Annotated in this window: 94 protein-coding genes and 1 riboswitch (2 of these 95 cut by a window edge); of the genes, 56 read left to right on the top strand and 38 right to left on the bottom strand. The window is 67.0% G+C overall.

Annotated elements, in window-relative coordinates:
* From AC3A56_RS08495 to btuB, 4 genes are all read right to left on the bottom strand, one after another.
* Positions 1-247, bottom strand: the 5' end (the start) of a protein-coding gene (locus AC3A56_RS08495; RefSeq protein ID WP_487770024.1) for an RHS repeat domain-containing protein. Its footprint begins 4562 nt before the window's first position; 247 of the gene's 4809 nt are visible here — the first part of the coding sequence; it begins with the start codon at positions 245-247; the stop codon falls past the left edge of the window.
* 182 nt (positions 248-429) lie between these two features.
* Positions 430-3597, bottom strand: a complete 3168-nt coding sequence (locus AC3A56_RS08490; protein WP_487770023.1) for an efflux RND transporter permease subunit — start codon at positions 3595-3597, stop codon at positions 430-432.
* A gap of 144 nt (positions 3598-3741) precedes the next feature.
* Positions 3742-6912 carry an efflux RND transporter permease subunit gene (locus tag AC3A56_RS08485; RefSeq protein WP_487770022.1) on the bottom strand — a complete coding sequence of 1057 codons (3171 nt, stop codon included), beginning with the start codon at positions 6910-6912 and terminating at the stop codon, positions 3742-3744.
* A 221-nt stretch (positions 6913-7133) separates the two neighbouring features.
* A complete protein-coding gene (gene btuB, locus AC3A56_RS08480; protein WP_487770021.1) occupies positions 7134-8984 on the bottom strand; it encodes a TonB-dependent vitamin B12 receptor in 1851 nt (616 codons plus the stop codon).
* A 133-nt stretch (positions 8985-9117) separates the two neighbouring features.
* Positions 9118-9349: riboswitch (cobalamin riboswitch) on the bottom strand.
* 437 nt (positions 9350-9786) lie between these two features.
* Here btuB and AC3A56_RS08475 point away from each other — a divergent pair.
* From AC3A56_RS08475 to AC3A56_RS08460, 4 genes are all read left to right on the top strand, one after another.
* Positions 9787-12774, top strand: a complete 2988-nt coding sequence (locus AC3A56_RS08475; protein ID WP_487770020.1) for a TonB-dependent receptor — start codon at positions 9787-9789, stop codon at positions 12772-12774.
* 433 nt (positions 12775-13207) lie between these two features.
* Positions 13208-13687, top strand: coding sequence for a helix-turn-helix domain-containing protein (locus AC3A56_RS08470; protein ID WP_487770019.1), 480 nt, complete (start codon positions 13208-13210; stop codon positions 13685-13687).
* Positions 13684-14109 carry a VOC family protein gene (locus tag AC3A56_RS08465; RefSeq protein ID WP_056763103.1) on the top strand — a complete coding sequence of 142 codons (426 nt, stop codon included), beginning with the start codon at positions 13684-13686 and terminating at the stop codon, positions 14107-14109. Before AC3A56_RS08470 ends, AC3A56_RS08465 begins: the two co-directional genes overlap by 4 nt.
* Positions 14106-14321 (top strand): hypothetical protein, encoded by a 216-nt coding sequence (locus AC3A56_RS08460; RefSeq protein ID WP_487770018.1) that lies wholly within the window; start codon positions 14106-14108, stop codon positions 14319-14321. Before AC3A56_RS08465 ends, AC3A56_RS08460 begins: the two co-directional genes overlap by 4 nt.
* A gap of 20 nt (positions 14322-14341) precedes the next feature.
* Here the strand turns inward: AC3A56_RS08460 and AC3A56_RS08455 are convergent, their stop codons facing one another.
* Positions 14342-15634 carry an MFS transporter gene (locus AC3A56_RS08455; protein WP_487770017.1) on the bottom strand — a complete coding sequence of 431 codons (1293 nt, stop codon included), beginning with the start codon at positions 15632-15634 and terminating at the stop codon, positions 14342-14344.
* A 60-nt stretch (positions 15635-15694) separates the two neighbouring features.
* A complete protein-coding gene (locus AC3A56_RS08450) occupies positions 15695-16282 on the bottom strand; it encodes a DUF2239 family protein (RefSeq protein WP_056717676.1) in 588 nt (195 codons plus the stop codon).
* Positions 16283-16431: 149 nt separating this feature from the next.
* Between AC3A56_RS08450 and AC3A56_RS08445 the strand changes: the two genes are divergently transcribed.
* From AC3A56_RS08445 to AC3A56_RS08435, 3 genes are all read left to right on the top strand, one after another.
* Positions 16432-17826 (top strand): M16 family metallopeptidase, encoded by a 1395-nt coding sequence (locus tag AC3A56_RS08445; protein ID WP_487770016.1) that lies wholly within the window; start codon positions 16432-16434, stop codon positions 17824-17826.
* A gap of 8 nt (positions 17827-17834) precedes the next feature.
* Positions 17835-19298, top strand: coding sequence for a M16 family metallopeptidase (locus AC3A56_RS08440; RefSeq protein WP_487770015.1), 1464 nt, complete (start codon positions 17835-17837; stop codon positions 19296-19298).
* A 177-nt stretch (positions 19299-19475) separates the two neighbouring features.
* Positions 19476-20003, top strand: a complete 528-nt coding sequence (locus AC3A56_RS08435; protein WP_487770014.1) for an acyloxyacyl hydrolase — start codon at positions 19476-19478, stop codon at positions 20001-20003.
* A gap of 66 nt (positions 20004-20069) precedes the next feature.
* Here AC3A56_RS08435 and AC3A56_RS08430 read toward each other — a convergent pair whose 3' ends face one another.
* From AC3A56_RS08430 to AC3A56_RS08410, 5 genes are all read right to left on the bottom strand, one after another.
* Entirely contained in the window at positions 20070-21596 is a 1527-nt protein-coding gene (locus AC3A56_RS08430; RefSeq protein ID WP_056717672.1) for a DHA2 family efflux MFS transporter permease subunit, read from the bottom strand.
* Positions 21597-21739: 143 nt separating this feature from the next.
* Positions 21740-22939: an EmrA/EmrK family multidrug efflux transporter periplasmic adaptor subunit gene (locus tag AC3A56_RS08425; RefSeq protein WP_487770013.1), complete on the bottom strand. Its 1200-nt coding sequence runs from the start codon at positions 22937-22939 to the stop codon at positions 21740-21742.
* A 9-nt stretch (positions 22940-22948) separates the two neighbouring features.
* Positions 22949-24415 (bottom strand): efflux transporter outer membrane subunit, encoded by a 1467-nt coding sequence (locus AC3A56_RS08420; RefSeq protein ID WP_056763115.1) that lies wholly within the window; start codon positions 24413-24415, stop codon positions 22949-22951.
* Between the two features lie 40 nt (positions 24416-24455).
* Complete coding sequence (locus AC3A56_RS08415; protein ID WP_235577688.1) at positions 24456-24869, bottom strand: MarR family transcriptional regulator; 414 nt, start codon at positions 24867-24869, stop codon at positions 24456-24458.
* A 137-nt stretch (positions 24870-25006) separates the two neighbouring features.
* The gene (locus AC3A56_RS08410) at positions 25007-25276 is read right to left on the bottom strand and encodes a hypothetical protein (RefSeq protein WP_487770012.1); all 270 of its coding nucleotides are present in this window, start codon (positions 25274-25276) and stop codon (positions 25007-25009) included.
* Between the two features lie 151 nt (positions 25277-25427).
* Here AC3A56_RS08410 and AC3A56_RS08405 point away from each other — a divergent pair, with 151 nt between their 5' ends.
* The 7 genes from AC3A56_RS08405 to AC3A56_RS08375 all read left to right on the top strand — a co-directional run bounded on the left by AC3A56_RS08405 (position 25428) and on the right by AC3A56_RS08375 (position 32520).
* Positions 25428-26225 carry an AraC family transcriptional regulator gene (locus tag AC3A56_RS08405; protein ID WP_487770036.1) on the top strand — a complete coding sequence of 266 codons (798 nt, stop codon included), beginning with the start codon at positions 25428-25430 and terminating at the stop codon, positions 26223-26225.
* A 142-nt stretch (positions 26226-26367) separates the two neighbouring features.
* Positions 26368-26913, top strand: coding sequence for a DsrE family protein (locus AC3A56_RS08400; protein WP_487770011.1), 546 nt, complete (start codon positions 26368-26370; stop codon positions 26911-26913).
* Positions 26914-26937: 24 nt separating this feature from the next.
* Positions 26938-27873 carry a substrate-binding domain-containing protein gene (locus tag AC3A56_RS08395; RefSeq protein ID WP_487770010.1) on the top strand — a complete coding sequence of 312 codons (936 nt, stop codon included), beginning with the start codon at positions 26938-26940 and terminating at the stop codon, positions 27871-27873.
* Between the two features lie 10 nt (positions 27874-27883).
* Positions 27884-28546 (top strand): c-type cytochrome, encoded by a 663-nt coding sequence (locus AC3A56_RS08390; protein WP_487770009.1) that lies wholly within the window; start codon positions 27884-27886, stop codon positions 28544-28546.
* A complete protein-coding gene (locus AC3A56_RS08385; protein ID WP_487770008.1) occupies positions 28543-29475 on the top strand; it encodes a c-type cytochrome in 933 nt (310 codons plus the stop codon). The genes AC3A56_RS08390 and AC3A56_RS08385 overlap by 4 nt, the downstream gene beginning before the upstream one ends.
* A 118-nt stretch (positions 29476-29593) precedes the next feature.
* Positions 29594-31603 carry a M3 family metallopeptidase gene (locus tag AC3A56_RS08380; protein WP_487770007.1) on the top strand — a complete coding sequence of 670 codons (2010 nt, stop codon included), beginning with the start codon at positions 29594-29596 and terminating at the stop codon, positions 31601-31603.
* Positions 31604-31692: 89 nt separating this feature from the next.
* Positions 31693-32520, top strand: coding sequence for a hypothetical protein (locus AC3A56_RS08375; RefSeq protein WP_487770006.1), 828 nt, complete (start codon positions 31693-31695; stop codon positions 32518-32520).
* A 197-nt stretch (positions 32521-32717) separates the two neighbouring features.
* On the opposite strand, the gene AC3A56_RS08370 is transcribed toward AC3A56_RS08375, so the two are convergent.
* Positions 32718-33248: a hypothetical protein gene (locus AC3A56_RS08370; protein ID WP_487770005.1), complete on the bottom strand. Its 531-nt coding sequence runs from the start codon at positions 33246-33248 to the stop codon at positions 32718-32720.
* A 222-nt stretch (positions 33249-33470) separates the two neighbouring features.
* On the opposite strand from AC3A56_RS08370, the gene AC3A56_RS08365 reads away from it, so the two are divergent.
* From AC3A56_RS08365 to AC3A56_RS08325, 9 genes are all read left to right on the top strand, one after another.
* The gene (locus AC3A56_RS08365; RefSeq protein WP_487770004.1) at positions 33471-35384 is read left to right on the top strand and encodes a winged helix-turn-helix domain-containing protein; all 1914 of its coding nucleotides are present in this window, start codon (positions 33471-33473) and stop codon (positions 35382-35384) included.
* Between the two features lie 127 nt (positions 35385-35511).
* Positions 35512-35934, top strand: coding sequence for a YeeE/YedE family protein (locus AC3A56_RS08360; protein WP_056763134.1), 423 nt, complete (start codon positions 35512-35514; stop codon positions 35932-35934).
* 1 nt (position 35935) lies between these two features.
* Positions 35936-36352 carry a DUF6691 family protein gene (locus AC3A56_RS08355; protein ID WP_487770003.1) on the top strand — a complete coding sequence of 139 codons (417 nt, stop codon included), beginning with the start codon at positions 35936-35938 and terminating at the stop codon, positions 36350-36352.
* A gap of 11 nt (positions 36353-36363) precedes the next feature.
* Entirely contained in the window at positions 36364-37230 is an 867-nt protein-coding gene (locus AC3A56_RS08350) for an MBL fold metallo-hydrolase (protein ID WP_487770002.1), read from the top strand.
* 33 nt (positions 37231-37263) lie between these two features.
* On the top strand, positions 37264-37680 hold the full coding sequence (locus AC3A56_RS08345; RefSeq protein ID WP_056717660.1) for a protein tyrosine phosphatase family protein: 417 nt from the start codon (positions 37264-37266) through the stop codon (positions 37678-37680).
* Positions 37680-38030, top strand: coding sequence for an ArsR/SmtB family transcription factor (locus AC3A56_RS08340; protein ID WP_487770001.1), 351 nt, complete (start codon positions 37680-37682; stop codon positions 38028-38030). The genes AC3A56_RS08345 and AC3A56_RS08340 overlap by 1 nt, the downstream gene beginning before the upstream one ends.
* 36 nt (positions 38031-38066) lie before the next feature.
* Positions 38067-38831, top strand: a complete 765-nt coding sequence (locus AC3A56_RS08335; RefSeq protein ID WP_056717691.1) for a sulfite exporter TauE/SafE family protein — start codon at positions 38067-38069, stop codon at positions 38829-38831.
* Between the two features lie 70 nt (positions 38832-38901).
* Positions 38902-39759 carry an EamA family transporter gene (locus AC3A56_RS08330; RefSeq protein WP_487770000.1) on the top strand — a complete coding sequence of 286 codons (858 nt, stop codon included), beginning with the start codon at positions 38902-38904 and terminating at the stop codon, positions 39757-39759.
* A gap of 246 nt (positions 39760-40005) precedes the next feature.
* Positions 40006-40911 (top strand): hypothetical protein, encoded by a 906-nt coding sequence (locus AC3A56_RS08325; RefSeq protein WP_487769999.1) that lies wholly within the window; start codon positions 40006-40008, stop codon positions 40909-40911.
* 31 nt (positions 40912-40942) lie between these two features.
* Here AC3A56_RS08325 and AC3A56_RS08320 read toward each other — a convergent pair whose 3' ends face one another.
* Positions 40943-41845, bottom strand: a complete 903-nt coding sequence (locus tag AC3A56_RS08320; protein WP_487769998.1) for a LysR family transcriptional regulator — start codon at positions 41843-41845, stop codon at positions 40943-40945.
* A 101-nt stretch (positions 41846-41946) separates the two neighbouring features.
* On the opposite strand from AC3A56_RS08320, the gene AC3A56_RS08315 reads away from it, so the two are divergent.
* Positions 41947-42822, top strand: coding sequence for an NmrA family NAD(P)-binding protein (locus tag AC3A56_RS08315; protein ID WP_487769997.1), 876 nt, complete (start codon positions 41947-41949; stop codon positions 42820-42822).
* Positions 42823-42900: 78 nt separating this feature from the next.
* Here AC3A56_RS08315 and AC3A56_RS08310 read toward each other — a convergent pair whose 3' ends face one another.
* Both AC3A56_RS08310 and AC3A56_RS08305 read right to left on the bottom strand, forming a co-directional pair.
* Positions 42901-43980 (bottom strand): LacI family DNA-binding transcriptional regulator, encoded by a 1080-nt coding sequence (locus AC3A56_RS08310; RefSeq protein WP_487769996.1) that lies wholly within the window; start codon positions 43978-43980, stop codon positions 42901-42903.
* A 92-nt stretch (positions 43981-44072) separates the two neighbouring features.
* The gene (locus AC3A56_RS08305) at positions 44073-45377 is read right to left on the bottom strand and encodes a sugar MFS transporter (RefSeq protein WP_487769995.1); all 1305 of its coding nucleotides are present in this window, start codon (positions 45375-45377) and stop codon (positions 44073-44075) included.
* A gap of 420 nt (positions 45378-45797) precedes the next feature.
* Here AC3A56_RS08305 and AC3A56_RS08300 point away from each other — a divergent pair, with 420 nt between their 5' ends.
* The 4 genes from AC3A56_RS08300 (at position 45798) to AC3A56_RS08285 (ending at position 53476) form a co-directional block, all read left to right on the top strand.
* The gene (locus AC3A56_RS08300) at positions 45798-46895 is read left to right on the top strand and encodes a glucokinase (RefSeq protein ID WP_487769994.1); all 1098 of its coding nucleotides are present in this window, start codon (positions 45798-45800) and stop codon (positions 46893-46895) included.
* A gap of 111 nt (positions 46896-47006) precedes the next feature.
* On the top strand, positions 47007-49760 hold the full coding sequence (locus tag AC3A56_RS08295; protein ID WP_487769993.1) for a TonB-dependent receptor: 2754 nt from the start codon (positions 47007-47009) through the stop codon (positions 49758-49760).
* A 172-nt stretch (positions 49761-49932) separates the two neighbouring features.
* Entirely contained in the window at positions 49933-52251 is a 2319-nt protein-coding gene (locus AC3A56_RS08290; protein WP_487769992.1) for a beta-N-acetylhexosaminidase, read from the top strand.
* A gap of 166 nt (positions 52252-52417) precedes the next feature.
* A complete protein-coding gene (locus tag AC3A56_RS08285; protein ID WP_487769991.1) occupies positions 52418-53476 on the top strand; it encodes an acyltransferase family protein in 1059 nt (352 codons plus the stop codon).
* Here AC3A56_RS08285 and AC3A56_RS08280 read toward each other — a convergent pair.
* Entirely contained in the window at positions 53473-53631 is a 159-nt protein-coding gene (locus AC3A56_RS08280) for a hypothetical protein (protein ID WP_487769990.1), read from the bottom strand. The two genes, AC3A56_RS08285 and AC3A56_RS08280, sit on opposite strands and share 4 nt — an antisense overlap.
* 4 nt (positions 53632-53635) lie before the next feature.
* Positions 53636-58129 carry a DEAD/DEAH box helicase gene (locus AC3A56_RS08275; RefSeq protein WP_487769989.1) on the bottom strand — a complete coding sequence of 1498 codons (4494 nt, stop codon included), beginning with the start codon at positions 58127-58129 and terminating at the stop codon, positions 53636-53638.
* Positions 58130-58407: 278 nt separating this feature from the next.
* On the opposite strand from AC3A56_RS08275, the gene AC3A56_RS08270 reads away from it, so the two are divergent.
* From AC3A56_RS08270 to pbpC, 4 genes are all read left to right on the top strand, one after another.
* Entirely contained in the window at positions 58408-60384 is a 1977-nt protein-coding gene (locus AC3A56_RS08270; protein ID WP_487769988.1) for a S1 family peptidase, read from the top strand.
* A gap of 81 nt (positions 60385-60465) precedes the next feature.
* Positions 60466-61356: a lysophospholipase gene (locus tag AC3A56_RS08265; protein ID WP_487769987.1), complete on the top strand. Its 891-nt coding sequence runs from the start codon at positions 60466-60468 to the stop codon at positions 61354-61356.
* Between the two features lie 156 nt (positions 61357-61512).
* Positions 61513-66519 carry an alpha-2-macroglobulin family protein gene (locus tag AC3A56_RS08260; protein ID WP_487769986.1) on the top strand — a complete coding sequence of 1669 codons (5007 nt, stop codon included), beginning with the start codon at positions 61513-61515 and terminating at the stop codon, positions 66517-66519.
* Positions 66520-66697: 178 nt separating this feature from the next.
* Positions 66698-69097: a penicillin-binding protein 1C gene (gene pbpC / locus AC3A56_RS08255; protein ID WP_487769985.1), complete on the top strand. Its 2400-nt coding sequence runs from the start codon at positions 66698-66700 to the stop codon at positions 69095-69097.
* Positions 69098-69126: 29 nt separating this feature from the next.
* On the opposite strand, the gene AC3A56_RS08250 is transcribed toward pbpC, so the two are convergent.
* The 3 genes from AC3A56_RS08250 to AC3A56_RS08240 form a co-directional block, all read right to left on the bottom strand.
* Entirely contained in the window at positions 69127-69993 is an 867-nt protein-coding gene (locus AC3A56_RS08250; protein ID WP_487769984.1) for a hypothetical protein, read from the bottom strand.
* A gap of 96 nt (positions 69994-70089) precedes the next feature.
* A complete protein-coding gene (locus tag AC3A56_RS08245) occupies positions 70090-70959 on the bottom strand; it encodes a hypothetical protein (RefSeq protein WP_487769983.1) in 870 nt (289 codons plus the stop codon).
* A gap of 3 nt (positions 70960-70962) precedes the next feature.
* Entirely contained in the window at positions 70963-72201 is a 1239-nt protein-coding gene (locus tag AC3A56_RS08240) for a hypothetical protein (protein ID WP_204110207.1), read from the bottom strand.
* Positions 72202-72812: 611 nt separating this feature from the next.
* Here AC3A56_RS08240 and AC3A56_RS08235 point away from each other — a divergent pair.
* Both AC3A56_RS08235 and AC3A56_RS08230 read left to right on the top strand, forming a co-directional pair.
* Positions 72813-77249 (top strand): YadA-like family protein, encoded by a 4437-nt coding sequence (locus AC3A56_RS08235; protein ID WP_487769982.1) that lies wholly within the window; start codon positions 72813-72815, stop codon positions 77247-77249.
* Between the two features lie 44 nt (positions 77250-77293).
* A complete protein-coding gene (locus AC3A56_RS08230) occupies positions 77294-78100 on the top strand; it encodes an OmpA family protein (RefSeq protein ID WP_487769981.1) in 807 nt (268 codons plus the stop codon).
* A gap of 151 nt (positions 78101-78251) precedes the next feature.
* Here AC3A56_RS08230 and AC3A56_RS08225 read toward each other — a convergent pair whose 3' ends face one another.
* The 3 genes from AC3A56_RS08225 to AC3A56_RS08215 form a co-directional block, all read right to left on the bottom strand.
* The gene (locus AC3A56_RS08225) at positions 78252-79172 is read right to left on the bottom strand and encodes a helix-turn-helix domain-containing protein (RefSeq protein WP_235577693.1); all 921 of its coding nucleotides are present in this window, start codon (positions 79170-79172) and stop codon (positions 78252-78254) included.
* Positions 79173-79381: 209 nt separating this feature from the next.
* Positions 79382-79993, bottom strand: a complete 612-nt coding sequence (locus AC3A56_RS08220) for an acyl-homoserine-lactone synthase (protein WP_056717645.1) — start codon at positions 79991-79993, stop codon at positions 79382-79384.
* A 236-nt stretch (positions 79994-80229) separates the two neighbouring features.
* A complete protein-coding gene (locus AC3A56_RS08215; RefSeq protein ID WP_487769980.1) occupies positions 80230-80655 on the bottom strand; it encodes a DUF4902 domain-containing protein in 426 nt (141 codons plus the stop codon).
* Between the two features lie 98 nt (positions 80656-80753).
* Between AC3A56_RS08215 and AC3A56_RS08210 the strand changes: the two genes are divergently transcribed.
* From AC3A56_RS08210 to AC3A56_RS08145, 14 genes are all read left to right on the top strand, one after another.
* The gene (locus AC3A56_RS08210; RefSeq protein WP_487769979.1) at positions 80754-81464 is read left to right on the top strand and encodes an autoinducer binding domain-containing protein; all 711 of its coding nucleotides are present in this window, start codon (positions 80754-80756) and stop codon (positions 81462-81464) included.
* A gap of 567 nt (positions 81465-82031) precedes the next feature.
* Positions 82032-82211 (top strand): Flp family type IVb pilin, encoded by a 180-nt coding sequence (locus AC3A56_RS08205; RefSeq protein WP_487769978.1) that lies wholly within the window; start codon positions 82032-82034, stop codon positions 82209-82211.
* A 124-nt stretch (positions 82212-82335) separates the two neighbouring features.
* Positions 82336-82869 (top strand): A24 family peptidase, encoded by a 534-nt coding sequence (locus AC3A56_RS08200; RefSeq protein ID WP_487769977.1) that lies wholly within the window; start codon positions 82336-82338, stop codon positions 82867-82869.
* 95 nt (positions 82870-82964) lie between these two features.
* A complete protein-coding gene (locus AC3A56_RS08195; protein WP_487769976.1) occupies positions 82965-83408 on the top strand; it encodes a TadE/TadG family type IV pilus assembly protein in 444 nt (147 codons plus the stop codon).
* 30 nt (positions 83409-83438) lie between these two features.
* Positions 83439-84479: a Flp pilus assembly protein CpaB gene (gene cpaB, locus AC3A56_RS08190; RefSeq protein WP_487769975.1), complete on the top strand. Its 1041-nt coding sequence runs from the start codon at positions 83439-83441 to the stop codon at positions 84477-84479.
* A gap of 17 nt (positions 84480-84496) precedes the next feature.
* Complete coding sequence (locus tag AC3A56_RS08185; protein ID WP_487769974.1) at positions 84497-85822, top strand: type II and III secretion system protein family protein; 1326 nt, start codon at positions 84497-84499, stop codon at positions 85820-85822.
* A gap of 63 nt (positions 85823-85885) precedes the next feature.
* On the top strand, positions 85886-87136 hold the full coding sequence (locus AC3A56_RS08180) for a CpaE/TadZ family protein (protein ID WP_487769973.1): 1251 nt from the start codon (positions 85886-85888) through the stop codon (positions 87134-87136).
* Positions 87121-88434 carry a TadA family conjugal transfer-associated ATPase gene (locus AC3A56_RS08175; protein WP_056717638.1) on the top strand — a complete coding sequence of 438 codons (1314 nt, stop codon included), beginning with the start codon at positions 87121-87123 and terminating at the stop codon, positions 88432-88434. The genes AC3A56_RS08180 and AC3A56_RS08175 overlap by 16 nt, the downstream gene beginning before the upstream one ends.
* Entirely contained in the window at positions 88431-89357 is a 927-nt protein-coding gene (locus tag AC3A56_RS08170) for a type II secretion system F family protein (RefSeq protein ID WP_056764405.1), read from the top strand. The genes AC3A56_RS08175 and AC3A56_RS08170 overlap by 4 nt, the downstream gene beginning before the upstream one ends.
* A gap of 19 nt (positions 89358-89376) precedes the next feature.
* On the top strand, positions 89377-90333 hold the full coding sequence (locus AC3A56_RS08165) for a type II secretion system F family protein (RefSeq protein ID WP_487769972.1): 957 nt from the start codon (positions 89377-89379) through the stop codon (positions 90331-90333).
* A gap of 5 nt (positions 90334-90338) precedes the next feature.
* On the top strand, positions 90339-91217 hold the full coding sequence (locus AC3A56_RS08160) for a tetratricopeptide repeat protein (protein WP_487769971.1): 879 nt from the start codon (positions 90339-90341) through the stop codon (positions 91215-91217).
* A gap of 8 nt (positions 91218-91225) precedes the next feature.
* Positions 91226-91675, top strand: a complete 450-nt coding sequence (locus AC3A56_RS08155) for a DUF3613 domain-containing protein (RefSeq protein ID WP_056763168.1) — start codon at positions 91226-91228, stop codon at positions 91673-91675.
* Positions 91676-91726: 51 nt separating this feature from the next.
* Complete coding sequence (locus AC3A56_RS08150) at positions 91727-93472, top strand: pilus assembly protein TadG-related protein (protein WP_487769970.1); 1746 nt, start codon at positions 91727-91729, stop codon at positions 93470-93472.
* A 131-nt stretch (positions 93473-93603) separates the two neighbouring features.
* The gene (locus tag AC3A56_RS08145) at positions 93604-94350 is read left to right on the top strand and encodes a DUF2968 domain-containing protein (RefSeq protein ID WP_487769969.1); all 747 of its coding nucleotides are present in this window, start codon (positions 93604-93606) and stop codon (positions 94348-94350) included.
* Positions 94351-94445: 95 nt separating this feature from the next.
* Here AC3A56_RS08145 and AC3A56_RS08140 read toward each other — a convergent pair whose 3' ends face one another.
* Both AC3A56_RS08140 and AC3A56_RS08135 read right to left on the bottom strand, forming a co-directional pair.
* Positions 94446-95288, bottom strand: a complete 843-nt coding sequence (locus AC3A56_RS08140) for an autotransporter outer membrane beta-barrel domain-containing protein (RefSeq protein WP_056717633.1) — start codon at positions 95286-95288, stop codon at positions 94446-94448.
* 136 nt (positions 95289-95424) lie between these two features.
* Positions 95425-96315 (bottom strand): universal stress protein, encoded by an 891-nt coding sequence (locus tag AC3A56_RS08135; protein ID WP_487769968.1) that lies wholly within the window; start codon positions 96313-96315, stop codon positions 95425-95427.
* A gap of 348 nt (positions 96316-96663) precedes the next feature.
* Here AC3A56_RS08135 and AC3A56_RS08130 point away from each other — a divergent pair, with 348 nt between their 5' ends.
* From AC3A56_RS08130 to mnhG, 6 genes are read left to right on the top strand one after another with little or no spacing between them, the layout of a single operon-like run.
* Complete coding sequence (locus AC3A56_RS08130; protein ID WP_487769967.1) at positions 96664-99561, top strand: monovalent cation/H+ antiporter subunit A; 2898 nt, start codon at positions 96664-96666, stop codon at positions 99559-99561.
* Positions 99561-99902, top strand: coding sequence for a Na+/H+ antiporter subunit C (locus tag AC3A56_RS08125; protein WP_487769966.1), 342 nt, complete (start codon positions 99561-99563; stop codon positions 99900-99902). The genes AC3A56_RS08130 and AC3A56_RS08125 overlap by 1 nt, the downstream gene beginning before the upstream one ends.
* On the top strand, positions 99899-101497 hold the full coding sequence (locus tag AC3A56_RS08120; protein WP_487769965.1) for a monovalent cation/H+ antiporter subunit D: 1599 nt from the start codon (positions 99899-99901) through the stop codon (positions 101495-101497). The genes AC3A56_RS08125 and AC3A56_RS08120 overlap by 4 nt, the downstream gene beginning before the upstream one ends.
* A complete protein-coding gene (locus AC3A56_RS08115; RefSeq protein ID WP_487769964.1) occupies positions 101494-101982 on the top strand; it encodes a Na+/H+ antiporter subunit E in 489 nt (162 codons plus the stop codon). The genes AC3A56_RS08120 and AC3A56_RS08115 overlap by 4 nt, the downstream gene beginning before the upstream one ends.
* A complete protein-coding gene (locus AC3A56_RS08110) occupies positions 101979-102260 on the top strand; it encodes a K+/H+ antiporter subunit F (RefSeq protein WP_487769963.1) in 282 nt (93 codons plus the stop codon). The genes AC3A56_RS08115 and AC3A56_RS08110 overlap by 4 nt, the downstream gene beginning before the upstream one ends.
* Entirely contained in the window at positions 102257-102610 is a 354-nt protein-coding gene (mnhG, locus tag AC3A56_RS08105) for a monovalent cation/H(+) antiporter subunit G (protein ID WP_487769962.1), read from the top strand. Before AC3A56_RS08110 ends, mnhG begins: the two co-directional genes overlap by 4 nt.
* A gap of 31 nt (positions 102611-102641) precedes the next feature.
* Here mnhG and AC3A56_RS08100 read toward each other — a convergent pair whose 3' ends face one another.
* From AC3A56_RS08100 to AC3A56_RS08090, 3 genes are all read right to left on the bottom strand, one after another.
* Positions 102642-102839: a CsbD family protein gene (locus tag AC3A56_RS08100; RefSeq protein WP_056763182.1), complete on the bottom strand. Its 198-nt coding sequence runs from the start codon at positions 102837-102839 to the stop codon at positions 102642-102644.
* A gap of 265 nt (positions 102840-103104) precedes the next feature.
* The gene (locus AC3A56_RS08095; RefSeq protein ID WP_487769961.1) at positions 103105-103902 is read right to left on the bottom strand and encodes a DUF2182 domain-containing protein; all 798 of its coding nucleotides are present in this window, start codon (positions 103900-103902) and stop codon (positions 103105-103107) included.
* Between the two features lie 24 nt (positions 103903-103926).
* The gene (locus AC3A56_RS08090; RefSeq protein WP_487769960.1) at positions 103927-104691 is read right to left on the bottom strand and encodes a DUF899 domain-containing protein; all 765 of its coding nucleotides are present in this window, start codon (positions 104689-104691) and stop codon (positions 103927-103929) included.
* Positions 104692-104820: 129 nt separating this feature from the next.
* On the opposite strand from AC3A56_RS08090, the gene AC3A56_RS08085 reads away from it, so the two are divergent.
* Together AC3A56_RS08085 and AC3A56_RS08080 are read left to right on the top strand one after the other, a co-directional pair.
* Positions 104821-106041, top strand: a complete 1221-nt coding sequence (locus AC3A56_RS08085) for a helix-turn-helix domain-containing protein (protein WP_487769959.1) — start codon at positions 104821-104823, stop codon at positions 106039-106041.
* Between the two features lie 211 nt (positions 106042-106252).
* A complete protein-coding gene (locus AC3A56_RS08080) occupies positions 106253-106885 on the top strand; it encodes a Vgb family protein (protein ID WP_056717623.1) in 633 nt (210 codons plus the stop codon).
* Between the two features lie 10 nt (positions 106886-106895).
* On the opposite strand, the gene AC3A56_RS08075 is transcribed toward AC3A56_RS08080, so the two are convergent.
* The 10 genes from AC3A56_RS08075 to AC3A56_RS08030 all read right to left on the bottom strand — a co-directional run.
* On the bottom strand, positions 106896-107525 hold the full coding sequence (locus AC3A56_RS08075) for a cytochrome b (RefSeq protein WP_487769958.1): 630 nt from the start codon (positions 107523-107525) through the stop codon (positions 106896-106898).
* Entirely contained in the window at positions 107522-108631 is a 1110-nt protein-coding gene (locus AC3A56_RS08070) for a catalase family peroxidase (RefSeq protein ID WP_487769957.1), read from the bottom strand. The genes AC3A56_RS08075 and AC3A56_RS08070 overlap by 4 nt, the downstream gene beginning before the upstream one ends.
* 149 nt (positions 108632-108780) lie before the next feature.
* Positions 108781-109332, bottom strand: a complete 552-nt coding sequence (locus tag AC3A56_RS08065) for a lipocalin family protein (RefSeq protein WP_487769956.1) — start codon at positions 109330-109332, stop codon at positions 108781-108783.
* Positions 109329-110444: an SAM-dependent methyltransferase gene (locus AC3A56_RS08060; RefSeq protein WP_487769955.1), complete on the bottom strand. Its 1116-nt coding sequence runs from the start codon at positions 110442-110444 to the stop codon at positions 109329-109331. Before AC3A56_RS08060 ends, AC3A56_RS08065 begins: the two co-directional genes overlap by 4 nt.
* Complete coding sequence (locus tag AC3A56_RS08055) at positions 110441-111223, bottom strand: DUF1295 domain-containing protein (RefSeq protein WP_487769954.1); 783 nt, start codon at positions 111221-111223, stop codon at positions 110441-110443. Before AC3A56_RS08055 ends, AC3A56_RS08060 begins: the two co-directional genes overlap by 4 nt.
* Complete coding sequence (locus AC3A56_RS08050) at positions 111220-111771, bottom strand: DUF2878 domain-containing protein (RefSeq protein ID WP_487769953.1); 552 nt, start codon at positions 111769-111771, stop codon at positions 111220-111222. The genes AC3A56_RS08055 and AC3A56_RS08050 overlap by 4 nt, the downstream gene beginning before the upstream one ends.
* Entirely contained in the window at positions 111768-113045 is a 1278-nt protein-coding gene (locus tag AC3A56_RS08045) for a class I SAM-dependent methyltransferase (protein ID WP_487769952.1), read from the bottom strand. Before AC3A56_RS08045 ends, AC3A56_RS08050 begins: the two co-directional genes overlap by 4 nt.
* A 22-nt stretch (positions 113046-113067) precedes the next feature.
* Positions 113068-113868 carry a DUF1365 domain-containing protein gene (locus AC3A56_RS08040; protein WP_157598736.1) on the bottom strand — a complete coding sequence of 267 codons (801 nt, stop codon included), beginning with the start codon at positions 113866-113868 and terminating at the stop codon, positions 113068-113070.
* Entirely contained in the window at positions 113865-115163 is a 1299-nt protein-coding gene (locus AC3A56_RS08035; RefSeq protein ID WP_056763202.1) for an NAD(P)/FAD-dependent oxidoreductase, read from the bottom strand. The genes AC3A56_RS08040 and AC3A56_RS08035 overlap by 4 nt, the downstream gene beginning before the upstream one ends.
* A gap of 3 nt (positions 115164-115166) precedes the next feature.
* A protein-coding gene (locus AC3A56_RS08030; protein WP_487769951.1) for an acyl-CoA desaturase crosses the window boundary here: on the bottom strand, positions 115167-115343 show its 3' portion. It continues 810 nt past the right edge of the window; only the last 177 of its 987 coding nucleotides appear in the window; its start codon lies beyond the right edge, outside the window — the gene reads right to left on this strand; the stop codon is at positions 115167-115169.

Raw genomic sequence — 115343 nt, 5'->3', positions numbered from 1 at the left:
GCGTCAGCAGCAAGTCAGGCCCATTGCCCGGTGCATCGACATCGGTTTGCGTGAACGACACGCTGCCGTTGTAGAGGTTGATGTTCTCGCCGAACGGCTTGTCGCCCAGCGGCTGGATGTCCTGCGACACCCGGATCTTCTGCTTGAACTCGTCCTCCGGCGTCACTGCCGTTTGGGCGTGGGCCACGCTGGCCAACAAAAGCAGCACGACTGCCCACAGGCAGATCCCTTGCCGGAAGATACGCATCGAGTTTTCCCCTGTGCCCGGCTTGATGCTCGGGCTCGTGGAAAGACTCCGCCTCGTCGCGGCGCCGTGTCAACGAGCAAGTTCTTGCGACAAGCGCAGTTCAGTCCGCAGCATGCGGCATGCTTCAGAGCCGGAATGCACGCAGGGACTCGGCCTTCCGAGTGGTCAAGACATGCGCGGTCTCAGCCTGCAACCTGCACCTTGCCCAGCGCCTTCAACCGCTTCTTCTCCGCCCGGCGCGCCTTGCGCGCTGCCTTGCGGATCTTGCGGTCGTGGTTCCACAGGTAGATCGCCGGGGTGCTCAGCAAGGTCAGCAGCTGTGACACCAGCAGGCCGCCGACGATGGCGATGCCCAGTGGCTGGCGCATTTCCGAGCCGATGCCGAAGCCGATCGCCAGCGGCAGCGCGGCGCCCATCGCGACCAGGGTGGTCATGGTGATCGGGCGGAAGCGCACCAGTGCCGCTTCGCGGATCGCCTCGGGCGCGGACAGGCCGCGTTCGCGTTCGGCGACGAGGGCGAAGTCGACCATCAGGATCGCGTTTTTCTTGACGATGCCTATGAGCATCAGGATCGCGATGATCGCCATCATCGAGATCTGCGTCTGGGTCACCAGCATCGCGAGGAACGCACCGGCGCCCGCGGCGGGCAAGGTGGACAGGATGGTCAGCGGGTGGCCGAGGCTTTCGTAGAGAATGCCCAGCACGATGTACATCGCTAGGATCGAGCCGAACAGCAGCACCATGCCGTTGGATTGGAACTTCTGCAGGCGCTCGTTGGCGCCGGTGTACTCGACCTTCATGCCGTTCGGCAGGCCCACCGCGAAGGCGGCCTGCTCGACCAGTTTCACGCCGCGGTCCTGCGGCACGTCCTTGGCCAGGTTGTAGGTGATGGTGGACGCTTCCAGCTGGTTGTGATGGCGCACCCGCAGCGGGGCGATGTTCGGCGCGATGGTGGCCAGCGCGGACAGCGGGATCATCAGGCCCTGCTCGTTGCGCACGCGGATGTTCAGCAGCGACTCCGGGCTCACCGTCTGCGCCGCGGCGGCGCTGAGCACCACCGCGTACTGGTTGATGTCGGAATAGATCTGCGAGACCTGGCGCTGGCCGAACGAGTTGTACAGCGCCGAGTCGATCGTGCCCACGCCCACGTGCAGGCGCGCCGCCGCCTCGCGGTCGATCTTCAGCAGCTGCTGCTTGCCGACCTGGTCGAAGTTGCTGCCGACGTCGCGGAATTCCTTGATGGTGCGCATCTGCCGCACCATCTTCAGCACCCATGGCTGCAGGTCTTCGCCGTTGTTGCTGACCAGCTGGAATTCGTACTGGCCGCCGCCGTCGCCGCTGCCACCGCCGCCCAGGAACTGCGCCGCGCTGACCGAGACTTTCACGCCGGCCAGCTGGTCGTACTGCTTCGACAGCCGCTCGACCACCTGCTTGATGCCTTCCTCGCGCTGGCCGGGGCCGTGGCCGCGGGGCTTCAGGTCGACGAACATCTGCGCGCTGTTGCCCACCGCGCCGCCGGCGTTGTTGCCGCCCAGCATGGTCAGCTGGTCGAGCACGGCCGGGTCGGCCTGCATGATCTTCGCCACCGCCAGCGTGCGCTCGGTCATCTGCGCCGGCGAGATGTTGGCATCGGCGTTGACGTCGACCTGCAGCTGGCCGGTGTCCTCGTCGGGCATGAAGGTGCCGCCGGCGGTCTTGGCCACCGCGAAACCCAGCGCGAAGGTGAGGAACAGCAGCAGCAGCGGCTGCCAGCGCATGATGCGGCGATGGTGCATCGCCCAGTCCAGCGCGCTTTCATAGGCCCGCGACAAGCGGCGATCGAAGCTCTCCACCGCCCGTTCGATCCGGCCCGGCAGCTTGCGGGTCGCCGGTTCGTGTTCCAGCATCCACGCGCACAGGGCCGGCGTCAGGGTCAGCGAGACCAGCGCCGAGATCACCACCGCCGCGGTCAGCGTCACCGAGAACTCGCGCAGCAGCATCACCAGCATGTTGTTGCCGAACAGCAGCGGCGCGAACACCGCCACCAGCGACAGGGTGATCGAGATCACCGTGAAGCCGATCTCGCGCACGCCGGTCAGCGCCGCCGCCATCGGCGGCTCGCCCCGTTCCATGTGGCGCACGATGTTCTCGATCACCACGATCGCGTCGTCCACCACGAAGCCGATGCACAGCACCAGCGCCACCAGCGACAAGGTGTTCAGCGTGTAGCCCAGCGTCCACATCACCACGAAGGCGCCGGCCAGCGACAGCGGCACGCTGAGCGTAGCGATCAGGGTCGGCCGCAGCCGGCGCAGGAACAGCAGCATCACCAGCACCACCATCACGATCGAGATCAGCAGCGCCACCTGCACCTCGTGCAGCGCCGACTTGGTGGTCTGGGTGAGGTCGAACACCGGCGACATCTCGATGTTCGAGGGCAGCGACGCGCGCAGCTGCGGCAGGCGGGCGCGGATCGCCTCCACCGTGGCCACCGCGTTCGCTTCCGGCCGCTTGCTGATCTGCAGGCCCACGGTGTGCCGGTCGTTGAACCAGGCGGCCTGGTATTCGTCCTGCTGGCCGCTGTACACCTTCGCCACGTCGGACAGCCGCACCGGCGTGCCGTTCTTCACCGAGATCAGCAGGTGGGCGAACTCGGCCGGAGACTGCAGGCCGTCGGTGGCGCTGACCGTCATCCGGGTGCGGCCGTCGCTGAGCATGCCCTGCGGCGAGGTGACGTTGGCTGCGCGCAGCGCGTTGGCCACGTCGTTGGCGGTGAGGTTCTTGGCCGCCAGCGCGGCGGTGTCCAGCTCGATCCGCACCGCATGCGGGGTGCCGCCGAACACCTGCACCTGGGCCACGCCATCGATCTGCGCCACCGCGGGTTTCAGCAAGGTGTCGGCCAGGTCGAACAGCTGGTCCTGCGGCATCCCGCTGGAGGTCAGCGTGATGAACAGAATCGGGATCTGCGAGGTGTCGAACTTGAAATACTGCGGCGGCGAAGGCATCCCGCTGGGCAGGTCGACCGAGGCGGCGTTGATCGCCGCCTGCACGTCGCGGGCGGCGCTGTCGGCGGTGCGGTCCATGGTGAAGCGCACCATCACCGAGGCCGAGCCCTCACTGGCGTTGCCGTACATCTCGTCGATGCCGGGAATCCGCCCCAGGTGCCGCTCCAGCGGCGCCAGCACGGTGTTGGCCATGGTCTGGGCGCTGGCGCCGGGCTGGTTGGCCACCACGTAGACGCCGGGGAAGTCCAGCGACGGCAGCGCGGCCACGCCGAGCAGCAGGTAGGCCCACAGGCCGGCCAGCATCAGGCCGATGGCCAGCAGCGAGGTGCCGACCGGGCGGCGGATCAGTGGCGCAAAGACATTCATCGCGCCGGCATCCGCAGGCGGCGACGACACAAGGTGGACAGGTGCAAGGGGAGAGTTCCGTTCATGCGGGCTTTATGCCCGCCCGGGGGGCGCGGCGAATGTGCCTGAAGTCCACACCCTGCCGGAAGGCAGGGGTAGCGGGGATCATCGTGGCAGGGCCGGCATCTGCTGCTGCAGCGCCCGCTGGCGCCGGATTTCGGCGCGCAGCTTCTGCCGCGCCGCCTTGCGCTCGCGCCGGTCGTGCTGCCACAGGTAGATTGCCGGCGTGCTCAGCAGGGTCAGCAGCTGCGACACCAGCAGGCCGCCGAGGATGGCGATGCCCAGCGGCTGGCGCAGCTCCGAGCCGTAGCCGAAGCCGATCGCCAGCGGCAGCGCCGCGCCCATCGCCACCAGGGTGGTCATGGTGATCGGGCGGAAGCGCACCAGCGCCGCCTCGCGGATCGCCGCAGGCGGCGACAGCCCGCGCTCGCGTTCGGCGACCAGGGCGAAATCGACCATCAGGATCGCGTTCTTCTTGACGATGCCGATCAGCATCAGCACCGCGATGATCGACATCAGGGTCAGCTGGGTGTGGGTGACCAGCATGGCCAGGAAGGCGCCCATGCCCGCCGCCGGCAGGGTGGACAGGATGGTCAGCGGATGGATCAGGCTTTCATACAGCACACCCAGCACCACGTACATCACCAGGATCACCGCCAGCAGCATCAGCAGCGCGTTGTTCAGGGCGTCCAGCAGGTTCTGGTTGTCGCCGGTGTACTTCTTCTGCACGCCGGGCGGCAGCTGGGCGGCGAAGATCGCCTGGTCGACCAGTTTCAGGCCGTCGGCCTGGCTGATGCCCTTGCCCAGGTTGTAGCTGATCGAGGCGGACTCCAGCTGGTCGAAGTGGCTGACCGTGACCGGCGCCAGGTGCGGCTCGATCTTCGCCAGCGCGGACAGCGGAATCATTTTTCCCTGGCTGTTGCGCACGTAGACGCCCAGCAGGGCCTGCGGGCTCAGCTCGCCGGCCTGGTCGGCGGTGAGCACGACCCGGTACTGGTTGATGTCCGAATAGATGATGGACACCTGGTTCTGGCCGAACGCGTTGTACAGCGCCGAGTCGATCTGGCCCATGCCCACCTGCAGCCGCGCGGCGGCATCGCGGTCGACCTGCACCATCTGCTGCTTGCCGATGCCATCGAAGCTGCTGCTGACATCCTTGAACTGCGTCATCCCGCGCATCACCCGCGCCAGTCGCAGGGTGGGCTCCTGCAGCGGCGTGCCGTCGGTGCTGTTGAGCTGGAACGAATACTGACCGACGCCGCCATCCCCACCGCCGCCGCCACCGCCGCCGAAGAACTGCACGGCGGACAGCGACACGTCGAGGTCGCTGACGTTCTTGAAGTGGACGGCCAGACGGTCGACCACCTGCTGCCCGCTGACGTTGCGCTCGCCCACCGGCTTGAGGTCGACGAACAGGACCGAGTGGTTGCCGACCGCGCCGCCGCTGTTGCCGCCGCCCAGGATGGTCGAGACGTCCAGCACGGCCGGATCGGCCTGGATGATCGCCGCCATCGCCCGCGTGCGGCTGGCCAGCTCGGCGGGCGAGATGTTCGCCGCCGCGCTGATCCGCGCCCGCAACAGGCCGGTGTCTTCCTTCGGCATCAGCCCGCCGCCGGCGGTGATGCCGACGGCGATCGCCAGCACCACGGTCAGCACCAGCAGGATCGGCGGCTGCCAGCGCATCACCCGGCGGTGGTGCATGGCCCAGTCCAGCGCGCGCTCGTAGACGCCGAGCATCCAGCGGTCGAAACGTTCGGCCCATCGTTCCAGCCGGCCCGGCGCGTGCTCTTCGGGCCGCTCCTGCAGCAGGCTGCGGCCGCACAGCGCCGGGGTCAGCGTCAGCGAGACCACCGCGGAGATCACGATGGTCGCCACCAGGGTCACCGCGAATTCGCGCATCAGCACGGTGAAGATGTTGTTGCCGAACACCATCGGTCCGAACACCGCCACCAGCGACAGGGTGATCGAAATGACGGTGAAGCCGATCTCGCGCACGCCGGTCAGCGCCGCCTGCAGCGGCGCCATGCCGCGCTCGATGTGGCGCACGATGTTCTCGATCACCACGATCGCGTCGTCGACCACGAAGCCGACGCACAGCACCAGCGCCACCAGCGAGAAGATGTTCAGGGTGAAGCCCATCATCCACATCACCACCAGCGCGCCGGCCAGCGACAGCGGCACGCTGAGCATCGCGATCAGGGTGGGCCGCAGCCGGCGCAGGAACACCAGCATCACCAGCGCCACCATCACGATGCTCATCAGCAGGGCCACCTCGACCTCGTGCAGCGCCGATTCGGTGGTCGGGGTGAGGTCGAAGATCGGGGTGATCGTCACGTCGGCCGGCAGCAGGTTGCGCAGCACGGGCAACTGCGCGCGGATCGCGGTGACGGTGGCCACCGCGTTCGCTTCCGGCCGCTTGCTGATCTGCATGGTCACCGCGCGGGTGCCGTTGAACCACGCCGCGGTGTACTGGTCCTGCTGGCCGCTGCTGATCGTGGCCACGTCGGACAGCCGCACCGGCACGCCGTTGCGGCTGGAGATGATCAGCGAGGCAAAGTCCTGCGGGGTGTGCAGCGCGTCGTTGGCGGTCACCGTCATGCGGGTGACGCCATTGCTCAGCATGCCCTGGGGCGAGGTGACGTTGGCCGCGCGCAAGGCGTTGGCGACGTCGTTGGTGGTCAGCCCCTTGACCGCCAGCGACGAGGCGTTCAGCGCGATGCGCACGGCATGGGGCGTTCCGCCGCTGACCTGCACCTGGGCCACGCCCGGTATCTGCGCCACCGCCGGCTTCAGCAAGGTGTCGGTGAGGTCGAACAGGCGGTCGGGCGGCAGGCTGGTCGAGGTCAGCGAGACCAGCAGCACCGGCACCTGGGAAGTGTCGAACTTGAAGAAGCCCGGCGGACTGGGCAAGCCGGGCGGCAGGTCGGCGGCCGCGGCGTTGATCGCCGCCTGCACGTCGCGCGCCGCGGCATCGGTGGTGCGGCCGAAGTCGAACAGCACCTGGATCTGGGCGCCGCCTTCGCTGGCGCTGGAGAACATCTGCTTGACCCCGGGGATGCGGCCCAGGTGACGCTCCAGCGGCGCCACCACGGTCGACGCCATGGTCTGCGCGCTGGCGCCGGGCATCTGGGCGAAGACCGCCACGCCGGGAAACTCGATCGACGGAAACGCGGCCACGCCCAGCAACAGGTACGCCCACAAGCCGGCCAGCATCAACCCGATGGCGAGCAACGAGGTGCCGACGGGGCGGCGGATCAACGGTGCGAAAATATTCAAATGGCCCTCCCTGATGCGCAAGCATAACGGGAGCGCGCTGCCGATCGACAACCGCGGTGGCCCAGGCGGAGCAAGGCGGTCGGCGAGAACCGATTGCTATGGCGTACCGGCGCCGGCAATGCACACCGCAAAGACGCGAACATCCTCGTTCGTTCCGCCTCCGTTCCGTCGATGGCGCCGAAGCGCCGGCTTCCCTGCCGGCTCGAACTTCGCCGGCCGACTCAGCGTGTCGCGGGGCTGTAGCGCAGGGTCAGGAAGCCGCTGCGCCCGGGCTGGTTGTAGTACCAGACCGTTTCGTACTGGCGGTCGAACACGTTGGCGATGCGCGCCTCCAGCTGCCAGCCCGGCGCGAAGTGCCAGCTCGCGCGCAGGTCGGTGGTGGAGTAGCCGCCAAGCGCATGACGGTTGGCCGCATCGTCGAAGGCGCGCCCGGCGCCGTTGACGGTGGCGCCGATGCCCCACTCGCCGATGCGGCGATCCAGATCGATCCGCGCCGTGTGTTCCGGACGCCGCTGCAGCACCCTGCCGTCGTTCACGCCGCCGTCGTCGTTGCGCGGCTGCAGCCAGCTGGCATAACCCTGCAGTTGCCAGCCACCGAGGTTCACGCCCAGCTGGCCTTCGACACCGCGGATGCGCGCCTTGCTGACGTTCATCGGGAAGTAGTTGCTGTCCAGCGCGATCAACTGGTCGATGCGGGTCTGATACGCGTTCACCGCCCAGTTCCACGAGCCCAGCTGCCGGCTCAGGCCCAGCTCGGCGCTGCGCGACTTCTCCGGCTTCAGGTCCGGGTTGCCGCTACCATAGGGGTAATACAGGTCGTTGAAGGTCGGCGCGTGGAACGCGCTGCCATAGCTGGCCGACAGCTTCAGCCCGCCATCGAAGCGATAGCCCCAGGCCGCCGCGCCGGTGTCGTGGTCGCCGTACTGGCTGTTGTGGTCGCGCCGCGCGGACAGCTGCACTTCGTTGCGGCCGAACGTGCCCTGGTACTGCACAAAACTGCCGGTGTCGTGACGGCGGGTGGCCAGGAAGCCGGTGTCGCTCTCGATCTTCTCGCCCTGCCAGTCCACGCCCAGCGTCAGCAGCTGGTTGTCGGCGAGGCTGACGTCGTTCTGCCACGAGGCCTGGTTGCGCTTCGACCAGATGTAGCCGACGAAGCTCTCGTTCTCGTAGTTGTCGTAGCGGTCGATGTTCTGGCCCGCGCTCAAGGTGGTCTTCCACGCCTGCAGCGGATTGAAACTGAAGGCGGCACCGGCGGTCTGCTGCACGGTGCGGCTGCGGTTCTGGTAGCTGCCGTCGAAGTGGATCTCGCCCAGGCTGCGCAGCCAGCTGCCGTGCAGTTCGGCGCCGTTGTCCCAGCGGTAGCCGCCATTGGCCACCAGGTTTTCGTTGCGATAGGGATCGTTGTCGGGCTCGTCGGTGTAGCAGCCGGCGAACACGGTGCCGGCGCCGACCCGGCAGGAGTTGATGCCGCGGGTGTGCTGCGCGCCCACCGCGAGGTTGTACCAGGCATGCTCGCTGCCGCCGGACAGGCCGAACTGGCCACGCAGCAGGTTCTGGCTGCCGGTGGTCACGCTGAACGAGGGCCGCAGGGCACCGTCCTGCGAGCCGCGCCGGGTGAAGATCTGGATCACGCCGCCGATCGCGTCGGCGCCGTACAGGCTGGAACGTGGGCCACGCACCAGTTCGATCCGCTCGATCTGTTCCACCGGAATCTGCTCGAACGCGGCCAGGCCGCTGCCGATGCCGCCGATCCGCACGCCGTCGACCAGCACCAGGCTGTGCGCCGAATTGGTGCCGCGCAGGAACAGCGAGGTCTGCTGGCCATAGCCGCCGGCGTTGGCGAAGCTCACCCCGGGCAGGCCGGTCAACAGGTCCGCCAGCGACAGCGGCTGCAGCCGTTCGATGTCGGCGCGGGTGATCACGCTGACCGAAGACAGCGCGTCGTCCACGGTGATCGCGGTGCGCGTGGCGGTGACCACCACAGCGCCCGGATGGGCCGCTTCGCTCTGGTCGGCGGCGTGCGCCGCCAGGGTGCAGCCAAGCAGCGCCGCTGCCAGCAAGGTCTTCTTCATGTCGGTTCGTTTCCTCAAGGCGACGCACCCGCGCGCCGCCATCAATGTCATGGGCCGGAAGCGCGCAGGAGCAAGACGGAACGACGGGCAGGCAGGAACGACCGACACGTGGTTCGGCCTCGCCCACCGCGAGCCACCAGGAATCGTTCGGGCCGGTCTCCGGGCTGGCGAGCGGCATGCCGTGATGCGCATGCCCCGAACGACGCCTTCCCGTGCCTTGCACAGTGGCATTCGCCGCTCGTGGATCTCGCTTACCGTTGCGGGGGCAGCGCCGGCCTTGCAGTGTGATCGCACACCACGCACCGGCTTCCCGTTTCACCCTTGGGGCACAAAGCCTGCAGGGCACCCTAACGGAGCGCACTTTAGCGGCAAGGGTCCCCCGAGGCAACGCAAACACTGTCACTTAACAATAGAGCGAAGAACGGGGTTTGATTGTTCCCCAGGACGGGACAATGTGCGTACTATTGCCCCATTGACGCAGAAAGGTGCGGAACTGGAAGTAGAATCTTGCTACTACCGGCCAGTTCATAAAAATTTTGTTGACGCGGGTGTTTCTGCCGATTTATGTTCGGGAAGCAAGTTGTTACAGGTCATGGAGACAAGGCGACGGCATGGACATGCCTGCCTGACGATAAATAAATCGGCGGCCGACCATGCATCCGACTTGCTGTTCGACGGGCGTATGGAATGTACGTCACTCGGCCTTTTGGCCTTAATCTGGGGAGTATTCTTCAAAATGAGTAATCACAACCAAGTTCGTTCGCTTCGCTGGCGCCACACCGCGTTGGCGGTTGCCCTGAGCATGAGCCTTGGCGGCGTCGCCATGGCGCAGTCCAACGCCACCGGCACGATCTTCGGTAGTGCCGGCACGCCCGGCTCCACCGTGCACGTCCAGAACACCGACACCGGTTTCAGCCGCGACATCGCGGTCGACCAGGCCGGCCGTTACCGCGCCTCGTCGTTGCCGATCGGCAACTACAAGGTCACCCTGATGCAGGATGGCCACGAAGTTTCGTCGCGCAACGTGACCCTGCAGGTTGGTGGTGGCGTGGACGCTTCCTTTGCCGCCGCCGCCCAGGCCCAGACGCTCGAAGGCGTGTCCGTTGTCGCCTCCGCACTGCCGGCGATCGACGTGTCCCAGGTTGACGCGCGTACGGTGCTGACCTCCGAGATGCTCTCGAAGATCCCGGTCGCCCGCAGCGTGACCGCCGCGGCCCTGCTTGCGCCGGGCACCGTCGCTTCCGACTCCCGTTACGGCAACGTGGCCTCGTTCGGCGGCGCTTCCGCGGCCGAGAACCAGTATTACGTCAACGGCTTCCCGGTGACCAACTCCCTGACCGGCCTCGGCTTCGCCGAACTGCCGTTCGACGCGATCGACCAGCAGCAGGTCATCACCGGCGGCTACGGTGCCGAGTACGGCCGTTCCACCGGCGGCGTCGTGAACCTGGTCACCAAGAGCGGCACGAACGAATGGAAGTTCGGCGCCCAGGCGGTCTGGTCGCCGCGCGCTCTGAAGGATTCCCCGCGCGATATCTACTATCCGAACAACCCGTCGACCAAGGCGAACTCGCTCTATCAGGATCGTAGCGACAACATCACCAACCAGACCACGTATGGCGCCTACATCAGCGGTCCGCTGATCAAGGACAAGCTGTTCATGTACGTGACGGGCGAGACCAACAAGGCTGATGGTTCCAAGGGTCTGGGCTCGAACGCCGGTGCGGGCAGCACCCGTACCATCCAGACCAGCAAGTCGACCCGCTGGTTGGCCAAGATCAACTGGAACATCAACGACAGCAACACCCTCGAAGCCACCGCGATGGGTGACAGCAACACCACCGACGCGACCTTCTACAAGTACGATTACGACACCGGTGTAACCGGCGCGGCCACGGGCACCGAGACCACGAAGAACCTCGGCACTGCCGGCTCGACCCCTGGTGGCAACCTGTACATCGGCAAGTACACCGGCTACCTGACCGACAACCTCACCGTGACGGCCCTGTACGGCAAGACCCACAGCGAACATGCGGATACCTCGCTGGGTGTTTCCGGTGCGGCCTGCCCGCTGGTCGTCGACGCCCGTGACGTGCCGTCCTCGCAGCTGTACAACAGCTGCTGGGGCGCTTCCCAGGTGCTCGCACCGGGCGCCAAGGACGACACCAAGGGCTGGCGTCTGGACGTCGAGTACCATCTCGGCGACCACAACCTGCGCGCCGGTGTCGATAACCAGGACATGTCCTCGTTCAGCGGTACCACCTACAGCGGCGGCATCTACCACCGCTACCTGGACTGGGATGCGGCCGTTGCCGGCGGCATGGACACCTTCCCGGGCTACAACCCGCCCGCTACCCCGCCGGCCTACGTGACGCGTGACCGTATCATCGGTTTCGTCGCCAACGTCAGCGTGAAGCAGCAGGCGCAGTACATCGAAGATCACTGGCAGGTCAACGACCGCTGGATGGCCTACCTGGGTCTGCGTAACGAACAGTTCAGCAACTACAACGGTTCGGGCCAGGTCTACGTCAGCCAGCGCCACCAGCTGGCCCCGCGTCTTGGCGTCACTTGGGACGTGTTCGGCGACTCCAGCTTCAAGGTCTACGCCAATGCCGGTCGTTACCACCTGGCGATCCCTGCCAACGTGGCGATCCGCGGTGCTTCCGCGTCGCTGTTCTCGACCCAGTACTTCACCTACACCGGCGTTGATCCCGTCACCGGCGCGCCCACCGGCGAAACCCCGGTCACCGGCGTGTACTACAACAATGGTGCGGACGGCGTGACCGCTCCGGATCCGCGTACCGTTGCTGCGAAGGGCCTGAAAGCCTATTACCAGGACGAGTACATCCTGGGCTTCGACAAGACGCTGGGTTCCGACTGGACCTTCGGTGCCAAGGCGACCTACCGCAACCTGAAGAGCATCATCGATGACATGTGCGACAGCGCTCCGTTCGAGAGCTATGCCGCGCGTAACAACATCGACATCTCGAATGCGCTGATCTCGGGTTGCTACCTGTTCAATCCGGGTGGCAGCAACACCTTCGCGGTGGACATGGGTGATGGCACGTTCCAGGACTTCAAGCTGACCGAGGCTGACTTTGCCGGTAACAGCAATGGCGTCGGCTATCCGAAGCTGGAGCGCAAGTACCTGTCGTTGAACCTGTACCTGACCCATCAGTTCAGCGACAACTGGTACGGCAAGCTGGACTACGTCTGGTCGAAGAACTACGGCGATTCCGAAGGCATGCTGAAGTCCGATATCGGCCAGACCGACCCGTCGGTCACGCAGGACTGGGACTTCCCGGAGCTGATGATCGGTTCGCGCGGCTACCTGCCCAACGATCGTCGTCACCAGATCAAGGCCTATGGCTTCTGGCAGATGAACCCCGACTGGCTGTTTGGTGCGAGCCTGCAGGTGGCTTCCGGTCGTCCGAAGAACTGCCTCGGCAATGCCCCGGGTAACCTGGATCGCCAGCAGTACGGCGCGTCGTTCTTCTACTGCGACTTCAACGTGAACGGCAACGACGCCGATTCCGTGCTGGGTTCGCGCGGCTCGAAGGGCCGTCTGCCCTGGACGTACCAGCTGAACCTGAGCGCGCAGTACACCCCGGCATGGGCTGACCACAAGCTGGCCTTCACCGCCGACGTGTTCAACGTGTTCACCCAGCAGCGTTCGGTGTCCATCGTGGAAACGCAGTCCAACGGCGAAACCGACCCGTCCTACGGTCGTACGCTGTCGTACCAGACCCCGCGCACTGTTCGCCTGGGCGTCCGTTACGACTTCTCGCTGTAATCAACAATGCCGGGGGGCAACCCCCGGCAACACTGCCCAGAGTTGAGCCGCCGGTAACCCCGGCGGCTTTTTTTTGGATCAAGGAAACCCTGGAACAAAAGGTAACGATGGCGTCGACGGGATATTTCCGTTGAGGACGGCCATCTTCATCGCTCGACCACGCCGTTTTTTTTTCGCGGAAGGACTCGCGGTTCGACTGGTGAAGATCGACACATCATCGTGAGTACCCTTCCGCCATGCGGCGGAGCGCGGCAACGGCATTGCGCCTGATCTGCTGGCCCATCTCGCAGTCGGCCGCCATGTCTGCCGGCCGACGGAACTGGCATGGCGCGACATGAGGACTTGCGCAATTCGTGCCCAGGGTCTGGTCCCGCCACCTTGCCAGACCTGGTCCGCGTTGTAGGCTCTGCGTTCACGAGATTGGCGAGGGCACATGGGCCAGAGTCCCGAACTGTTGCGGCGCTTGCTGCGGGCGAAGGACCGGATGGACGGGGCGCCCCACGAGGAGTGGCCGGTGCGCCGGCTGGCGGAGGTGAGCGCGGTGTCGGCGGCGCATTTTGCGCGCTCGTTCCGGGATGCGTTCGGCATGCCGCCGCATCGTTATCTGCTCACGCGCCGGATCGAGCGCGCCACGGCGCTGCTGCGTGATACCGACCTGCCGGTCACCGAGGTCGCGCTGCAGACCGGCTGGAACAGCATTGGCACCTTCGGGCGGATTTTCCGCGACATCACCGGCGAGAGCCCGGGGGAGTTCCGCGCGCGCCAGCGGGCGATGCCGCATGGGCGCGGGCGCGTCCCGGAGTGCATCGTGCGCGCCGCGCATCGGCCCGATCTCAAGAGCGCAGTTTCGGAGAAGCGGCGCAGTGCGGTGACCGGTAAAAAGGCACTCCAATCCACGGAGGTTCCACCATGACCCAAGGTGTCGATGTAGCTGGACTGTATGTCCGCGATCAGGATGAAGCGCTCGCGTTCTATGTCGGGAAGCTGGGCTTTGTCGTCCATGCCGATGCGCGCAACGGCGACTATCGCTGGTTGACCGTGCGGCATCCGGAGCAGCCCTCGTTCCAGCTCGGCCTGTTCCGGCCGGGGCCGCCGATCCACGACGCGGCGACCGCGCAGACGCTCTGCGAAATGGTGGCCAAGGGCGCGATGCCGCCGCTGGTGCTGGTGGTGGACGATTGCCGGGCAGCCTGCGAACGGCTGCAGGCGCTCGGCGTGGAATTCACCCAGGAGCCGATCAGCCGCTATGGCACCGTCGACGCGGGCTTTCGCGACCCCTCGGGCAATGGCTGGAAGATGATCGAGGCGAAGGCGTCTGCGCAGGGGGCGTCGTGAGCGCGAGCCAGTGGATCCGGCAGAGCCACCGCTGGCTGTCGATCGTGTTCACGCTGACCGTGATCGCGAACTTCGCATGGCGCTGGACGAGCCCGCACGAACCGCCGGCGTGGCTGACCTACTCGCCGCTGCCACCGCTGTTCCTGCAGTTGTTCAGCGGTCTGTACCTGTTCGCGCTGCCGTATGTCGCGGGACGGCGTATCAAGGCGTGAGGCCGTAGCACGCCGCCGCTTCAGCCGGCCGCCACCGGCGCGGGTCGCTCCGTCCCGATGCTGCGCAGCGCCGGGCTGCGCATGCAGGTCAGGGCGATCGCGGTGAGCAGCAGGCCGGTGCCGGCGAACAGGTCGGTGAGCGAGATCAGCTGGAGCAGGCTGCCGGCGATCGCGGCCGAGATCGGGCCCAGGCCGAGGAAGGTGAACATCAGCACGCTCATGGCGCGGCCCATCATTTCCGGCGCCACCCGGCGCTGGATCCAGCTGACGATGGCAATCTGCGCGATGCCGGCGAGCACGCCGGTGGCGGCCAGCAGCACCGCGCCGGTGACCGTCGCATGCACCAGCGCCAACGTGGCCAGGGCCAGGCCGGCGAGGCTGTCGATGGTCAGCACCATCAGGCCGAGGCGGCCGCGCACGATGCGGCTGGCCGGGCCGGACAGGAAACTGCCTAGCAGCATGCCGCCGCCGTTGGCGGTCATCAGGATGCCCAGCGAGGCGGCGCCCAGATCCATCCGCGTATCGGCCAGCACCGGCAAGCCCACCTGCAGCGGGCCGCCGACGAACACCGAGACCACCGCCGCGTAGAGCATGAACGCGCGCAGCGGCAGGTCGGCCCAGATCATCCGCACGCCGCTGGCCACGTTGGCCAGCACGCCGCCCGCGGCGGGTTTCGGATCGAAGTCGCTGTGCACGCGGATCAACAGCAGCGATGCCAGCGAAAAGGCGAAGCTGACCGCGTCGACGGCGAACGCCAGGCCCAGCCCTTCGGCATCCTGCATTGCCTGCGGCTGTGCGCCGTGCGTGCCTACGCTGATCACCACGCCGGCCAGCGCCGGGCCGACGAACATGCTGAGCTGGCGCATGCCCATCACCAGCGCGTTGGCCGGTTGCAGCTGATCCTTGCGCACCAGTTGCGGCAGGATTGCCGAGCCGGCCGGGTAGGCGAACGCGGTGGACAGGCCGATGCCCAGCGCGATCAGGTACACCAGCCACATGCGGATGTCGCCCAGCAGCACCAGCGTGGCCAGCAGCGCCACCAGCAGCGCATTCACCCCGCGCGCGGCCAGCAGCACGCGGCGCGGCGACAGCCGGTCCACCACCGCGCCGCCGATCAGCATGAACAGCGCGCGCGGCAGCGCCATCGCCGCCAGTACCAGGCCCAGCGCGGCGGGGTTGCCGGTGAGTTTCAGCACCAGCCATGGCAACGCCACGAGGGTGAACTGGTCGCCCAGCATCGAGATCGTGCTGCCGCCGAACAGCAGGCGGAAGTTGTGGTTGGCGAAAACGGAGTCGCGGTGGGCGGTGGCCATCAGTGGGTTCGCAGATCGGGTGGCTGAGCGGGATGAAAATGCCATGGGCTGCCGCCCGGCTCAGCCGGCGTCTTCGCGCTCGTCCCAGGCGATCGCAGCCAGCTGTCGCAGGTGTGCGCTCACGTCCGCCGGCCACGCGGCGATCAGCGCGCCGAAGCGCTCGCGGTCGCCGCGGTAGAAGGCGCGCGAGGCTTCCTCGTAACCCGGTTCGTCGCCGGCCATCACGCGCATGAAGCGGTCGACCGATTCGATCGCCTGGCGTGCGCGTTCCTTCGCGCCACCCTGGCGGATGGAATGCTCGACCAGTCGCCGCAGCACCGCCGAGGCGCCGCCGGGTTGCTGGCCCAGCCAGTCCCAGTGCCGCGGCAGCAGGGTGACTTCGCGCGGCACCACGCCCAGCTTCGGGCGACCCGGGCCGCGGCTGGCCGGTTCGGCGGGCGTGGCGGACGGCAGGCGGGCCAGCACGTCGTCGACGCTGCCGCGCAAGTCGATCTCGATCGGCCGGCTGTCGCGCTCGTCGAACACCAGCAGCGGCCCGGTGGCACCCGCGTCCAGGCGCTGTTTCGCGGCGCGGGCGACATCGGCCAGCGCGCCCTGGGCGATCCGTTGCGGGCCGTCGAAGGCGATGCATGAGGTGGTCGGCGACATGTTTTGTCCGGGTAAATTCGTCCGGCGGATTCTATACGGGTCAAATCCATTGTCAATACTGCCCGGGTAAAAATGTGGGGTGTGGCCAGGCATTCCCGCCCCCGCGTGCGCCTTGTATGGTTGGGGCTTTCCACCCGAAAGGACTACGGATGACCAAGCGTCTGCGCAGGGCCAGCTTGCTGGTTTCACTCGGTGTACTTGCCGCCACCGCGATTCCCCTGCCGGCAGCGGCCGCGGAACTCGCCGTGCCGCCGATCGCCTACCACCAGCGCACCTTGCCGAACGGCTTGCAGGTGCTCAGCGTGGAGGATCACGCCAGCCCCAACGTGGCGGTGCAGATGTGGTACCACGTCGGCTCGAAGGACGACCCGCAGGGGCGCTCCGGTTTCGCGCACCTGTTCGAGCACCTGATGTTCAAGAGCACGAAGCACATGCACGCCGAGCAGTTCGACCGGCTGACCGAGGACGTGGGCGGCGCCAACAACGCCTCCACCGGTGACGACGTCACCAACTATTTCGAGATCGTGCCCAGCAACCACCTGCAGACCCTGCTGTGGGCCGAGGCGGAACGGCTGTCCAACCTCAACGTGGACGAGAAGAACTTCAAGTCCGAGCGTGCCGTGGTGGAAGAGGAATACCGCCAGAGCGTGCTGGCCAATCCCTACGGCAAGCTGTTCAACGCGATCGATCCGAAGTCGTACACGGTGCACCCGTACCAGCGCCCGACCATCGGCAGCATCGAGGACCTGGAAGCGGCCTCGCTGCAGAACGTGATCGACTTCCACGGCACCTTCTATCGCCCCGACAACGCCACCCTGATCGTCGCCGGCGACTTCGACCCGAAGCAGCTCGATGCCTGGGTCGACCAGTATTTCGACGGGATCGCGAAACCGGCCACGCCGATTCCGCAGGTCACCGCGAAGGAACCCGCGCGCAAGAAGGACCAGCACTACACCATCACCAGCGAGACCGCGCCGCTGCCCGGCGTGGCGATCACCTGGCTGATTCCGCCGGCGTCCGACAGCGCCGACAGCACGGCCCTGAAGGTGGCCGCGGCGCTGCTGTCGCAGGGCGAATCCTCGCGCCTGTACCAGTCGCTGGTGTATCGCCACCAGGTTGCCCAGGAAGCGGGCGCCGATGCCGACAGCCGCGTCGGCCCGGGCCTGTTCACCGCCTACGCGATCCTCGCCAGCGGTCATCAGCCGGCCGAGGCGGCCAAGCTGCTGCATGAAGAGATCATCTGGCTGGCGACCCAGCCGATTCCCGGCGCCGAGCTGGACAAGGTGAAGACCCAGTTGCTCACGTCCGCGCTGAAACAGCGCCAGACCGCCCAGGGCCTGGCCTTCGCCCTGGGCCAGGCCAGCCTGATCGACGGCAACGTGGAGCGCGTCAACACCGACCTGGATGCCTTGCAGAAGGTCAGCGAGAAAGACGTGCACCGGGTGCTGCAGAAATACGTCACCGGCGCGCACAGCGTCACCATCGACTACCTGCCGCAGGCTGCCGCAGCCAAGCCGGCCGCCGCACAGGGAGCAGTGAAATGAGCCGTCCGATGAAGCCTCTCCGCCTGACCGTGCTGGCCGCTGCGCTGATTGCTAGCGGCAACCTGCTCGCTGCCGACTTCCCGGCCACGCCGCCGGCACCGGGTCCGGCACCCACGCTGAGCGTGCCCACGCCGTCGTCGCAGACGCTGGCCAACGGCCTGCAGGTGATCAGCGTGCGCCGCGCCGGCCTGCCGCTGGTCACCGCGCAACTGGTGGTGCGCAACGGCGGCGAGATGGACCCGCCGACCCTGGCCGGGCTGGCCGACCTCACCGCCAACCTGCTGACCAAGGGCGCCGCGGGCAAGACCGCACCGCAGATTGCCGCGGCGGCGGAGGCGCTGGGCGGCTCGCTCGGCGCCAGCGCCGGCTGGGACGAAAGCGCGGTGGGCATCACCGTGACCACGCCGAAAGTGCCGCAGGCGCTGCAGCTGCTTTCCGAGGTGGTGCGCCAGCCAGACTTCAGCGAGGCCGAGCTGAAGCGCTCTAAGACACAGGCGCTGGATGACCTGCACCTGATGCTGAGCCAGCCCACCACGCTGGCCTCGTTCGCGGCCAGCCGCGGCGTGTTCGGCGATGGCGCCTACGGGCATTCGCGCAGCGGCACGCCCAGCTCGATCCCGCGCATCACGCGGACCAGCGTGCAGCAGTTGCACGCGGCGCTTTATCGCCCGGACAACGCGATGCTGATCCTCACCGGTGACATCACGCCGGCGCAGGCTCAGCAACTGGCGCAGGCCAGCTTCGGCGACTGGGCCAGGCCGGCCACGCCGCTGCCGGCGCGACCGACCGGCCGCCACGCCGGCCGGCTTCCCGCGGTGCTGCTGATCGACCAGCACGGCGCCGGCCAGGCCGGCGTGGTCGCCGCGCATCCGGCGCCGTCGCGGGCCGATCAAGGCTATTACGTGGGCACGGTGGCCAATGCGGTGCTTGGCGGTTCGTACTCGGCACGGCTCAACGAGGAGATCCGCATCAAGCGCGGCCTGTCCTACGGCGCCAACAGCCGCCTGATGCCGCTGCACGACGCCGGCATGTGGCTGGCCTCGGCGCAGACCAAGAACCCGTCCGCGCCCCAGGTGGTCGAGCTGATGCTGGGCGAGTTCAAGCGGCTCGGCGGCACGCGGGTTTCCGCCGACGAACTGGCCGCGCGCAAGGCCACCCTGATCGGCAGCTACGGCCGCAGCCTGGAAACCACCGCCGGGCTGGCCAGCGAAGTCGGTGACCTGGCCGTCTACGGCGTGCCGCTGGACGAGATCGGCAAGTACATCGCCCAGGTGCAGGCGGTGACCCCGAAGCAGATCGAGAAGTACGCCGACAAGTACCTCACCGCCGACGCCGGCACCGTGGTGGTGGTGGGCGACGCCTCGAAATTCGCCGCGGACATCCGCAAGACGCACCCGCAGGCCGTGCTGCTGGAGTCGACCGCGCTGGATCTGGACAGCCCGACCCTGCAAGCCGGCTCCGCCGCGAAATAGCCGTCTCGACATAGCCGTCTCAACCCGGCGTTCACCCGACCCGGCCATCGTGCCGGGGTTTTTCATGTCTGGCGAAACACCGTGTTGCCGAGATCATTCAAAAGGACGAGTCGGAAGCCTGCGACGTTTGGTAAACTGTGAGGTACATTAATTAACTTCCCCTCCCCGGAACCCCACATGTCTCTGCGTACCCTTGCTCGTCACGCCATCGCCCTCGGCCTGATCGCCGCCGCCATACCCGCCACGGCCGCCACCCGCATCGAGATCCAGGGCGGGCGCAGCTACATGGACAGCTACGGCAGCAATGCCGCCTTCGTCGAGGCGGTGTTCCCGGCGCATCCGCTCGGCGGCACCCGCTACAGCTGGTCGCCCGACGTGTCGCTGGGCTGGATCGGCGGCCGCGACGTGCACCGCTACGACTACAGCCCCTACACCACGCGCCCGTCGGTGGCGCTGCTGGCCGGCGGCGTGCGCGTCCACCGCGGTGACGCCGGCGACTGGTACCAGCCCCTGTTCGCCAGCTTTCAGGTGGCCGCCACCAATCACACCACCCAGGCGCTGTCCAGCCACTACCAGTTCGTCAGCACGCTGGGTTGGCAGGCGAAACACTTCACCCTGGCGATCCGCCATGTCTCCAACGGCAGCCTGAGCGGCCCGAACCGCGGTGAAACGATGGCCTTGGTCGGCGTGGCCTTCGATATCTGAATCAGCTGAAACACGACGGCCCCGTTCGGGGCCGTCGTGCTGTTGCCGGTTGCGCGGGCGACCCGCTCAGTGGCCGCCGGCGGCCGGGCCGGCCTTGGCGCCGAACGGCGGCTTGGCCAGCCAGATCACCAGCACCAGTCCCAGGAAGATCCAGCCCAGCGCGTGGAACACCTCGTTGAACGAGATCTGGTAGCCCTGCTGGGTGATCATGTTGTTGATCAGGCTGCTGGCGCCTTGCGCGTCGCCGTGGCCGAGCTGGCTGATGGCTGCCTGTGAGGTGGGGTCGTAGGCGGTGATGTGTTCGGCCAGCTGCTCGTGGTGGCTGACCGCGCGGCGCTCCCACAGCAAGGTGGTGATCGAGGCCGAGAAGCTGCCGCCTAGCGTGCGCAGGAAGGTGGCCAGCCCCGATCCCGAGGCGATCTCGTTCTGCTGCAGGTCCGACAGCAGGATGGTCAGGATCGGCATGAAGAACAGCGCCACGCCGAGACCCTGCCACAGCTGCACCATCGCCACGTGGTAGAAGTCGATGCCGATGAAGAAGTCCGAGCGCATGAAGCAGGTCATGCCCATCACCACGAACGCCACCGAGGCCAGCAGCCGCAGGTCGACCTTGGTGGCGTACTTGCCCACGAAGAAGGTTAGCAGCACCGGGATGACGCCCAGCGGCGCAGTGGCGTAGCCGGCCCAGGTCGAGGTGTAGCCCAGGTTGCGCTGCAGCCACAGCGGCACCAGCAGGCCGATCGAGAAGAACGCGGCGTAGGCCAGGATCAGCGCGATGGTGCCCGCGGTAAAGTTGCGGTGCCGGAACAGCTTGAGGTCGACGATCGGGTCCTTGTCGGTCAGTTCCCAGATCAGGAAGATCGCGATGCTGATCGCCGAGACGATGCTGGTGACGATGATGAAGGTGGAGTTGAACCAGTCCTCGTCATTGCCTTTGTCCAGCACGATCTGCAACGCGCCCACGCCGATGATCAGGGTGATCAGGCCGACGTAGTCGATCTTCGGACGCTCGGTCTTCTCGACCTTGCCGCGCAGCTGGCTGGCCACCACCATGCTGGCGAAGATGCCGATCGGCACGTTGATGAAGAAGATCCACGGCCACGAATAGTTGTCGGTGATCAGGCCGCCCAGGATCGGGCCGGCGATCGGCGCCACCACCGTGACCATCGCCAGCAGCGCCAGCGCCATGCCGCGCTTGGCCGGCGGGTAGATGCCAATCAGCAGGCTCTGCGTGATCGGATACATCGGCCCGGCCACCGCGCCCTGCAGCGCGCGGAACAGGATCAGCATGCCCATGCTCTGCGAGACCCCGCACAGGAACGAGGTCAGCGCGAACAGCAGCGTGCAGGCGGTGAACAGCCGCACCTCGCCGAAGCGGCGGGTGAGGAAGCCGGTCAACGGCAGCGAGATCGCCATGCTCACCGCGAACGAGGTGATCACCCAGGTGCTCTGGTTGTTGCTGACGCCGAGGTTGCCGGCGATCGTCGGCAACGACACGTTGGCGATCGTGGTGTCCAGCACCTGCATGAAGGTCGCCAGCGACAGACCGATCGTGCTCAGTGCCAGATTGGGTGGACGGAATTGGGTGGTCATCGGCGTCGGTCAGTGATGGGGCTTTTGCTTGCTCCTCCCCCTGCGAGCAGGGGGAGGTTGGGAGGGGGTAACGCTCTTGACCTTCCCTCAAGATCAAGAGCCAACCCCACCCCAACCCTCCCCTGCGAGCAGGGGAGGGGGCTTCATTTGTTGCCGGCCATGTTGGCGTGGATGATCTGGTTGATCGTCGCGTCCGCGGTGACCAACTGCTGCTTGTAGACGTCGGTGCTGAAGGCCGGCTGGGTGGGCGACTTCTGGGCCAGGGTCGGGCCGTTCTGGTCGTGCAGGCTCACGTCCACCGTCACCGACATGCCCAGCCGCAGCGGGTGCTTTTCCAGCATCGCCGGATCGTCGAACACCACGCGCACGGGAATGCGCTGCACGATCTTGATCCAGTTGCCGGTGGCGTTCTGCGCGGGCAGCAGCGAGAACGCGCTGCCGGTGCCGACACCCAGGCTCTGCACCTTGCCCTTGTATTTCACCGAGCCGCCGTAGACGTCCGACTCGATCTCCACCGGCTGGCCGATGCGCATTTTCGTCAGCTGGGTTTCCTTGAAGTTCGCATCCACCCACACGCCGTGCAGCGGCACCACGGCCATCAGCGCGGCGCCGGGCAGCACGCGCTGGCCGACCTGCACCGAGCGTTTGGCCACATAGCCGTCCACCGGCGCCACCAGGCTGGCGCGGGCGTCGTCCAGATAGGCCGCCCGTAACCTGGCTGCGGCAACCTGCACGTCCGGGTGCGAGGCGACCACGGTGTCGTCGACCAGCACCTTGCTGGTCTGGTACTGCTGTTGCGAAGTGATCAACGCGCTCTCCGCGGTGGTCAGCGCGTCGCTGGCGTGCGCCAGTTCCTCGGCCGAGATCGCCCCGGACTTGGCCAGCGCCACGCGGCGCTTGTAGTCGGCGCGGGCCTTGTCGACCGCGGTCTTGCGCGCGGCCACGTCGGCCTGGGCGCCGTTGACGCTGGAATACAGGCCGCGCACCTTGCGCACGGTGTTGGCCAGGTTGGCCTTCGCCTCGGCCAGCGCCACGTCGGCGTCGCTGGGATCGAGCTGCACCAGCACGTCGCCGGCGTGCACCAGGTCGCCGTCGTCGGCGCCGATGCTGACCACGGTGCCGGGCACCTGCGGGGTGATCTGCACCACGTTGCCGTTGACGTAGGCATCGTCGGTGCCTTCGTACCAGCGGCCGTCGAGGAAGTACCACAAGGCCCAGGCGATGATGCCGAGCAGCACCACCAGGCCGAGCAGGCGCAGCATGAAGCCGCGCGGATTCTTCTTCGGGGCGGCGGGAGTCGTGGCGGCCGTGCTATCGGCCGGAGTGGAGGTCGGGCTGGACATGGGGCTGCCTCAGGAACGTGAGATGGGGGAAGAAGAGGAAGAGGCGGGCGCGTCGGCCTGCGGCTGGAAGCCACCGCCGAGCGCCTCGATCAGCTGTACGGAAAGGTCGACCTGCTGCGCTTCCAGCGCGGCCACGCCGCGGTTGGCCGTCAGCAATTGCTGACGCACCACGAGCGCTTCGAGATAGCTGCCGATGCCGGCCTTGTAACGCTGCTCGGCCAGTTGCCAGGCCTGCCGCGCCGCGGTCTGCGCCCGCCGCTGCGCGTCCAGCTGCAGTTGCACGGCATGCGCGGCGGAGAGTTCGTCGGCCACTTCGTTCAGTGCGCCGACCAGGGTCTGGTTGTACTGCGCCACGGCCAGGTCGTACTGCGCATCCTTGCCGGAAAGGTTGGCGCGCAGGCGGCCGCCGTCGAAGATCGGCAGGCTCAGCGTCGGGCCGAACTGGTAGAAGCGCGCGGGCAGGGTGAACGGATTGCCGCCACCCAGCGTGATCACGCCGGCCATCGCGCCCAGGCTGATGTTGGGCAGGAACTCGGTCTTTGCGGCCTTGATGTCCTTGCCGGCCGCTTCGACACGCCAGCGCGCGGCGACCAGATCGGCACGGTGGCCGAGCAGGTCCAGCGGCAGGTTGTCGGGCACCGCGAGCTGGGCCGGGGTGAGCAGGTGCGGGCGACCGATCTGCAGGCCGCGATCCGGACCCTTGCCCAGCAGCACCGACAGCGACGAACGGGCGGCGTCCACCGCGCGATCGGCCAGTGCGGCGTCCTGCTGCGCCACGGCCACTTCGCCATCGGACTGCTTCAGCGCGATCTGGTTGTCGATGCCGGCGGCGACCCGCTGGCTGGTCAGCGTGCGGGCCTGGCTGGCGCGTTCCAGCTCGCCCCGGGCCAGGTCCTGCTGGGTGAATGCATAACCGAGCTGCGCATACGCGCGCGCCACGTTGCCGGACAGCTCGATGCGCGCGGCGCGGGCGTCGATCTCGGCGGCGCGGGCGGAACCCAGCGCGGCTTCCCACGCGGCACGCTTGCCACCCCACAGGTCGATGCCCCACTTGAAGCTCACGTCGGCGTACTTGGCCAGCGCGAAATGGCCGCCGCCGGAATCCGCCGGCATCACCGTGGTGGGGATGCGTGCGCCGGACACGCTGGCGCCGGCGTTGATGCTGGGCTTGCGCGCCGCGTCGGCACGGCCGGCCTCGGCCTGGGCTGCGCGGGCGCGCGCGTCGGCCACGCCAAGGCCGGGATTGTCGTGCAGCGCCTCATCGATCAGCGCGTCCAGCTGGCTGTCGCCCAGCGCGTGCCACCAGTCCTGCGCGGGCCACGCGGCCGGCGTCAGGTCCAGCCGCGCGAGGCTGCGCTCGGCTTTCAGCGAGGCGGCATCGATCGGCGTGCCATCCGGCTGCAGGCCACCGCTGCTGGCGCAGCCGGCCAATGCCAGGGTCAGGGCGGTCGCAGCCGCCAGTAAGTGCAGACGCATGGGTGGAAGTCCGGGGAAGAGAGGGAGATTGGGGGAGGGATCAGTTCTTGTCGCGAAGCGCGCTCAGCACGCGCCCCAGGTAGTCATGCAACCGGGCCTGTTCGGTCGACGTCATCGAGCGCTGCGCCGCCGTCATCACCCGCTCGCTGCACAGCGAGGCGGAGTTCTGCCAGACCGCGTTGCCGGCGCTGGTCAGCTCGATGCGCAGGGCGCGGCGATCCTGTGCGTGCGGCGTGCGGCGCAGCAGGCCCTTGCGTTCGAGCTGGTCGAGCTGGCGCGTCATGGCGCCACCGTCGAGCTCCACCGCACGGGCCAGCTCGGTGGCCGACACCGCACCCAGCTGATGTGCCTTCTTCAGGATCAGGAACTGGGTGAAGCTCAGGTCCAGATCCTGCTTGGCCAGCTCCGCCTCGACCGCACGCACGATTTCGGAGCGCACCATGTTCAGCAACATGCCCAGGCTCGGCGGGTGTGCCGGGTCGCTGGGGGGCGAGTGCAAAAGCGGAGCTTCGGTCTTCATGCCGCGCATTCTATTGCCAAAACTATAGTTGTCAAGGCAAATATGTCTGTGTTGATGCTTGCGCAGGCAAATTACGTTCGAACGCCGCCCCCGCCCAGTTCCGCCAGCTCGTCGGCCAGCCAGGCGCGCAAGGCGGGGTCGCGCAATTCGAACAGGTCGAACACGCCCAGCGCCCGCAAGGTGGGCAACTGGGCCAGCAGCCGCGGTTCGACTTCGCGGCGCAGGGTTTCGGGAGTGGCGGGATCGAGCATCAACTGCGCCGCGGCGACGAAGGTGACGCAGGCCTCGTTGGCGTCGAGCGTGGGCCGGGTTCGCAGCAAGGTGGGGGTATTCACGGGCATCGGTTTCCTCCGGGATCAGATGGAAGACGTTTCTGCCGGCAGGGAATGGACAGAGCGCCAGAGGGACGTGCTGGATGGGTCGACCCAGTGTAGTTTTCTGCCCGCCTGGCCTGATAACGTGAATAAGTCAAAAAGTGTCGAGAACCCGCCAATGGGACACCAGGAACAATTTCTGCGCATCGAGCGGGCGGACGGCCCGGGCCTGATCGCCTTTGTCGTGAACGACCTGGCACCGGAACGGGAGAGCGTGTGGCACAGCCACCTGCGCGGCCAGTTCATGTACGTGGAAAGCGGCCTGGTGTGCGTTCGCACCCGGCTCGGCTTGTGGACGCTGACGCCACATCGGGTGGGCTGGATGCCGCCGGGCGAGGAACACACCGTCAGCGTGATCCAGAGCACCCACGGCTGGGGCGTGTTCGTGGCGCCACAGGCCGCCGTCGGCATGCCGGACGAGCCCAGCGTGCTGGGCGCCAACGAGCTGATGCGGGCACTGGTGCATCGCGCTTCCGCCTGGGCCGACAGCGATCGGCTGGACGAGGGGCAGCAACGCATCATGGACGTGCTGATGGACGAGATGCGCCGCGCGCGGATCGCCGATCATCCGCTGCACCTGCCGATGCCGGATGACCGGCGCCTGCTGCGCATCTCGCGCAAGCTGCTGGCCGAGCCGCATGACAACCGCAGCCTGGAGGCATGGGCCGACTGGGCCGGGCTCTCTGCGCGCAGCCTGAGCCGGCTCTTTCGCAGCGAAACCGGCTGCAGCTTCGCCCAGTGGCGACAGCAGGCCCGGCTCAGCCGGGCGCTGGAACGCCTGGCCGCCGGCGAACAGGTGGGCGAGGTCGCCGATGCGCTGGGCTACGTCAGCGTCAGCGCCTTCGTGGCCATGTTCCGGCGCCAGTTCGGGCGGCCGCCGGCGCGCTACTTCGCCCAGCGCTCCGCACCGGTGTGATGGGCTCATGTGATGGGCCTGGCGGGCACCGATAAGCCCGGCTTATCGGCCTGATCACAAATCCGTCCTTGGTCGACGAAGCGGTGCGGGCATAGCATGACCCGGCGCCATTTCGCGCTGCCGGAAAGTCAGCGAGGTCATCATGATCCGTTCGTTCGTGCCCGCATTGCTTGCGCTGGCCCTGTTTTCCACCGGCGCCGTTGCCGGCAACGACTTCTGGCAGACCCCGACCATCCACGGCGCCGGCCGGATTCATCCGATGCCGCAGGCGGCCTACCAGCCCGATCGCCAGGCCACCTACAAGGTCGTGTTCAGCCTGGGCAAGGCCGGCGACAAGCCGACCACGGTGAGTCCGTCGCTGGATCACGTGGCGCGGGCGGTGAACCTCTACGTCAACGCCGGCGTGCCGCTGTCGCACCTGAAATTCGTGGCGATCGCGGCCGGGCCAGCCACGCCGATCGTGTTGAACGACGCGCAATACCGCAAGAAATACGGCGTGGCCAATCCCAACCTGCCGCTGATCGCCCAGCTGCGCAAGGCCGGGGTGGATGTCGCCGTGTGCGCCCAGGCCGTGGCCGAACACGACTTCCAGTACGACTGGGTCGATCCGCAGGTCACCGTGGCGCTGTCCGGGCTGACCACGGTGATCGACCTGCAGCAGCAGGGTTACGCGTTGAGCCCGCAGTAAATCCATCCGCAGGAGCAGATCGTCATGCGCCATCCGATTCCCCGGCTGTTGCTGGCCGCCGCCGCATGCGTGCTGAGCGTTGCCGCCAGCGCCGCCGACCAACCCGACTACCTGCCGCCGTGGAATCCGCCGCCGGCCGGCCTGCAGTTCAGCGTGCCGCCGTTCGACGCGATCGCCGACCTGCACGGCGACATCGTCGATCCGCAGCTGGTGGTGTTCTTCGCCGGCAACCAGTTCATGGTGGTGCACGACCTGATGGATGCATTCCGGCAGGCGCATCCCGCCTACCAGCGGATCTTCGTGGAAACCCTGCCGCCGGGCATCCTGGCCAAGCAGATCGAGAGCGGCTCGCTGGTCATGGGCAACCTGCGCATCACTCACCGTCCGGACGTCTATACGGCCGGCAAGGGCGCCATCGCCGACCGGCAGAAAGAGCACGGCTGGTTTGCCGAGACGCATGACTACGCGCGCAATCCGCTGGCGATCCTGGTCGCCCGGGGCAACCCGAAACACATCACGGGGCTGGCCGACCTGGGTCGCGGCGACGTGCGGGTCAGCATGCCGAACCCGGCCTGGGAAGGCATCGCGAAGCAGATCGAGGCGAGCTACCGCAAGGCCGGTGGCGAGGCGCTCGACCACACCATCATGCAGGCCAAGGTGGCCGACGGCACCACCTTCCTCACCCGCATCCATCATCGCCAGTCGCCGCTGCGCGTGCTGCAGGGCGCATCGGACGCGGCGCCGGTGTGGTCGACCGAGGCGTATTTCCAACAGCAGATCCTGCATCACCCGGTGGAAACCGTGGCCATTCCCGAGGCGCAGAACGCGGTCGCCACGTATACCGCGGCGCGCATGAGGAACGCGCCGCACGAGCAGGCGGCGAAGGACTTCATGGCCTTCATGCAGAGCCCCGCCGCGGCCGCGGTGTATCGCAAGTACGGCTTCCTTCCCGCCCACTGAGGTGCACGCCATGCTCCGGCCGGCCATACGTCGTTTGTTCGGGATCGTCGCGCTGGCCGGCATCGGCATGCCGCCTGCTGCGCTGGCCGTCGATGCCGCCGCCATCGCCAACGCGGGCAACGGGCGGGGCGCCGCGCCGTGCATGGCCTGCCATGGCGCGGACGGCGCCGGCCAGGCCGCCGCGGGCAATCCGCGACTGGCGGGTCTGGATGCCGCGTACCTGCAGAAGCAGCTGGACGACTTCGTCAGCGGCGCGCGCAGCAACCCGGTGATGCAACCGACGGCGGCCGCGCTGAGCGAAGACGAACGCCACGCGATGGCGACGTACTACAGCCAGCTGCCGCTGGCGGCGAAACCGGCGACGGCGCTGCCCGCGCCCGACAGCGCCGGTGCGCTGCTCGCCACGCGGGGCGACTGGAGCCGCGGCGTGCCCGGCTGTGTGCAATGCCACGGCCCGGGCGGCAGCGGCGTGGGTGCAAACTTTCCGCCGCTGGCCGGCCAGCCAGCCAGCTACATCGAGGCCCAGTTGAAAGCCTGGCAGCAAGGCACGCGACACAACGATCCGCTGCAACTGATGCAGCATCTGTCCGCGGCCCTCAGCGCGCAGGACATCGAGGCGGTGGCGGCATGGTTCGCGGCCCAACCCGTTCCGGCTGCGGAGGCTGTGCCATGAAGTTCGTGCTTGCAGGTTTCGCGTTCGTCTGTGTCCTGACCGCTTGCACTCAGAAGCCGGCGCCCGCGCCTGCTCCGGCGACCGCCGCCTCGGTGCCGAAAGCGGTGACCGCCGCGCCCGCGTCGACGACGTTCTCGCCGCCGGCTGAGTCGGCGATTCCCGCCGGGCCGCTGGGCGACGTGATCCGCCAGGGGCGCGACATCTTCACCGACACGCCCACGCACGCGAAGGCGTATGTCGGCAACGGGCTGAGCTGCAGCAACTGCCATCTCGATGCCGGTCGCCAGGCGAACTCGGCGCCGCTGTGGGGCGCCTATGGCGTGTACCCGCAGTACCGCAAGAAGAACGGCAAGGTGAACACTTTCGGCGAACGCCTGCAGGGCTGTTTCCGCTTCAGCATGAACGGCAAGGCGCCGCCGCTGGACAGTGCCGAGATGGTGGCGCTGGAAACCTACGCCTGGTGGATGGCCACCGGCGCACCGGTGGGGAAGAAGTTGCCTGGCGCGGGCTATCCGAAGGCTGGCTTCAAGCCGCCGCAACCACCGGACTACGCGCGTGGCGAAACCGTGTTCAAGAACAACTGCGCGCTCTGCCACGGCGACGACGGCCAGGGCCAGCAGGTTGCCGGGCGCAACGTGTTTCCGCCGCTGTGGGGGCCGCAGTCGTTCAACTGGGGCGCCGGCATGCACCAGCTGGACAACGCCGCCGCCTTCATCAAGGCGAACATGCCGTTCAGTCGCGGCAACACGCTGAGCGACCAGGACGCATGGGACGTCGCGATGTACATGGACGCGCACGAGCGTCCGCAGGACCCGCGCTTCGACGGCAGCGTCGGCGAGACGCGCAAGAAGTACCATGACACGCCGATGTCGCTGTACGGCACCGAGGTGCAGGGACATCTGCTTGGGGCGCCGACGGGCAGGCACTGAGTTCCCGCGAGCCCGCGGTATCCAGCGGGCGTGCGCCAAGAGTAGAGTTCGCCAACGGTGAGGCTGCCGTGGACACTCGCCGCAAGGGCGCGGGTCACCATCCAGCGGGGACATGCAGATGCGGTTGATGGTTTCGGTGATTTTCGCCGCGGGCCTGTTTGGCTGCGCCGTTGCGGCACAGGCGGCCACCACGCCGCAGCAGGTCGCGTCGTTCCTGCAGAGTCCCTTGCTGGCCCCCGCTTCGGTCGCTGCCGTCCATCAACGTTGCGCCACTTCGTTGCAGCTCGATGATTCGCTGCGCGCGGCACTGGAAGCACGCACCGGCCCGGCCAGCATGGCGCAGGACTTCCAGGCCTACGACGAGCTGAGCAACGTGCTGATGATGGGCGGCCTGGAACTGGACCTGGTCGATTCCACAAATCCGGACCAGGCAATCCGCGACGCCGCCCGGGCCTGCGCCAGCAAGCTGGCCGAGAAGGTGGCCGGCGTGTCGCTGTCCCGACCGATCTACGACCGGCTGGCGGCGATTCCTTCAACGGGGCTGGAGCCATCGGTGGCTTACGCGCTGGAAAAGATCCTGCGCAATTACCGCCTGGCCGGCGTGGACAAGGATGCGGCGACCCGCGCCAAGGTCGCGGCGCTGAAACAGCAGATCACCGACGCCGGCCTGGCGTTCCAGCGCAACCTTGCCGAGGACAAGAGCGAGGTCACGCTGGCGTCGGTGGACGACCTGGCCGGCATGCCGCAGGACTACATCGACGCGCACAAACCGGCCGCCGATGGCCTGATCCATATCCGCACGGTGGCGCTGGACGCCAATCCGCTGATCGAATTCGCCGACAAGGCGTCGGTGCGCAAGCAGATGTACCTGCGCTTCGCCAACCGCGCCTGGCCCGCCAACGAGGCCACGCTGAAAACCCTGCTGGCCAGGCGCGCCGAGCTGGCCCACCTGCTGGGCTACCGCAGCTTCGCCGCGCTGGACACGGCCGACAAGATGGTCGGCACGCCGCAGCACGTGAAAGCCTTCCTCGACAGCATCGCGGCCGCCGCGATCGACGGTTCAAAACGCGACAACGCGACCCTGCTGGCCGAGCAGCAGCGGCTGATCCCCGGCGAATCCACCTTGCAGGCATGGAACGTCAGCTACCTCACCAACATCGTGAAGAAGCGTGACTACGGATTCGACGAGGCGCAGGTGCGGCAGTACTTCACCTATGCGAAGACCCGTGACGGCGTGTTCGCGCTGATGCATGACCTGTTCGGTGCCGACATCCGGCCATGGAAAGGTGCGCACTTCTGGTCGAGCGATGTCGAGGGCTATGAGCTGTATGACCACGGCAAGCTGGTCGGCCGGTTCTTCCTCGACATGCATCCGCGTGCGGGGAAATTCCAGCATGCGAAAACCGCCGCGGTGCGGATGGGCCTGGCCAACGGGCAGATCCCGCTGGCGGGTCTGGTCTGCAATCTGCCGGCCACCGGGCCGATGGACCATGCCGGCGTCAAGACCTTCCTGCACGAGTTCGGCCACCTGCTGCACGTGCTGTATTCGGGCCACCAGCAGTACGTCTCGCAAAGCATGATGACCCTGCAATGGGACTTCATCGAGGCGCCTTCGCAGTTGCTGGAGGAGTGGATCTGGAACGCCGACACCTTGCGGCGATTTGCGACCAACGCCAAGGGCGAACCGATTCCAGCGGCGCTGGTGGCCAAGATGAATGCCGCCCGTCACTTCGGCGAAGCGAGCTACTGGCGCCGCCAGCTCGGCTTGGCCAACGTGTCGCTGGGCTTCCACGACCAGCCCGCCGGCTTCGATCTGGAGCCGATGTGGCTCAAGCTCTACGACCCGTACGGGCCGGTGCCCACGCCCGATGGCGCGCACGTCTACGCGGCGTTTGGCGCCCTGGAAGACTACGGCGCGTTCTACTACACCTACGTCTGGTCCAAGGCGATCGCGCTGGACCTGTTCACCCGCTTCAAGGCCGCAGGCATGCGCAACCCGCAGGTGGCGATGGCCTACCGCAAGGCCGTGCTCGACCCCGGTGGCTCGGAAAGCGCCGAAGATCTGATCGAGCATTTCCTGGGACGACCGATGAGCACGGCGGCGTTCCGGCAGATGTTGCAGAAGTAGGCGCGGGACGCGGCGGACGACGGCGTATTCGCTTAACCCGAGATTTACGTCATCGCGCGCAGCCTGCAACGAGGCACCGCAGGGCCACAGTGCCTGTGCCGGGATTCGGGCCCCTTCTGGAGGAATCAATGAAAAAGCTGCTCATCGCGAGCTTCGCGCTCGCGCTGCTGGTCCCTGCGTGCGTGTTTGCGCAAGACGCATTCAATGGCACGTGGAAAACGGATGCCAGCTCGATGCACGAGACCGGCGGCAAGCCGGTGATCATGACGCTCAAGGATGGCATGTTCACCGACAACACCACGCCCCCCATCAGCATCAAGGCCGATGGCGAGGACCACACGGTCAGCGGTCATCCCAATTTCGACAGCATCGCGGTCAAGGTGATCGACGACCACACGGTCCAGCGCACGACCAGGATGGGTGGCAAGACGCTGGCCACCTCGACCTTCACGGTAGCCGCGGACGGCACGACCGCCACGGCCATGTCCACCTCGAACCGCGATGGATCCGAATCCACCTCGAAAGCGATGTTCCACCGGGTGGGCAAGGCATCCGCCGGATCGAATGCCGTGGCCGGTTCGTGGCGGTTCGACCACCTGGCCGACGTAAGCGGGCCTGCCAGGACCGACACCTACAAGGTCGATGGCAACAAGGTCGATTACAACAGCGGCAACGGCGGCTCGTACGCCGGCGTGATCGGCGGCAAGGCGGTGCCGTTCATGCAGAATGGCAAGCAGAGTGGCACGGTGTCCGTGAAGCGCATCGGCAAGAACGCCTTGCGCGAAACCTATTTCATGGATGGCAAGCCACGGCTCACCAGCACCATGACCATCTCGGCGGACGGCAAGAGCATGAAGACCGCCAATCACTCGATGGATTCCGGAAGCACCCAAACCTGGAACTCCACAAAGGAGTAAACCGGTTGCTCGCCGGGCGGCCGGAGTCGCGCCGTTGAAACGAGGGAAAGGCCTGGTTAGCCAGGCCTTTTCGTTTGATCGTGGTACGAAACCGGAACACCGGCGCAGGGCATCGGTCATCCCGAATCCCGGCCGGTCCGTGCCCGGTGCATGCGCGGCGCCGGAACGAATCCCCGCGCCGCGCCTGCTTGCTGCACTTACGGCGACGCGATCCGCGTGCCGCTTTCGCGGGCGCAGAACGGCGCGCCCTGCGGCGCACCCTCCGGGAAATAGTCCTGCACCGAGACCGTGCCGGTGAGGCTGTTGCCATGATTCGACAAGGTGATGTCCCGGGTCATCACGCGAAAGCCGGTGAAGGTTTCCAGCGGCGGCTGGAACAGGTTGAGGCGCATCCGCGCGCGGAACCGGTTGCCGCCGGCATGGCGCCACTGGCCGAGCGTCATGCCCATCACGGTGGGCGGCGCATTGTTGGTGGCGACGAGGGCGCCACCATGCAGGAACAGGTTGGTGCCGCGCCCGATCGGATGCAGCGGTGCGCCGCTGTGGCAGTCGACCTGCTCCACCTGCTCGTCCCACAAGCCCTCGATCCGCTGCGAGGGGAGCAGGGCAGCCGCCGCGACATCCGCCGGTCCGACCGCCTTGTCCAGCGGTATCGACTGGGCCGGCGCCAGCAGCGGCGCGGCCGTGAAGGCAAGCATCAGTGCGGATTTCATCATCACGTGTTTCATCTCGGTCACCTCGGAATCATCGGGTCTGGATGCCCTCGCAGCGACGCTGTCGCGCAGGTCGCCGGGCGACGCGTACACTCGCCCCGTGTCCCGCTGAAAGTCGTTGGCAAACCGGCTGAAGATTGCTGAATTCTTCTGAAGCCCGCTCGCCAGGCGGCCTGACGGCCGGGTGGTTCGTTCGACAGCCGGTGCTAGGTACGCGATCCCCGGTCGGGAGGTGACGTGAGCGAGCCGCGACAGCCTGATTACGCCTTCGGCGATTTCCGCATCGACGTCGCCGCGCGGCAGTTGTGCCGCGACGACGGCACGCCGGTCCCGCTGACGCCCAAGGTGTTCGATACCTTGCTGCTGCTGGTGGAGAACGGCGGCAAGGTGCTCGGCAAGGAGGCGCTGATGACGGCGATCTGGCCGAACCGGATCGTCGAGGAGAACAACCTCACGCAGAACATCTCCGCGCTGCGCCGCGTGCTGGGAGCGAGCGCGGGCGACCATCGCTTCATCCTCACCGAGCCGGGGCAGGGCTATCGTTTCGTCGAGCCGGTGCGGCGGATGGCCGACCCGGAGCCGGCGGGCGCCGCGCCGGTTCCGGCGCAAGGAGTGCCCGCGCAGGAAGACGTGTTGCCCGTGCCGCCAGCCCCCGGACGTTCGTCACGCCGCATCGGCATCGTCGACGTGCTGGCCCTGCTGGCGATCGTCATCGCGGCAGGCTGGTTCTGGCACGCGCGCACCGCCGCGCCGGTGCCGGTTCCCAGCCTCGCGGTGCTGCCATTCAAACCGCTGCCGGCAGATGCCCACGATGCGGTGCTGGAACTGGGCATGGCCGACACCCTGATCACCAAGCTGAGCACCAATCCGCACGTGGTGGTGCGCTCGCTGGATGCGGTGCGTCGGTATGCCGGCGCAGGCCACGATGCGATCGCCGCCGGGCAGGCGCTGGGCGTCAATTCGGTGCTGGAAGGTTATGTGCAGCGGCGCGGCGATCGGGTGCGGGTGAATGCGCGGCTGCTGGCGATTCCCGGTGGCGCGGCGTTGTGGACGGGCAGCTTCGACGAAAATTTCGACGACGTCTTCGCGATGCAGGACGCGATCACGCAGAAAGTGGCCACGGCGCTGTCGCTCAAGCTTGATCGCGACGAACGCCTGCGCATGCAGCAGAACTATACCAGCAACGTCGCCGCCTATCAGCTGTATCTCGAAGGGCGCCTGCACCTGCAGAACGCCACGCCGCCGGAACTGGTCCGCAGCATCGAGGCCTTCCAGCGCGCGTTGAAGATCGACCCCAACTACGCGCTGGCCTACGTGGGGTTGGCCGAAGGCTATCGGCGCCAGGCGATCATCAGCGACGCCGACCCGCAGATCGTGCTGCCGCTGGCCAGGGCCGCCGCGCTGCACGCGCTGAAAATCGATGACACGTTGGCCGAAGCGTATGTGCCGCTCGGTTTCGTCCACTTCTGGTACGACTGGGACTGGGCTGCGGCGGAAGCCGCTTTCCGGCGCGGGATCGCACTGCAGCCGAACTTCGCCGACCTGCATTTCGGCTACGCGGCGTTGCTGTCCAACCTCGGTCGCAACGACGAGGCATTGCACGAGAGCCAGCGCGCGCGCGAACTGGATCCGACCTCGCCGCTGTACGTCGCACTGGAGGCCAGTTTCGTGGCCTATGCCGGCCGCCCGGACGAGGCGCGCATGCAGGCCGAAGGGGTGCGCCGTGCGCACCCGGACTTCTGGATCGCCCATCTCGTGCTCGGCTGGCTCGACAGCAACGCAAGGCGCTACGCCGCGGCGGTCGACGACTTCGCCGCGGCCAGCAAACTGTCCGGCGGCAGCCAGCAGGCGGTCTCGATGCTCGGCTTCGCGCTGGCCCGCGCTGGCCGCACAGCGCAGGCGCAGGCCGTGCTCGATGACCTGCTGCAGCGCGCGCAGCAGGCGTACCTGCCGCCCACCAGCATCGCCACGATCTATTGCGGCCTGGGCGACAACGCGCACGCGCTCGACTGGCTCGAACGCGGCTATGCCGCGCACGACGTGCGGATGACCTTCCTCCGGGTGGATCGCCGCTGGGATGCGTTGCGCGCCGACCCGCGCTTCGTCGCGCTGCTGCGAAAGATGCACCTGGCCCGGGAAGGCCACGGGTAACTCGCCATCGCGTGAAGCTTCAGGCAGGCCGTCATCCGGACGAACGGGATGATGCGGTCTGCCATTGCGGTAGCCGGCGATGGCATGATATATAAATTCATTAATTAGAATATACGAAACAACCATTATGCATCCCTACCTGCTTTCCGTCCTTGGCGGCGTCCTGATCGGTGTGGCTGCCGTGCTGCTGATGGCGGCGCTGGGGCGGATCGCCGGCATCAGCGGGATTGCCGGCAGCCTGATCCGTCGCGGCGTCGGCGATCGCGGCTGGCGGATCGCCTTCGTGGCGGGCCTGGTCATCGCGCCATGGCTGCTCTGGCTGATTCGCGGCGACAGCGGCATCGGCGCGCCGCAAACAGGTTTGCCGTGGATGCTGCTGGCCGGCCTGCTGGTGGGCTTCGGCACGGGCATCGGCAGCGGCTGCACCAGCGGCCACGGCGTCTGCGGCATCGCGCGCCTGTCGCCCCGTTCCCTGCTGGCCACCGCGGTCTTCATGGTCTTCGGCATCGCCACGGTCTACGTGGTCCGCCACCTGCCCGGAGGGCTGTGACATGAAGCTGCTACTCGGCCTGCTGGCCGGCCTGCTGTTCGGACTGGGCCTGAGCCTCGGCGGCATGACCCAGCCGGCGGTGGTGCTGGGTTTCCTCGACATCTTCGGCCAGTGGGACCCACGCCTGGCGTTCGTGATGGCCGGTGCGGTGCTGACCACGGCGATCGGCTACCGGCTGGTGCTGCGGCGTGCGCGTCCGCTGCTGGCGGACGCCTTCCAGCTGCCCACCTCGCGGCGGTTCGATATGCGGCTGGTAGGCGGCGCGGCGCTGTTCGGCATCGGCTGGGGCATCGCGGGATACTGTCCCGGTCCTGCGCTGGCCTCGCTGGGCGCGACCGATCCGTCCCTGCTGGCGCTGGTGGCAAGCATGGTCGTTGGCTGGTGGCTGGCATCGCGGTTGCCGGCGGCCCGGCGTTGAGGGAGCACGTCATGCAACGTCCCGAAGTGAAGTCGTTCTTCCACGAACCGAGCAACACCTTCAGCCACGTGGCGTGGGACCCGGCCACGATGAAGGCGGCGGTGTTCGACGTGGTGCTCGACTACGACGCGACGTCCGGGCGCACCGGCCATGCGTCGGCCGACGCGGTGATCGCCTTCGTGCAGGCGCAGCGGCTCGACGTCGAATGGCTCATCGAGACGCATGCCCATGCCGATCACCTGTCCGCGGCGCCGTACGTGCGCGAGCGGCTGGGTGGCCGACTTGCCATCGGCGAGCACATCCGCGAGGTGCAAGCGACCTTCGCCACGCTGTTCAATGCCGGCGCCGGCTTCGCCCGTGACGGCAGCCAGTTCGATCACCTGTTCGCCGACGGCGAGCGCTACCTGCTGGGCGGCATCGATGCGCAGGCGCTGCACACGCCCGGCCACACGCCGGCGTGCATGGTGCATGTGATCGGCGACGCCGCCTTCGTCGGCGACACCTTGTTCATGCCCGACTACGGCACCGCCCGCTGTGACTTCCCCGGTGGCGACGCGGCCACGCTGTACCGCTCGATCCGCAGGATCTTCGCGCTGCCGGACGCGACGCGGCTGTTCCTGTGCCACGACTACCAGGTGCCGGGACGGGACGGGTTCGTCTGCGAAACCACCGTGGCCGCGCAGCGCACGGGCAACGTCCACGTGCGCGACGGCATCGATGAGGCGGCCTTCGTGGCCATGCGCCGCGCCCGCGACGCCACCCTGAAAGTGCCGCAGTTGCTGTTGCCCGCGGTACAGGTGAACATGCGCGCCGGCCACCTGCCGCCGGCCGAGGACAATGGCGTGCGCTATCTGAAAATTCCGCTGGATGCGATCTGATCGCCGGCGCGGCTTCACCCTGGAGGGAAACCCATGCAACCCCGTCAACTCACCGAGCAGCTCAGCGTCGCCCCGCAGATCGCCGCGGCGGACATGCCGGCGATCGTCGCGCAGGGCTTTCGCAGCGTCGTCAACAACCGGCCCGACGGCGAAGAGCCGGGCCAGCCGGACAACGCCGGGCTGGAAGCGGCGGCACTCGCGGCGGGCCTCGAATGGCGGCATATCCCGGTGGTGTCGGGCAAGGTCAACGATGACCAGGTGCGCAGCTTCAGCGAGGCGCTGGCGCAACTGCCCGGGCCGGTGCTGGCGTTCTGCCGCAGCGGCACGCGCTGCAGCGCGCTGTGGGCGCTGTCGTCCGACGACACCGTCGACAACATCCTGGCCACCACCGAGGCGGCCGGTTACGACTTGTCGATCCTGCGCGGCTGGCTGGAAATGAGCCGTCGCTGATGGCCACCGTCACCCGGCGCAAGCCTCGGGCGCGGCACGTCGCCGCGCCGGCCCTGCCGGCGCAGCTGCATCGCCACGCCGACGAGGCGGTCGCGGTGCTGAAGGCGATGGCCAGCCACAACCGGCTGATGCTGCTGTGCGAGCTGGTGCAGGGCGAACGCTCGGTCGGCGAGCTGGCGCAGGCGCTGGGGCTGGCCCAGGCCACCGTGTCCCAGCACCTGTCGCTGTTGCGTCGCGACGGCGTGGTCAGCGGCCGGCGCGAAGCGCAGACGATCCATTACCGCATCAGCGACCCGCGCGTGCAGGCGCTGATGACCACCTTGTTCAGGCAGTTCTGTGTCGACGACTGACCTTCCACCTGCATGGAAACCGCGATGACGCATCTGCTGACCATGCAGGCCCTGCTGGCGATCGCCTGCGGTTCGGCCGTGGGTTTCTCGCTGGCCCTGATCGGCGGTGGCGGCTCGATCCTGGCGGTGCCGCTGCTGCTGTACGTGGTCGGCGTGCACGACCCGCACCTGGCGATCGGCACCAGTGCGCTGGCGGTGTCGTTCAATGCGTTCGCCAACCTGATCCCCCATGCGCGTGCCGGCCACGTGCGCTGGAAGGTGGCCTTTACCTTCGCCGCCACCGGCGTGCTCGGCGCCTTCATCGGCTCCAGCATCGGCAAGGCGATCAACGGCCAGCACCTGCTGGTGCTGTTCGCGCTGCTGATGATGGTGGTGGCCGGCTTCATGCTGCGCGGGCGGCGCGGCGGCGTGGATCGCTATCCGCTGCCGGGCATGTATCCGCGACTGGGTGCGGTGGGCCTGGGCACCGGCAGCCTGGCCGGCTTCTTCGGCATCGGCGGCGGCTTCCTGATCGTGCCCGGGCTGATGTTCGCCAGCGGCATGGAGATCATCTACGCGATCGGCACCTCGCTGTTCGCGGTCGGCTCGTTCGGCCTCACCGCGGCGACCAACTACGCGATCTCCGGCCTGGTCGACTGGCCGGTGGCGGCCGAGTTCATCGGCGGCGGCATCGTCGGTGGCTGGCTGGGCGCGATGGGTGCGAAGCGGCTGGCGAAGACGCGCGGCGCGCTGAACATCATCTTCGCGCTGGCGATCATCGCGGTGGCGATCCTGATGCTGGTGAAGAGCCTGCGCGGCTGATGCCCGACCGCACCGATGACTTTGGCCGGTGCTGCGGCACAATGCGCCCTGGTCGCGCTGGAATTCCCCGATGATTTTCGTGTTGCTGAGCGTGCTGTGCAGCGTGCTGGTGTCGGTGTTGCTGAAACTGGCGCGCCGATTCCGGCTCGACGTGGGCCAGGCGATCGCCTGGAACTACCTGGTGGCCAGCGTGCTCACCGCGCTGCTGCTGCAACCCGCGCCGGTCAGCCTGCGCGCACCGGGCGTGCCGTGGCTGGCGCTGGTCGCGCTGGGCATCCTGCTGCCGACCATCTTCCTCGCCTTGGCCGCCGCGGTGCGCCACGCCGGCATCGTGCGCAGCGACGCGGCGCAGCGCTTGTCGCTGCTGCTGTCCCTGCTGGCCGCGTTCGTGCTGTTCGGCGAACAACTCTCCGCGTTCAAGCTGGGCGGCATCGCGTTGGGCCTGCTCGCCGTGCTGTGCATGGTCTGGCGCAGCGGGCACGCACCGACGAACCAGGGCGTCGCCGGCTGGCTGTATCCGCTGCTGGTGTTCGCCGGCTTCGGCGTGATCGACATCCTGTTCAAGCGCGTGGCCATCGCCGGCGTGGCGCTGGGCACTTCGCTGCAGGCGATGTTCGCGCTGGCGCTGGTGGTCGCGTTCGCGATGCAGCTGTGGCGCCGCGTCCGCGGCGGCACCCGCTTCACCGCTCGCAGCGCCGTCGCCGGACTGCTGCTGGGCCTGGCCAACTTCGGCAACATCCTGTTCTACCTGCGCGGCCACCGCGCCCTGCCGCAGCATCCGGCGCTGGTCTTCGCGAGCATGAATATCGGCGTGGTGGCGCTGGGTGCGGTGGTTGGACTGGTGCTGTTCCGGGAGCGCTTGAGTCGGCTCAACCTGGCTGGCGTGGCGCTGGCGGCGGTGGCGATCGGGGTGCTGGCGCGGGGGTGAGTTCATTCCGCTGGACTGGATCAGGCGAACCGCCCGCCGTCTGATGGAAAGTTGGCGCGAGCCGATGTGGTAGAACACGACCTGCTCTTGGAGTTTCCGCCGCTCCTTGCCGGCCGCGTTTGTTCAGTGAAGCCACCGGCAAGCACTTCGGACCGCGCTGCGCTACGGTAGCTCAGAAGTACGAGTAGGGATGTGGTGAACAAGATCACCCTCAGATTGCCTTATGGCTACGGGAAGTAGAAACAGATGGCGCTAATCAAATGTCCCGACTGTCAGTCAGAAGTAAGCGATGCCGCGCCAGCTTGCCTCAAGTGTGGGAGACCCATAGCATCCGCTCCCACAATTCCAAAGCGCACATCATTTTCATCAACTTCGGCGACAAAAAATCCTGCAGAGCAGACGAAGGCGAGCAAAGTAGTCGCGCTCGTCATTCTCTTCATTATTGTTGTATCCGGGATCAATTACGCACTGCAGAACAGTAGTAATACTTCGGCTCCTGTTCCTGCGGCGACTGTGGCTATCACAGCACCCAAGAAGTTCGAGCAGGCGGCCAAACTGTCTGCGCCGACTCAGCAACAATCGCAGAGTATTTCCGTCAACGAAAATGTTCGGTTGAACGACGCGATGAAAAAGCCGAAAGAGCTGCCGCCGCCGTCGTTTGTTGCCGCCACTAGTAACGGCCCGGGCTTTGAGCCAGTCGCGGCTTGCCACTTCCTTTCTTCAAACACAATGTTCACCAAAGGAGGCGACTACACTCCGATGTGGGATGACACTGTGGACGACTACTCTTGTGGCACTACCTATTTTCAGTTGGGTCCCGCGACTGGCAATGGTTTGGCGAACAACATTTCAATGTATGGCCGTGGCACTTCAAAGACGGTTAAACGGGTAAATCTCCTGCTTAATGTTAACGACGTGGGTACGTTGGACAAAGCGAACGCCGCCTTCCGGTCCGCAGCAAGTGACCTTTTCAAAGCCGCACTGCATAGAAATTTGGATAAGCAGATGGAGGCGGCGTTAAAGACATCTACGGTCGGGACATGGATGGTCGGCAGCTACAAAATAGAGCTGCTTCGAGACGATTGGCCAAGAGGCAAAGGCTACTCGCTGAACTTCGTGATTCGTGACCCCGCGTTCATCGCCGGGTTCTAACTGTCGGCCTCTTTGTTCGCCCTCTGCGGCTCTACCGCTCCCTTACGAGCCGCGCGAACGCCTTTGGCGAAGCATTCTCAAAACGGTCCAGCAGCAGTTTCACGAAGGCGGCCACTCGGGCGCTCACATGTCGATGCGAGGGATACAGTGCCCATACTTCGACCGGGTGGTCGGCGAGCATGCCCCAGTCGAGCAGCCGGCCGGCGTCGATGTCGGCCTGGACCAGCGAGCGCGGCATGGCAGCGGCGCCCACCCCGGCGATCACCGCATCGTGGATCATCGCCATCGACGACAGGCGCAGCACGGTGTGCGTCGCGATGTGGCGCACGCTGCGCGCGCGGGTGAGTTGCCAGGTGGCATCGGCGGGCGTGCGCGACAGGGTGATGGCGGGCACGGCGACGGTACTTCTTCCCGCTGGCCGCGGCAGCGACGGTGCGGCCACGACCACCATCACGTCGCGCAGGAAGCAACGGCCGGCCAGGTCGGTCGAGGGATCGGGGTTGGCGCGGATGATCAGGTCGAAATCGTCATCCACCGGATCGACGAAGCGATCCTCGGTGACCACTTCCAACTGCACCTGGGGATAGGCGAGCGCGTAGTCCGCGGCGATGCGGCCCAGGCCGCGCTGGCCGAACAGCACCGGCGCGCTGATGCGCAGGCGGCCGCGTGGCGTGCCGATGCCCCCGCGCAACACCTCGCCCACTTCGTCGATGTGTTCCAGCAGCGACTGCGTCCGTTCCTGCAGCTCGCGTCCTTCCGGCGTCAGCCGGAGCGTGTGGCCGCCGCGCTCGAACAGGCGCACGCCCAGCGCGTCCTCCAGCTGGCGTACCCGCCGCGACAGCGTGGCCTTGGGTCGGCCGGTGGCCCGGGCGGCGCGGCCGAAACCGCCGTGTCGCGCCACGTCGTTGAAATCGGCCAGGGCGAGCAGATCCACGCGTGTTCCATGAATGAGACGGGATGTCCAGATTATGCGGCTATCGGGACGCTTCTTGAAACAGCAGGATAGCGTTGTCCACCACCTTGAAGGAGATCCCCATGAACATTCTCGTCACCGGCAGCACCGGCACCATCGGCAGCCTCGTCGTCCGCGGGCTGGCCGCGCGGGGCGCCAGCGTCCACGCGTTGACGCGCGACCCGGCCAAGGCGTCGTTTCCCGAGGGCGTCATCGCGGTCAAGGGCGACCTGACCGACGTTCCCTCGATGCGTGCGGCGCTGAAGGAGGTCGACACGCTGTTCCTTCTGAATGCCGTGGTCGCCGATGAAGTGACCCAGGCGATCGGCACGCTGAGCCTGGCGCGCGAGGCGGGCATTAAACGCGCCGTGTACCTGTCGGTACTCAACAGCGATGCCTACACCGACGTGCCGCATTTCACCGGCAAGTACGCGGTGGAACGGATGATCGAGCAGTTCGACCTGCCAGTGACCGTGCTGCGCCCGTCCTACTTCATGCAGAACGATGCGGCGCTCAAGGACGGCCTGCTGCAGGGGCGTTACGGCATGCCCATCGGCAACGTCGGCGTGGCGATGGTCGACGTGCGCGACATCGCCGAGATCGCGGTGGCCGCGCTGCTGCGCCGCGCGCGGGCCGCGACGCCGCTGCCGCGCGAGGTGATCGAGATCACCGGCCCGGACGTGCTGACCGGTGATGTGCTGGCGACGATCTGGTCCGGCGTGCTCGGCAAGCCCGTGACGCCCGCGGGCAACGACCTCGATGCCTGGGAGACCGTCATGGCCGGCTTCATGCCATCGTGGTCGGCTTACGATTTGCGCCTGATGCTGGCGCGCTTCCACGTCGACGGCATGCTCGGCAAATCAAACGCGGTGGAGCTGCTCACCGGCCTGCTTGGCCATCCGCCGCGCCGTTATCGCGACCTTGCCGGGGAGCTGGCGAAGGCGTGGGAGGCGGCTTGAGTGAACTCGAATGGACGAGGGTAATTGATTCCAAGTCTTCGACTTCGCCAGACGCACAGCCCGGTCTCAGGCCGGCTCTCAAACCCCCGCCTTGCGCCGCCCACCGCCACCCCGCGGCGCCTGCGCCACATGCCGCGGCGCCGTTGATCCGCGCACCACCAGCTCCGGGCTGAAGCCTTCGTTTGCATGCTGGGCCGGCTCGCCATTGGCTTCGCGCTGCAGGTCGCCGATCAGGCGCTGGGCGGCATGCCGCGCGATTTCCTCGGTGGCCTGGCGGGCGGTGGTCAATGCCGGCCAGGACTGTTTGGAGAACGGGCTGTCCTCGAAGCCGGCGATGGACAATTCATACGGCACGTTGATGCCGTCGGAATGGGCGGCGGCGAGCACGCCGGCGGCGATCTCGTCGTTGGAGCCGAAGATCGCGGTGGGGCGATCCTTCAGCGCCAGCAGTTTGCGGGCGCCGCGGAAACCGTCGTCGAAGGTGTAGTCGCCGGCGAGGATCAGCTTGCGGTCGAGCGGGATGCCATAGTCCTTCAGCGCGTCCTCGTAACCCTGGTAGCGCTCGGGGCTGGAGCGATGCTCGCGGCCGCCCCACAGGAAGCCGATGCGCTGATGGCCGAGCTGGATCAGGTGCTCGGTGATCGCGTAGGCGGCGTCGCGGTCGTCGACGTAGACACAGGGAAAGCCGTCCTGCGGGTCCTTGCGCGCGGAGATGATCCGGATGAACGGGATCTTCGCCTCGACCAGGCTGCGGATCAGTTCTGGCTGTTCGGACATCGGCGGCGCCAGCACCAGGCCGGCCAGGCGCGATCGCTGCACCAGGGTGCGCAGCTCGTCGGCCAGTTTCGGCGAGGCCGAATCGCAGGGGTGGATCTGCAGGCCGAAGCCGCTGGAGCGGCACACCGACAGCACGCCGCGCTGCAGGTTGATGATGTAGTGCGCGTTCGGGTTGTCGTAGACCAGTCCGATCGCGTAGGCGCGGGTGCTGCGCAGGCTGCGCGCGGAGGGGTCGGGCTGGTAGCCGAGCGCGTCGATCTCGCGCTGCACCTTCTCGCGGGTGCGGGCATGCACGGACGGTTCGTTGTTGATCACTCGCGAAACGGTCTTCAGCGAGACGCCGGCCCGTTCCGCGACATCCTTGATGGTGGCACTGCGCACCCGTTGAACCTCATGCATCGTGATTGGTGACGCCGCTGCCGTCGAACCGAAGCGGGCGCCGCCGGATTGCGCGGCGGCGCATGCATCCTAGCTCAAGTGCCTTGTGCCGCGCTGCTGGCGGCGGCCTGGCCGATGCGGTGCCCGGCCAGGCCGTAGTAGAGGATGTACAGGTAGCACGGCACCATCACGCACAGGAAGGCCAGCTGGAAATCGATCAGCTGCTTCAGGTGCACGAAGACCTGCGGGATCAGCGCGCCGCCGACGATGCCCATGATCAGCAGCGCGGAGGCCGCCTCGGTGTGCCGGCCAAGCCCCTTGATCGCGAGCGGGAAGATCGCCGGCCACATCATCGCGTTGGCGAAGCCCAGCGCGGCGACGAAGCCCACCGACACGTAGCCCCGGGTGACGTACGCGCCGATCGCGAACAGCACGCCCAGCACCGCCGACACGGCCAGGTAACGCTGCTGCGAGATGAAGCGGGGGATCACCAGCAGGCCCACGACGTAGCCGGCCAGCATGCCGAGCATGGTGTAGGAGGTGAAATGCTTGGTGGCGTCCAGCGGCAGGCCGAAGCCCTGGCCGTAGATGCCGATCGCGTCGCCTGCCATCACCTCCACGCCGACGTAGAGGAACAGGCACAGCACGCCCAGCCACATGTGCGGAAAGCTGTAGATGCTGCGGCCGGCATGGCCGATCGCCCTTTCGTCGTTCGCGCCGGCGGGCTTGATCTCCGGCAGCGACGAGCGCACCACCCAGATCGCCAACAGCACCAGCAGCGCCGCCATCGCCATGTACGGCCAGTACACGCGCGCCGCGAAACCGTTGAGCAGGGCCTCGCGCGCCGCCGCGGTGGGCGCGTCCTTCACCTGCTGGTCCAGCGTGTCGATGCCGCTGAGCACCAGTGCGCCGAACACCAGCGGCGCCAGCGCGCCGGCCACCTTGTTGCAGATGCCCATGAAGGCGATCCGCTGCGCCGCGCTGTCGATCGGTCCCAGGATGCTGATGTAGGGATTGGATGCGGTCTGCAGCAGCGACAGCCCGGCGCCGATCACGAACAGCCCGACCAGGGCGCCGTGGTAGATGCGGATGTTGATGAATTCGCCGAACAGCACCGCGCCGATCGCCATCACGAACAGGCCCAGCGCCATGCCCTTCTTCATGCCGGTGCGTCGCAGCACCACCGACGAGGGCAGGGCCAGGCAGAAGTACGACAGGTAGAACGCCACCGGGATCAGGAAGGCGCTGACGTCGTCGAGGTTGAAGGCGAGCTTCACGAAGATCGTCAGTGGACCGTTCAGCCAGGTGACGAAGCCGAAGATGAAGAACAGCACGCCGATGATCAGCATCGGACCGAAATAGCCGCGTTGGGACGGTGCCGCCGTCAGCGTCGTTGCCATGGATGTTTTCCCCGAGTCGCCGCGTGCGCCGATCGGATGACCGGGCTGGCTGGAATGTCTCTTTATTCGCTGAAAAGTGCAACGTTGTCAATTATGACCGGACGCGAGCGGACGAATCTCGCCCCCGGCGCGGCCGTCCAGACGTCCGAAACCGGTGTTTGTGTGGCGTTGCGTCAGCGCCTGGCCGCAGGATCGGATCGAGTGCTTTCGCTGTGCAGCAGCGCTTCGTCACGCAAAGTTGGACGCCGACGCAGGAGTGTCATGACAGCTATGTTGCGGCGCCGCAGAAGGCTTTGAAAAAATCGCATCGAACCCTGTTGACAACGTTGTCATTTTGACAGCAGACTCGGCCCTCATCAGCCCCGGCCAGGTGCGTCCATCGCATTGCCGACGCCAGCGGGCCAGACACGGGAGAGGGCAGTGGGGGAACGCGCCAACCAGCGCCATGCATCCGCGGCAACCGGCACGCCGCTGGGCGACGGCCTGTCGTCGAAAGGCGTCGGTCGTGCCGGCCCCGTTGCGGCGCAGCCGTTCCTGGCCGCCGATGTGGGCGGCACGCACGCGCGCATCGGCCTGGTGGTCGCGGCGCCGGGCGGGCAGTCGGTCAAGGTGCTGCATTACCACCGCTACAGCTGCGCGGACTGGTCCGGCCTGCCCGCGATGCTCGGCGACTTCGTGGCGCAGCTCGAGGCATCACCGCACGCGGCGCTATGCAGCCAGCTCAGCGATTGCGCGGTGGCCTGCGCGGGCTACGTGCTGGACGACGCCATCGTCAACGAGAACCTGCCGTGGCCGGTGTCGATCGGCGAGATCCGCGCCGCGCTCGGCATCCGCCAGCTGGCCGTGATCAACGACTTCGAGGCGGTGGCGTACGCCACCCAGTTCATCGGCGCCGACGACGCGATGTCGATCATCGAGAGCAGCCGACCCGCCACCCGCGGACCGGTGCTGGTGATGGGCCCGGGCACCGGCCTGGGTTCGGCGGTGCTGCTGCCGGGCCAGCCGCGCGCCCAGGTGCTGGCCACCGAGGCGGGCCAGATTTCGCTGGCGCCGGGCACCGAGCGCGAGATCGAGATCTTGCGCCTGTTCCGCCGCGAACGTTCGCACGTGTCGTTCGAGGACGCGCTGTCCGGCCCTGGCCTGCTCAAGCTTTACGGCGCGCTGTGCGAGTTGCGCGGTTGCACCGAGCGCCAGCTGACCCCGGCCGAGATCACCGCTGCCGCACTGGCCGGCAACGACGCCGCCGCGGTCGAGGCGCTGCAGGTCTTCTGCGGATTGCTGGGCAGTTTCGTGGGCGACCTGGTGCTGCTGTACGGCGCCCGCGCGGTGTACCTGGCCGGCGGCATCCTGCCGCAGATCCAGCCGTTCCTGCTGGCCAGCACGTTTGCCGAACGCTATTTCAACAAGGGCGTGATGCGCGCCTGGCTGCAACAGGTTCCGGTTCGACTGATCGAGCACGGCCAGCTTGGTGTCATTGGCGCCGCCGGCTGGTTTCTGGATGAGCACAAGGGAGATTGAGATGAGATTCCGTCCGCCATCCGGCGACACGGCGCCAAGCAAGTCACAACCAACGTCCGCGACCGTCATCAGCCGGTCCTGATTCAAGCCAGCCTCTGAGGGGAGGAGATCATGAATTACCGCAAGACATTGCTAGCAGCGAGCATCATCACCAGTCTGTGCGTATCCGGCGTGGCGTTTGCGCAGGACGCACAATCGACCGGCAACACGACCAGCACGACCCGGCAGAAGGACAAGGACGCCACCCAGCTTGGCACCGTCACCGTGGTGGGTATCCGCGACAGCGAGGCGGAGTCGCTGAACCTCAAGAAGGCCGCGGCGTCGCACGTGGAAATCGTCACCGCCGAAGACATCGGCAAGCTGCCGGCCAAGAACGTGGCCGATACGCTGCAGCGCCTGCCCGGCGTCAACATCAGCTCGTCCAGCGCTGCCGAAGGCGGCTTCGACGAGAACGATCGCGTCAGCCTGCGCGGCACCAACCCCAGCCTGACCCAGACCCTGGTCAACGGCCACACCGTGGGCACCGGTGACTGGTTCGTGCTGAGCCAGGTGCAGACCGTGGGCCGCAGCGTCAGCTACAGCCTGCTGCCGTCGGAAATCGTCAGCCAGGTCGTGGTGCACAAGACCTCCGAGGCGAAGATCGTCGAGGGTGGCGCGGCCGGCTCGGTCGACATCATCTCGCGCAAGCCGCTCGAGTTCGCCAAGAACATCACCGCCGAAGCGTCGATCGGCGGCGTCTACTCCGACCTGCCCAGCAACACCAAGCCGCAGTTCAGCGGGATGTTCAACTGGAAGAACGACAGCAACACCGTCGGCCTGCTGGTGCAGGGCTTCTACGAGAAGCGCAGCCTGCAGCGCAATGGCCAGGAAGTGGTTGGCGGCTACCAGCAGATTACCGCGGCCTCGGCACCGAACACCGTCGCGGCGCATCCCGAACTGGCCGGCATGTACTACCCGAACGAGATCGGCGCAGTGCTGTTCACCCAGACGCGCGAGCGCAAGGGCGGCGTGGTCGACCTGCAGTTCAAGCCCACCGACAACCTCACGCTCGACCTGAACGGCTTCTATTCCAAGCTCAAGGCCGACAACTACAACCGCAACTACATGATGTGGGCCAGCAGCGCGCTGGGCGGTGCGGGCGGCGGCGTGCTGACTCCGGGCGCGGTCAACAACAACGTGGTCACCAACGGCACGATCGCCGGTGGCACCAACGCCTATGGCGTCTATGACCAGATCTCCCGTCCGGGTGCTGCCTCCGAATCGAAGTTCCTCACCCTCGACGCCAACTGGCGGGTCTCCGATCACCTGACCCTGAAGGGCCAGGTAGGCAGCACCCGCGGCACCGGCAGCAGCCCGACCCAGGACGTGATCGAACTGGGTACCGCGGGCGGCGCGGGCGCCAGCTGGGACATGCGCGGCACCGGCAAGCCGATCAACTGGACGCTGGGCGGCGACAACGCCTCGCCGTCCGGCATCCTGCCCGGTTCCGGCTGGATCTTCGGCGGTCAGGGCATCAAGGTCACCGACAAGGAGAAGTGGGGCCAGCTCGACGGCGAGCTCGCGTTCGACGATGGCGCGTTCTCCTCGCTTGAGTTCGGCGTGCGTTACGCCGATCACACCCGCGAAAACCCGTTCGAAGTGGCGCAGGGGCCGAACTGGGCCACCGACTGGACCAATCCGGCGCTGTATCCGACCTCGCACCAGAACTATCCCGGCGATTTCGGCAACTCGGTGGGCGGCAGCTTCCCCGGCAACATCTGGTACTACACGCCGGGCCAGCTGGCGCAGATCGACTCGCAGTTCGCCAATCGTGATCCGGTCGGGCGGTTCTACTTCAACGACATCTACCGGGTGAAGGAGAAGGACACCGCCGCCTATCTGCAGATGAACTTCGAAACCGGCGCGGTCGCCGGCAACTTCGGCGTGCGCTACGTGCAGACCAAGGAAAACATCGGCTACAGCAGTACCGCGCCCGATGGCGACGCCAATACCGTGGAAGGTCCGATCACTGGCTCCGCCTTCGGCGACTACTACTGGAACACCTACAAGAAGACCCACAGCAAGTTCCTGCCCAGCGCGAACCTGCGTTACAGCATCAACGACGACCTGCTGCTGCGCGTGGCCGCCTCGCAGACGATGACCCGTCCGGACTACTCGGCGCTGGCCGGCTACGTTTCCGCCGACGATCTCACCCACACTGGCAGTGGCGGCAATCCGAAGCTCGATCCGCTGATCTCCAGCAACTTCGATGCGTCGCTGGAATGGTATTTCGCGCCGCGCGGCCTGCTGTCCGCCGGCGTGTACGCGATGAACCTGAAGGACTACATCAACTTCGGCAACGAGACACGCACGTTCAAGGACATGCAGGCCTCCCAGGCGGCTGGCCACGACGTGTTCAACGACTACCTGATCAGCGTGCCGCGCAACGTCAACGGCCAGGTGCGTGGCGTGGAGCTGAACTACATCCAGCCGGTCGGCGAGCACTTCGGCGTGCAGGGCAACTACACCTATGCCGATGGCCATGCCACGGGTGACGAGCCGTTGCAGGGCACCTCGAAGAACACCTACAACGTGTCTGGTTACTTCGAGAACAAGCTGCTGAACGCCCGCGTCAGCTACACCTATCGTTCGGAGTTCTACGCCGGTGTCAGCCGCACCGACACCTACTTCCAGCAAGGCATCGGCAGCCTGTCCGCTTCGCTGGGCGTGAACCTCACCGACTGGATGTCGCTGTCGCTGGACGCGATGAACCTCAATAACCCGAAGCTGAAGTACTACACCAAAAACGACGCCTACGGAAAACAGCCGTATGCGTTCTACGTGAACGGTCGCCAGTACTACCTGAACCTCCGCTTCAAGCTCTGATCCGCGTTTTCTGATCTGCGTGCTCTGATTTGCATGCAGAAAACGCGAGCCATGGATGGCGCAGCATCCTCCCCGAACGGGCCCGGGCAAGTCTTTCCGGGCCCGTTTTTTTGAGCAGGCCTTGCGTCCACGTCCATGGCATCCTGCGTGGACCATCCTGCGGAGACCGCCGATGACCTTGTCGACTATGCGCCGCCCGACCGTCCTGTTGCGCTGCATGCTGTTCGCCGCGACCTGGCTGCTGGCCAATCCGCTGCTGGCCCGGCCACCCGTCAACTCCTTGATTCCCCGGCCGGTCCAAGTCGACCCGGCAGAGGGACATTTCACCGTAGGCCCGGCCATGCCGATCGTGGTTGCCGACAAAAGCGCGGCAAGCCTGCGCACCGCGCAATGGCTGGCCGACCTCACCGGGCGCACGCGTGGCCTGAAACTCGCCGTGCACCAGCGCGCCGCCGCCACTGGCGAGATCGTGCTTCAGCTCGACCCCGGGCTCGCGCCGGCGAATGACGAAGCCTATGTGCTTGACGTGACGCCGCAAGGCATCAGGCTCGCAGCGCGCACCGACGCCGGACTGTTCCGTGGCGCGACCACGCTGTGGCAACTACTCACGCCCGATGCGAAGCACGGCGCGGTGCAGGTGCCGGCCTTGCACATCGCCGACCAGCCCCGCTTCGCCTGGCGCGGCCTGATGCTGGATTCGGTGCGCCACTTCCAGAGCGTGGACGAGGTGAAGCGCCTGCTCGACCAGATGGCCCAGCACAAGCTCAACGTGTTCCATTGGCATCTCACCGACGACCAGGGCTGGCGGATCGAGATCAAGCGTTACCCCGAACTCACCCGCATCGGCGCGTGGCGCACACCGCCGGACGCCGGCCACGACGGCGAACCGAAACGCTACGGCGGCTTCTACACGCAGGCGCAGATCCGCGAGGTGGTCGCCTATGCCACCGCGCGCCACATCACCATCGTGCCGGAGCTGGACATGCCCGGTCATGCACAGGCCGCGGTGGCCGCGTACCCGCAGCTCGGCGTCACCGGAAAGCGGCCGGAAGTGTCGGTCGACTGGGGCGTCAATCCGTATCTGTACAACGTGGACGATGCCACCTTCGACTTCATCGACAACGTGCTCGACGAAGTGCTGGCGCTGTTCCCCTCCAGATACATCCACGTTGGCGGCGACGAGGCGATCAAGGACCAGTGGCAGGCCTCGCCCGCCGTGCAGGCGAAGATGCGCGCGCTGGGCATCACCAGCGAAGACGCGCTGCAGGGCTGGTTCATCGACCGCATCGGCCAGTACCTCGACCGGCATGGCCGCAAGCTGATCGGCTGGGACGAGATCCTCGAAGGCGAGCACCTGCCGGCCGACGCCACGGTGATGTCCTGGCGCGGCACCGACGGCGCGATCAAGGCGACGATGATGGGCCACGACGTGGTGATGTCGCCCGCGCCTGCGCTGTACTTCGATCACGTCCAGGGCGACCTCGCCGACGAATACGCCGGGCGCATGGGCGTGGAATCGCTGCGCAGCGTCTACGCATTCCAGGTGGTGCCTGCCGTGCTGGGCCCGAAGCAAGCCGCGCATGTGCTCGGCGTGCAGGCCAACGTGTGGGCCGAGCACATTCCCACCTTCGCGCATGTGGAACACGCCGTGTTCCCGCGGCTGGATGCGCTCAGTGAAGTGGCGTGGTCGCCGGCCACCAGCGACTGGCCGGGCTTCCTCGCCCGGCTGCCGGCGCAGCTCGCGCGTTACCGGGCGCAGCATGTCGGCTATGCCGACAGCGCGTTCGCGGTGGACATCGCCATCGATCGCACGCTTGCCCTGGCCACCGGCAAGGCCACCGTCACGCTGTCGAACCAGACGGATTTCGGCACCATCCGCTACACGCTGGACGGCAGCGCGCCCACGCAGGCTTCGCCGCGCTACGACGCACCGTTCAACGTGACCCTGCCGACCACCGTGCGCGCGGCAAGCTTCGCCGCAGATGGCAGCGTGCTGGCCACCTCGCGCCAGCGTGTGCTGGATCGCGCCAGTCTGCTCGGCCTCGACGGCAACGACTTGCCGAACTGCCCCGGCAGCGATTTCCGCCTGCGCGTGCAACCGCTGCCCGATGCCGCCTCGGCGTCGCCGGTCTACAGCATCAACGTGTTCAACAGCTGCCAGCTGTATCCCGCCACGCCGCTGGATGGACTGCGCCGCATCCATGTCGAGGCGGTGCGGCTCGAACGCAACTTCGCGCTGGCGCACGAGCAGAAGCTGGTGGTGTCGCACCCGAACAGGACGCCGTTCGGCGAACTGGTGGTGCACCTGGACACCTGCGCCGGTCCGGTGCTGGCCAGCATGGCCTTGCCCGATCCCGCGCACAGCGCCCGCAACTTCACACTGGACGCGGCGCTGCCCGTGCAGCAGGGCGAACGCGCGTTGTGCCTGATCTACACCGCGCCGATCGACGGGCCGCTGTACGCGCTTGGTCGCGTGGCGCTGAGCCAGTGAGAGTGCGCCTGTCCGTGCGCCGTACGGCTCCCTCCCCTGCGCAGCAGGGGAGGGTTGGGGTGGGGTTCGCCTTTGATTTTCCCGGCGACCCTGAGCTACCCCCTCCCTTCCTCACCCTGGAAGGGGGAGGTATTCCGATGCTTTTGCGCTTTCGCTTTTGCCTTGCATGAAACGCCTCGCCTCCCTCGACGCGCTGCGCGGCTGCACCGTGGCCGCGATGCTGCTGGTCAACGATCCGGGTGACTGGGGGCATGTCTACTGGCCACTGGAACACTCGGCGTGGAACGGCTGCACGCCGACCGACCTGGTGTTTCCGTTCTTCCTGTTCGTGGTCGGCGTGTCGGTGGCGTTCTCGATCCTGCCGCGACTGGAGCAGGGCGCGACGCCCGAGGCGCTGATCCGCGGCGCGATGTGGCGTGCGCTGCGCATCCTGCTGCTGGGCGTGGCGATCAATGTGCTGGCGGCGCTGGTCATGCCGCAGGCCCACCTGCGTTTTCCCGGCGTGCTGCAACGCATCGGGCTGTGCTTCGCGGGGGTGGCGCTGTTCGCGGTGTACACGCGGCCGCGCACGCAGTGGACCGCCATCGCCGGCCTGCTGCTGGGCTATTGGGGTCTGCTGGTGCTGGGTGGTTCGCTGGAGCCGTGGACGAACATCGTCAGCCGTTTCGACAGCGCGCTGTTCGGCCGCTTCGTCTACCAGATCGATCCGGTGACCGGCCGCGGCCACGACCCGGAAGGTCTGCTCGGCAGCTTGCCGTCCCTGGCCAGCACCTTGCTGGGTTTGCGCGCAGGCTGCTGGCTGCGCCGCGGGAAAATCCGGACGCTGTTGCTGGCCGGTGTCGCCTGCCTTCTGCTTGGCGCGCTGTGGTCGCTGTGGTTGCCGCTGAACAAGAACCTGTGGACGCCGTCGTTCGTGCTGTGGACGGCAGGCTGGGCCACGCTGGCGCTGCTGGCGTTCCACTGGCTGATCGACCGTCGCGGCTGGCCCGCCCTGGGTCGCCGCTTCGGGGTCAACGCGATCGCCGCCTATGCCGGTTCGGAGCTGATGCAGATCGTGCTGCCCACGCTGGGCCAGGCGTCGTGGTACCGCACGTTGTTCGCCGACTGGATGACACCGCGCTTCGGTCCGTACGTGCCATCGCTGGCGTTCGCGGTGGTGTTCGTGGCGGTGTGGTGGTTGATCGTTCGGGCGATGGATCGCCGGCACATCCATCTCAAGCTCTAGCGCCGCCGCCGCATCGCCCGGACCAGCAGGATCATCAACGCCAGGCCAAGCGTCAGGCCGATGCCGCCGCCCCAGATGCCGCCGCCGTCGCCGCCCACCAGATAGCCAAGCCCGAAACCCAGCGGGAACAGCAGCAGCACCGGCAGGCAGCCCATCGCGTCAGCGCGCCGCGGCCACGGCTTCCGGCTGCGAGGGGGGATGGCGCAGCAACACCTGCTTCGCCAGCCGGGCATCGGCTGCCGACAACTCGATCAATGGCACGACCTTGCCGCCGACCAGCGCGGCGATCGGCATGCCGTCGCGATACAGCACGCGCGAGCCGGCCAGCGCCGGTACCTTGTCGCCGACCAGCACGGTGCCGACCAGGTTCAGCGGATCGCTGCCGCTGACGCAGACCAGCTCGCCGTCGTCCGCGCGCTGGCGAATCGCCCGCAGCGGCGCGATCGCCTCGGGCAGGGCGAACTGCTCGCCGACCAGGCCTTCGACGAAACGCCCGCCGCGGATTTCGCCGCGCGCCTCCAGCCGGTGATAGACGCGCAGCAGTTCGCGCCACGACGGCAGCCACGGCGCCTCGCGTTCCAGCAACTTCCAGAACACCACGCCGTAGCGGCGAAGCAGAGCACGTGCAACGTGCTCTGCTTCAGCTGAATCAAGCTGGCGCGAAGCGCCACGTTCGCCTCCTCTCCCCCTGGGGGAGAGGATTGAGGTGAGGGGCTGCTCTCCTCGCGAACCTTCTGACCTCCCCGCGAGCACCCGCCCCTCATCCGACCCCTTCGGGGCCACCTTCTCCCCGGTGGGGAGAAGGGAGGCGCCCCGCGCCAATGCCCAGCGCCCCGCATCCTCGATCCCGCCGAACGCGTGCCGGCGCATGCGCCGATGCCGTACGCCGTCGCGCTTCGCCGCTGGCAGCAGCAGGGCGCGCAGGCCGGCGAAGCTGTCGGCGCTGATCCGGCCGGCGGCGACCAGTTCGCCCAGTGCGTCTTCCAGCTCCGTCCGCAGCAGGCGGGTGTCGGCCAGCAGTTCGTCGAAGAACAGCGCGCCATGTTCGCGCAGCGCGTCGGCCACGGCCTGGGCGCGCGAGGACAGCAGGATGTCCTGCGGATCGCCCGCGGCGACGGCCGTCCAGACGGCCATCTCCCGTCGTGGCAGCAGCACGATCGGCGTGCTGCGCACCGGCCCGCCGCCGCCGCCGCTGCCGGTGCGCAGCCGGCTCCAGGCGATGCGGCCGGAACGGCACAGCTCGTCCAGCCAGCTGATCGAGTAATCGCCCACGCGCGCTGGCAGGATCTCCGCTTCCCACGCGCCAGCCGCAGCCTCGTAACCCTCCAGTTGCGCCAGCGTGACAACCAGCGCATCGGGGCCGTTCAAGCGGTTGGCCGCCGACACGTGCTGCCAGTCGAACAGGAAACGCATCAGCGCGCGCCGGCTGACCGGCTCGATCTCGCGGCGCAACCGGCCGATGGTGTAGCGGTGGATGCGCGCCAGCAGATGCCGCTCGCACCATTCGGTGTCGCTCGCATCGGCGGTGAAGCGGCCCTGCATCACGTAGCCTTCGGACTGCAGCCGCAACAGCGCCTGCTCGATCTCGCCCGCGTCGACGTGCATCGACTGCGCCAGCTCGCGCACGGTGACCGGGCCGAGCCCGCCGAGACGGTGGCGCACCAGTTCCAGCAGGGCGTCCTCGCGCGGCCACGCCTGCGCGGCGTATTCGGCGGGCGCCGTGATCGGGGGCTGCATGGTGGCTGCGGGGTGCAGGGCCTGCCACAGCGGCAGCAGCTCGGCGGTCGTCCATGCGTCGCCGAGTCGGGTGGCGCGGCTCGCCCTGGCGAGCGTCTGCAGTCGCTCGTCCCAGCCGATGTTCGCGTCCGCTTCCGCGGTCGTCACGAAACCCAGCAAGGTCAGCGCCTCGTGCATCTCGTCGGCATCGCGCACCTGCGGCCACGCTTCCTCGCGCACCGCGGCGATCGCGTCGGGATCGAGCCGGCCCAGGTCGTCGGCGCTGTCGGCGTTCCAGCGACGGTTCTGCACGGCCTGGGTGCGGCGCTCTTCCAGCGGCGCATCGTCGAGGAAGGCATACGGTGCCGCGTTCAACACTTCGGCGGCGAGCGGGCTGGGTGCGGTCAGGTCGCGCGCCACGATGGCGATCTCGCCGGCTTCGAGCTGGCGCAGGATCGCCAGCAGCCCATCGACGTCCATCGCCTCGCGCAGGCAGTCGTGCATGGTCTGGTTGACCAGCGGGTGATCCGGCACCTCGCGCTCGCCCACGATGTTTTCCAGGCAGGCGACCTGGTCGGGGAACACCGCGGCGAGCAGGTCTTCGCTCTTCATCCGTTGCAGCGGCGGCGGGGTCTTCTTGCCGCCGGTGAAGCGCGGCAGCGCCAGCGCGGTCACTGCGTTCCAGCGCCAGCGTGCGGGGAACAGCGGGGCGTCGAGAAGGGCCTGCACCAATACGTGCTCGGCGGTGTTCGAGTGCAGGTAATGCGCCACTTCCTCCAGCGGAAAACTGTGGCTGGTCGACAGCGACAGCACGATCGCATCCTCGGTCGCCGCCGCCTGCAGCTCGAAGTTGAACTGGCGGCAGAAGCGCTTGCGCAACGCCAGTCCCCACGCGCGGTTGATGCGGCTGCCCCACGGCGTGTGGATCACCAGCTGGGTTCCGCCGGACTCGTCGAAGAAGCGCTCCAGCACCAGGGTGTGCTGGCTGGGGAGGACGCCGAGTGCGGCTTTGGCGCGGGCGAGGTAGTCGGCCAGTTGCTGCGCGGCTGCTTCGCCAAGGCCCAATGATTCGCGCAGCCACGCCACCGCCGTCGGTACGCCGCCGGCATCGAGCTGTACGGAGATTTCCTCGCGCAATCGCGACACGCCGAACGACAGCTCGTTGCTGCGCCCGGGCGCCTCGCCCAGCCAGAACGGAATGCTCGGCGGCGCGCCGTGCGCATCCTCCACCCGCAAGCGGTCGCGCTCGACGCGCTGGATGCGATAGCTGGCGTTGCCCAGCTGGAAGATGTCGCCGGCCATGCTCTCGACCGCGAAATCCTCGTTCACCGTGCCCACGATGATCGCCTGCGGTTCCAGCACCACCTTGTAGTCGGCGGTCTCGGGAATGGTGCCGCCGGAAGTCAGCGCGGTGAGCCGCGCGCTGCGCCGCGGGCGCAGTTGGCGGTTCACCGCATCGCGATGGATGTACGCCGCGCGCGGTCCCTGCCGCGTGGTGAAACCTTCGGCCAGCATGCGCACCACGGCGTCGAAATCCGCGCGCGAAAGATCGCGATACGGATACGCGCGGCGCACCAGTGCGTACAGCGCGTCCTCGTCCCACTCGGCGCAGGCGACTTCGGCCACGATCTGCTGGGCCAGCACGTCCAGCGGCTGCGGTGGCAGGATCAGCGCGTCCAGCTCGCCGCGGCGCACGCAGTCGAGCAGGGCGGTGCATTCGATCAGGTCGTCGCGGGTGGCCGGGAACAGCCGTGCCTTCGGCGTGCCGTCGATGCTGTGGCCGGAACGGCCGGCGCGCTGCAGGAAGGCGGCGATCGAACGCGGCGAGCCGAGCTGGCAGACCAGGTCCACCTCGCCGATGTCGATGCCCAGCTCCAGCGAGGCCGTGGCCACCAGCACCTTCAGTTCGCCGCGCTTCAGCCGCTGCTCGGCGTCCAGCCGCAGCTCCTTGGCCAGGCTGCCGTGGTGGGCGGCCACGTGTTCCTTGCCCAGCCGCTCGGACAGGTGCCGCGCGGCGCGCTCGGCCATGCGCCGGGTGTTGACGAAGACCAGGGTAGTGCGATGCGCCTCCACCAGTTGGGCGAGGCGGTTGTAGACCAGCTCCCAGCTGTCGTTCGACATCACCGCTTCGAGCGGGACCGGGGGCACTTCGATGGCGAGGTCGCGGGGGCGGGTGTGGCCCACGTCGATGATGGCGCAGCCATCATCGACGAAATCAACATGGTTGTTGACCTTGATTTTCTCCTTGGCCAAGGGAGAGGGCGCCCCGACCAGAAAGTCGGCGATCTTTTCTATGGGCTTCTGCGTCGCCGACAACCCGATCCGCAGCAACCGCCGCTGGCACAGCGACTCCATCCGCTCCAGCGACAGCGCCAGGTGCGAGCCGCGCTTGCTGCCGGCAATGGCGTGGATCTCGTCGACGATCACCGAGCGCACGCCCGACAGCATCGCGCGGCCGGATGCGGAGCCCAGCAGCACGTACAGCGACTCGGGCGTGGTCACCAGGATATGCGGCGGCACCTTGCGCAGCAGAGTCCGCTCGACCTGCGGGGTGTCGCCGGTGCGCACCGCGGTGCGGATCGCCACGTCGGGCAGGCCGAGTTTTTCGAGTTCGGCGCGGATGCCTTCCAGCGGCGCTTCCAGGTTGATGTGGATGTCGTTGGACAGCGCCTTCAGCGGTGACACGTAGAGCACGCTGGTGGTGTCAGCCAGCACGCCGCCATGGGTCGCGCCTTCGCGCACCAGTTCGTCGATCGCGGCGAGGAAGGCGGTCAGCGTCTTGCCCGAGCCGGTGGGCGCGGCGACCAGGGTGTGGCTGCCCGCGCGGATCGATGGCCACGCTGCCGCCTGCGCCGCGGTGGGCGCAGGAAAGGTGCGGCGAAACCAGGCGGCGACGGCCGGGTGGAATGCGTCCAGCGGGCAGGAGTCGTTGCGCATCGGTGCGGATTCGCGTGACGTTCGGGAAGTGCTCACCGGTCATATATGGGGCCTTGCGGGCCCGAGTCCACCGGTCCGACGGCCATTGTCATGACTTCGGCCGATCGCCGCCATCAGCCCGCCGATGCAGCGCCGGACCTGTCATGGCAGTATTCGGAATCGGCAGTATCCAGATTCGGCCGTCACAGCCAGGGGCCCGCGGGGGGAATCCGGTGGCGGCGTTGATGCGAAGGACACTCATGCACGTAATGGAATCGCCGCGGCGGAAGCCCGGCTTCATGCGCACGGCCTGCAGCCGGTTCGCGCTCCTTGCCCTGGTGAGCCTGTTCGCTGCGGCCGCCAGCCATGCGGCCAGTCTCGATCCGGCCGTGTTGCCGAAGATCCAGGCGGCCACCTTCGAAGTGGTGGCGGCCAAGCCGGTCAAGGACCCGCTGACCTACGAGAAGCCGCTGCCGCTGGAGCTGCTGCCGTTCCAGGAGCGCAACGACAAGTATTACTCGATCGGCACCGCTTTCGCGCTGGGCAACAACCGCTACGTGACCGCGGCGCATGTGCTGCAGGTGGGCATCGACAGCCTGTGGGGCGAGCCTGCGCTGCGCGATGCCGGCGGCCATGTGTATGCGATCGGCAAGATCGAGAAGTATTCGCTGCAGCAGGATTTCGTGGTGTTCAGCCTGGCCACGCAGCCGGCGCAGGCCGCCGCGCTGGAGGTGGACACCACGCCCAGCCTCAACGGCGTGGTCTACGCGGTGGGCAATGCGCTCGGCACCGGCGTGGTGATCCGCGACGGCCTGTACACCTCCGACACGCCGGAGGACCAGGACGGCCGCTGGAAGTGGATGCGCTTCTCCGCGGCGGCATCGCCGGGCAACAGCGGCGGTCCGCTGCTGGACGCGAACGGCAAGGTCATCGGCATCGTGCTGATGAAGTCGCAGAACGAAAACCTGAACTACGCGCTGCCGATCGGCCGCGTGCTGGACGCGCCCGATCACGTCGCCTCGATCGACCAGCGCATGCCCTACCAGTTCGACGTGTTCGACACTACGCTCAGCAACACCTTCAAGGCCGAATTCAGCTTGCCGCTGAGCTTTGCCGACTTCAGCGCGGCCTTCCAGCAGCGCTTCAACGCCTATGCCGACAGCCAGCTCAAGGCCTTGCTGGCGAAGGAGCCGGAGCGGCTGTTCCCGCGCGGCCAGGGCTCCAACGAACTGCTGCATTCGACGCCGTCGATGGACGACTTCCCCTCGCTGATCACCCGCGACAATGACGGTACCTGGAGCCTGGCGAAGAAGGAGGGCGGCAAGACCAGCCTGCCCAACAACGGCTACGTCACGCCGGGCGTGGTCGGGCGCAACCTGCTGTTCCACGTGCGCCGGCCCGACAACGTGACGGCCGCCGCGCTGTACCGCGACCCGGTCAAGCTGATGGACATGATCGCCAGGGTCGGCTTCCTCACCCGCAACGTCGGCCCCGAGCAGGTGCGCATCACCTCGCTGGGCAAGCCGGTGCGCGACACGCTGTACACCGATGCCTGGCAGCGCCGCTGGCAGGTGCGGGTATGGCCGATACCGGCCGAGAACGCGGTGGTGATGAGCTTCGCCCTGCCGGTGCCGGACGGCTACGCGGTGCTGATGCGGATCGCCCCGGCCAGCCAGGAGCACGACTTCCTGATCAACCTGCAGGCGCTCACCGACTTCTTCTACGTCACCTACGACGGCAGCCTGGCCCAGTGGCAGGATTTCCTGAAGCAGAAGGACCTGCTGCCGGCGGCGTTCGACGACATCCGCATCGACATCGACTACGGCCATCGCTTCGCCTACAGCTCGAAGCGGCTGCGCTACGCCTATACCCCGGCGCTGCAGAAGATCGACAAGGACAGCATGCTCACCATCGGCTTCAGCTACTTCCTCGACCACGGCAAGGTGGTGTGGGACGTGACCGACGTGTGGCAGGCGGCCAGTGCGCACGACAAGTACTGGAGCAATTTCGCCCGCGTGGTGGTGCCGTCGGACGACCTCAACGACGACTACAAGAGCAACTGGAGCAAGATCAGCAACCGCCAGCGGCCGTTCGATGGCGTGCCGCGCAGCGAGAACGACGTGATGAAGATCAGCAGCGTGCTGGCCGCGCCGGGCCAGGCCAGGCCCGACGTGTTGTACACCGTCTACCACTACGCCGAGGGCAGCCACCCCGCCGCCGAAATGAAGGCCAAGCTCGATCTGCTGCTGAAGGACGCCCGGGTCACCGAGCACTGAGCTTCGGGCGCATCGGCCGGTGGTGACGACACCGGCCGATCCGGCTACGGTATCCCGTTGAAACAGGCGAGGAGGATGCGGGTGGAACGACGGGTACGGGCGCCGACGCCGGATGCGCCGACGCAAGACGACAGCAGCATCAGCTGGCTGGAGATGGCCGACGGCCAGCCGCTGTGCCTGCGTGACTGGCCGCTGGCGCAGCCGCGTGGCGCGGCGCTGATCGTGCACGGGCTGGGCGAACACAGCGGGCGTTACCAGCGCCTGGCAGCGTGGTTCAACCAGCGCGGCCACGCGGTGCGCAGCTACGACCAGCGCGGCCACGGCCACAGCCCGGGGCGGCGCGGTGCCCTGCGCCAAGCCGACGACCTGCTGGAGGATCTGGCCACCGTCTACAACGACTACGCCGCCAGCCAGCCGCACCCGCCGCTGCTGCTGGGCCACAGCATGGGCGGCCTGGTCGCGGCGCGCGCGGTGCTGGATGGCCGGGTCGCGCCGCCGGCGCTGGTGTTGTCATCGCCGGCGCTGCGCAGCTGGGAGTCGCCCCGGATGATCGCGCTGGCCCGGCTGCTCAGCCGGCTCGCGCCGAACCTGCCGCTGCGCAACGGGCTGGACGCCAACAAGCTGTCGCACGAAGCCGGCGTGGTCGCCGCTTACCGCAGCGACCCGCTGCGCCACGGCTGGATCACCCCGCGACTGGCCGACTTCATTTTCCATGCCGGGGCCGCCTGCATCCGCGACGCCGCCGGCCTGGCGGTGCCGACCCTGCTGCTGGTCGCCGACAGCGATGCGCTGGTCGATCCCTCCGGCAGTCGCTCGTTCGCCCGCAAGGCGGCCGGCAGCGGCCAGCTGACCACCCGCTTCTTTTCCACGCTGTACCACGAGCTGTTCAACGAGGCCGAGCCGGGGCGCAGCCAGGTGCTGATGCAACTGGCCGACTGGCTGGGCCGGCAGGATCTCGCGGCGGCTCCGTAGAGGACCTCGCGGGGAAGCGCGCTGCGGCCCGTTTTCGACGGGCCGGCTGGGGCACACTGCGTTCGACGCGAAAAAAATCGGCGCGCCCGCTGCGCGCCTCCGGATCGCCATGATTGGCGGCGATACTTCCACGCAAACCTACAGGGAGAAGGTTGCATGTCACCTCGATCGAGCCGGCGCATCTCGCGCCACCTTGCGTGGCGAGTCCTCGCCTGCCTTGCGATCGGCCTGGCGCTGGGCGCCTGTCATCGCGGTGGCGACGACGGCAAACCCGCCCTGCAGGGCAAGCCTGCCGCCAGTGCGTCGACTGCGCCCGCGAAGGACGCCGGCAAGGCCGGCTTCGCGCTGGTCTCGGCCAGTTCCACCCCGCGCGATTCGCGCACCGCGCTGATCCTGCGCTTCAACGCGGCACTGGCCTCGGCCCAGGCGTTCGACAGCCTGATCGCGGTGACCGGCCCGAACGGCGAGGTGGTCAGCGGCAGCTGGAGCCTGGACGACGACGGCAAGACGCTGAGCTTTCCGTTCGTGCAGGCCAACACGCGCTACGTGGTGCAGCTGAAGGCCGGCGTGCTGGCCGCCGACGGCCGCACCCTGGGCCACGAGGTGAAGCATGAGGTGTATTCCGGCAACCTGCCGGCGGCGGTCGGCTTCGCCTCGCACGGCAGCGTGCTGCCCGCGCGCGGCACCCGCGGCCTGCCGCTGGTGTCGATGAACGTGCACGACGCCGACGTGGAATTCTTCCGCGTGCATGACGAGGCCTTGTCCGACCTGTTCTGCGCCTATCCGCGCAACGGCCATCGCGAGAGCTACGAGCTCGACCACGAGGTCCGCTACTACAACCAGTGCGGCGAAGGCGACGATCGCCGCGCCAGCGTGCCGATCACCGACATCGCCGACTCGGTCTACGCCAACCACTACACGCTGGGTGGCGAGGCGAACGAGCGCACGGTGACCTACCTGCCGGTGCAGAACATCAAGGAGCTGGCCACGCCGGGCGTGTACATGGCGGTGGTCAAGGCCGGCGGCACCTTCAAGGAAGGCTACGACACCGCCACCTTCTTCGTCAGCGACCTCGGCCTGCACCTGCGCGTGTACCGCGACAACGTGCTGCTGCACGTGGCCTCGTTGCGCGACGGCACGCCGGTCAATGCGGTGGATGTCGAAGTGCGCGACGTGAACGGGCGCAGCAAGCTCAAGGCCTCCACCGACGCCGACGGCAACGCGCTGATTGCCTACAAGGTCAAGGCCTCCGACGTGCTGGTGGCGCGCCACGGCAAGGATGTCTCGGTGCTGCCGTTCAACCGGCCGGCGCTGGACGTGTCGAACTTCGACATCAGCGGTCGCAGGCAGGCGCCGTTCGAGGTCTATGCGTGGTCCGGGCGCGACCTGTACCGCCCCGGCGAGACGCTGCGCGCGTCGGCCTTGCTGCGCGACTATGACGGCAAGCCGATGAAGCCGCAGTCGCTGTTCGTGCGGGTGAAGCAGCCCGACGGCCGCACCCTGGTGGAGAAACGGCTGGAGCCGCAGCAGCTGAACTATTTCGAGCTGAGCCAGGCGATTCCGGCCGATGCGCCGACCGGCCTGTGGCAGCTGGAGTTCCGCCTCGACCCTTCGGCCAAGGACACCGTGCAGGCGTTCCCGTTCCACGTCGAGGAGTTCCTGCCCGAGCGGCTCAAGGTCGAACTGTCCAGCCCGCAGCAGCAGCTGGCGCCGGACGAGCCGCTGAAGCTCAAGGTCGCCTCCAGTTACCTGTACGGCGCACCCGCCGACGGCAACCGCTTCACCGCGAAACTGCTGGTGGCGCCGGAGGTGCATCCGCTGGAGAAGATGAAGGACACCTTCTTCGGCAACCCGCTGGTCGAGCTGCCCAAGAGCGCCGACGACGTGATCGACGCCAGGCTCGATGCGCAAGGCGTGCTGGAGCAGGACGTGGCGCTACCCGACGACGTGCAGCCGGTCGCGCCGCTGGCGGTGACCCTGTCCGGCAGCGTCTATGAAAGCGGCGGCCGCGCGGTGACGCGGCTGCTCAAGCGAAGCTACTGGCCGGCCGACGCGCTGGTCGGCGTGCGCCCGCTGTTCGACCCGAAGCAGGGCGCCGAAAGCGAGGCGCCGGCCGGTTTCGAGATCGTGCGGGCCAACGCGAAGGGCGAGCTGATCGCCGGCAGCCACCTGAAGGTGCGCCTGCAGCGTGAGCTGCGCGACTTCTACTGGCTGTATGAGCAGAACGGTGGCTGGCAGTCCAGCGCGAACCAGCGCCTGCAGCTGGTCGACGAGAAGGATGTCGACGTGGCCGCCGGCCAGTCGGCCCACGTCGAATTCCCCGTGCAGTGGGGCAGCTACCGCGTCGAGGTGTACGACCCGGCCACCAAGCTCACCACGGTGTTCCCGTTCTTCGCCGGCTACAGCTGGGATGACGAAAACCTGGGCAAGGAAGCGCGTCCGGACAAGGTCAAGCTGCAGCTGGACAAGGCCCGCTATCGCGCCGGCGACACCATGAAAGTGACGGTGACGCCGCCGCAGGACGGCCCCGGCGTGTTGCTGGTGGAGTCGGATCATCTGCTCTACACGAAGAACATCGAGGCCAAGGCCGGCGCGGTATTCGAGATTCCGGTGACGAAAGACTGGGAGCGCCACGACGTCTACGTCACCGCGCTGGTGTTCCGCGGCGGCGAGGCGGCCGAGCACACCACGCCGGCACGCGCGATGGGCGTGGAATACGTGGCGATGGACCGCAACGACCGACGCATTCCGCTCAAGCTCGCCGCGCCCGCCCTGATGCGCCCGGGCAACCCGCTCGACGTCGGCGTGCAGGCGACCGACCTGGCCGGGCAGAAGACGTTCGTCACGCTGTCGGCGGTCGACCAGGGCGTGCTCAACATCACCGACTACCCGGTGCCCGATGCGTGGGCGTGGCTGTTCGGCAAGCGCGCGTTGAGCGTCGATGCATACGATCTCTACAGCCGCATCATCGAGGCGATGGACGGCGAGCAGGCCAGGCTGCGCTACGGTGGCGACATGAGTGCAGGCGCGTTGCCGAAGGCGAACCGGCTCAATCCCAAGGTGCAGATCGTCGACCTGTTCAGCGGCCCGGTGGCGTTCGACGCCCAGGGCAAGGCCACGCTGCATGTGGACGTGCCCGACTTCAACGGCAGCCTGCGGCTGGCCGCGCTGGCGTACACCGACAGTCGCTACGGCAACGCCGACGGCAGCGTCACCGTGCGCGCGCCGCTGGTGGTCGAGCCCAGCACGCCGCGGGTGATGGCGGCCGGCGACAAGGCGATGATCAGCCTCGACCTGAGAAACCTCTCGGGCAAGGACGGCACCGCCAAGGTCAGCGTCAAGAGCGGTGGCCCGATCACCGTGGACAAGGCCGTGCAGAACGTGGCGCTGAAGGACGGCGCCGGCACCACCTTGCACATGCCGGTGGCGGCGCAGGCCGGTGCGGCGGTGGCGACGGTGGACATCCACGCCGAACTCAACGACTACCGCGTGGATCGCCACTTCGAGTTCGCGGTGCGCCCGGCCTGGCCGGAAACCGTCACCACCACGCCGCTGGCGCTGGAAGCCGGCAAGCCCCAGCGCTTCGGCGCCGCCGCGATCGCCGGCCTGCTGCCGGCCACGGTGAACGCGCGGCTCACCCTGAGCACCTTGCCGCCGCTGCCGTATGCTGCCGCCTTGCGCGACATCCTGCGTTACCCGTACGGCTGCATCGAGCAGACCACCAGCAAGGGATACGCCGCACTGATTTTGGACGGCCAGACGGCCAAGGCGCTGGGCGCGCCGGTGATGAGCGATGACGTGCGCAAGGCCGCGGTCGAGGGTGCGCTGTCGCGGATCGCCTCGTTCCAGGCCAGCAACGGCCACTTCAGCTTCTGGGGTGGCAGCAGTCCGATCGTCACCTTCACCACGCCGTACGTGGTCGACTTCATGCTGGACGCCCGCGACGCCGGCTTCGCCGTGCCGCAGGACGTGCTGCAGAAATCGTTGCAGCGGCTCAACGACGACCTGCTGGCCGGCGGCCATCCGTACTACGACTACGAACACCACGACCACATGCGGCTGGCCGACGAGGCGTACTCCGGCTTCGTGCTGGCGCGGGTCAATCGCGCGCCGCTGGGCACGCTGCGCGCGCTGTTCGACAACGAACGGCAGAAGCTGGTCGCGCCGCTGCCGCTGGTGCACCTGGGCATCGCGCTGAAGCTGATGGGCGACAACGAGCGCGCGCAGAAGGCGATCGACGAGGCCTTCGCGTGGAGCAAGGAACGCCCGTGGTACGTCGGCGACTACGGCTCGGACCTGCGCGACCTGGCCCTGATGGTGGCGCTCACCCACACCTACGGCATGAACAAGCCGGCCTACGACGCCAAGCTGGTCGACTGGGCCCGCAACGCCACCGCCAACGTGCGCCAGCGCCAGCAGCAGGACAAGGATTATCGCTGGTCGTGGTCGTACCTGAGCACGCAGGAACAGGCGGCGATCGCCCGCGTGGCGAGTGCGTTCGATGCGAAGAGCAACGCCCCGCTGGCCGCCACGATCACCGCCGGCGGCAAGACCGAGCAGGCGCCCGACCAGCGCGTGTGGAGCCGCCCGCTCAGCGTGGCCGAACTCGATGCCGGCGTCAGCGTGCAGCCGACCAGCGACGCGGCGATCTTCGCCACGCTCGACGTGGCCGGCATCCCGCAGAAGGCGCCCGCGGCCGACGACAGCCAGATCGACGTGCGCCGCAGCTACTTCACCACCGACGGCAAGCCGTGGACGGGCGATGAGCTGAGGGAGGGCGATACGCTGATCGTCGAACTCGACATCGAGGCGCGCATGGACATCCCCGATGCCCTGGTCACCGACCTGCTGCCCGGCGGGCTGGAAGTGGAGAACCTCAACCTGGGCGGCGCGCAGACCTGGTCCGGCGTGGTGATCGACGGCATCAACCTGGACGAACACGCTTCGGCCGCCGACATCCAGCACGAGGAATACCGCGACGACCGCTACGCCGCCGCGCTGAACCTGCGTCGCGGCGACAAGGCCCGCGTGTTCTACCTGGTGCGTGCGGTGACCCCCGGCAATTACACCGTGCCGCCGCCGCTGGTGGAAGACATGTACCGTCCCGCCGTGCGCGGCATCGGCAAGGTCGAGCCGGCGAAGATCACCGTGGTCGAGCCGTAGCTGTGCTTTGCTCCTCCCCCTGCTCGCAGGGGGAGGCCGGGAGGGGGTAAAGCTTTTGATTTTCGCCCGACCCTGACGAAGAGCGACCCCACCCCAGCCCTCCCCTGCGACCGAAGGAAGTCCCTTTGGGGCAAGCAGGGGAGGGAGCAAGGCGGCCTCGCCGCGACCTACCCACGCCATGATGACCTCAGTCACAGCATCTCCTTCTGCCACGCGCCGCTCCCGCATGTGGCGCTGGCTGCGTGCCATCGGCATGGCCATCCTCGCCTTGCTGCTGCTCGCCTTCATCCTCGACCGCCTGTTCCCGCTCCACCTGCCCGCCCCCGACACCGGCAGCACCGTGGTGCTGGCGCGCGATGGCACGCCGCTGCGCGCGTTCGCCGACAGCGACGGCGTGTGGCGTTATCCGACCACGGCGAAGCAGGTGTCGCCGCTCTATCTGCAGGCGCTGCTGACCTATGAGGACCGCTGGTTCTACCGCCATCCCGGAGTGAATCCGTATGCGCTGCTGCGCGGCTTTGCCGGTGGCATCCTCCATGGGCACATCGTCTCGGGCGGCTCCACCCTGACCATGCAGGTGGCGCGGATCATCGAACCGATCCCGCATACCTTCCGCGGCAAGCTGGTGCAGATCTTCCGGGCGCTGCAACTGGAAGCGCATCTGTCGAAGACGCAGATCCTCGACCTGTACCTCAACCACGCGCCGTTCGGCGGGCCGATCGAAGGCGTCGAGGCGGCGTCGTGGGCGTACCTGGGCAAGCCGGCTACGCGCTTGTCGCATGCGGAGGCCGCGCTGCTGGCGGTGCTGCCACAATCGCCCAGCCGGCTGCGCCCGGATCGTCGCCCGCAGGCGGCGCGTGCCGCCCGCGACAAGGTGCTGCGCCGCATGCGCGATCTCGGCGTGTGGAGTCCGGCCGAGGTGCGTGACGCGGCGATCGAGCCGGTGGTGGCGCGTTCGCTGCGTGCGCCGTTGTCGGCCGCGCTGCTGGCCGAGCGGCTGCAGCGCCAGCAGCCGACCTTGCGGCGGATCACCAGCACCATCGATGCGAACCTGCAGCGCGCCGCCGAGGAGCGCGTCGGCGCCTACCTGTCGCGACTGCCGCCGCACACCTCGGCCGCGTTGCTGGTGGTCGACAACGCCACGCTGGAGACGCGCATCTACGTCGGCACCAGCGACTTCGCCAACCCGCAGCGGCACGGCTACATCGACATGGTGGCCGCGCCGCGCTCGCCCGGTTCCACGCTGAAGCCGTTCCTGTACGGCCTGGCGCTGGACGATGGCCTGATCACCTCCGAAAGCCTGCTGGTCGACGCGCCGCAGGATTTTGGCGGCTACAAGCCGGGCAATTTCGACGAGGCGTTCTCCGGCCCGGTCAGCGCGGCCGAAGCGCTGCAGCGCTCGCTCAACGTGCCGGCGGTGGACGTGCTGGACCGGGTCGGGCCGAGCCGTTTCGTGGCGCGACTGGCCGCGGGCGGCGTCGACCTCGGACTGCCGGCCGGCGCGCAGCCGAACCTGTCGATCATCCTCGGCGGCGCGTCCACCCGGCTGGAAAACCTGGTGGGCGCGTATACCGCGTTCGCCAACGGTGGCATCGCCGGCACGCCGCGTTACACCGCCGACCAGCCCGCCCGCCCGCGACGGCTGCTGTCGCCGGGCGCGGCGTGGATCGTCCGCGACATCCTTGCGCACAACCCCGCCGACGTCGAAGGCGCGCCGCTGGCCGGCGCGATCAACCGCCACGCCACGGTGGCGTGGAAAACCGGCACCAGCTACGGCTACCGCGATGCGTGGTCGATCGGCGTCACCGACCGCTGGACCATCGGCGTGTGGATCGGCCGTCCGGACGGCACGCCGTCGCCCGGCCAGTACGGCGCGGTGACCGCGTTGCCGCTGCTGTTCCAGATCGCCGACATGCTGCCGTCGCGGGGCGGTCATGTCGCCGTGCAACCGGCCAGCGTCAGCCAGCGCGAGATCTGCTGGCCATTGGGTGGCGCGCTGGAGTCCACCGCTCCGGCACTGTGCCGTCAGCACCGCACCGCCTGGCTGCTGGACGATGCGCTGCCGCCCACCTTCGCCGAACGCGGCCTCGGCGCGTGGTCGGCGGGCCTGATCACGCTGCGTGTCGACGGCCGCGGACATCGGCTCAGCGGCGCCTGCCATGCGCCGCACGAGCAGACCATCCAGCTGGCACGCTGGCCGGCGCTGGCCACGCCGTGGCTCAGTCGCGACGACCGGGAAAGTTCGGCATTGCCGCCACTGGCGCCGGGTTGCGCCGTCGACTCACTGGACAGCGCCAACCCGATCCGCATCAGCGGCCTCGGCGATGGCGCCACCCTGCGCCAGGCGCCGAACAGCGACCAGCCGCTGCGCATCAACCTGCGCGCGCTGGGCGCGCAAGGCCCGGTGCAATGGCTGCTCAACGGACGACTGCAAGGCCACAGCGAAGCCGCCACCACGATATCGATCGACCTGCCGCAAAGCGGCGAGCAACGCGTCACGGCGCTCGCTGGCGACGGGGCCTTCGCCACGATCCGGTTCCAGGTGCTCGGAGCAGTCGGCGAATCAACGCGCCGCTGAGTCGTGAATCTCCCAACCCCTCAAACCGGTCATTCCGACGCGGTAGCGCCGGCGCCCGGCAGTTCCTTGCGTTGGCAGGCAATCGTCTTCACCAGGATCTCGCAGTCCTCCATGAACAGGTCCCACCAGTCTTCCCGGGGTTCGGAGTTCATGCGCGCGATATGAAAATCCACCGTCAGCAGCACGTCGGGCAACAGTGTTGTGGTGTAGATGAGAGTGTTCGGCATCCCTTGCATTGGATCCCAAAGGTAACGTAGCCAATGCATGCCATTGCTGGTCAGCGGCTCATAGCTTGAAGGGGGGCTTTTCAAGTGGGCCGCGAGAATGTCGTCGATCTGGTATTGCGGCAACGGAGCGCCGCTGATCGTCTTGCCTTTGTATGTCTCATCGCGAAGCTTCCAGTTGGGGCCGCCCTCGGATTCCAGGTAGGCGACGTAGTCATGCCGCAGGTAGTCCTCGAGCATGGCCATGTCATCGGGCTTGAGCTGGATGTCGTGCTTGACCCGTTCGAGTTGCCAATGAGCCGTGATGACGGCGTAGGGAGGGTGCGGGACAGGAAAGATCCGCAAGCTGTGCCAGCGCGGCAAGTGATAGATCCAGTTGCTGATCCCCAGCCAGATCGCTTGATGGTTGGCCCGTGCGTTGGGGGCTTCGGTCAGGGTAAAGGCGCCCGCACCCAGATTCACCTGGTCGGGGTCGGGCGTGCCCATGCCCTCACCGAACGTGGCCGCGGGTTCGAGGAAGCTCAGGATGAAGGGCCCGCAATCGATCCGCCGGGGTACGACGGGTGCAGCCGGCACACCGCCGCGTGGAGCGTTGAACGCCGAGGTAACCCGCTTGTACCAGGGTTGCGGGCAGCGCTTGAAGGGCGTGGTCGGTGCCGGGGACGTGCTCATGATTCAGGCCATCTCGGAAGGGTGGAACTGCTGCGCGTGCGCACCAGTTCGAACTTCGAAGGCCGCCTCATCCTGCTGACACTGAGGCGGTGGGGATCAATCGCCACTGCCTGTGGCTTCCGCGCCCGGCAGTTCCTTGCGTTGACAGGTGATGGTCTTCACCAGGATCTCGCAATCTTCCATGAACAGGTCCCACCAGTCCTCCCATGGCTCGGAATTCATGCGCGCGATATGGAAATCCACCGTCAACAGCACGTCGGGCAACAGCGTTGTGGTGTAGATGAGAGTGTTCGGCAAGGCGGGTCGGGGAGCCCAAACGTAACGTAACCAATGCATGCCACTGCTAATCAAGGGTACGTAATTCAATGGTGGTGACAGAAGGCCATAAGCAATGTCCTCGTCGATCCGGTACTGCGGCAACGGATCGCCGCCAAGCGTCTTGCCGTTGTACGCGTCCTCCCGCACCTTCCAATTGGGACCGCCCTCGGATTCCAGGTAGGCGACGTAGTCATGGCGCAGGTAGTCCTCGAGCATGGCCATGTCGTCGGGCTTGAGCTGGATGTCGTGCTTGACCCGTTCGAGTTGCCAATGAGCCGTAATGACGGCATAGGGAGGATGCGGGACAGGAAAGATCCTCGAGCTGTGCCAGCGCGGCAAGTGATAGATCCAGTTGCTGATCCCCAGCCAGATCGCTTGATGGTTGGCCCGTGCGTTGGGGGCTTCGGTCAGGGTAAAGGCGTCCGCACCCAGATTCACTTGATCGGGGTCGGGCGTGCCCATGCCCTCACCGAACGTGGCCGCGGGTTCGAGGAAGCTCAGGATGAAGGGCCCGCAATCGATCCGCCGGGGTACGACGGGTGCAGCCGGCACACCGCCGCGTGGAGCGTTGAACGCCGAGGTAACCCGCTTGTACCAGGGTTGTGGACGGCGCTTGAAGGGCGTGGTCGATGGTGGGGACTCGTTCATGATTCAGGCCATCTCGGAAGGGTGAAACTGCTGCGCATAGCGTGCCAGTTCATGGTGCCCGGTGAACCTCAGTTGCTCCACATAGGTTTCCAGGCCCAGATACGGCAAGGTGTGCGGACTGGCCAGCGGACCACCCTCCTTCACCAGACCGCGGAATTTCAATGACCGTTCCAGCCCGCCGAGGCTCCAGTCGTTGGGGCCAAAGATATTGGGCACCAGGTCGAACGGATTGTTGCGCACGCGCTCGATCGTGATGCCTGCACGGGTGCAGACGAGCTCGGCCTGCCTGACGTTGCAACCGGTGCCGTGCAGGCAAACGCTGTGGTGATCGAGACGGATCCCGTCGTGCTTCAGCGCAAACTCGACGGCGGTGATGAAGATGATGGCGCCCTGGCTGTGCGCCACCCAGCGCGTGCGGTGTCCGCGCCGTTGTGCCTCCACCAGGACAGCCGCCAGGTGCCGGCTGTTGTGACTGCACTCCATCAGGTTCTGTTTGTCGAAGCCGCATTCGAAGAAGTCCCGACCTTTTCCCTCGGTGGGGTTGAAGAACAAGGTGTAATTGTCGATGGGCACAGAGTTCTCCCCGTAGGCGGTTTCGAGGTGCGTACCCATCAGCCAGGCCGCCTTGGCCAGGTTGTTCTGCATGCCGTTGACGGCGGCGTGGAGGGTGTCGATGCGGTGCGTAGGCAAGGGACTGTCAGTTCCCCAACTGCCAGTCAGCGCTTTGATGACATCCCCTGGTTCCTTACCCAGTTGTTTGAACTCGGGCGTAAAGCGCGCCGTCCCCACCTTGCTCACTTGGTACAACGCATTGCGCTGCATGGAATCCGGCAAGTCCGGCTGCAGTGGTTCCTTGTCCAGATAAATATCGACGATCACCACCGGTTTGCCCGGCACGATCGCATAGCGGATCTTGTAGTGGTAGCCCTTGAACGGGTAGCGACTGGGGAGCAGACGCTGGAACCAGTCCCTGCGTCCGGTATCGGCGTCCAGTCGGTTCGGGTGCAGGGCGATATCCAGCAGCTCTTCCGTCACCTTGCGTCGGTCGAAGTCATTGAGCGCACGCAGCATGCGAAGAGCCTCATCGCCGAGGACGAGCTTCTTGTCCAGCGTGCGGAACGTGGGGCTTCGGGGTTCGAACAGGGCGGCGATCTGTGGCGCCCCGGCCGCGGCTTCTTGCCACGTATGGCGCCGTGCGGCGCGCTGCTGCAACTGTTCGCGACTCAACGACTGTCGGCTCATCGGCACCTCTCCTTGTGCGCGCGGTCATCGGGAGTGGCCACGCAATCCTGGTGGCCATGGTATCCCGGCGTGCCTGTGGCAGTTTCGCCCTTTCACCTGTAGGACAGTTCCCACAGCCGCCGATTCGGTGCTCCCGCTGGACGATTCGTCGGGTCTTGCTGTCGCAAACTTCCGTAGTGGATTGCACACGCCGAAGGCCGCCGAATTTCACGTCGAGACGGGTGGGCCTCGCCGTGGTTGTCGCCCGGCAAGGTGCTGCGAAGAACGATGTCGCGCTCATCGGGCGAAGGTTTTGCTGTCCCGGTAGAAAGTCCATTCGAGCGGGGAAGGGGCGGGTGATCTTCTGAATCGAGTTCGTGTTGCGGGCTGAGATTGCCGTCAGTCAGCCCATCAGTGCCGCGTGGTTGAGTGAGAGGAGCTGCCAACTAATTGCCGTATTCGTGCATGTCCTTGCCGGATACACATAGCGCAATGCCGGATTGACACATTGGATCAGTTGCGGGAGCGGTTCAATGAAGGTCAGCGTCGCGGGTATGGGCGCCTCAATCATCGGACGGCTTGGGCACAGATGTGCAGGTCGGATGCCGACCATCGGCAAGAGGGGTTTCCTAATGAATCGCATTTATCGTCTGGTCTGGTGCCGTTCCATCGGTGCCATGGTGGCGACATCGGAACTGGCCCGTGCAAGTCGCCGGAGCAGTTGCTCCGGTTCCCGTGTGGTGGGTAGGCCGTCGCTGCTGCTTTCGGCGATCATGCTTGGCTTTGCCGCCTTCCTGCATGGTTCGGTGGCGCTGGCACAGGATGCCAAGCTGGCGGATCTGCAATCGGTGATGGACAGGTATGACAGCAGCAATGCGGCCGTGCCGGTGGCGACGACTGCAGCATCGCGGCCGTACTCGTCAGCCGCGCGCGTGGCGCCGCCGATGCCAGTGGCGGTTCGACCAGGGCATCGCCAACCAGCTGTATCGGCCGGGCAATCGGCCGGGCTTCGCCACACCGGCGAAGTGGCCATATCGGCGCGCGGATCGCGTGCCGTGCATGGAAGCAGACCCCGCAATGAACTGGCGACAGCGACAGCAACGCGCGGGCAGGCACCGACGGCAGCGATGGCGCAGCCTGGCAGGGCTTCGAGCCTGCAAGCTGCCGCAAGCCCGCAGGCGATTGCACCACATCGCGAACTCGTTTCGCTCAAGGCGACGGACACCGCTCGGGAACCAGTTGCAGATACCGCTCTGGATCGTCGCCGCGTGCACGCCACCAGGAAGGTCGACAAGGATGACAACGGCGCAGATGTCGATAACGACGTTCTGTCCACCGCAGAGGAGGACAAGGCAACCGCATCAGATGGCGCAACGTCAACGACCCCGTCGCTCTTCCCGTATTCGTCGCCAGTAGTTGCGAACGCCACCTTGTCGCAGGTGCAGTCCGCCCCGATGCCGACGGCCGAAAGCATGGCAATCGTCCAGCCGCAGGCGGTGCCCGTGGTACCGCCCCCCGGGCCGGCTCCCACCGGGCTCATCGTCGGCAATGGTGGCGTGGTCGGCACCACGACCGACCTGCTCGGTTCGACACCCAACGCGCTGTTCAACAACACGGACGGCTATGTCACCAGCGGTAGCCTGCGCGTGGACAACGCCAACTTCACCCAGGGCTATTCCACGCTCAACCTGCTTGGCCTTCCTGTGCTCAACCTGACACCCGTCGGCACCGTGCTCACGGCCACCAACGGTGACCTGGTTGGTGGCACCGGTATCAATTCGCATCTCACCTTGCTGGGCGGGGTCAGTTCAGGCAATTACATCAACAACATCAACAACGGTGCGGCAGGTGGACTGCTTGGCCTGGTGCTTCCCGGCGGCGCGCCGGCATGGTCATCGACCTGCCTCAACGTGCTTGGCGTGCTTACCGAGTCCTGCTGGGGCGTCAACGCGGCACAGGACTATCAGGTTCTGGTGGGTGATGGCGCCACGGCCAATGGCTCGAAGGAAGTGGTGATCGGCACGAACGCCAGCCATACCTTGGCTACGGTCGATGCCGACACCGTCTTTCCGGGCGATGGTCGCGACGACCCGAACAACCCGAGCGGCGTGCCGACGGCAGATTACGGCGCGCGCCTTGGTCACTCGGTCGTGATCGGAGATGACGCAGCGGGCACGGCCAATGCCCAGACGATCATCGGTGCCGAGGCCACCGCTTCCGTAGCCAACAGCGTTGCCCTGGGTTACCAGTCGTCGGCCACGCGCGGAGCGCAAGCCGGCTACACGGCATACGGCCTGGCGGCGCCGCAGACCTCTGTCGGCGAGGTGTCGATCGGTTCACCGGGCAGCGAGCGCCAGATCACCAACCTGGCTGCCGGCAGTGCCGACACCGACGCGGTGAATGTTGCCCAGCTCAAGAGCGTGAGCGCGCTGGCCGGCAACTCGGTGCAGTATGACGACGTCGGCGAGACCAGCGTGACGCTCGGCGGCACGACCAGCACCGACGGCGGGGTGACCAATGGCACCACCATCAGCAACGTGCATCAGGGTGATGTCAGCGCCACCAGTACCGATGCGGTCAACGGTGCGCAGCTGTATGCGACCAACACCAGCATCAACAACATCTACGATGTCGGTACCAAGTATTTCCAGGCGAATTCGGCGCTGGCTGCCGCCGCAGCCACCGGTACCGACAGCGTTGCCGCCGGACCTGCGGCGATCGCCGGGGGAGACAGCAGCGTGGCCGTCGGCAACGGGGCTACGGCCAGCGCCAACGATGCGTTGGCCTTCGGTGCCGGTGCCACGGCCAGCATGGCCAACAGTATCGCGCTGGGTGCCGACTCGGTCACGCTGGTTGGTGCACAGACCAACTACACCGCCTACGGCCTGACCGCACCGCAGACCTCCGCAGGCGAACTCAACGTCGGCAATCGCCAGATCACCGGCGTGGCCGCCGGCAGCGCGCAGGACGACGCGGTGAATGTTGCCCAGCTGGAAGGGGTGGCCGGGGTGGCCAACAATTCGGTGCAGTATGACGATGCCAGCAAGGCCCATGTGACGCTTGGCGGCACGACCAGCACCGATGGTGGGGTCACCGACGGCACCGTCCTGGGCAACCTTCACCAGGCGGACCTCAGCGCCACCAGTACCGAGGCCGTCAACGGCTCCCAGCTGTATGCGACAAACAACAGCATCACCAACATCAACGACAACGGAACCCGGTACTTCCACGCGGAAAGTAGCGGCACGGACAGCATGGCGGTGGGCCAGGACAGTGTGGCGATCGGCATGAATGCGGTGGCCACCAATAGTGACGATGTCGCGCTTGGTGCGAATTCGATCACGTCGGCACCCCATATGGGAGACTTCGCCTTCTACGGTGGCAGCGCAGCAGGCAGTGCCTTTGCAGCATTGTCGGTCGGTGCCCCAGGCCAGGAGCGGCAGATCCAGAACGTGGCGCCAGGCGTGCTTGCCGCGACCTCGACCGATGCGGTCAACGGCTCGCAACTGTTCTCGGTGGTCAGCGGTGTGAACACCCTGGGTACGTCGCTGGCCAGCTCCCTGGGTGGCGTCTCGACCTATGACAGCGGCACCGGCATGCTGACCGCGGGCCTGAACTACGGCGGTGGCAGCTATGACTCGGTGCAGGCGGTCTTGGATGCGCTGACTGGTGGCGGCAGCAGCCAGGGAATAAAGTACTTCCACGTCAATTCCGCTGCGGCGGATGGCGGTGCCAGCGGCAGTGACAGTGTTGCTGTCGGCCCGCAGGCGGATGCCAGTGGCGCCAGCAGCGTGGCCATGGGCGACGGTGCCAGTGCAAGCGCCGACGATGCGCTGGCCCTTGGTACCGGCGCCAATGCCAGCATGGCCAACAGCATTGCGCTCGGTGCTGGCTCCATTACCTCGGTGGGTGCGCTGACCAGTTACACCGCCTATGGGCTGGTATCACCACAGACCTCGCTGGGCGAGCTGAACGTCGGCGATCGCCAGATCACCGGCGTGGCCGCAGGGTCGGCCGACGACGATGCGGTCAACGTGGCCCAACTCAAGGCAGTTGGCGACCAGGTCGATTCGGTCGACAAACTGGCGGTGAAATACGACGCCGACAGCTCGGGCAATGCGACCAACACCATCACCCTGCTCGGCGATGGCAGTGGCGCACCGGTGAAGGTGAGCAACATGGCCGCCGGTGATGAAACGACGACCAGCACCGACGCGGTCAACGGTTCACAGCTGTGGCATTGGACCCAGGACACCAGCAACATCTACAGCAATTACAGCCTGTACAACGACATCGCAAGCCTCACGCAAGGTTCGGGCACCATCAAATACTTCAACGTCAACTCGACGCTCGGGGACTCCACCGCAACCGGCTCCGACAGCGTGGCGATAGGACCGGTGGCCGAGGCGTCCGGCAGTGACAGCGTGGCGATAGGCAACGGTGCCGCGGCAAGCGGCGACAATTCGGTGGCGATCGGCGCGGGATCGGTTGCGGACCGGGACAATACGGTCTCGGTTGGCAGCGACGGCAACAGTCGCCAGATCACCAACGTTGCGGCCGGTACCGAGGGCACCGATGCGGTGAACCTAGACCAGCTCAATGCCTCAATGACCGCGTCGACGCAAGGCTCGGTGCACTACGACACCAACGGCTCCGGCGGCATTGACTACGGCAACGTGACCCTGGGCAACGGCGGCGGCCCCACCACCATCCACAACGTGGCTGCAGGCGTGGCCGATACGGATGCCGTCAACGTCGGTCAGCTGAACACCGGCCTTGCGCGGGCCGTGAACTGGGCCAATTCGTACACCGATCAGCAGGTGCGCGAGCTCGGCAACCGCGCCAACGCCGGCGTCGCGGCCGCGATGGCGATGGCGGGGATGCCGCAGGCCTACGAACCGGGCAAGAGCATGGCGGCTGTATCGGCAGGCACCTTCCGCGGCGAATCGAGCCTGGCGATTGGCGTGTCCACCATTTCCGAAGGCGGGCGCTGGGTCTACAAGCTGACCGGTTCGACCGATACCCGCGGTGACGCCGGGGTATCCATCGGCGCCGGCTTCCAATGGTAGGTCCGCAGTCGGTTATCCGCGGCATACAACGGAGTGGAATGCACATGATGAAAGTACGCCAATTGACGTTGCCGACCGTGCTTGCTGGTCTTCTGCTGGCCGGATGCGGCAGCAATCCGTCGAAGACGTCGGGGGCTGGCGACGACGTGGTCTTTCCGGATCCCGCACGTGCGACAGTGCCGGAGGGCAGCTTCGTCAACATCGAGAACCTGCGCAAGGTCGCACCGGGTGTCAGCAAGCGGCAACTCTACGCAATGCTGGGTACCCCACACTTCAACGAAGGCGTGCTCGGCGTGCGCGAGTGGAACTATCTGTTCGACTTCCGCAAGGTCGATGGCGAATCGTTCAGCTGCCAGTATCAGGTGCACTTCGATAAGGATGGCAAGGCCAGTGCCTTCTACTGGAAGCCCGCCTCGTGCAAATCGGTGATCGATCGGCCGGTCGAGCCGGTGGCGGCGCAACCGCCAGTGGCCTTGCCGGCGCAACCGATCAGGCTTTCTTCCGATGCCCTGTTCGCTTTCGACAGTGCGATGCTTACCGAGCAGGGCAGGGAACACCTTTCAGGTCTGCTGAAGCAGGTGCAGTCGGCCAGCCAGATCGAAAACATCCTGGTGGTCGGTTACACCGACCGCATCGGGACCGACGGCTACAACCGGGCGCTCTCGCGGCGTCGCGCCGAATCGGTTCGCGATTACCTGGTCAGCGGAGGAGTTTCCGCTGAAACCATCCAGGTGGAAGGACGCGGTGAGGCGGATCCGGTGGTCCAATGCACGGACCACGAACACGCCCGTCTGATTGTCTGTCTGGCTCCCAATCGCAGGGTGGAGCTGTCGGGAACCGCCCGCTCCTGAACGTCCCGAGCTGTGCTGTTGCGATCGACGCCGTGGATGGCTGCTCCCTCTGTCGGCGCATCATCATCGGCATCCCATGCGTGGATGTGCCGGGGCGTCGACCGCGACGACAGCAAGCGACGGACGGGAACATCCCCATGTCGGGCTGACTTCAGTACGGCAGCGGTTCCGTAACCGGTGTTCGCATCAGCGTGTCGTGCGGCAATTCTCCGAACACGCGGCGATAGCTGTCGGCGAAACGCGACAGATCCCATAGTCCGCAGCTGAGCGCCACCGATTTCACCGAACGCCGGCTGACGTCGGACGCTGCCAGGCTCCGGCAGGCAGTACACAATCGCAGCATGGACAGGTAGCGGTTCGGCGAAATGCCAAGCATGTCTTCGAAGGCATATCGCAAGGCTCGTTCGCTCACTTCGGCGGCGTTGCACATCTCGTTGACGTAGATGTCGTTGCGCAGGTTGGCGCGCATGAACTGCTCGGTGCGCTGCATGATCAGGTAATGCCTTCGTCGACCGCGCGAACAGTTCGGCAAACTGTCCGCAGTTACGGCAAGACTGGCTGCAATGTGTGCCTCGAGCAGTGCCTCCACGTCGACGCGGGTTCGGCTGGCGGGCACGTCCGCCACGGATGGTGCGGCTGGTGTGGCGATTTGCCGGCACGTGGTCTCGTAGGCCGTCCTCAACTTCTGCGCGGCCGAAGATTCGGCAAGGCGGAATAGTGCATGCGGTCGGGAGGGTGCTGCTGAAGGGCGCGGGTCCATCTCCGAGAATTTCTCCCGAAGCCGTTGCAGCGGCAGCATCAGCAGCGTGAGCCGGCTGCCCGCCGTGAACATGAATTCGCTGTTGCCTTCGGGGAACAGGGTGAACGTCGTATCCGTGGCGAGCGACAGTCCGTGGCACCAACTGCTGTCGTCCGTGTGATGGATATAGCCGAGCAGACACCAGTTGGCTGGCAAGCTGAGTCGGGCGCGGAACGAGAACGCCGATTCTGCGGTGCACAGGAAAGCGTCGTCTTGCGCAATGGTGTCCACGATGGCTCGCGGACCATCGGCGTTCAGGAGCACCATTTCCATGTTGCAGACCCGAAGGGTTCCGCTGAGGGAAACCAGGTCGCATGGAAGCAGAATGCCGTCGTCCCTGTCTAGCATGATAAGGAGCCCCCTGTGGTTCCTGTCTCCTGCTGATCCGAGTGGCGTTGTCGCTGCAGGCCCGTTCCGGATGGCTCAAGAAAGCTCCCGTCGACCGCCCCGTTTTCGGAGCCCTGCCGACGGCCCCTTGCGTGTCAGTGCGACAACCCGTTAGATGGTTGCCACGCGATGCCCAGTGCGGCACACGTCTGTTCGTCCAGTTCGATCCACATGGCCAGAACCGGTTTGCCGTCGATGGGTTGCGGAGGGCCGACACGGTGCGCATGCATGCCGATGCTCCGCAAGATGCGTTCGACGCCCATGGCGGTGAACGTGACGAGGCGGGTTGCGCCTTGCTCCAGCGCGGCATTGACCACGGCGGCGAACAGGATGCAGAAGCGGGCTCGCGCCTCTTCTCTCGACAGCGGCTTGAGTTCGGCCGTGTCCTTGACGGAGAAGCGTGAGAGCTCCCACACCCGCGGGTCGTGCGGGGCAGGCAGACCATTCATCAAGCCCGGGAAAACTTCGTCGAGCAGGTACGCCTTGGTGGTCGGCAACAACCGTGCGCAACCACAGATCCGACCCTGTCCATCTCTTGCAATGACGTAATGCGTGTCGGGACGATCGAACTGGTCAAATTCGCGCCCGTTCTCGGCGGGAAGTTGCCACTGCAGCGTTTCCACGAAAATGGCGTAGCGGTAGCTGGCAAGTTCCGTCTCGACGTCGCTGGAAAGCTGACTCCTTGTGCTGCTGAGCACGGTCATCATCACGCCTTCACTCCAGCCATGGGACGGATGGCATTAGAGGGAGAACAGCGTTCAGGCGATAACTGTAGAGACTTACAGCTGGCTCAAGGGGCTGGCTTTGAACGATGATGCAAGAGCCCGTGCAGATGCCACGCGGATGCACGATATCCGCCCAGGCAGTTTGTCCGATGGAATGGCTGTCGGGTCCGAGCCTGCCTGATCGCCCCGATCAGGCAGGCTCAATCGACCTGGCCCGGTCAAGTCATTCGAGGCCATGGGCGGCCGCTGTTCCAGGCAGTCGCCTCCGGTTGCCACTGTTCGCCAGTCAACCATGATTGCAGCAGCTCGTGGGTCTTGTGGAAACCCAGATCATGGAAGCCCGCGGCCACCAGCATGACGTTCGTGCTGATGCCTCCGGGTGCCAGCAAGGTATGTCCGTCTTCCGAGCGGAACCATGCCCAGCCTACGCTGACTTGGTCCGGCAACTCTTCCGTCGCCCATTCGCAATAACCTGCGTTAAACGCGGGGATGTCGTCCTGGACAAGCTCCTCACACAGCGCCGGATCCTCCCACATGAGCCGCTGGGGAAAGTCCAGACTTGAAAAGGCATCGAAAGTAATGCGTATATAGCCATCGAAGGATCTGGACAGGGACATCCCCTGGAGAGGAGGGACGGAGATCATGGCGCTTCCTCTTCAAGTCGGGCAGCCATGCATAACCTATCCATACCAAACCGCGGAAGCCAGCTGTCAGATTCTGCAGATTGACAGGAGTCACAGCAGTGAAAGGGTGGCGTGAAGATTGTCTGGCCCGATTGACGTCAACGACGGGCTCCGTCGGTGACGTCGTTCAAGAGCTTGCGGTCATTGTCGGGGAGCTCGGATTCGAATACTGCTCCTATGTCATGCGCACTCCCTTTCCGATTGGAAACCCGCAGGTCAGCTGGTCGAGCACCTATCCCAAGGCCTGGCTGGACTACTACTTCTCGCATGACTATCTCGGGATCGACCCGCTGCTGCAGCGGGTAGCGCGCGATCCTTCCCCGGTTGTCTGGTGTGACGAAAGCCTGCCCGGGCAGCGAGGTTTCTGGGAGGAAGCCCGCGCCCATGGCATACGGCACGGTTGGGCGTTGAGCACGCAGGGCATGCACGGCACGGCTGGCATGCTTTCCCTGGCCCGGTCTCAGCAACCAGTGACCGAGTCCGAGCTGGCTCTCACGGAAATGAAACTGGTGTGGCTATCCCATCTGGTACATGGCCTGGTCAGTACAGCGGGACCGGGTGGACCGCAGCCGCTGGAGCAGGAACTTACCCTGCGCGAACGTGAAGTTCTGCGCTGGACCGCGGCGGGCAAGACCGCCGACGAAGTGGGGTCCATTCTCGGCATTTCCGGGCGGACCGTGACGTTTCATATCTCCAGCAGTCTGGCGAAGCTCAATGCCGTCAACAAGACGCAGGCGGTCGCCAAGGCGCTTCTGCTGGAGCTCATCTAGCAGCGGAATCCGCCTCGACCGGGCGGCGTGCGAAGCCGGGGCGTCCGGGCCGGTTTTATCGCTTTTCCGCGCACCGCAGAAATCGCCGGTCCATGCCGACGACTCGTTGTCTGGTTCGTCCATCCGTCGCTGTTCCCGGGGATTGCACGTTTTCGGCAAGGCTTTCAGCAGATGCCGTTTTTGTGCACCTCTCGAACGGCAATGACGAAAGAATCAATCCGAGGTCGTTGTTCGCAGGAATTCGACATCGGGTCAAAGGGGGCTCGTCGTCGCGAAGGATCGGATTGGCAGGCAAGGCTCGCAGTCACGTCCTGACGTGATCGACACCATCTCCGGCCAGACGATCCGACTCGCCGCCCGATTCGCGCAGATCAATCGCGCCCACGCCACCCTCCAGAACCCGAGCACCGCATGCAGGAGCGGGAGCGGATTTCTCGATCACGCGATTCAAGGCCGTGGCGACTATTCGTCGAGGCTCTTGGGCAGCCCGGACGATGTGTCACCGAGTGCGCATCATCCGGGATCGTTGGCAACGTGAGGAGCCTGGTGCTCCAAGAGGGATCAGTCATGAACGTATCGGTCAGAGAGTTTCTGCGCGAAGAGGACGGCATCACGGCATTGGAATACGGGATTCTGGCGGCGCTTGTTGCCACCTTGTTGGTCACCGTATTCAGGACGGGCATCTCCGGGGTGTTCACCAGCATCATGACTGCCCTCACTGCGGCCGTGGCTTCCGCCACGGCATAAGTTCACATCGCGCGGCAATCTCCCGTGAGGCGACGGATGGTGACGAGGGCACGACCAGGTTGCGTGTCGCTTGCAGCGAATCACCATCCGCTGGCTTCCCGGATCAAGGGTCAGGAGTTCATTCATGTCCGAACCTCTGCAAGCACTGATCGTCATGCTGTGCGGGCTGACCATTTTCAGCGACCTGTACGCGCATCGCGTGCGCAATGCCTGGCTGCTTTCGGCATTGCTGCTTGGCATTGGCTTGGTGTCCTGGCCGTGGGCAGAGGGCATGGCCGGCCCCCCTTGGTCATCGCTGGTGGGTCTGCTGGTCGGTCTGGGCGCGTTGCTGCCTTTCTACATCGCCGGATGGATGGGCGCCGGTGACGTGAAATTCTTTGCAACGCTCGGCTTCCTGCTCGGCGGCGAGGCGTTGCTGCCGATATGGATCATCGCCAGCCTGATCAGTGGCGTGCATGCTGTCGTCGTCGTGGTTGCGCGGCAGCTTAATTTCCTTGCATCGGATCCGGTCGCGTCGGCGCAGGCGAAGTCGCGTGAATCGCGACTCTGGCAACGAGTGATGACGGCTCGCCAGGGACGCAAGGGAATTCCCTACGCGGCTTACATGGCGATCGGCGCGCTGTTCACGCTGTACGCGCCCAACGTCGTGCACTGGTGATCCGGATGACCTGCCAGGGAGCTCCCTTCCGCCCCCGTGCGCCGACCAGGGCCCTGACTTGCCACCACGGCCGGAAGTCGCGGCAGCGCGGCGCTATGGCGGTGGAGTTTGCACTCATCTTTCTTCTGGGTGTGCTTCCGTTGCTGCTGTTGACGGTGTCGGGCGTACTGATCTTCGCAGCGAAGCAGTCGCTGACACTGGCAGCCTCCGAAGGGGCGCGCGCGGCTCTGCGCTTCGGCGTCCATGGTTCGATCGCCGAACGCGAGGTGTCGGCGTGTCTGGCGGCGAAGGAGTCCATGCAGTGGCTGCTGGCCTTTTCCGGCGAGACTCCCGATTGCAGCACGCCGGGGAATACGTCGCCGATCGCCATCACGGCCATCAGTTGCCCCGCCGGTGGCGCCCAGTGCGTGCAGGTGGTCACCAGCTTCGATTACGACGCCCACCCGCTCATTCCCGGCACGGTCACCGTCTATGGCTGGGTGCTGGGCAAGACCATAACCAGTTCCGCCGTCGTGCAGCTCGACAGCGTGGGCAGCTGAATATCCGTCACGGCCATCAGGAGGCATTCGATGCAAAGGATCACCCGCGTTGCTGCCCTGGCTCTGGTTGCGATCGCGATCGTGCTGGCCATCGTGGCATTCGGCCTCGGTCGCCGCGCGTCAAGACAGCCTTCGGTCAATACTTCGGCGCCCCGGCCTGCCATGACGACCGCGGCTTCGCAGCAGGGGTTCGATGTGGTGGTCGCGGCGGAGACGTTGAAGGAGGGCGTGATCATCCATCGCGAGGAACTGCGCGTGGTGAGGCAGATGCAGCGACCCTCGGGCAGTTTCGCCGACGTCGCAGAGCTGGCAGGAAGTGTTCCGCGCATCGACATTCCCGCCGGCATGACGGTGACGGACACATTCCTTGTCCAGGGAATGGCCAAGCTACTGAAGCCGGGTGAGCGTGCGCTGGCCGTGCCGGTGGACGAGCAGGCCGGCGTTGGAAACCGCGTGCTGCCCGGCGACTACGTGGATGTGTTCCTGAGTCTCAAGCCGCCGCCGGTGACCAGCCTCGGGAAGCAAATCGTCGACGGAACGCAGACCCGGTTGTTGCTGTCGCACCTGCGCGTGCTGGCGTACGGTGATCAGAATCTTCCGCACCCGCAGGTCGTCGCAAATGACGCTGCCGCTGGTGACGACAGCAAGGGCGCAAGCCGTGCGGAAAAGCAGGTCTCCCTGTCAAGGCGGGAAGGTCCGCCGGCGGTGCCTCGCACCGCGGTACTCGCCGTGCCGCTCGAGGATGCAGACCGTTTGCTGCTCGGAGTGCAGAACGGCAGGCTTGCGCTGGCATTGCGGCCGGCCGGTGACGACAGTCAGGCGGATCGCCAACTCTTCGAACAACCGGGTGGCGTGCTTGCCGTGCGTCCCGATCTTGACGCCGACCAGCATCAGGCGCTTGGCCAGCCCGAAAACCGCGCCTACGCGGGCATCAACGGCCCGGGGCTGGCTGGTCTGACCGTTTCGGGCGCGCGCTCGCGGCCCAACCGTCACGAACGGCCAACGGGCCTCGAAATCATCCGTGGCTATGCGAGCGAACCCACGCGGGACACACGGAAGGACCTCCCATGAAGACGCCGAGGCTGTGCATGAGTTTCCTTTCGCGAGCCGCAGGCTCGGCACGACCGTGGATGGTGGCGGGCCTGGTGCTGGCATTGTCCTGGCAGGTGTCATCGAACGCGGCTGCAGCGGCGGCCGGGATGGACCTGCAGACCCATGAACAGCGACCGTGGCATCTGCCGGCCGATCTGGAGCGGGTGGCCATCGCCGATCCCGCCGTGGCCGACCTCATGATGCTGAAGGGACGGCATGAGGCACTGCTGATCGGCAAACAGCCTGGCCAGACCACCTTGCTGCTCTGGCACCGCGGCCAGCCCGAACCGCAGCGCCTGCTGGTGCGCGTACGCAGCGCCCTGCAGGCACAGCTGCAGGATGGTGCTGGCGTCGGGCTCACCGTGCACGATGGCGCTGCGATGTTGCAGGGCAGTGCCCCGGACATGCTCGATCATCAGCGGGCGATCGACGCGGCCGGCATCGCCGTGGGTGCCAAAGGCGACGTGGTCGATACCTCGACCATCGCCAGTGGCGGGGTGGTGCAGGTCGATGTGAAGGTGGTCGAGTTCGACAAGACGACGCTGAACCAGTTTGGGCTGAACTTCAATAACCTGAACGGCAGTGGCGGGTTCACCATAACCAATCCAAGCGGCAACTCGGACAGCTCGTCCGGCAGCGCACTGTCCTCCGCGTTCGGTCTGGTTACCAAAGGACGCTGGTTTGGCAGATCCTGGAATGCCAGCCTTGACCTGCTCAAGAGCGACGGGCTCGCCCGGGTGCTGGCCGAGCCCACCCTGGTGGCGCTGTCGGGTCAGAGCGCGAGCTTTCTTGCGGGCGGCGAGTTGCCGATCCCCGAACCGCAGGGTCTGGGCGCCACCACCATCGTATTCAAGTCATTTGGCATCGGTCTCACGGTGACGCCGACGGTACTTTCCCCCGGCCGGATTGCCCTGAAGGTGGCGCCGGAGGCGAGCGAGCTGGACTACGCCAACGCGGTGGTGTTCAACGGCGTATCGGTACCGGCGATCAGCACGCGTCGTGCCGACACCACCGTGGAACTGGGCGACGGCGAGACGTTCGTGATCGGCGGCCTGGTGAGCCAGCAGGTCATGAGCAAGGTCAACAAGATTCCGTTGCTGGGCGACATACCGATACTCGGCGCGTTCTTCCGTGACGTCAGCTACAGCCGCCAGGACAAGGAGCTGGTGATCATCGTCACGCCGCACATCATCAAGCCCTTCGCGCCAGGGACCCACCTGCCGCTGCCGGGCCAGCGGGAAGTCCGGCGCAACCTGCCGGTATGGGGTTCCTTCCTGCTCAATCCTGCCGGTGCGGATCAATTGCCGGGCTTCTCACGCTGACCGCAGGCCATGGACATGCACGTATCCGCCTCGTCGTCACTTCTCGGAAAGCCGGAGCCCGGAGTGGATCTGCAGTTCTACTCGCCGGATCAAAAGCGCGCGCAACGTCTTTCCGCCAGGTTGCGGAATTTCGCCACCGTTCACTGGATAGACCGTGGGCCGTCCGCGCTGACCGACGAGTTGCTACCCGCAACTTCGTCTGGTCTGGTACTGCTGGACTATTCGCTGGACGCGGCTGAGGAATCATCAACGCTGGCGCGTCGATTGATCGTGCACGCGCCGGACTTGCCGCTGGTCGGCGTGGGTTCCACCGGCATGGATCGCGCCACGGGCGTGCTGGCGGCACTGCGTGCCGGCGTGCGCGACTTCCTGGACCTGGATGCCACGGATGAAGAGCTGCGCCATCTGCTCGCGCGCGTGCAGAGTCAGGCCGAGCTGGCCCGCATGGCCCGCACGCGGACCATCCCGGTGCGGGCGCCGGGACAGGTTGTGGTGGTGCTTGGCGTCAGGCCCGGCGTCGGCACCAGCACGCTGGTTGCTCACCTGGGGGCGCTGGCGATGGCCTCCGGGCCGGAGCCGGCAAAGTCGGAGGCCGGTGAGGCGTCAAGTCAGGTATTGCTGCTCGACCTTGGTCGTCCTTTCGGCGATGTCGCGCTCTACCTCGGCGTGGATGGTGATTTTCACTATGACGACGCCTTGCGCAGCGCGAGACGGATTGACCCCATCCTGATCCGGACCGCGCTTGCGCATCATTCGAGTGGCCTGGCACTGCTTTCACAGGCGGCGGAAGCCAGCGGAACACAGGCTGTGGATACCGAAGCCGGGATGCTGATCGACCGCTTGCGTGATCACTTCGGCCTGCTGCTCTGCGATCTCGGTGGCCTGCCTGTCGGCGCGGCACCGTTGCCGCTGCTGCGCAGTGCCGGGCAGATCTGGCTGGTGGCCGACCAGGGCATCGGGTCGCTGGTATCGCTGGACACCACCCTGCGCGAACTGGAGCGGCTCGGGCTGCGCGATGGCCGACTGTCGCTGATCATCAATCGCTACGGCGAGTACGAGGGAGCCAGCGCCACGCAACTGGCCGACCGGTTCAAGTTGCCCCTGCTGGCCACCTTGCCGGAGCGCACACGCGCCCTGCGCGGCTGTACCAACCGCGGCCAGCTGCTGCATCAGGTCGCTTCGCGGGATCCATATGTGCGCGCACTGCGACCCCTGCTTGAAAAGATGCAGGTGGGTTCTTCCGGTACGCAGGTTTTGACCGGCTGGAAACGGCTATTGCCCCATCTGGGAGGTTTCCGATGGACGACCAGGTAACACCGTTCGAACAGACGCAGCAATTCCACGACGTCCTTTCGGCGGCGCACGAGTTTCTGCTCAACCGGATCGAGGACCAGCACCTCGACGTCGCTTCGTGGTCGCACGAGACGGCAGCAAAATACGTGAGCATCGAGACGGCCACCTTCGTGCAGGAATGGCGGATACCGGTCAACGAGTCGGAAATGCACAAGGTGGCGGTCGCGCTGGTGAAGGAGGTCACCGGGTTCGGGCCGCTGGACGACCTGCTCGCCGATGGCGAGGTCGAGGACATCCTCGTCAATGGCTATGAGAACGTATACGCCTCGCGGCACGGCATCCTGCAGCGCGAACCCGTCCGCTTCAGCGACAACCGGCATGTCGTGCGCATCGTGCGGCGGATACTGGCGCCGCTCGGTCGGCGGCTGGACGAAGCCAATCCGATGGTCGACGCACGCCTGGCCAATGGCGGGCGACTGAACGCCATCATCGAGCCGCTGTCGGTGACCGGCCCCACCGTGTCGATCCGCAAGTTCCGGCAGGACCCGTTCACGCCGGAGCAACTGGTCGGCAACGGCACCTTCGATCGCTCGATCCATGCCCTGCTGCAGGCCGCGGTGGCAAGTCGCTGCAACATCCTGATTTCCGGCGGCACCAGTTCGGGCAAGACCTCGCTGCTGAACGCGCTGGCCAGTTTCATTCCCGATGCGGAACGCGTGATCACCATCGAGGACACTGCGGAACTGTCGCTGAGTCATCCTCATGTGGTGCGCCTGGAAAGCCGGCTCGGTGGCTTCGACGGCGGTGGCGCCGTCGGCATCCGCGAACTGGTCCGTAACAGCCTTCGCATGCGTCCCGACCGCATCGTGGTTGGCGAGGTGCGCGGCGCCGAGGTGCTGGAAATGCTCCAGGCAATGAACACCGGTCATGACGGATCGATGTCCACCGTCCATGCCAACTCGCCGCGCGACGCGCTGTACCGGCTGGAGATGCTGGTGGGCTTTGCCGGCTTCCAGGGCAGCGAGGACAGTCTGCGCCGCCAGATCGCCAGCGCCATCGATTTCGTCGTCCAGATCGCCCGACTGAGCAGCGGACGCCGCGTGATCACCTCGGTCACCGAAGTGACCGGGGTGAGCGACAAGATCATCACCACCCAGGAGATGTATCGCCACGAAACCCGTGTCGGCAGCGACGGCAAGGAACAGGATCGCTGGCCGGGACTCGGCTTCCATCCCAACACGCGCAAGCTGGAGCCGTTCCGCCAGTTCCTGCAGGACGCCGTGATGGAATCCCAGCGCCAGGAGGGGTGGCCGCGATGAACGTCGCGTTGATGCTGGTGTTGTTCAGTGCCATCTCGTTGCTGTTGGCCGGGGCGATCGAGTTGTGGTGGGGCAGTCCGTTGCGCCAGCAGCAGCGGAAGAGTTTTGCGGCGATCGAGAAGGCGCTGACCGGAACGGCGCCGTCGTCGGTCAGTCCCGTCACCGTTGCCAGGACAGCGCCTCGGGAGGGTCTGGTCACCGACCCGTTATGTCTACGGGCCGGTTTGCCGGTCGGCTGGACGATGCCGGTATTTCTGGGGGTGCCCGCGGTGGTGCTGGTGGCACTGGGCGCGTGGCGCCTGGGTACCGCATGGGCCGTCCCGGTGCTGCTCGTCGTGTACCTGGTGCTGGCATGGCTGTGGCTGCGCTCGCGCATCGACAAGCAGCGCAAGCAGCTGATCCGGCAATTGCCTGACTTCCTCGACGCGATGGTGCGTCTGGCCAGCATCGGCAACAGCCTGCCGATGGCGTTCCAGACGGCCGCCCTTTCGGTGCAGATGCCGCTGCGTGCCGTGCTCGATCGCACCATGCTTTCGGTGCGATCCGGTCAGGAACTGGACTACGCACTGCAGTTGGCGGCGCGGCCCTATCGGCTGGAAGCCATGGACCTGTTGCATGTCGTGCTGGGTACCGCGGTACGCATGGGAGGGCGCGCGGATCACATCCTGCAGCGAATGAGCGACTTCATGCGCGATCTGGCACATGCCCAGCAGGAACTGCACGCAATCACCGCCGAGACGCGCATGTCCGCGTGGGTACTGGGCCTGCTGCCGGTGATCGTGTCGGTCCTCATGACCCTGCTCAACCCGGCCTTTTTCGGTCCGATGTTCAGCCATGCCCTGGGACACCGGATTCTGCTTGCCGCGCTGGCGCTGGAATTGCTCGGCGGCTTCCTGCTGTATCGGCTGGCCAGATCGCTGTGACGAAGAGGGAGGACGGGTGATGACGGCAGGATGGTTCATCGCATCAGCGGTATTTGCTCTGGCACTGGGAATCGCCTTGCTCGGCGTGAGTCTGATCCAGCGTGTGAGGGAAGAAGAGCAGCAGGCACACGCGATCGACCGGGCATTGGCGCGCGTGCAGCGACGAATGGTGGAGGACGGTCCACACGCCACGTCAGCCAGAAACTGGTGGGGCGCAGTTGTGCAGTGGCTGGAGTCGGTCGGCCGCCATTTCGAGAACCGTCAGCTGGGCAAGGCGCTGCTCACCGCCGAGGATCGCCTGCTGCTGGATCAGGCCAATCGCAATACGGTATCCGGGCGTGCGCTGTTCCTGGGCCTGCGACTGGTGATGGCCTTGCTGCTGCCCGTGCTGGTGGCCATCTGGATGCGGCCAACCGGCGTCAAGGCCGTCACCGCCTTGCTGGCCGCACTGGCCATCGGCGTGCTGTTGCCGAAGTTCCTGCTGAGCAGTTGGGCATCGGAGCTGCGCCGGCGCGTCGAGAACGAGCTGCCACTGTTGATCGACTTGCTGCGGCTGCTGCAGGGCATCGGCTTCAGCATGGACCAGAGCCTGCAGATGCTGGCCGAGCGCTTTCATCCCGTGCTGCCGATACTCGGCCGCGAGATCCGCGATGCGAACATCAACTACATGCACGGGCGCTCGCGCGATCAGTCGTTGCATCGTCTGGCCGAGTCCTTCGACAACGAGGATCTGAAAAGCCTGGTGCAGATCATCCTGCAGGTGCACCAGCATGGCGGCGCCGTGCAGGAACCGCTGCGCCAATTTGCCGAACGCCTGCGCGAGCAACGCAAGATGAAGATGAAGGAGAAGGTGGGCAAGCTCTCGGTGAAGATGACGGTGGTGATGATGCTCACCCTGCTGCCGGCACTGATGCTGGTGCTGGCGGGGCCGGCGGCGATCTCGCTGATCGAGACAATGGTCAGGCTGAAAGGATGAAAAGCATGACGAACGCGTATCGCTTTCCGTTGTCCCGTTCCGCGATCCGGCGGCTGGCTGTTGCAGCTGCACTGGGCGGCACCTGCCTGCTCGCGGCATGCGCGCCACGCAGCGGCTACATCAACCATCTCCAGCCGGACATCGGTCCTGCGCCGAAACCGGGCAAGAGCAGCAGCGGCATGTACCTGGACCTGATCCGCCAAATGCAGAAGCAGGGCTCCTATTACGCCTCGCTGGCCAACATCGAGGCTTTTCGGCAGCGCTACGGCAATCCGCCCGCACTGCGGCAGTTGCAAGGCGATGCGCTTCGCTCCACCGGGCAGACGGATGCGGCGCGAGCCGTCTATCAGAAGCTGCTCGATACCGATCAGGCAGCGTCTGCCTGGCACGGTCTCGGTTTGATCGCGGCCAGCGAAGACCGGAGCGACATGGCCGAGCACGCATTGTCGCGCGCCGTGCAACTGGATCCGGTCAATCCCGGTTATCTCGGTGACCTCGGCTTCGAACGCCTGCGCACGGGGCAGTTGGTGCAGGCACGCGAACCACTCGCCAAGGCGGCGGAGCTGGCGCCGGAAAGCGTCAAGGCGATCTCCAACCTGGTGCTGTGGATGCTGCTCAATGGCGAAGCGGCGCGTGCCGACGACACGATGCAACAGGCCGACCTGCCACAGCCCGCGCGCGAGCAGATCATGCGGCTCGCCGCAGAGATACCCGCACGGCGCCATGACGTCGCCTCTTCGGCGAAGGTTGCGGCACCGCGGACGACCGACCGCCGCACGGCGGTCCCTTCAGGCTTGCCTGATTCCAACCAGATCATCGGTGTGCCCGATTCCATGCTGGAGCGGTTCGGCGCAGCGTCCACGCCAAACGAGGTGAATCCATGAAGGCGCGAATGAACGCGATGCAGGCAGGCTGGATGATGTCGTTGCTGCTGTTGGTGACCAGCGCGGCCTGTGCCCAGCAGCGCCCGTTGACCGGGCAGATGATGGGCGGAGATCCATCGACGCCTGTGCAACCCGCGCCGCAGGCTTCCGCGGCTGGACCGCTGCGCCAGGTATCGGACCATCAGCCGCCGGTCACTCCGACCGTGGTCGGTGCGGATGACCCGGTGGCCACGACGGGTGACGAAACGGGGCTGGCCGGGCAGCCCGCCAACGAGATCGGCGATGTCACTCGCAGCTTGTTGCAGATGCAGGTGGACGCCCGTCGGCCCGGCCAATCCCTGCCCATGCTCGGCGATGAGGCAACCCTCGCCTACCGGCGCTATCGGCGCAGCTTCAACCATGACATTCCCGAGTTCTACGAGGCAACCATCGGCAAACACGGCGATGAAGGGAAGTAGCCGCTGATGCATGCGGCCCTCGAAAGACGTGGCGGGGTCGGTGCCGGGCGGTTGCGCGCCGGCGGGCGAGTCGCTCGCTTTCAGCGTGGCTCGATGGCCGTGACCATGCTGTTCCTCCTCCTGGGCCTGGTCAGCATGCTGGGGCTGATCGAGGTCGGCTATCTGTACTGGGCGCGTCGCGATACCCAAAAGGTCGCCGACCTCGCCGCGCTTGCCGGTGCGCAAAGACTCGACACCTGCAGCGCCGACAACAGTGGCAACGCGGCTGCCTCGGGCAATGCGCTTGCGGACAACGGCTTCGCCGGTTCGGTGGTGGCCACCTGCGGTCACTGGGACCCGACGCTGCCCGGCGAGCAGCACTTTGGCGCGGCGAGCACCACGCAACCGGTCAACGCCACCCGCGTGGAAGCGCGCAGGTCGCTGGTTCCGTTCCTGGGCTTTGCCCACTATTCCGGCGTGGCCGCGACGGCCGTCGCGGCGAAGCGTGGGCCGCCCATAGCGGTCTTCTCGGTGGGTTCCAGTCTGCTCGACCTCAATACGAACGCGGCATTGCAGAGCCTGCTCGGAAGTTCGCTGGGTACCTCGCTGGGCCTGCAGCTGCTCAGCTACAACGGCATAGCCAACGCGCGCGTCTCGCTGCTTGGGCTGAAAGACCTGCTGGCCCCGGATGTGGGCACGGTCGACGGAGTGCTGGCGACCCAGGTGACCATCAGCCAGTTTCTGGACGCCTACGTGCAAGTGTTGAGCCAGGGGCCGGACGCGGCCAATGTCGATCTCGGTTTCGTCCAGCAGCAGATTGCGGTCATCGAAGCCCAGCTGGGCAATGTCCCGGTGAGCCTGGGCGACATTCTCGACGTCCATGCGGCTACCGACGATCCCGATGCCGCGTTGGATGCCGAGGCGAATGCGCTGGATGTGCTCAATGCCGTGCTGCTCGCTGCCGATGGCAGGAACGCGGTGGCGCTGCCGGCTGCCAGCATCGACGTCCCGGGTGTGGCGAACGTGACGCTGACGCTGAGCGTGATCGAACCGCCGCAGATCGGCGTCGGCGGCGTGGGCGCCACCGCACGCACGGCCCAGGTCCGCCTTGGCCTGAAGGTCTCTGCGCTTGACACCGCGCTTGACGGGAACGAGTCGTTGACCCAGGTGCCGCTCTACCTGGAGGTCGCACCTGCCGAGGCGACCATCACGGCACTTGATTGTGGCGTGTCGAACGGGGCCGGCGGAAGCACCGACAACGTGACGATCGCCACCTCACCGGGTGTGCTGAATGCGCTTGTGGGTGCGCCGACGGACGATCCCGTCATCAACAGGAACGAAAGCTGGGCAGCGATCGTTGCCGGACTCAAGACGGCGCCGCTGGTGAATGTCAATCTCCTGGGCGTGCCGGTGGCCACGCTGAACCTGTCGTCCAGCGTTTCGCTGGTCACCGTGGCACCGTATGCGCACACCTTCGCCGTCGACCCGGCCACCCCGGTGGCGGGTCAGCCGGGCATGACGTGGCCGCCGCCTTCGGCAACGCAAGCTCCACAACTGGGGGCTGTGATCACCAGCCTGCTTGGCTCGACGAACCTGAAGACCGACGACACCTTGCTGGGCATCCCGCTGGGCATCAACCTCGGCCAACTGCTGTCGGGGCTGACCACGGTGCTGCAGCCGGTGCTGTCGCCGTTGTTCGATGCGCTGGACACGGCCCTGGTCGGCCCGCTGTTGCAAACGCTTGGCATCGAGATCGGCACCGCCCGGATCAACCTGCGTGACCTCGACTGTCAGCACGGCGTGCAACTGGTGTTTTGAGATGATCATTCGTCCACGACGACGGCCCTTGACCGGTCGAGAGCTGCATTTAGACTGCATGGATTCCGGTATGCGGGGTTGTCGGGCCGGCATCTGCAAATCACTGATACGCCAACACGAAGGATGAGGGGATGAACTCAATGATTCGCAGCGCTGTTGCGCGTGGCCTTCGCATGCCGCTGGTCACGCTTGCCCTCATCGCGCTCTCGGGCGGGGTGCAGGCTTCGCAGCCACCGCAGGCGCACACCAGCGACGTCACCGCCGCGCAAGGGGATGCTGCGGGCAGCACGGTGAGCTACCTGCGCGAACTGATGGACAGCCATCAGCTCACCGAGCTGCGCACCACCTACAACGGCACCTATGGCGCCAGTCTGTTGTTCCAGGCGGACAAGCTGACCTATTTCGTGGCGCTGTTCCACGACAAGGCCTTCTGGCGCGTCATACGCACCGATTCGGAGAAGGATGCCGACAGCATCTACCGGACCTTTGCCGCCCAGACCGAAAAGCTGGCCCAGGTCGACATCGACGCCCTGCGCCTGCAGGCCGGCAAGAAATACGCCGAGCAGATGGTCGCACTGAACGAGCAGCGCCTGTCGACGCTGCGTCAGGACGCGGCGCGCAGGCAGCAGCAGGCCCAGCAAGTGGCGGCGTTGCAGCAGCAGGCCAGGCAGCAGGCGGTATCGCTCAGCAGCGACCTTCGCGCCACCAGCAACCAGCTCACCACTGTGCAACAGAACATCCGCCAGCTGGAAGCGCAGCAGGACAATCCCGAGCTGATCCTGCCGACGTCCACCGCGGATGTTCCGGCCGACGGCGCACCTGTGGCCGGAACCGCATCGACGCCCGCTGCCCAGTCCGGGGACGGCGTTTCCCACTGACCTGGCCGCCATCGGATGAGGCGGGGCAGGTCGTTCGCAGGTGGCGTGGTCGTCAGGCGACCACGCCACGTCGAATCACCTCACGGCGAAAGCGCTCAGAAGCGGAAGCGCACGAACAGCGAGGGGCCGTCGAGCTTCATGTCGAGGTTGGCGTTGTAGTCGTGCTTGCGCTGATGCAGCACGACGCGGCTGTAGCCGTATTCGGCGCCGAAGCCCACGTTCTTCCACGGGAAATACTCCACGCCCAGCGCGGCGTTGACGATGTGTCCGTTGAGGTTGCCGCCGTTCTTCTTCACGCCGGCGGCGTCGATGTACATGCGCCACTGATCGTTGAACGCATGTCGCCAGCCCAGCTGCAGCATCGGCGCCCAGGCGCTGTCGGTGGTGCTGGACGAGGCCTGGCCCACGGGATCGCCGTTGACGCTGGCCTCGCCGCTGATGCTGGCGTGCACGCGGTAATAGGCGCCGCCCAGGCCGAGGCCGAACACGTCGTTGCCGTGGCCGAACCACCAGCGCCAGGACGCGCTGCCGAAGTCGAAGTTGAGCTTGCCCTTCACCGTGGCCGCCGCGCTGTAGTCGTTGCCGGCGTAGCTGATGTCCCGCGCCAGCGACTTGCTGCGGGTGCGATTGACGCTGTAGTAGTCCAGCGAGAATCCCTGGCTGTCGCCGACCAGGAAGTCGAGCCGGGCACGGGGCACGGTCTTGCGGTCGGGAAAGCCCAGGTCCTTTTCGAGATTGAAGTCGCCGTTGTACTGGCCGCTCTTGTCGCTGGCGCCGATGGTGGTATCGGCGTTGGCGCTGTAGGCGCCCAGCCAGACGCTGACGCGATCCAGTGCCGGCGACTGCTGCGCGCTGGCGACGTGGCAGGTGAGCAGCAGCGGGACGAAGGCGAGCATCCCGCCGGCACGGCGAAGCCGACGTGGCTGTCGATGGGTCATGTTGTTTTCTCCGGGGTCGCGGAACGGATGGGAAGGCTTGGCCGGTCAGGCCATCCTGGGGATTCCCGCCTGCATGGTACGAAGCCCGGGCGTGCAGGCTGCGTGCACGCATCGTGACAAGTGAAGCCGGCCGCGTTTATCCGGCGGCGGGCGTCGCGCGCACCACCAGCAGGTCGCCGGGCACGGTTTGCACGATCCGTTGCGCGGTGCCGCCGATCAGCAGGCGAAAGGCCAGGCCGCGATTGAACGCGCCGATCACGGTGAGGTCGGCGCCTTTCTCCAGCACGTACTGGCGCAGCATGATTTCCGGATGGCCGTGCTCGACCAGCGGGTGGATGCGTTGGCGCGCCGCCTCGGGCAAGTCGCTGTGGGCCAGGAAGGCCGCGACCGTGGCCATTTCCATCTCGATGAATTCCTGGCGGCGCGCGGCATCGAGCCAGAGCGACTGATAGGGAATGTCCAGCGCGTGCATCAGCACGATGCGAGCCTGCGGAAACAGCGACGCGGCGGCACGCAGCCCGTCCCGCGATTCGACGGTGAAATCGGTGCCCACCAGGAGGTGCCGGTACGCACCACGCGGCCGTTGCCTCACGATCAGCACGGAGGCCGGCGAGGCGCGCACCAGCCGTTCGGCGGTACGGCCCGGCGAGCCGCCGGCGAAACCCGCGCGCGCGGTGCCCAGCACGATCAGGCCATGACCTTCGCGGCGGGCCAGTTCCAGGATGACGTCGGCGGGCTCGCCTTCGGCCACGTGGATGGACAGCCCGGGCAGGTCCTCACCCAGGTCCTGGCGCAGTTGCCGCTCGATCGCTGCCGTCCGCTCCGGTGGCTGCCTCGGTGACGCGTCGTGGGCGGAGGTCGGCCACGCGTCCACCGCGCCAGCCGGCGTCGCATGCACCACCGACAACGGCAGCTGCCATTGCCGCGCCAGCTGCGCCGCGCGATCCATGGCGCGGTCGCAGCCCGCGCCGAGGTCGGTGGCCAGCAGCAGCCAATCCGGCCGTGTTGTGCCAAGGGGTTCGCTCATGTTCGATCTCCCGCCGGGTCGATGCGTCGCGACGCGCATTGCGCCGACCATTGCACAATCGACGCCGCGCCGCGACCGCCCGCATTGCCCGTCGTTCGCGCCGGGCGATAGACTGCAGGGGCAGCGGGCGGGACGCGCGCTGCAGCAAGTCCCGAACGATCCTGTCATTCCCGTTCGAGGGGTTGCGCTTGTCGAGCGCAGTGCCATGGCGGATCCGAAACGTTGTCCGCTGCCACCGCTGTCGCCGAGGTTTCAGCGACCAAGGTGGGCGGACGCTCTTGAAGTGCCAGGTTTCGCCGCCTGGGTTTCTTGCCGGAGACACCGACAAATCCCAGGAGCCCGTGACCGATGCCGCACCACCTGCCCAGCCTGATCCTCTGCCTGCCCTTCGTGGCCAGCGTGGTGGCGTGGCTGATGCGCGGCCGCGGCCACAACCGGGCGGCGTGGCTGATGACCGCCACTGCGCTGCTCGGCCTGCTGCTTTGTCTGTGGCTGGCCCCGTTGATCCTCGCCGGCGGCGTGCTGCGCCAGGTGATTCCGTGGGCACCGGGGCTGGGCCTGGACCTGGTGCTGCGGATCGACGGCTTCAGCTGGCTGATGATGCTGCTGGTCTGCGGCATCGGCGCGCTGGTCGGCTTGTACGCCCGCTACTACATGTCGCCCGACGATCCGCTGGCGCGCTTCTTCGCCCTGCTGCTGGCCTTCATGGGTTCGATGCTGGGCATCGTGATGTCGGGCAACGTGATCCAGCTGGTGTTCTTCTGGGAGATGACCAGCCTGTTCTCGTTCCTGCTGATCGGCTACTGGCATCGCGGACCTTCCGCGCGCGACGGTGCGCGGATGGCGCTGATCGTCACCTCCGGCGGTGGCCTGTGCCTGTTCGGCGGCATGCTGCTGCTGGGCCACATCGCGGGCAGTTATGAACTGGACGCGATCCTCGCCGCGGGCGACACGGTGCGCGCGCATCCCTGGTACACGCCGACGCTGTTGCTGATCCTGCTGGGCGCGTTCACCAAGAGCGCGCAGTTCCCGTTCCACTTCTGGCTGCCACAGGCGATGTCGGCGCCCACACCGGCCTCGGCGTATCTGCATTCGGCCACCATGGTGAAGGCCGGCGTGTTCCTGCTGGTGCGCTTCTGGCCGGTGCTGGGTGGCACCGCGGAATGGTCGTGGATCGTCGGCGGGGTGGGCCTGATCACCCTGATCCTGGGCGCGTACGCGGCGATGTTCGAGCAGGACCTGAAAGGCGTGCTGGCCTATTCGACGATCAGCCACCTGGGCCTGATCACCATGCTGGTGGGGCTGGGCAGCGCGCTGGGCGTGGTGGCGGCGATCTTCCACATCGTCAACCACGCCACCTTCAAGGCGTCGCTGTTCATGGCCGCCGGCGCGGTCGACCACGAGGCCGGCACGCGCGACCTGCGCAAGCTGGGCGGCCTGCGCCGGTTCATGCCGGTCACCGCCACGCTGGCGCTGGTGGCCGGCGCGGCGATGGCGGGCGTGCCGCTGTTGAACGGCTTCCTGTCCAAGGAAATGTTTTTCGCCGAGACGCTGGCCGCGCGGCAGGGTCCGTTGCTGGACGCGATCTCGGTGGTGATCGCGGTGGCGGCCAGCGCGTTCGGCGTGACTTATTCGATCCGCTTCGTGCGCGGCGTGTTCTTCGGCCGCACGCCGGCCGAGCTGCCGCGCCAGCCGCATGAGCCGCCGTTGTGGATGCGCTTCCCGATCGGCTTCCTGGCGCTGACCTGCTTGCTGGTGGGCGTGCTGCCGGCGCGGGTGATCGGACCGACCCTGCAGGCGGCGGCCGGTTCGGTGCTGGGCAGCGACCTGCCGGTCTACAGCCTGGCGGTGTGGCACGGCGTGACCACGCCGCTGCTGATGAGCGTGTTCGCCTTCGTGGCCGGCTGCCTGTTGTTCGCGGGCCTGCGCCGTCGTTTCGCCGAGCGCGAGTCGGCACCGCTGACCGGCCGGCTCAGCGGCAAGCGGATCTTCGAGCGGGTGATGGCGGTGCTGGCCGCCGACCTGCCGCAGCGGCTCGAACGGCTTTATCCGAGCCGGCGGCTGCAATCGCAATTGCTGTGCATCGTGCTGCTGGCCATGCTGGCCGGCACCCTGGCCGCGACCGGCGCCTCGCTGGACATGGAGCTGCGCTGGTCCAGTATCGACCCGGCGTTCGCGTTGCTGTGGCTGCTGGGCGCGGCCTGCGCGATCGGCGCGGCCAGCCAGGCGAAGTTCCATCGCCTCGCCGCGCTGGTCCTCACCGGCGGCGCGGGGCTGGTCTCGTGCGTGAGCTTCGTGTGGCTGTCGGCGCCGGACCTGGCGGCGACCCAGTTGCTGGTCGAGGTGGTCACCACGATCCTGATCCTGCTCGGCATGCGCTGGCTGCCCAAGCGGATCGAGGGGCTGTCGGTGGAAAGCCGCCGGCAGCGCTTCCGCCGCCGGCGCGACGTGGTGATCGCGATCGTGGCCGGCCTGGGCGTGGCCAGCCTGGCCTATGCGGCGATGACCCATCCGGTGGCCGATTCGATCTCGCGCTTCTTCCTCGAACGCGCCTACACCGAGGGCGGCGGCCACAACGTGGTCAACGTGATCCTGGTCGACTTCCGCGGCTTCGACACGCTGGGCGAGATCAGCGTGCTGGCGATCGTGGCCTTGACCGTGTTCGCCCTGCTGCGACGGTTCCGCCCCGCTGCCGAAAGCATCGGCACGCCGCTGCAGCAACGCCAGCAGACGGCGCTGGACGCGGCCGCACCCGATCGCGCCGCCGATCATTCGCTGACCGACTATCTGATGATCCCCGGCCTGATCATCCAGCTGATGTCGCCGGTGATCCTGCTGTTCGGCCTGCACCTGTTCCTGCGTGGCCACGATCTGCCCGGCGGCGGCTTCGTCGCCGGCATCACCGTGGCGGTGACGCTGATCCTGCTGTACATGGCCCGCGGCGCCCGCTGGGTCGAGACCCGCCTGCGCGTGCTGCCGGTGCGCTGGCTTGGCGCGGGGCTGTTGCTGGCGGTGCTGACCGGTCTGGGCTCGCTGGCGTTTGGACGTCCATTCATGACCACGTACTTCCAGTACCTCGACCTGCCACTGCTCGGCCGCGTGCCGCTGGCCACCGCGTTGCTTTTCGACCTTGGCGTGTTCGCGGTGGTGGTGGGTACCACCATCCTGATGCTGATCGCGCTGGCGCACCAGTCGCTGCGCCGGCCGCGCCAGGCGCCTGCGCCCGCCGCGGAAGGAGAGCGCTGATGGAACTGGTCCTGGCCGCCGCGATAGGCATCCTCGCCGCCTCCGGCGTGTGGCTGCTGCTGCGCCCGCGCACCTTCCAGGTGATCATCGGGCTGACCCTGATCTCCTACGCGGTGAATCTTTTCATCTTCTCGATCGGCGGCCTGCGCACCGGCGCCGATCCGGTGCTGCATGACGTGGCTGGCGACATCGCGCAGTACGCCGATCCGCTGCCGCAGGCGCTGGTGCTCACCGCCATCGTCATTGGTTTTGCCACCACCGCGCTGTTCCTGGTGGTGCTGCTGACTTCGCGCGGACTGACCGGCAACGACCACGTCGACGGCGAGGACGGCACGCCGTGAGCAATCATCTGGTCATCGCGCCGATCCTGCTGCCGCTGCTGGTCGCCGCGCTGCAGTTGCTGGTCGGCGAGAAGCGGCGACGCACGGTGCTGGCGCTGAGCATCGTCTCGTGCATGGCGCTGGTCGCCGGCGCCGCCGCGTTGATGTTCGCGGTGTCCGCCGACGGTGCGCTGGCCGCGGTCTACCGCCTCGGCGACTGGCCGGCGCGTTTCGGCATCGTGCTGGTGGCCGATCGTCTTTCCGCGTTGATGGTGTTGCTGACCAGCGTGCTGGCGCTGGCCGTGCTGCCGTTTGCGCTGGGCCGCTGGCAGCATCGCGGCAGCCATTTCCAGCCGCTGCTGCAGTTCCTGCTGATGGGCTTGAACGGTGCCTTCCTCACCGGCGACCTGTTCAACCTGTTCGTGTTCTTCGAGGTGCTGCTGGCCGCGTCGTACGGCCTGGCGCTGCACGGTTCGGGCGCGCGGCGGGTCAGCGCGGGGCTGCACTACATCGCGGTCAACCTGACCGCCTCGATGCTGTTCCTGCTTGGCGTCAGCCTGATCTTCGGCGTCACCGGCACGCTCAACATGGCCGCGCTGGCCGAGCTGATCCCGCACGTGCCCGAGCGTACCCGCGCGCTGCTGCACGCGGGCGCCGCGATCCTCGGCGTGGCGTTCCTGATCAAGACCGCGATGTTTCCGCTGGGCTTCTGGCTGCCGCGCACGTATGCCGCCGCCTCGCCGGCGGTGGCGGCGATGTTCGCGCTGATGACCAAGGTCGGCATCTACGTGCTGTTGCGCCTGGGCCTGCTGTTGTTCGGCGATGGCGCGGGTTCTGCGTCGTCGCATTTCGGCAGCGACTGGATGCTGTGGGGCGGCGTGGCCACGGTGGTGGCCGGCATCGTCGGCATGCTGGGCGCGCGCGACCTGGCCAAGCTGGCCGGCTACAACGTGGTGATTTCCTCCGGCACCCTGCTCGGTGCGATCGGCCTGCAGCAACCGGCGGTGACCACCGGCGCGCTGGCCTACCTGGTGATCTCCACCCTGGCGATCGCCGCGTTCTTCCTGGTCGCCGGGCTGCTCGCCTCCGACGGCGACGACGACACCGACGACACGCTGAGCCTGGAGCCGTACGAGCAGGCGGGCGAGAGCGTGCCCAACGAAAGCCTGTACGCGCAGGAAGACGAGAGCCGGGTAGTGATCAGCGCCCCGATCGCGATGCTGGGGCTGAGCTTCTCCGCCTGCGCGGTGCTGCTGGCGGGCTTGCCGCCGCTGTCCGGCTTCCTGGCCAAGTTCGCGCTGCTGGCGCCGATGCTCGAAGATAGCGGGCGACCCGGCGCGGTCGCGCTGTTTGCGTTGATCATCGTGGCCGGCTTGTGCACGGTGATCGCGCTGTGCCGCGCCGGCATCCAGATTTTCTGGGTCGAGCCGGAGCGGATCTTCCCCAGGGTGCGCCTCACGGAAGCGACTTCCATCGCGATCCTGCTGGGGCTGTGCCTGCTGCTGACCGTGCTGGTCGAGTCGCCGGTGCGCTACCTGCGCGACACCGCCAGCCAGCTGCACGCGCCGGCCAGTTACATCCACGCGGTGCTGCCGTCAGCGGAGGCCACGCCATGATCCGCCGCTGGTTGCCGTACCCGATTCTTTCCGCGCTGCTGCTGGTGGTGTGGCTGCTGCTGAACCAGAGCGTGGCGCCGGCCACCATCCTGTTCGGCGCGCTGCTCGGCGTCGCGCTGGCGAAAGTGTTCGGCCTGTTGCGGCCGCCGAAGGCACGCGTGCGCAACTACCGTCTGTTCGGCCTGCTGTTCGCGCGCGTGATGCTGGACATCTTCCGCTCCAACCTCGCCGTGGCGCGGATCGTCCTGCGCCGCGAGCGGGGCATGCACTCCGGTTTCGTGGCGATCCCGCTGGCGCTGACCGACCGCCACGGCCTCGCCGTGCTGGCCTGCATCATCACCTCGACGCCCGGCACGATCTGGGTGAACTACGACTCCACCGCCAACATCCTGCTGATCCACGTGCTCGACCTGGTCGACGAGCAGGGCTGGATCGACACCATCAAGCAACGCTACGAACGCCTGCTGTTGGATATCTTCCAATGAGCCACAGCCTGCTCCACGTCGCCATCATCGCGGCGCAACTGTTGCTGCTGCTGGCGATGAGCTTCTCGATCATCCGCATGGTCCGCGGCCCCCGCGCGCAGGACCGCGTGCTGGCGCTGGACGCGCTGTACGTCAACGCGATGCTCCTGCTGCTCACCGTCGGCATCCGCAGCGGCAGCATGCTGTACGTCGAAGCCGGCCTGATCATCGCGCTGCTCGGTTTCGCCGGCACCGTGGCGCTGTCGAAATTCCTGATGCGCGGGCAGGTGATCGAATGAGCCACCTCGACGCCCTGCCGCCGTGGGCGGCCATCATGGTCGCCGTGCTGGTGCTGCTCGGCGCGTTGTTCGCCTTCGTCGGCTCGCTCGGCCTGCTGCGCCTGAAGAACTTCTACCAGCGCGTGCACGCGCCCACCCTGGGCACCACGCTGGGCACGTTCTTCATGCTGGCCGCCTCGATCACCTGCTTCTCGGTGTTGCACGGCCGCCCGATCTTCAACGAGATCCTGATCGGTGTCTTCCTCACCCTGACCACCCCGATCACCCTGATGCTGCTGGTGCGCGCCGCGCTGTACCGCGACCGCGAGGAAGGCTCGCAGGACGTGCCGCGCGAGACGAGCCAGGAGTAGCCGCGTCGGTGCGGCACTTCGCCTCCCGGGACTACAGCATGTTTTCGAAATCCCTGACCTGCCTGGCCGCCTCGTCCCTGGCGATGCCATAGCGCTCCTGCAGCTTGCCGACGAGATACTCCTGATTGCCTTCGGCGACGGTCAGGTCGTCGTCGGTCAGGTCGCCCCACTGGGCCTTGATCTTTCCGGCCAGCTGTTTCCAGTTGCCTTTGATGCGATCGTTGTTCATGAGTCGTGACTCCATGGTTGAGAGGACATGCGACAGGCGTCGGCTAGCGCCTGTGCGCCAACCACTCTCCGCAGTCGGTGTGAGTGGCAGGTCGTCAAGACGTTCATGGGGGAAGCCTTCGTTCACAATCTGTGCAAGCTAGGCGAGCTTCGAAGAGGGGAGTCGCCACCGATGAAGAGGTCGAGGTACCGGTCTTCGAGCCAGCCGCGATGGAGATAGGAATCGGGGGTGGTTCGGCATGCCCACGCACAGCGGCGGGATCGTTTCATCCCGGCCAGGCCGCGTGCGTCATCAGCAGCAGTCCCGCCACGGCGAACGCGGTGCCGATGGCACGCGCGGCACGCGTTCCATCCGATGCAAGACGCTCGACGGTGATGGCGATCGTCACGATCGCCATCATGCGCAGGTCCATGACCCCGCCGACCAGCAGGATCGCCATCGGGCCGGCGCAACTGCAGCTGCAATGCAGGCCCAGGCGCAGTCCATGTCGCCAGCTTGTGGCGAGCCGCGGTGCGATGACCGGCGTCGCGCGGCAGCCGGCGAGGTGGCGGGCTTTCCACCCGGTGAACTGCAGCGCGCCGGCGGCGAGGACGACCGCGGCGGCCGCGATCGGCACGGCGCGCGCCAGCGCCGGCCATTGCATGACGACGGTGGCGAGCAGGGCACCGAGCGCAAGGACACCGGCGCCGAGCACGAGCCATACCGTGAAATACGCCGCGCCCATCAGTGCGATCAGCCGGCCCGCGGGTGAATGGCCGGAGCGGTCAATGGCTGCGTGACAGCGCCACAACACCGGCAGCAGGGACGGCAGCATCATCGCCACCATCATCACCAGCCACATGCCGAGAAACGCCGCCACGACGTCGGGCCAGGTCTGGCCGCACATCGGCATCCATGCCATCGACAGCGTCCAGCCGCCGGGCATCGGCAACTCGCCCATCGATGCCATGGAAGTGCAGCCGATGATCGTCAGCGTGGCGCTGGCGGCAAACAGCAGGGCGGCGACGCCGAAGAAGCGCAGCGGGAGGTTCGTCCGGCAAGCCCGGGTCGAAGCGATCCCCATGCTGTGCGCATCCACGGGGGCGGCTCACTTGCCGCCGTATTCGTCATGGCGACGCCACCACACGCCGGTCTCGTTGCGCCCCAGCGGCGCGCGATCGAGCCACTGGTACATGCCCCACAGGCCGTCCAGGCCGCGCGCGTAGGTGGAGTAGGTGTGGTAGATCACGCCGTCCTCCTGCACGAAGGCGCTGAGGCCCGGCCGGTCGCGCGTGTAGGTGGGCGCGTCGGTGCCGCAGCTGGCGGCCATCTGGATGACCGGCGCGGGGGCCGAGGTCGCGTCCATGGCGTGGCCATCGCGCCGATAGTTGTATTCGATGTCTCCGGCGCGCTGCTCTGCTTCGGTGAACGAGACGTTGAAGTCGAAGTTGAAGTCGCCGTCGGACGAGGACGCCCAGGGGAAACGCCAGCCCATGCGCTGCCGGTACGCCTGCAGTTTCGCCAGTGGTGCCCGCGATACCGCCGACAGGGTCACGTCGTGATTCGCCAGGTGCACGGCGAAGCCGTCGAAGCCGTCGGCGATCGACGAGCACGAGGGACACCCCGCGCTGTAATCGGTGCCGAACATGAAGTGGTAGACGAGGAGCTGCGAGCGACCCCGGAAGAGATCGGCCAGCGAGGCGCTGCCCTCGTCGGTGTCGAAGCGATACGCCTTGTCGACCTTGACCCACGGCAACGCCTGGCGTTGCCGGGCCACTTCGTCGCCGCGTCGGGTCAGCTCCTTTTCCGCATCGAGCAGGCCGAGTCGTGCCGCCAGCCATTCGTCGCGTGTTCCGGTCGTGTGCATGGTCATTGCGTTCTCCCAATGGGTTCCGGCATTCGTTCGGGGATCGATGCGACTTGCCGGTGGATCGTGGGCTAGATTAGAAACCGGACATCCAAGGGTGGGAGTGACAAGCGTGGCGCGATGGGTTCCGGTCCGATGGATTCGCTGATCACGGCGGCGGCGCGTGCGCTGGCGGCGGGCGATCCGCTGGGCGCGCTGAACCGGATCGCCTTGCGCGACGACGCCCCCGCGCTGGCGCTGCGCGGCATCGCGATGGCACAGCTCGGCGATTTCGTGCGGGCGAAGGCGCTGGTGCAGCGCGCGGCGCGCGCGTTCGGCGCGAGGGAGCCAGTGGCCCGCGCGAAGTGCGTCATCGCCGAAGCCGAGATCGCGCTCGCCTCGCGCGAGTTGGGCTGGCCGGTGAAGGCGCTGGATGCCGCGCGGGCGATGCTGGAGGCGCACGGTGATCCGGTGAACGCGGCGCATGCGCGCTATCTCGCGGCGCGGCGCCTGCTTCTGCTCGGCCGCCTCGACGAGGCCGAGCGGGCGCTGGCCGGATTCGATGCCGCGCCGCTGCCACTGGCCTCGCGCGCGGCCCGCGAGCTGGTCAACGCCGGCATCGCCCTGCGCCGCCTGCGCACGAAACCGGCGCGTGCGGCGCTGGCCCGGGCCAGCTACGCCGCGCGCCACGCCGGCATCCCTGCGCTGGTGGCGGAGATCGACGATGCTGCCCATGTGCTCGACGCGCCCGCGGCGCGGCTGATCACGCGTGGCGGCGAACGGCTGATCAGGCTGGAGGACGTCGAGGCGTTGCTGGCATCGAACGCCTTCGTCATCGACGCCTGTCGTCACGTCGTCTGCCAGTCCGGCACGCGGGTGGCGCTGGCGAGGCGGCCCGTACTATTCGCGATCGTCCGCCTGCTGGGCCAGGCATGGCCGGGCGACGTGTCGCGGGACACGCTCATCGCCGAGGTCTTCCGCACCAGGTTCGCCGACGAATCGCATCGGGTACGCCTGCGCGTCGAAATGGGCCGGCTGCGTACCGAGCTGCAGGCACTGGCCGGCGTGGGCGCGACGAAGCGCGGCTTTGCGCTGGCGCCGCATCGGGCCGATCAGGTCGTCGTGCTGGCGCCGCCGCTCGACGAGCGCCACGCGGACGTGCTCGCCCTGCTGGCCGACGGCGAGTCGTGGTCGAGTTCGGCCCTGGCGCTGGCGCTGGGCGCCAGTCAGCGCAGCGTGCAACGCGCGCTCGATGCGCTGGCAGCGGCCGGCAAGGTGCAATCGTTCGGCCGCGGGCGGGCGCGCCGCTGGCTGAGCCCGCCGGTGCCCGGATTCCCGACGAGCTTGTTACTCCCCGCGCCGCTGCAGGGCGACTAGGCTGTCTGCATCGAGACACATCAGATAGACCGGCGCGCCAACCACGCATCCCGGAACTCCCCCATGACGTCATTCCCGCGAAAGCGGGAATCCACCTTGATCTCCCAACAACACGCCCTGGATGACCTGCTTCGCCGTTGATGCAGCACCTCCCGACTTCGCAGGAGTGACGGCGCGGAAGCAGGTTCCCACGGCTCCATCAGGAAGCAGCATGAAACGATCAGCCGCCAGAATCGTCCGCGAACAAGGCCCCTTTGCGGGCGTCGACGGCGTGCATGGCGTCACCTACGACGGCCGGCACGTGTGGTTTGCCTCAGGCGACAAGTTGAACGCGATCGATCCGGCGAGCGGCCAGACGCTGCGTTCGATCGACGTGGTCGCCCATGCGGGAACGGCGTTCGACGGCCAGCACCTGTTCCAGCTTGCCGAGGACCGCATCCAGAAGATCGATCCGCACAGCGGCCAGGTGCTGGCCACGATCCCCGCGCCCGGTGGTGGTGCCGACTCGGGGCTGGCCTGGGCCGAAGGTTCGTTGTGGGTGGGACAGTACCGCGCGCGCCAGATCCACCAGATCGATCCGGCCACCGGCGCGATCCTGCGCACCATCGAATCGAACCGTTTCGTCACCGGTGTCTGCTGGGCCGACGGCGAACTCTGGCACGGCACCTGGGAGAACGACGAAAGCGAGCTGCGCCGTATCGATCCGCGCAGCGGCGAGGTGCTGGAAATCCTCGAGATGCCGGCCGGCACCGGCGTGTCGGGAATGGAGTCGGACGGCGGCGATCAGTTCTTCTGTGGCGGCGGCAACAGCGGCAAGCTGCGAACCGTGCAGCGCGCCGGTTGAGTTCGAAGCCTCACGAGTCCGCGTCGTTGCCGCCTTCATCCCGTGGCGACACGCTGACCGGCTCCGGCGCGATGGACGCAGGCGTCGGTGATGCGCCGCGCGCCATGCTGGGGAACACCTCGTCGCGCCGCACCCAGGCATGGAACAGCGCGGCGGCCAGGTGCAGCAGCACGGTGGCGAACAGCAGCAGGGCAAGCCAGGTGTGGGCGCCGCGCAGCGCGGCGTAGACGCTGGCGTCGTGGGGCATGATCGGTGGCAGGTTGAAACCCTTGAACATGGTCACCGGATAGCCGCCGGCGGACAGCATCGACCAGCCGATCAGCGGCATTGCGAACATCAGCGCGTAGAGCAGCCAGTGCGAGGCCTTCGCCGCCAGCACCTGCACCCGGGGCAGGTCGGCCGGCAACGGCGGCGGGCGATGGCGCAGCCGGTTCACCAGCCGCACGATCGCCAGCAGCAGGATCGCGATGCCCAGCGGCCGGTGCAGGCTGACCAGGGTCGGGCGCAAACTCAGCGAAGCGACCATGCCGATGCCGACGAACAGCATGGCCAGGATCGCCAGCGCCATGCTCCAGTGCAGCACGCGCGCGGTGAGGTTGAAGTGCCGCGGAGCGGGCTTGGCGGGATGAAGATCGTTCATGGCCTGGTCTCCGGTGCGGCGGGCTTGCCGATGGCGGTGTCCGCCTTGCCGCTGGCGATGTCGTGTTCGCGGCGGTTGAAAGACACCGAATAGACGGCCGAACGGGCGGCCAGGATCGGATCGTCCGAACCCTGCACGCCGGCCGGCAGCACCAGCGGGTCGTAGTTGATGTCGCGGCAGGCGCCGGTGGCCTGCGGCGTGCTGCTTTCGATCACCACGGTGCCGACGGTGACGTGCTGGCGATCCCGGGGCCAGGGCTGCGCCGGATCGGCCGTGGGATCGCCGGGCTGCGCCAGGGTCACCACCATGTCCCAGCGCAGCGGCGCATGGGCCAGTCGCGCCTGTAGATCCTCGCTGAGAAAATTGCCGTCGGCGGCAGCACGCTGCTCTGGCGTCATCGCCGCGAAGGCCGCCTGCGGCTGCATCGACCAGCGCACGTTGCGCACTTCGCCACGGTCATTGGTGAAGCGGAAGGCGTTGACGCCGTTGAACGTGGTGTTGGCCCAGCTGGTCGACCACGGCGCGCGCTTGGCCCAGTCGGCGAAGCGGGCGAATTCCGGATGGGCGCGGACGAAGGCGGCCTGCTTCGCCGGATCGGGCTTGCCGGTGGCGGGGTCGGGCGCATTGGCGCGGGTCTGCTCGTAGAACGCGGGCACCGTGGACACGCCGAAGAACGGGAAGCTGTTCATCGCCATGCGCCACTGCTGGCCGTCGTCGCTGTTCAACTCCAGCGCCATACTGCGCACGCGCGCCTTGCCGTCCAGCCCGTAGGGCGCGCCGCCGGCGATCGACAGGCGCCCGGTGAACGGCGTGTGCACCGGCGCAAACAGCCGCGCGCTCGACAGCGCCACGCCTTGCCCGTTGCCCTCGAAATAGCCGGCCACGCAGATGCCCTTGGCATGCGCGCGACGATAGCCCCGGTAGATCTGCCCGTTGCCGCTTTCGATGGCGTTGGTGAAACGTTGCGGAGTCAGCCGGTTCGGCGTCAGCCAACCGGCGATCCAGCCGAAGGCCAGCGCGACGCCGCCCACGATCAGGGCGATCGCCAGCAGGGCTGGCCAGCGATGGCGGGTCATTGGAGCGGTGGCGGGATCGATGTCGGGCATGGCGGCTGCTGTCCTGGCGAGTGTGTCAGTCACTCCATTCGCTGCCGCAGGCGCATCGGTTACATCGCCCGCACGGATCCACTCCGGGTCCGCTTGCCGCGACCCCCGTCGAGCCGCCGTGCTGCATGGCCTGCGCAAGTCCGGCGCGGCTAACGGCCGGATCTGGCTGCCGGTTCCTGCTGCGGCACCTTGCGCACCTTGTCCATCGGATAGCCGAGCGCCCGCACCCTCGCCAGCAGGGCGTCGTAGTCGGCTTGGGCGATGGTCGGCGTGCGCGCCATCACCCACATGTAGTCGCGGGCGTCGCGGGCCACGATGACCTGGCTGTAGTCGTCCTTCAGCCAGGCTACGATGTACTGCGCCTTCAGCGGCCAGAACACCTGCACGCCCCACACCGCGTTGCCGCTGCCGGGCTTGACGAAGCCGGTGGAGTGGATCTCCTTGCGCTCGCCGTCGAAGCTGCCGTCGCGGAAGTGGAACGACGTGGCGACGTTGCCGTCGGGCTTCAGCGCGTAGACTTCGACCGCGTCGTATGCGTTCTTCTCGAAGCGGGTGGGGATGGTGGCGATCACGTACCAGTCACCCATGAAGCGGGGCAGGTCGACGCGGGCCACCGGCGTGATCGGCGGCAGTTCGCTGGCACCGGCGTTGAGGTTGAACAGCATGGTGCAGGCCAGCAGCAGGGTCGCCGGGAGTTTCATGGCGTCTCCGGGGCGAAGGATGGATGGGCGTCGGCGGCAGGGCGCACGAAGCGGTAGTGCGCGACCAGCCACTCCTGCCCGTCGGCGTAACCGAACAGCTCGGCGCAGGACATCCAGAACATCCGCCAGCGCTGGAACCACAGCGGCGCGGCCTTGCTGCCGTACGCTTGCGCCAGCACCTTCATCACCTCGTCGTGGTGCGCATCCTGGTTGGCCAGCCAGTGGTTGGCGGTGCGCTGGTAGTGCGTGCCGTCGACATGCCAGCGCTGCTCGATGTGCAGCGCGGACTGGAACCACAGCAAGGTGTCTGACGCCGGCATCAGTCCGCCGGTGAAGAAGTGGCGGCCCATCCAGTTGTCGTCGCCCTCGGTCTCGAACGGATACATCGCGGTGCGGTGCGCGAAGATGTGCACGAAAAGTTTGCCGCCGGGTTTCAGCCAGCCGGCGATGCGGTCCAGCAGCGTCTCGTAGTTGCGCATGTGCTCGAACATCTCGATCGACACGCAGCGATCGAACTGCGCCGGATCGAGTTGCAGCGCGTTGACGTCGCAGGTGATCACGCGCACGTTGGTCAGCCCGCGCCGGCGGCATTGCGCTTCGATGTGCCGGCGCTGCGGGGCGGAGTTGGATACGGCGGTGATCCGCGCACTCGGAAAGTGCTCGGCCATCCACAGGGTCAGCGAACCCCAGCCGCAGCCGAGTTCGAGTATCGACTGGCCATCGGCGAGCTGGGCGCGCTCGCCGTACAGCCTGAGCATCGCCTCCTCGGCCTGGTCCAGCGACTCGTCGCCGCAAGGGTAGTAGCAGGCCGAATACTTCAGGCGCTTGCCCAGGCAGAGCTCGAAGAACGCCGGCGGCAATTCGTAGTGCTGCGCGTTGGCCGCGTCGGTGTGGATCGCCACCGGACTGTGGCGCAGCATGTCGATGCGCTGCGCATACCGCGCGGCCTGTGCGTCGAGGCCGCCGGCCTGTTCCTCGCGCAGGCGTTGCGCACACAGTCGCCGGATACCCTGGCGCAACAGCGTGTCGGGAATGCGGCCGCGTTCGGCCATGCCCAGCAGGCCTGGCGCCGGACGTTCGCTGGCCAGCTCGGTGGAAGCGGGGGTGGTCATCGTGAGGTCCTCCTGGGAAACCATGGAATCAGCAGCGCCGTGGTGCGCTGGTAGTCGCGGTAGTCCGCTCCGCGCGTGCGCAGCGCCTGTGCCTCGGTGTACGGCACGCCGCTGATCCAGCGCAGGAACACGTACATGACTGCCGGCCCGGACCACGCCAGCCAGCCGATCGGCGAACCGACCGCCAGGCAGACGTAGGCGAACCAGTGCAGCCATTCGAAGAAATAGTTCGGGTGACGCGAATATCGCCACAGGCCGTCGCGGCAGGTCGTGCCGCGGTGGGCCGGATCGGCGCGGAAGCGCGCCAGCTGTGCATCGGCGATCGATTCGCCCAGCACGCCCAGCAGCCAGAGGACGACGGCCGCGGCCAGCCACGGCGCGGATGCCTGCGGGTTGCGCGCCACCGCCACGAACGGCAGCGCGAACAGCACGATCAGAAAGGCCTGGAACTGGAAGAAGGCGAAGAACTTCCACTGCGCGCCCTGCCAGTGCGCGCGCAGGTTGCGATAGCGACCATCCTCGGGCTCGCCACGCACGCGGCGCCAGAGGTGCGCCGACAGACGCAGACCCCACGCGCCGCCGAGCAGCGCCAGCGCTATGCGCGTCCACGCTGCGCCGCTGCCGGTGATCGCCAGCAGTACGGCGCTGCCGCCCACGCCCGCCGCCCACAGCACGTCGACGATGCCCGCGTTGCTGCGCCGGCGCTGCCATTGCCAGCCCAGCGTCATCATCAGCGCGGCCAGCAGCCACACCATCATCAGTTGCCACCAGGGATTCATGCGCAGGCTCCTCGCGTTGTCGATCGCGGTGGCGACGAGGCGCTGCCGAGGCGCGCCAGCCACGCCAGCGCCGGTGTCGCCAGCGCCCAGCCGAGCGCGAGCGCCAGCACGGCGCGCCATGCCGGCTCGGTGAACATGACCACGTGCCAGCCGCGCGCCGCACCCAGATAGGCCAGCGGACCGCCGACCAATCCCAGCAGCGCCGCCAGCCACAGGCGTGTCTGCAGGTAGCGCAGGGACTGGCTGAAGGTCAGCGCGAAGGTCACCCACAACGCGAGAATCCAGCCCGGTGCCAGCGCCGGGTTCGGCCAGCCGGCCGCGTAGTCGGCCAGCCCACTGCGACTGAGCGCGCCGTCCAGCAGGAAGCCCATCACCAGCCCGGCGGCGATCAGGGCGAGGTCGGTGCGAACGTTTCGAGCGCAAGCCAGCTGCACCAGCGCGTAGACGAGCATGCCGAGCACGCCCGGCCACGCCAGCCCGTGGCCCGCGCCGATCACCGCGACAAACCACACGGCCTGGTAGCCGATCAGGCTGAGCCAGAAGCTCATGCCGGCCGGCCCGGCGACGATGCGGCGTGGCGATGGCCCGGCTTGGCCATCAGCAGGTGCGCCACGCCGATCGAGCGCTCGCGAAAGCCGCCTTCGCAATACGCCAGGTAGAACTCCCACAGGCGCACGAAACGCTCGTCGAAGCCCTGCGCGCGCACCTGCGGCAAGTGGGCCATGAAGCGCTCGCGCCATGCTTCCAGGGTCTGCGCGTACGAACTGCCGAAGTCCTCCAGCCGGATCAGGCCCAGGTCGCTGGCGCGGGTCTTGGCCGCGAGCAGCGCGCTGATCGACGGGATGAAGCTGCCGGGAAACACGTGGCGCTTGATGAAGTCGACCGACTTCAACGCCTGCGCGTAGCGATGGTCCTCGATGGTGATCGCCTGCACCAGCGCCAGCCCATCCGGCTTCAGCAGGCTGCCGAGCTTGCCGAAATAGACGTCCAGATACGGCGCGCCGATCGCCTCGACCATCTCGATCGAGACCAGCTTGTCGTACTGGCCTTCGAGGTCGCGGTAATCCTCCAGCAGCAAGGTGACATGTCCCTTCATGCCGGCTTCGGCAACGCGCCGGCTGGCCAGCGCATGCTGCTCGCGCGAGATCGTGGTGGTGGTGACATGGCAGCCGTAGTGCTGCGCCGCATGCAGCGCGAAGCCGCCCCAGCCGGTGCCGATCTCGATCACCCGGTCGGTGGGCTGGAGATCGAGCTGGCGGCAGATGCGCTCCAGCTTGCGTGCGGAGGCGGTTTCCAGCGTGTCGGTTGGGTCGCTCCAGATCGCCGACGAATACATAAGGTCCGTCGAGAGGAACAGGCTGAAGAAGTCGTTGCCCAGGTCATAGTGCGCGGCGATGTTGCGGCGGCTGCCGTCGCGGGTGTTTCGACGCAACGCGTGCCACAGCCGCATCGCCATGCCGCCGAGACGGGCCACGCCGCTCTCCATGCCATCGAGCAGGTCGCGGTTGCGCACCAGCAACTGGATCAGGCCGACCAGGTTGTCGCAGCGCCATTGACCGTCCATGTACGACTCGCCGGCGCCCACGCTGCCGTGGCGCGCCACCGCGCGGTAGAAGCCGGCGTCCAGCACCTGCAGGTGGATCTGCAGCGTGGGTTGCGCACTGGCGGGTTCGCCCAGCTCGGCCGTGCCGCAGGCGTCGCTCAGCACCAGCCGGCCGTGGCGCAGGCCGCGCATCCGCTCGAGCAGTTGCCGGCGCAGGAAGCGATCGAGCCCGTCGAATGCGGCGTCGTCGCGGGTGCGGGTGCTGGCGATATCGTTCATGGCAAACCTCGGGGCGTTCGTTTCAGTCGGCAGGGCGCGCAGGCGGCGCCGGATGGTCGTGCACCGGATTGCGCTTCAGCCACAGCCGCAGCGCATGCCAGTGGATCGCGCCGACCACTTGGGCGGTCATCAGCGGATAACGCCACAGCACGCGCGCCAGCGAGGCGCCGGTGAGCGGCAGGCGCTGCAGGTTCAGCGTGGCGTCGAACGTGCGCCGGCCTTCGCGCATCACGTTCATGTGCACGCGCAGGTCTTCGCCGGGCACGGTGAATCGCCAGTCGTAGGTGCAGTCCATCGGCATGAAGGGCGACACGTGGAAGCGCTTGGCAAAGCTCCAGTGCAGCGCGCGGCCATGCACCTGCGCGTCCTCGACCGGCAGCACATAGGCGTGGCGCTGCTTCCACGGCGTGTTGGTGATTTCTGCCAGCACCGCCAGCAGGGTCTCGCCATCCTCGGCGTAGCAGTAGTAGAAGCTGACCGGGTTGAACACCATGCCGGCGTAGCGCAGGTGGGTGAGCAGGCGGATCGGTCCGGTCGGCCGCATGCCGGTGGCTTGCTCCACGCGCTGGCGCACTGCATCGGCCAGCGACAGGGTCGCCGGCGCCAGGTAGTCGCTGCGGCGGAACTGTGCCAGGTTGCGATGCGTGGTCGACCACAGCCAGCGGTCGGCGAATACCCGCTCGACCTCGTCCAGATCCAGATACAACTGGGCCATGCGATAGCTGAACGCGTGCGCGTGTGGCTCGTGCCGTCGGTGGCGTACCACGCCCTCGTACACGGCGCTGGCCAATCGCAGCTTCGAGCTGGCCGGCTTCGTCGTCACGCGACCAGCTCCGCCTGGTGCGATGGGTTCGCCGCCACCGACGCGGAGCCCAGCGGCCAGTGCACGCCCAGCGCCGCAGCGACCTCGACCGCGCTGCGCATGCCGTCCTCATGGAAGCCCCAGCCCCAGTACGCCCCGGCAAACCAGGTGCGGCGCCAGCCCTGGATTTCGGCCTTGCGTGCCTGCGCCTGCACCGAGGCCCTGGTGTAGACCGGATGGTGGTAGCGCATGCGCGCCAGGATTCTGGACGGGTCGATCGCCTCGCTGCGATTCAGGGTGACCACGAACGGCTCGGGCGAGGCGATGCCCTGTAGCAGGTTCATGCAGTAGCTGACCGTGCACGGCGCGGCGGAATCGCGCGGCAGCCACGCATTCCAGGCCGCCCATGCCTTGCGCCGGCGCGGCAGCACGCTGGCGTCGGTGTGCAGCACGGTGTCGTTGGCCTGGTAGGTCATCGCGCCCAGGATCGAATGCTCGCGCTCGTTAGCGTCGCCCAGCAGGCGCAGCGCCTGATCGCTGTGGCAGGCCAGCACCAGCTGGTCGAAATGCTCCACGCCCGCCGCGCTGCACACCTCGACGCCGCCGGCGTGGCGCAGGATCGAATGCACCGGACAGCTCAGCCGTTCGCGCACCGGCCAGTGCGCGCGCAGCGCCGCCACGTAGGTCGACGAGCCGCCCTTCACCACCCGCCACTGCGGCCGGTCGCCGAGCTGCAGCATCTGGTGGTTGGCCATGAACTGCACCAGGTAGCGCGCGGGAAACTGCAGGATCTGCGTGGGCGGCGACGACCACAGCGCGGAGGCCATCGGGATCAGGTGCTCGTCGCGGAACGCGGCGCCGTAACCGTGCTGCAGCAGGTAATCGCCGAGGCTGGTGGTGTCCTCGCTCGTCAGCAACAGCGCGGGCGCTTCGCGATAAAAGCGGGTGAGGTCGCGCACCATGCCGAGGAAGCGCGGCGACAGCAGGTTGCGGCGCTGGCAGAACAGCGTGTCCAGCGTGGTGGCGTTGTACTCCAGCCCGCTGGCCTCGCTGTGCACCGAAAAGCTCATCGTGGTCGGCTGCGACGCCACGCCAAGCTGCGCGAACATCCGCGTCAGCAGCGGATAGTGCGCCGGGTTGTGCACGATGAAGCCGCTGTCGATGCGGTAAGTTTTTCCGGCCTGCTCCACCTCGTGCGTGTGGGTGTGGCCGCCGAAATAGTCGTTCGCCTCGAACAGCGTCACCTCATGCTGGCGCGACAGCAACCACGCCGACGCCAGCCCCGCGATGCCCGATCCGACCACGGCAATGCGCATCGCTCAGCTCCCCGCCCTGACCAGCACCCACGCCGGCACCGGTTTCAGTCCGCGCACCAGGCCCAGCATGGCCATCAGCTTCAGCCCGTACCACGTCACGTCCACTTCCCACCAGCGGAAACCCTGGCGACTGGAACCGGGAAAGAAGTGATGGTTGTTGTGCCAGCCTTCGCCGAACGT

Source organism: Rhodanobacter sp. Soil_C_14 (genome assembly GCF_057657335.1).
The sequence above is the reverse complement of the archived record's forward strand: the minus strand, read 5'-3'. Positions and strand labels throughout refer to the sequence as shown.

Coding starts and splice junctions, on each gene's coding strand:
- AC3A56_RS08490 (WP_487770023.1), bottom strand. CDS start 3,597: ATGAATGTCTTTGCGCCACTGATCCGCCGCCCGGTCGGCACCTCGCTG.
- btuB (WP_487770021.1), bottom strand. CDS start 8,984: ATGAAGAAGACCTTGCTGGCAGCGGCGCTGCTTGGCTGCACCCTGGCG.
- AC3A56_RS08475 (WP_487770020.1), top strand. CDS start 9,787: ATGAGCCTTGGCGGCGTCGCCATGGCGCAGTCCAACGCCACCGGCACG.
- AC3A56_RS08470 (WP_487770019.1), top strand. CDS start 13,208: ATGGGCCAGAGTCCCGAACTGTTGCGGCGCTTGCTGCGGGCGAAGGAC.
- AC3A56_RS08465 (WP_056763103.1), top strand. CDS start 13,684: ATGACCCAAGGTGTCGATGTAGCTGGACTGTATGTCCGCGATCAGGAT.
- AC3A56_RS08455 (WP_487770017.1), bottom strand. CDS start 15,634: ATGGCCACCGCCCACCGCGACTCCGTTTTCGCCAACCACAACTTCCGC.
- AC3A56_RS08450 (WP_056717676.1), bottom strand. CDS start 16,282: ATGTCGCCGACCACCTCATGCATCGCCTTCGACGGCCCGCAACGGATC.
- AC3A56_RS08445 (WP_487770016.1), top strand. CDS start 16,432: ATGACCAAGCGTCTGCGCAGGGCCAGCTTGCTGGTTTCACTCGGTGTA.
- AC3A56_RS08440 (WP_487770015.1), top strand. CDS start 17,835: ATGAAGCCTCTCCGCCTGACCGTGCTGGCCGCTGCGCTGATTGCTAGC.
- AC3A56_RS08435 (WP_487770014.1), top strand. CDS start 19,476: ATGTCTCTGCGTACCCTTGCTCGTCACGCCATCGCCCTCGGCCTGATC.
- AC3A56_RS08430 (WP_056717672.1), bottom strand. CDS start 21,596: ATGACCACCCAATTCCGTCCACCCAATCTGGCACTGAGCACGATCGGT.
- AC3A56_RS08425 (WP_487770013.1), bottom strand. CDS start 22,939: ATGTCCAGCCCGACCTCCACTCCGGCCGATAGCACGGCCGCCACGACT.
- AC3A56_RS08420 (WP_056763115.1), bottom strand. CDS start 24,415: ATGCGTCTGCACTTACTGGCGGCTGCGACCGCCCTGACCCTGGCATTG.
- AC3A56_RS08415 (WP_235577688.1), bottom strand. CDS start 24,869: ATGTTGCTGAACATGGTGCGCTCCGAAATCGTGCGTGCGGTCGAGGCG.
- AC3A56_RS08410 (WP_487770012.1), bottom strand. CDS start 25,276: ATGCCCGTGAATACCCCCACCTTGCTGCGAACCCGGCCCACGCTCGAC.
- AC3A56_RS08405 (WP_487770036.1), top strand. CDS start 25,428: ATGGGACACCAGGAACAATTTCTGCGCATCGAGCGGGCGGACGGCCCG.
- AC3A56_RS08400 (WP_487770011.1), top strand. CDS start 26,368: ATGATCCGTTCGTTCGTGCCCGCATTGCTTGCGCTGGCCCTGTTTTCC.
- AC3A56_RS08395 (WP_487770010.1), top strand. CDS start 26,938: ATGCGCCATCCGATTCCCCGGCTGTTGCTGGCCGCCGCCGCATGCGTG.
- AC3A56_RS08390 (WP_487770009.1), top strand. CDS start 27,884: ATGCTCCGGCCGGCCATACGTCGTTTGTTCGGGATCGTCGCGCTGGCC.
- AC3A56_RS08385 (WP_487770008.1), top strand. CDS start 28,543: ATGAAGTTCGTGCTTGCAGGTTTCGCGTTCGTCTGTGTCCTGACCGCT.
- AC3A56_RS08380 (WP_487770007.1), top strand. CDS start 29,594: ATGCGGTTGATGGTTTCGGTGATTTTCGCCGCGGGCCTGTTTGGCTGC.
- AC3A56_RS08370 (WP_487770005.1), bottom strand. CDS start 33,248: ATGAAACACGTGATGATGAAATCCGCACTGATGCTTGCCTTCACGGCC.
- AC3A56_RS08360 (WP_056763134.1), top strand. CDS start 35,512: ATGCATCCCTACCTGCTTTCCGTCCTTGGCGGCGTCCTGATCGGTGTG.
- AC3A56_RS08355 (WP_487770003.1), top strand. CDS start 35,936: ATGAAGCTGCTACTCGGCCTGCTGGCCGGCCTGCTGTTCGGACTGGGC.
- AC3A56_RS08350 (WP_487770002.1), top strand. CDS start 36,364: ATGCAACGTCCCGAAGTGAAGTCGTTCTTCCACGAACCGAGCAACACC.
- AC3A56_RS08345 (WP_056717660.1), top strand. CDS start 37,264: ATGCAACCCCGTCAACTCACCGAGCAGCTCAGCGTCGCCCCGCAGATC.
- AC3A56_RS08340 (WP_487770001.1), top strand. CDS start 37,680: ATGGCCACCGTCACCCGGCGCAAGCCTCGGGCGCGGCACGTCGCCGCG.
- AC3A56_RS08330 (WP_487770000.1), top strand. CDS start 38,902: ATGATTTTCGTGTTGCTGAGCGTGCTGTGCAGCGTGCTGGTGTCGGTG.
- AC3A56_RS08325 (WP_487769999.1), top strand. CDS start 40,006: ATGGCGCTAATCAAATGTCCCGACTGTCAGTCAGAAGTAAGCGATGCC.
- AC3A56_RS08315 (WP_487769997.1), top strand. CDS start 41,947: ATGAACATTCTCGTCACCGGCAGCACCGGCACCATCGGCAGCCTCGTC.
- AC3A56_RS08305 (WP_487769995.1), bottom strand. CDS start 45,377: ATGGCAACGACGCTGACGGCGGCACCGTCCCAACGCGGCTATTTCGGT.
- AC3A56_RS08295 (WP_487769993.1), top strand. CDS start 47,007: ATGAATTACCGCAAGACATTGCTAGCAGCGAGCATCATCACCAGTCTG.
- AC3A56_RS08290 (WP_487769992.1), top strand. CDS start 49,933: ATGACCTTGTCGACTATGCGCCGCCCGACCGTCCTGTTGCGCTGCATG.
- AC3A56_RS08285 (WP_487769991.1), top strand. CDS start 52,418: ATGAAACGCCTCGCCTCCCTCGACGCGCTGCGCGGCTGCACCGTGGCC.
- AC3A56_RS08280 (WP_487769990.1), bottom strand. CDS start 53,631: ATGGGCTGCCTGCCGGTGCTGCTGCTGTTCCCGCTGGGTTTCGGGCTT.
- AC3A56_RS08275 (WP_487769989.1), bottom strand. CDS start 58,129: ATGCGCAACGACTCCTGCCCGCTGGACGCATTCCACCCGGCCGTCGCC.
- AC3A56_RS08270 (WP_487769988.1), top strand. CDS start 58,408: ATGCGCACGGCCTGCAGCCGGTTCGCGCTCCTTGCCCTGGTGAGCCTG.
- AC3A56_RS08260 (WP_487769986.1), top strand. CDS start 61,513: ATGTCACCTCGATCGAGCCGGCGCATCTCGCGCCACCTTGCGTGGCGA.
- pbpC (WP_487769985.1), top strand. CDS start 66,698: ATGATGACCTCAGTCACAGCATCTCCTTCTGCCACGCGCCGCTCCCGC.
- AC3A56_RS08250 (WP_487769984.1), bottom strand. CDS start 69,993: ATGAGCACGTCCCCGGCACCGACCACGCCCTTCAAGCGCTGCCCGCAA.
- AC3A56_RS08245 (WP_487769983.1), bottom strand. CDS start 70,959: ATGAACGAGTCCCCACCATCGACCACGCCCTTCAAGCGCCGTCCACAA.
- AC3A56_RS08240 (WP_204110207.1), bottom strand. CDS start 72,201: ATGAGCCGACAGTCGTTGAGTCGCGAACAGTTGCAGCAGCGCGCCGCA.
- AC3A56_RS08235 (WP_487769982.1), top strand. CDS start 72,813: ATGAATCGCATTTATCGTCTGGTCTGGTGCCGTTCCATCGGTGCCATG.
- AC3A56_RS08230 (WP_487769981.1), top strand. CDS start 77,294: ATGATGAAAGTACGCCAATTGACGTTGCCGACCGTGCTTGCTGGTCTT.
- AC3A56_RS08225 (WP_235577693.1), bottom strand. CDS start 79,172: ATGGAAATGGTGCTCCTGAACGCCGATGGTCCGCGAGCCATCGTGGAC.
- AC3A56_RS08220 (WP_056717645.1), bottom strand. CDS start 79,993: ATGATGACCGTGCTCAGCAGCACAAGGAGTCAGCTTTCCAGCGACGTC.
- AC3A56_RS08215 (WP_487769980.1), bottom strand. CDS start 80,655: ATGATCTCCGTCCCTCCTCTCCAGGGGATGTCCCTGTCCAGATCCTTC.
- AC3A56_RS08205 (WP_487769978.1), top strand. CDS start 82,032: ATGAACGTATCGGTCAGAGAGTTTCTGCGCGAAGAGGACGGCATCACG.
- AC3A56_RS08200 (WP_487769977.1), top strand. CDS start 82,336: ATGTCCGAACCTCTGCAAGCACTGATCGTCATGCTGTGCGGGCTGACC.
- AC3A56_RS08195 (WP_487769976.1), top strand. CDS start 82,965: ATGGCGGTGGAGTTTGCACTCATCTTTCTTCTGGGTGTGCTTCCGTTG.
- cpaB (WP_487769975.1), top strand. CDS start 83,439: ATGCAAAGGATCACCCGCGTTGCTGCCCTGGCTCTGGTTGCGATCGCG.
- AC3A56_RS08185 (WP_487769974.1), top strand. CDS start 84,497: ATGAGTTTCCTTTCGCGAGCCGCAGGCTCGGCACGACCGTGGATGGTG.
- AC3A56_RS08175 (WP_056717638.1), top strand. CDS start 87,121: ATGGACGACCAGGTAACACCGTTCGAACAGACGCAGCAATTCCACGAC.
- AC3A56_RS08170 (WP_056764405.1), top strand. CDS start 88,431: ATGAACGTCGCGTTGATGCTGGTGTTGTTCAGTGCCATCTCGTTGCTG.
- AC3A56_RS08165 (WP_487769972.1), top strand. CDS start 89,377: ATGACGGCAGGATGGTTCATCGCATCAGCGGTATTTGCTCTGGCACTG.
- AC3A56_RS08160 (WP_487769971.1), top strand. CDS start 90,339: ATGACGAACGCGTATCGCTTTCCGTTGTCCCGTTCCGCGATCCGGCGG.
- AC3A56_RS08155 (WP_056763168.1), top strand. CDS start 91,226: ATGAACGCGATGCAGGCAGGCTGGATGATGTCGTTGCTGCTGTTGGTG.
- AC3A56_RS08145 (WP_487769969.1), top strand. CDS start 93,604: ATGAACTCAATGATTCGCAGCGCTGTTGCGCGTGGCCTTCGCATGCCG.
- AC3A56_RS08140 (WP_056717633.1), bottom strand. CDS start 95,288: ATGACCCATCGACAGCCACGTCGGCTTCGCCGTGCCGGCGGGATGCTC.
- AC3A56_RS08135 (WP_487769968.1), bottom strand. CDS start 96,315: ATGAGCGAACCCCTTGGCACAACACGGCCGGATTGGCTGCTGCTGGCC.
- AC3A56_RS08130 (WP_487769967.1), top strand. CDS start 96,664: ATGCCGCACCACCTGCCCAGCCTGATCCTCTGCCTGCCCTTCGTGGCC.
- AC3A56_RS08125 (WP_487769966.1), top strand. CDS start 99,561: ATGGAACTGGTCCTGGCCGCCGCGATAGGCATCCTCGCCGCCTCCGGC.
- AC3A56_RS08115 (WP_487769964.1), top strand. CDS start 101,494: ATGATCCGCCGCTGGTTGCCGTACCCGATTCTTTCCGCGCTGCTGCTG.
- AC3A56_RS08110 (WP_487769963.1), top strand. CDS start 101,979: ATGAGCCACAGCCTGCTCCACGTCGCCATCATCGCGGCGCAACTGTTG.
- mnhG (WP_487769962.1), top strand. CDS start 102,257: ATGAGCCACCTCGACGCCCTGCCGCCGTGGGCGGCCATCATGGTCGCC.
- AC3A56_RS08100 (WP_056763182.1), bottom strand. CDS start 102,839: ATGAACAACGATCGCATCAAAGGCAACTGGAAACAGCTGGCCGGAAAG.
- AC3A56_RS08095 (WP_487769961.1), bottom strand. CDS start 103,902: ATGGGGATCGCTTCGACCCGGGCTTGCCGGACGAACCTCCCGCTGCGC.
- AC3A56_RS08090 (WP_487769960.1), bottom strand. CDS start 104,691: ATGACCATGCACACGACCGGAACACGCGACGAATGGCTGGCGGCACGA.
- AC3A56_RS08085 (WP_487769959.1), top strand. CDS start 104,821: ATGGATTCGCTGATCACGGCGGCGGCGCGTGCGCTGGCGGCGGGCGAT.
- AC3A56_RS08080 (WP_056717623.1), top strand. CDS start 106,253: ATGAAACGATCAGCCGCCAGAATCGTCCGCGAACAAGGCCCCTTTGCG.
- AC3A56_RS08075 (WP_487769958.1), bottom strand. CDS start 107,525: ATGAACGATCTTCATCCCGCCAAGCCCGCTCCGCGGCACTTCAACCTC.
- AC3A56_RS08070 (WP_487769957.1), bottom strand. CDS start 108,631: ATGCCCGACATCGATCCCGCCACCGCTCCAATGACCCGCCATCGCTGG.
- AC3A56_RS08065 (WP_487769956.1), bottom strand. CDS start 109,332: ATGAAACTCCCGGCGACCCTGCTGCTGGCCTGCACCATGCTGTTCAAC.
- AC3A56_RS08060 (WP_487769955.1), bottom strand. CDS start 110,444: ATGACCACCCCCGCTTCCACCGAGCTGGCCAGCGAACGTCCGGCGCCA.
- AC3A56_RS08055 (WP_487769954.1), bottom strand. CDS start 111,223: ATGAATCCCTGGTGGCAACTGATGATGGTGTGGCTGCTGGCCGCGCTG.
- AC3A56_RS08050 (WP_487769953.1), bottom strand. CDS start 111,771: ATGAGCTTCTGGCTCAGCCTGATCGGCTACCAGGCCGTGTGGTTTGTC.
- AC3A56_RS08045 (WP_487769952.1), bottom strand. CDS start 113,045: ATGAACGATATCGCCAGCACCCGCACCCGCGACGACGCCGCATTCGAC.
- AC3A56_RS08035 (WP_056763202.1), bottom strand. CDS start 115,163: ATGCGCATTGCCGTGGTCGGATCGGGCATCGCGGGGCTGGCGTCGGCG.